This window comes from Streptomyces flavotricini, assembly GCF_020639365.1.
Classification (GTDB): domain Bacteria; phylum Actinomycetota; class Actinomycetes; order Streptomycetales; family Streptomycetaceae; genus Streptomyces; species Streptomyces flavotricini.
Map to the genome: position 1 here is coordinate 2070385 of NZ_JAINUL010000001.1, position 113466 is coordinate 2183850.

At 73.9% G+C, this 113466-nt stretch carries 87 protein-coding genes, 1 tRNA gene, 2 pseudogenes and 1 riboswitch; of the genes and pseudogenes, 50 read left to right on the forward strand and 40 right to left on the reverse strand.

Going from position 1 to position 113466, the window contains the following annotated elements; all coding sequences use genetic code 11:
* Window positions 1-654 precede the first annotated feature (654 nt).
* Window positions 655-1374 (forward strand): annotated as a pseudogene (locus K7B10_RS09525) (IclR family transcriptional regulator domain-containing protein); the annotation flags it as partial.
* A gap of 400 nt (window positions 1375-1774) precedes the next feature.
* On the opposite strand, the gene K7B10_RS09530 reads toward K7B10_RS09525, so the two are convergent.
* On the reverse strand, window positions 1775-2626 hold the full coding sequence (locus K7B10_RS09530; protein ID WP_229344893.1) for a LysR substrate-binding domain-containing protein: 852 nt from the start codon (window positions 2624-2626) through the stop codon (window positions 1775-1777).
* 135 nt (window positions 2627-2761) lie between these two features.
* Here K7B10_RS09530 and K7B10_RS09535 point away from each other — a divergent pair, with 135 nt between their 5' ends.
* Together K7B10_RS09535 and K7B10_RS09540 are read left to right on the forward strand one after the other, a co-directional pair.
* On the forward strand, window positions 2762-3814 hold the full coding sequence (locus tag K7B10_RS09535; protein ID WP_229335641.1) for a bile acid:sodium symporter family protein: 1053 nt from the start codon (window positions 2762-2764) through the stop codon (window positions 3812-3814).
* A gap of 9 nt (window positions 3815-3823) precedes the next feature.
* Window positions 3824-4261 carry a (2Fe-2S) ferredoxin domain-containing protein gene (locus tag K7B10_RS09540; RefSeq protein ID WP_229335642.1) on the forward strand — a complete coding sequence of 146 codons (438 nt, stop codon included), beginning with the start codon at window positions 3824-3826 and terminating at the stop codon, window positions 4259-4261.
* A gap of 98 nt (window positions 4262-4359) precedes the next feature.
* Here K7B10_RS09540 and fdhD read toward each other — a convergent pair whose 3' ends face one another.
* On the reverse strand, window positions 4360-5196 hold the full coding sequence (gene fdhD, locus K7B10_RS09545; protein ID WP_229335644.1) for a formate dehydrogenase accessory sulfurtransferase FdhD: 837 nt from the start codon (window positions 5194-5196) through the stop codon (window positions 4360-4362).
* 221 nt (window positions 5197-5417) lie between these two features.
* Here fdhD and K7B10_RS09550 point away from each other — a divergent pair, with 221 nt between their 5' ends.
* Entirely contained in the window at window positions 5418-6359 is a 942-nt protein-coding gene (locus tag K7B10_RS09550) for a beta-ketoacyl-ACP synthase III (RefSeq protein WP_229335645.1), read from the forward strand.
* Here the strand turns inward: K7B10_RS09550 and K7B10_RS09555 are convergent.
* Complete coding sequence (locus K7B10_RS09555; RefSeq protein WP_229335648.1) at window positions 6343-7524, reverse strand: low temperature requirement protein A; 1182 nt, start codon at window positions 7522-7524, stop codon at window positions 6343-6345. The two genes, K7B10_RS09550 and K7B10_RS09555, sit on opposite strands and share 17 nt — an antisense overlap.
* A 208-nt stretch (window positions 7525-7732) precedes the next feature.
* Between K7B10_RS09555 and K7B10_RS09560 the strand changes: the two genes are divergently transcribed.
* The 10 genes from K7B10_RS09560 (at window position 7733) to K7B10_RS09605 (ending at window position 19664) form a co-directional block, all read left to right on the forward strand.
* Entirely contained in the window at window positions 7733-8194 is a 462-nt protein-coding gene (locus K7B10_RS09560; protein WP_229335649.1) for a hypothetical protein, read from the forward strand.
* Window positions 8195-8338: 144 nt separating this feature from the next.
* A tRNA-Leu gene (locus K7B10_RS09565) sits at window positions 8339-8426 on the forward strand.
* 77 nt (window positions 8427-8503) lie between these two features.
* Window positions 8504-10186: a serine/threonine-protein kinase gene (locus tag K7B10_RS09570; protein WP_372481394.1), complete on the forward strand. Its 1683-nt coding sequence runs from the start codon at window positions 8504-8506 to the stop codon at window positions 10184-10186.
* Window positions 10187-10246: 60 nt separating this feature from the next.
* A complete protein-coding gene (locus K7B10_RS09575; protein WP_229335651.1) occupies window positions 10247-10987 on the forward strand; it encodes a class I SAM-dependent methyltransferase in 741 nt (246 codons plus the stop codon).
* A 403-nt stretch (window positions 10988-11390) separates the two neighbouring features.
* Window positions 11391-13214, forward strand: a complete 1824-nt coding sequence (locus K7B10_RS09580) for an AMP-dependent synthetase/ligase (protein ID WP_229335653.1) — start codon at window positions 11391-11393, stop codon at window positions 13212-13214.
* 112 nt (window positions 13215-13326) lie between these two features.
* On the forward strand, window positions 13327-14589 hold the full coding sequence (locus K7B10_RS09585; protein WP_229335655.1) for an ABC transporter substrate-binding protein: 1263 nt from the start codon (window positions 13327-13329) through the stop codon (window positions 14587-14589).
* Between the two features lie 10 nt (window positions 14590-14599).
* Window positions 14600-17410: an ABC transporter permease subunit gene (locus tag K7B10_RS09590; RefSeq protein WP_229335657.1), complete on the forward strand. Its 2811-nt coding sequence runs from the start codon at window positions 14600-14602 to the stop codon at window positions 17408-17410.
* A complete protein-coding gene (locus K7B10_RS09595) occupies window positions 17407-18183 on the forward strand; it encodes an ABC transporter ATP-binding protein (protein ID WP_229335658.1) in 777 nt (258 codons plus the stop codon). Before K7B10_RS09590 ends, K7B10_RS09595 begins: the two co-directional genes overlap by 4 nt.
* A 199-nt stretch (window positions 18184-18382) precedes the next feature.
* Window positions 18383-19231, forward strand: coding sequence for an aldo/keto reductase (locus K7B10_RS09600; RefSeq protein ID WP_229335659.1), 849 nt, complete (start codon window positions 18383-18385; stop codon window positions 19229-19231).
* Window positions 19232-19238: 7 nt separating this feature from the next.
* Complete coding sequence (locus tag K7B10_RS09605; protein WP_229335660.1) at window positions 19239-19664, forward strand: RICIN domain-containing protein; 426 nt, start codon at window positions 19239-19241, stop codon at window positions 19662-19664.
* 14 nt (window positions 19665-19678) lie between these two features.
* Here K7B10_RS09605 and K7B10_RS09610 read toward each other — a convergent pair whose 3' ends face one another.
* Window positions 19679-19984, reverse strand: coding sequence for a 4a-hydroxytetrahydrobiopterin dehydratase (locus K7B10_RS09610; protein WP_229335661.1), 306 nt, complete (start codon window positions 19982-19984; stop codon window positions 19679-19681).
* A gap of 189 nt (window positions 19985-20173) precedes the next feature.
* Between K7B10_RS09610 and K7B10_RS09615 the strand changes: the two genes are divergently transcribed.
* The 5 genes from K7B10_RS09615 to K7B10_RS09635 all read left to right on the forward strand — a co-directional run bounded on the left by K7B10_RS09615 (window position 20174) and on the right by K7B10_RS09635 (window position 25605).
* Window positions 20174-20965 carry a helix-turn-helix domain-containing protein gene (locus K7B10_RS09615; protein ID WP_229335662.1) on the forward strand — a complete coding sequence of 264 codons (792 nt, stop codon included), beginning with the start codon at window positions 20174-20176 and terminating at the stop codon, window positions 20963-20965.
* Between the two features lie 303 nt (window positions 20966-21268).
* Complete coding sequence (locus K7B10_RS09620; protein ID WP_229335663.1) at window positions 21269-22288, forward strand: hypothetical protein; 1020 nt, start codon at window positions 21269-21271, stop codon at window positions 22286-22288.
* Entirely contained in the window at window positions 22285-22848 is a 564-nt protein-coding gene (locus K7B10_RS09625; protein ID WP_229335664.1) for a toxin-antitoxin system, toxin component, read from the forward strand. Before K7B10_RS09620 ends, K7B10_RS09625 begins: the two co-directional genes overlap by 4 nt.
* A 109-nt stretch (window positions 22849-22957) precedes the next feature.
* Window positions 22958-24400: an NAD(P)/FAD-dependent oxidoreductase gene (locus K7B10_RS09630; RefSeq protein WP_229335666.1), complete on the forward strand. Its 1443-nt coding sequence runs from the start codon at window positions 22958-22960 to the stop codon at window positions 24398-24400.
* Window positions 24397-25605 (forward strand): MAB_1171c family putative transporter, encoded by a 1209-nt coding sequence (locus K7B10_RS09635; protein ID WP_229335667.1) that lies wholly within the window; start codon window positions 24397-24399, stop codon window positions 25603-25605. Before K7B10_RS09630 ends, K7B10_RS09635 begins: the two co-directional genes overlap by 4 nt.
* 19 nt (window positions 25606-25624) lie before the next feature.
* Here the strand turns inward: K7B10_RS09635 and K7B10_RS09640 are convergent, their stop codons facing one another.
* Window positions 25625-26878 carry an NADH:flavin oxidoreductase/NADH oxidase family protein gene (locus K7B10_RS09640; protein ID WP_308284569.1) on the reverse strand — a complete coding sequence of 418 codons (1254 nt, stop codon included), beginning with the start codon at window positions 26876-26878 and terminating at the stop codon, window positions 25625-25627.
* Between the two features lie 220 nt (window positions 26879-27098).
* Window positions 27099-27944 carry a bifunctional 5,10-methylenetetrahydrofolate dehydrogenase/5,10-methenyltetrahydrofolate cyclohydrolase gene (locus tag K7B10_RS09645; RefSeq protein WP_229344901.1) on the reverse strand — a complete coding sequence of 282 codons (846 nt, stop codon included), beginning with the start codon at window positions 27942-27944 and terminating at the stop codon, window positions 27099-27101.
* Window positions 27945-28043: 99 nt separating this feature from the next.
* Window positions 28044-28143, reverse strand: a riboswitch (ZMP/ZTP riboswitch).
* Window positions 28144-28251: 108 nt separating this feature from the next.
* On the opposite strand from K7B10_RS09645, the gene K7B10_RS09650 reads away from it, so the two are divergent.
* Entirely contained in the window at window positions 28252-29013 is a 762-nt protein-coding gene (locus K7B10_RS09650) for a methyltransferase domain-containing protein (protein ID WP_229335669.1), read from the forward strand.
* 225 nt (window positions 29014-29238) lie between these two features.
* Window positions 29239-30831: an RNA polymerase sigma factor gene (locus tag K7B10_RS09655; protein ID WP_229335671.1), complete on the forward strand. Its 1593-nt coding sequence runs from the start codon at window positions 29239-29241 to the stop codon at window positions 30829-30831.
* A gap of 107 nt (window positions 30832-30938) precedes the next feature.
* Here the strand turns inward: K7B10_RS09655 and K7B10_RS09660 are convergent, their stop codons facing one another.
* The 6 genes from K7B10_RS09660 to K7B10_RS09685 all read right to left on the reverse strand — a co-directional run bounded on the left by K7B10_RS09660 (window position 30939) and on the right by K7B10_RS09685 (window position 38607).
* On the reverse strand, window positions 30939-32750 hold the full coding sequence (locus K7B10_RS09660; protein ID WP_229344904.1) for a vWA domain-containing protein: 1812 nt from the start codon (window positions 32748-32750) through the stop codon (window positions 30939-30941).
* Between the two features lie 2 nt (window positions 32751-32752).
* Entirely contained in the window at window positions 32753-33814 is a 1062-nt protein-coding gene (locus tag K7B10_RS09665) for an ATP-binding protein (protein WP_229335672.1), read from the reverse strand.
* A 94-nt stretch (window positions 33815-33908) separates the two neighbouring features.
* Entirely contained in the window at window positions 33909-34349 is a 441-nt protein-coding gene (locus K7B10_RS09670; RefSeq protein ID WP_229335674.1) for an SRPBCC family protein, read from the reverse strand.
* Between the two features lie 73 nt (window positions 34350-34422).
* Window positions 34423-35808, reverse strand: a complete 1386-nt coding sequence (locus K7B10_RS09675) for an amino acid permease (protein WP_229335675.1) — start codon at window positions 35806-35808, stop codon at window positions 34423-34425.
* Window positions 35809-35884: 76 nt separating this feature from the next.
* Window positions 35885-38023: a phage holin family protein gene (locus tag K7B10_RS09680; RefSeq protein ID WP_229335676.1), complete on the reverse strand. Its 2139-nt coding sequence runs from the start codon at window positions 38021-38023 to the stop codon at window positions 35885-35887.
* A gap of 179 nt (window positions 38024-38202) precedes the next feature.
* Window positions 38203-38607, reverse strand: a complete 405-nt coding sequence (locus K7B10_RS09685) for a hypothetical protein (RefSeq protein ID WP_229335678.1) — start codon at window positions 38605-38607, stop codon at window positions 38203-38205.
* A 140-nt stretch (window positions 38608-38747) separates the two neighbouring features.
* Here K7B10_RS09685 and K7B10_RS09690 point away from each other — a divergent pair, with 140 nt between their 5' ends.
* Together K7B10_RS09690 and K7B10_RS09695 are read left to right on the forward strand one after the other, a co-directional pair.
* Window positions 38748-39524: an MBL fold metallo-hydrolase gene (locus K7B10_RS09690; RefSeq protein WP_229335680.1), complete on the forward strand. Its 777-nt coding sequence runs from the start codon at window positions 38748-38750 to the stop codon at window positions 39522-39524.
* A gap of 59 nt (window positions 39525-39583) precedes the next feature.
* A complete protein-coding gene (locus K7B10_RS09695; protein WP_229344906.1) occupies window positions 39584-40207 on the forward strand; it encodes a DedA family protein in 624 nt (207 codons plus the stop codon).
* A 39-nt stretch (window positions 40208-40246) separates the two neighbouring features.
* On the opposite strand, the gene K7B10_RS09700 is transcribed toward K7B10_RS09695, so the two are convergent.
* Complete coding sequence (locus K7B10_RS09700; protein WP_229335682.1) at window positions 40247-40843, reverse strand: TetR/AcrR family transcriptional regulator; 597 nt, start codon at window positions 40841-40843, stop codon at window positions 40247-40249.
* Window positions 40844-41026: 183 nt separating this feature from the next.
* Here K7B10_RS09700 and K7B10_RS09705 point away from each other — a divergent pair, with 183 nt between their 5' ends.
* A complete protein-coding gene (locus tag K7B10_RS09705; protein ID WP_229335683.1) occupies window positions 41027-41971 on the forward strand; it encodes an alpha/beta hydrolase family protein in 945 nt (314 codons plus the stop codon).
* Window positions 41972-42006: 35 nt separating this feature from the next.
* On the opposite strand, the gene K7B10_RS09710 is transcribed toward K7B10_RS09705, so the two are convergent.
* The 3 genes from K7B10_RS09710 to K7B10_RS09720 form a co-directional block, all read right to left on the reverse strand.
* On the reverse strand, window positions 42007-43257 hold the full coding sequence (locus tag K7B10_RS09710; RefSeq protein WP_229335685.1) for an MBL fold metallo-hydrolase: 1251 nt from the start codon (window positions 43255-43257) through the stop codon (window positions 42007-42009).
* A 44-nt stretch (window positions 43258-43301) separates the two neighbouring features.
* Window positions 43302-44528, reverse strand: a complete 1227-nt coding sequence (locus tag K7B10_RS09715) for an aminotransferase class I/II-fold pyridoxal phosphate-dependent enzyme (protein WP_229335687.1) — start codon at window positions 44526-44528, stop codon at window positions 43302-43304.
* A 146-nt stretch (window positions 44529-44674) separates the two neighbouring features.
* Window positions 44675-45247 carry a TIGR03086 family metal-binding protein gene (locus K7B10_RS09720; protein ID WP_229335689.1) on the reverse strand — a complete coding sequence of 191 codons (573 nt, stop codon included), beginning with the start codon at window positions 45245-45247 and terminating at the stop codon, window positions 44675-44677.
* A gap of 194 nt (window positions 45248-45441) precedes the next feature.
* On the opposite strand from K7B10_RS09720, the gene K7B10_RS09725 reads away from it, so the two are divergent.
* The 5 genes from K7B10_RS09725 (at window position 45442) to K7B10_RS09745 (ending at window position 51335) form a co-directional block, all read left to right on the forward strand.
* On the forward strand, window positions 45442-46269 hold the full coding sequence (locus tag K7B10_RS09725; protein WP_229335691.1) for a class I SAM-dependent methyltransferase: 828 nt from the start codon (window positions 45442-45444) through the stop codon (window positions 46267-46269).
* A gap of 76 nt (window positions 46270-46345) precedes the next feature.
* Window positions 46346-46789 carry an SRPBCC family protein gene (locus K7B10_RS09730; protein ID WP_229335693.1) on the forward strand — a complete coding sequence of 148 codons (444 nt, stop codon included), beginning with the start codon at window positions 46346-46348 and terminating at the stop codon, window positions 46787-46789.
* A 271-nt stretch (window positions 46790-47060) separates the two neighbouring features.
* Window positions 47061-47894 carry a M55 family metallopeptidase gene (locus K7B10_RS09735; protein WP_229335694.1) on the forward strand — a complete coding sequence of 278 codons (834 nt, stop codon included), beginning with the start codon at window positions 47061-47063 and terminating at the stop codon, window positions 47892-47894.
* 1 nt (window position 47895) lies between these two features.
* On the forward strand, window positions 47896-49254 hold the full coding sequence (locus K7B10_RS09740; RefSeq protein WP_229335696.1) for a M20/M25/M40 family metallo-hydrolase: 1359 nt from the start codon (window positions 47896-47898) through the stop codon (window positions 49252-49254).
* 41 nt (window positions 49255-49295) lie between these two features.
* Window positions 49296-51335 carry a prolyl oligopeptidase family serine peptidase gene (locus K7B10_RS09745; protein WP_229335698.1) on the forward strand — a complete coding sequence of 680 codons (2040 nt, stop codon included), beginning with the start codon at window positions 49296-49298 and terminating at the stop codon, window positions 51333-51335.
* Here K7B10_RS09745 and K7B10_RS09750 read toward each other — a convergent pair.
* The gene (locus tag K7B10_RS09750; protein ID WP_229335700.1) at window positions 51332-52648 is read right to left on the reverse strand and encodes a serine hydrolase domain-containing protein; all 1317 of its coding nucleotides are present in this window, start codon (window positions 52646-52648) and stop codon (window positions 51332-51334) included. The genes K7B10_RS09745 and K7B10_RS09750 overlap by 4 nt on opposite strands.
* Window positions 52649-52770: 122 nt before the next feature.
* On the reverse strand, window positions 52771-53511 hold the full coding sequence (locus K7B10_RS09755) for a hypothetical protein (protein WP_229335702.1): 741 nt from the start codon (window positions 53509-53511) through the stop codon (window positions 52771-52773).
* 11 nt (window positions 53512-53522) lie between these two features.
* Here K7B10_RS09755 and K7B10_RS09760 point away from each other — a divergent pair, with 11 nt between their 5' ends.
* The 5 genes and pseudogenes from K7B10_RS09760 (at window position 53523) to K7B10_RS09780 (ending at window position 60548) form a co-directional block, all read left to right on the forward strand.
* Window positions 53523-54080, forward strand: coding sequence for a GNAT family N-acetyltransferase (locus K7B10_RS09760; protein ID WP_229335703.1), 558 nt, complete (start codon window positions 53523-53525; stop codon window positions 54078-54080).
* Between the two features lie 89 nt (window positions 54081-54169).
* The gene (locus K7B10_RS09765) at window positions 54170-56137 is read left to right on the forward strand and encodes a DUF5107 domain-containing protein (RefSeq protein ID WP_229335705.1); all 1968 of its coding nucleotides are present in this window, start codon (window positions 54170-54172) and stop codon (window positions 56135-56137) included.
* A 122-nt stretch (window positions 56138-56259) separates the two neighbouring features.
* Complete coding sequence (locus K7B10_RS09770; RefSeq protein WP_229335707.1) at window positions 56260-57300, forward strand: Rv2578c family radical SAM protein; 1041 nt, start codon at window positions 56260-56262, stop codon at window positions 57298-57300.
* Window positions 57301-57412: 112 nt separating this feature from the next.
* Window positions 57413-59033 (forward strand): annotated as a pseudogene (locus K7B10_RS09775) (alpha/beta hydrolase).
* Window positions 59034-59141: 108 nt separating this feature from the next.
* Window positions 59142-60548, forward strand: coding sequence for an acyltransferase family protein (locus tag K7B10_RS09780; RefSeq protein ID WP_229335709.1), 1407 nt, complete (start codon window positions 59142-59144; stop codon window positions 60546-60548).
* Between the two features lie 79 nt (window positions 60549-60627).
* Here K7B10_RS09780 and K7B10_RS09785 read toward each other — a convergent pair whose 3' ends face one another.
* Entirely contained in the window at window positions 60628-61188 is a 561-nt protein-coding gene (locus K7B10_RS09785; RefSeq protein ID WP_229335711.1) for a HEAT repeat domain-containing protein, read from the reverse strand.
* 369 nt (window positions 61189-61557) lie between these two features.
* Here K7B10_RS09785 and K7B10_RS09790 point away from each other — a divergent pair, with 369 nt between their 5' ends.
* The 11 genes from K7B10_RS09790 to K7B10_RS09840 all read left to right on the forward strand — a co-directional run bounded on the left by K7B10_RS09790 (window position 61558) and on the right by K7B10_RS09840 (window position 75120).
* A complete protein-coding gene (locus tag K7B10_RS09790) occupies window positions 61558-63372 on the forward strand; it encodes a 3-hydroxyacyl-CoA dehydrogenase family protein (protein ID WP_229335712.1) in 1815 nt (604 codons plus the stop codon).
* Between the two features lie 175 nt (window positions 63373-63547).
* Entirely contained in the window at window positions 63548-64375 is an 828-nt protein-coding gene (locus tag K7B10_RS09795) for a TetR family transcriptional regulator (protein WP_229335714.1), read from the forward strand.
* Between the two features lie 403 nt (window positions 64376-64778).
* On the forward strand, window positions 64779-66116 hold the full coding sequence (ccrA, locus tag K7B10_RS09800) for a crotonyl-CoA carboxylase/reductase (protein WP_229335716.1): 1338 nt from the start codon (window positions 64779-64781) through the stop codon (window positions 66114-66116).
* Between the two features lie 49 nt (window positions 66117-66165).
* Window positions 66166-68217, forward strand: coding sequence for an ethylmalonyl-CoA mutase (locus K7B10_RS09805; RefSeq protein WP_030155130.1), 2052 nt, complete (start codon window positions 66166-66168; stop codon window positions 68215-68217).
* The gene (locus K7B10_RS09810) at window positions 68214-69188 is read left to right on the forward strand and encodes an HpcH/HpaI aldolase/citrate lyase family protein (RefSeq protein ID WP_229335718.1); all 975 of its coding nucleotides are present in this window, start codon (window positions 68214-68216) and stop codon (window positions 69186-69188) included. The genes K7B10_RS09805 and K7B10_RS09810 overlap by 4 nt, the downstream gene beginning before the upstream one ends.
* A gap of 5 nt (window positions 69189-69193) precedes the next feature.
* Window positions 69194-69706 (forward strand): MaoC family dehydratase, encoded by a 513-nt coding sequence (locus K7B10_RS09815; RefSeq protein WP_030155134.1) that lies wholly within the window; start codon window positions 69194-69196, stop codon window positions 69704-69706.
* 2 nt (window positions 69707-69708) lie between these two features.
* Window positions 69709-70914 (forward strand): acyl-CoA dehydrogenase family protein, encoded by a 1206-nt coding sequence (locus K7B10_RS09820; RefSeq protein WP_030868030.1) that lies wholly within the window; start codon window positions 69709-69711, stop codon window positions 70912-70914.
* Window positions 70915-71100: 186 nt separating this feature from the next.
* Entirely contained in the window at window positions 71101-71757 is a 657-nt protein-coding gene (locus tag K7B10_RS09825; RefSeq protein ID WP_030868027.1) for a phosphatidylserine decarboxylase, read from the forward strand.
* Between the two features lie 34 nt (window positions 71758-71791).
* A complete protein-coding gene (gene pssA / locus K7B10_RS09830; RefSeq protein ID WP_030155141.1) occupies window positions 71792-72616 on the forward strand; it encodes a CDP-diacylglycerol--serine O-phosphatidyltransferase in 825 nt (274 codons plus the stop codon).
* 500 nt (window positions 72617-73116) lie between these two features.
* Complete coding sequence (locus K7B10_RS09835) at window positions 73117-74598, forward strand: AlkA N-terminal domain-containing protein (protein WP_229335720.1); 1482 nt, start codon at window positions 73117-73119, stop codon at window positions 74596-74598.
* Window positions 74599-74622: 24 nt separating this feature from the next.
* Window positions 74623-75120 (forward strand): methylated-DNA--[protein]-cysteine S-methyltransferase, encoded by a 498-nt coding sequence (locus K7B10_RS09840; RefSeq protein ID WP_229344909.1) that lies wholly within the window; start codon window positions 74623-74625, stop codon window positions 75118-75120.
* Between the two features lie 31 nt (window positions 75121-75151).
* Here the strand turns inward: K7B10_RS09840 and K7B10_RS09845 are convergent, their stop codons facing one another.
* A complete protein-coding gene (locus K7B10_RS09845) occupies window positions 75152-75580 on the reverse strand; it encodes a hypothetical protein (RefSeq protein ID WP_229335722.1) in 429 nt (142 codons plus the stop codon).
* A 35-nt stretch (window positions 75581-75615) separates the two neighbouring features.
* Window positions 75616-76116: an NUDIX domain-containing protein gene (locus K7B10_RS09850; RefSeq protein ID WP_229335724.1), complete on the reverse strand. Its 501-nt coding sequence runs from the start codon at window positions 76114-76116 to the stop codon at window positions 75616-75618.
* A 284-nt stretch (window positions 76117-76400) separates the two neighbouring features.
* Here K7B10_RS09850 and K7B10_RS09855 point away from each other — a divergent pair, with 284 nt between their 5' ends.
* The gene (locus K7B10_RS09855; protein ID WP_229335726.1) at window positions 76401-77417 is read left to right on the forward strand and encodes a glycosyltransferase family 2 protein; all 1017 of its coding nucleotides are present in this window, start codon (window positions 76401-76403) and stop codon (window positions 77415-77417) included.
* A gap of 46 nt (window positions 77418-77463) precedes the next feature.
* Window positions 77464-79911, forward strand: coding sequence for a hypothetical protein (locus K7B10_RS09860; RefSeq protein WP_229335728.1), 2448 nt, complete (start codon window positions 77464-77466; stop codon window positions 79909-79911).
* 21 nt (window positions 79912-79932) lie between these two features.
* Here the strand turns inward: K7B10_RS09860 and K7B10_RS09865 are convergent, their stop codons facing one another.
* The gene (locus K7B10_RS09865; RefSeq protein WP_229335730.1) at window positions 79933-81627 is read right to left on the reverse strand and encodes a BCCT family transporter; all 1695 of its coding nucleotides are present in this window, start codon (window positions 81625-81627) and stop codon (window positions 79933-79935) included.
* A gap of 143 nt (window positions 81628-81770) precedes the next feature.
* On the opposite strand from K7B10_RS09865, the gene K7B10_RS09870 reads away from it, so the two are divergent.
* Window positions 81771-82919, forward strand: a complete 1149-nt coding sequence (locus K7B10_RS09870; RefSeq protein ID WP_229335731.1) for a glycerate kinase — start codon at window positions 81771-81773, stop codon at window positions 82917-82919.
* Between the two features lie 83 nt (window positions 82920-83002).
* On the opposite strand, the gene K7B10_RS09875 is transcribed toward K7B10_RS09870, so the two are convergent.
* The gene (locus K7B10_RS09875) at window positions 83003-83590 is read right to left on the reverse strand and encodes a cysteine hydrolase family protein (protein ID WP_229335732.1); all 588 of its coding nucleotides are present in this window, start codon (window positions 83588-83590) and stop codon (window positions 83003-83005) included.
* 82 nt (window positions 83591-83672) lie between these two features.
* Here K7B10_RS09875 and K7B10_RS09880 point away from each other — a divergent pair, with 82 nt between their 5' ends.
* Together K7B10_RS09880 and K7B10_RS09885 are read left to right on the forward strand one after the other, a co-directional pair.
* The gene (locus K7B10_RS09880; protein ID WP_229335733.1) at window positions 83673-84650 is read left to right on the forward strand and encodes a GlxA family transcriptional regulator; all 978 of its coding nucleotides are present in this window, start codon (window positions 83673-83675) and stop codon (window positions 84648-84650) included.
* Between the two features lie 18 nt (window positions 84651-84668).
* Window positions 84669-87467 (forward strand): SpoIIE family protein phosphatase, encoded by a 2799-nt coding sequence (locus K7B10_RS09885; protein ID WP_372481395.1) that lies wholly within the window; start codon window positions 84669-84671, stop codon window positions 87465-87467.
* Window positions 87468-87539: 72 nt separating this feature from the next.
* Here K7B10_RS09885 and K7B10_RS09890 read toward each other — a convergent pair whose 3' ends face one another.
* The 17 genes from K7B10_RS09890 to K7B10_RS09970 all read right to left on the reverse strand — a co-directional run.
* On the reverse strand, window positions 87540-89606 hold the full coding sequence (locus K7B10_RS09890; protein WP_229335735.1) for a SpoIIE family protein phosphatase: 2067 nt from the start codon (window positions 89604-89606) through the stop codon (window positions 87540-87542).
* 74 nt (window positions 89607-89680) lie between these two features.
* Window positions 89681-92902, reverse strand: a complete 3222-nt coding sequence (locus K7B10_RS09895; protein WP_229335736.1) for a DUF3376 domain-containing protein — start codon at window positions 92900-92902, stop codon at window positions 89681-89683.
* A 20-nt stretch (window positions 92903-92922) separates the two neighbouring features.
* A complete protein-coding gene (locus K7B10_RS09900) occupies window positions 92923-93717 on the reverse strand; it encodes an AfsR/SARP family transcriptional regulator (protein ID WP_229335737.1) in 795 nt (264 codons plus the stop codon).
* A gap of 79 nt (window positions 93718-93796) precedes the next feature.
* Window positions 93797-95197: a hypothetical protein gene (locus K7B10_RS09905; protein ID WP_229335738.1), complete on the reverse strand. Its 1401-nt coding sequence runs from the start codon at window positions 95195-95197 to the stop codon at window positions 93797-93799.
* Window positions 95184-96659, reverse strand: coding sequence for a hypothetical protein (locus K7B10_RS09910; protein ID WP_229335739.1), 1476 nt, complete (start codon window positions 96657-96659; stop codon window positions 95184-95186). The genes K7B10_RS09905 and K7B10_RS09910 overlap by 14 nt, the downstream gene beginning before the upstream one ends.
* Window positions 96656-98755: an ATP-binding protein gene (locus K7B10_RS09915; RefSeq protein WP_229335740.1), complete on the reverse strand. Its 2100-nt coding sequence runs from the start codon at window positions 98753-98755 to the stop codon at window positions 96656-96658. The genes K7B10_RS09910 and K7B10_RS09915 overlap by 4 nt, the downstream gene beginning before the upstream one ends.
* Window positions 98748-100613: a hypothetical protein gene (locus tag K7B10_RS09920; RefSeq protein WP_229335741.1), complete on the reverse strand. Its 1866-nt coding sequence runs from the start codon at window positions 100611-100613 to the stop codon at window positions 98748-98750. Before K7B10_RS09920 ends, K7B10_RS09915 begins: the two co-directional genes overlap by 8 nt.
* On the reverse strand, window positions 100610-102751 hold the full coding sequence (locus tag K7B10_RS09925; RefSeq protein WP_229335742.1) for a phage tail protein: 2142 nt from the start codon (window positions 102749-102751) through the stop codon (window positions 100610-100612). The genes K7B10_RS09920 and K7B10_RS09925 overlap by 4 nt, the downstream gene beginning before the upstream one ends.
* Window positions 102751-104925: a putative baseplate assembly protein gene (locus K7B10_RS09930; protein WP_229335743.1), complete on the reverse strand. Its 2175-nt coding sequence runs from the start codon at window positions 104923-104925 to the stop codon at window positions 102751-102753. The genes K7B10_RS09925 and K7B10_RS09930 overlap by 1 nt, the downstream gene beginning before the upstream one ends.
* An 18-nt stretch (window positions 104926-104943) precedes the next feature.
* On the reverse strand, window positions 104944-105417 hold the full coding sequence (locus tag K7B10_RS09935) for a GPW/gp25 family protein (RefSeq protein WP_229335744.1): 474 nt from the start codon (window positions 105415-105417) through the stop codon (window positions 104944-104946).
* 57 nt (window positions 105418-105474) lie between these two features.
* The gene (locus tag K7B10_RS09940) at window positions 105475-108198 is read right to left on the reverse strand and encodes a hypothetical protein (protein ID WP_229335745.1); all 2724 of its coding nucleotides are present in this window, start codon (window positions 108196-108198) and stop codon (window positions 105475-105477) included.
* A gap of 1 nt (window position 108199) precedes the next feature.
* Window positions 108200-109753, reverse strand: a complete 1554-nt coding sequence (locus K7B10_RS09945) for a hypothetical protein (protein WP_229335746.1) — start codon at window positions 109751-109753, stop codon at window positions 108200-108202.
* A complete protein-coding gene (locus K7B10_RS09950) occupies window positions 109750-110415 on the reverse strand; it encodes a phage baseplate assembly protein V (protein WP_229335747.1) in 666 nt (221 codons plus the stop codon). Before K7B10_RS09950 ends, K7B10_RS09945 begins: the two co-directional genes overlap by 4 nt.
* A complete protein-coding gene (locus tag K7B10_RS09955) occupies window positions 110415-111500 on the reverse strand; it encodes a phage late control D family protein (RefSeq protein ID WP_229335748.1) in 1086 nt (361 codons plus the stop codon). The genes K7B10_RS09950 and K7B10_RS09955 overlap by 1 nt, the downstream gene beginning before the upstream one ends.
* Window positions 111493-111675: a hypothetical protein gene (locus tag K7B10_RS09960; protein WP_229335749.1), complete on the reverse strand. Its 183-nt coding sequence runs from the start codon at window positions 111673-111675 to the stop codon at window positions 111493-111495. The genes K7B10_RS09955 and K7B10_RS09960 overlap by 8 nt, the downstream gene beginning before the upstream one ends.
* On the reverse strand, window positions 111672-113006 hold the full coding sequence (locus K7B10_RS09965) for a CIS tube protein (RefSeq protein ID WP_229335750.1): 1335 nt from the start codon (window positions 113004-113006) through the stop codon (window positions 111672-111674). Before K7B10_RS09965 ends, K7B10_RS09960 begins: the two co-directional genes overlap by 4 nt.
* The coding region (locus K7B10_RS09970) for a phage tail protein (protein ID WP_229335751.1) at window positions 113003-113466 on the reverse strand (464 nt) is incomplete at its 5' end. The genes K7B10_RS09970 and K7B10_RS09965, both read right to left, overlap by 4 nt.

The following is a 113466-nucleotide window of genomic DNA, read 5'->3' on the forward strand; positions in this document are numbered from 1 at the left end:
CGGCTGCTGCGCGCCTCCCGGGGGCGGGCCACCGCGGCGCCGCCGCGCCGCCGGGCCGCGTACGGGTGGAGCGATCCCGCGCGGGACTGCCCGCTCGACTCCGAACGGGCCCGGCGCGACCTCAAGGCCGTCTGTCTGGCCACCGTGTGCGGTACCAAGGCGGAGGCGCAGCTCGCGGCCTTCGTCGGGAGCGGGCACACCGATCTGGCCGGAGCCGTGGTCTTCGGCTGCCTGCTGCACCTGGCCGGGCTGCGCGAGGGGGCCCGCTTCTGGTGGCAGTTCGCCGCCGGTTCCGGCCGGGCGCGAACCGCTTCGGCCGCGTACTGCCTCTTCCTCGACCACTCCCGGCGCGGGGAGCACCACGACGCCCGGTTCTGGGCGCGCGAGCTGGGCCGGCGCGGCTACCGGCCGAACGGCCGGCGGGACCTGCGCGAGGTGCGGCTCTGCGCACAGGCGACCGTGCTGCGCTACGTCGACCAGCTCGACGATCCCGATCTGGGCCCGGTGCCGCTGCCCAGGCCCGGACTGCCCTCGGTGCTGGCCGCGTTCCGGCCGACGCCCCCGGTGGCGGCGGAGCCGGAGGGGTCCGTGCCGCGCCGGCGCACGGCTCCGGCGTCCGGGCGGCCGGCCCGTTCCCCGGGGACGAGCGAGGCCATGGCGCAGGCCCGGCGCGCGCTGGCCGTCGTACGGGTTCTCGAGAGGCATCCGCTGGGGGTCCGGGCCGCCCAGCTGCGGCGGGAGTCCGGTCTGGCCGAGGCGGAGCTGCGGCCGCTGCTGGCGATGCTCTGCGAGGAGGAGTACGCGTACCGGCCGGGCGCCGGGGTCTTCGCGCGCGGGCCCGCCCTCGACCGGCTCGCCGCACCCGGCGCCGGAGGGCTCCCGGGCCAGCTCCAGCGCACGCTGGCCCTGGCCCGGGACAGCGCGGGCGCCGCGGTGTACCTGAGCCGGTATGCCGAAGGGGAGGTCCGGATCACGCAGACGGCCGACGGGCCGGGGGCGCCGCCGGTGCGGGAGTGGGTGGACTTCAAGGCCGCCGCGCACGCCAGCGCCGTGGGCAAGTGCCTGCTGACCCAGCTCGATGCCGACCGGCGGCGCGACCACGTCGCCCGGTACCGGCCGGCCCGGCTGACCCCGCGGACGATCACCGACAGCCGGGTCCTGTTCAGCGCCCTCGACGCGGTCGCTCCGGGGGCGCCGGTCTTCGACCTGCGCGAGTACTCCCCCGGCGTGGTCTGCTCGGCGGTCCCGATCGCGGCCGGCGACGCCGCCGGGAGCCTCGCGCTGTCACTGCCCTCGAGGCATGCCCACCGGCTGCACGAGGCGACGGAGGCCCTGCGGCGCAAGGCCGTCCCCGTCCTCTTGGCGCTGCTGCTGTCGGGGGCGATCCCGCCGGACGCCCCGAACTCCCCCGACGCCCCGAACTCCCCCGACGCCCAAGGCGCCCGGGACGCCCCGAACTCCGCGGACGCCGTGCCCGCGGCGCGTCCGGTCCCCGGAGTCACTCCGGAGACCCTGCGCCACCTGCGCATGCTGTTCCGTACCCCGCTGACCCGCTCGACGGCTTCGCCGGCCGACCCCCATCTGGTCAGCGACACGGCATCGGAGGCGGCGTACTTCTTCGACCCCCTGCCCGATTCCGACCAGCCGCGCCTGTCCCTCCCCGTCACCTTCGCCCCCCTCACCCCGGGCACCCTGCCCACGGCAAAAGGCCTGGTGGTCCTGAGCACCTGAGCACCCGAGCACCCGAGCGGCTCCCCTGACCGCCGGGCGGCGGTCAGGCGGGGCGGGTGAGGCGGTCTGCGCCGGAGAGGATCGCGGAGGCCAGTGCCTCCGCCTCCGGCGAGCTCCGCCCGCCCCGCAGCAGCGCGAACTCCACCGGCCCGAGGTCCGGCAGCCCCGCCACCCGTACCAGCCCCGGCGGGATCAGGCCCCGCGTGTGGGCCATGACCCCCAGCCCGGCCCGGGCCGCCGCGACCAGCCCGCTCAGGCTGCCGCTCGTACAGGCGATCCGCCAGCCCCGCCCGTCCCGCTCCAGCACCTCCAGAGCCCGGGCCCGGGTGATCCCGGGCGGCGGGAAGACAATCAGCGGAACCGGTCGCTCCGGGTCCACTCGCAGCCCCTCCGCCCCGATCCACACCATCCGGTCCCGCCACACCAGCCGGCCCCGCTCGTCCCCCGGCCCGCGCCGCTTCGCCAGGACGAGGTCGAGCCGCCCCGCGTCGAGCCGTTCGTGCAGGGTCCCGGACAGCTCGACCGACAGCTCCAGGTCCACCTCCGGGTGCTCGTGCCGGAAGCCCTCCAGGATCTCGGGCAGCCGGGTCAGCACGAAGTCCTCCGAGGCACCGAACCGCAGCCGCCCCCGCAGCCGCGTCCCGGTGAAATGGGCCGCCGCCCGCTCGTGCGCCTCCAGGATGGTCCGGGCGAAGCCGAGCAGCGCCTCGCCGGCCTCCGTCAGCTCCACGCTGTGCGTGTCCCGCAGGAAGAGCGGCCGGCCCGTCGCCTCCTCCAGCCGCCGTACGTGCTGGCTGACCGTGGACTGCCGCACGCCCAGCCTGCCCGCGGCCTGCGTGAAGCTGAGCGTCTGCGCCACCGTGAGGAAGGTGCGCAGCTGGACCGGGTCGTACATGGCTCCCATGGATCCATGGTGCACCGTCATCACGAAGTGAGATGACAGTCAGTGCGGTGTACGGGTTTCCCGATCACCGGGCCACCCGTGACGATGAGGGGGTCCCGCCGAGCCACCGACCGGAGAGTCCCGTACATGCGCCGCCCGCACCTACTCGCCCGGCTGCCCCTGGACCCGTGGATCCTGACCCTCCTCGGCACCGTCGGCCTGGCCGCCCTGCTGCCGGCCCGCGGCTGGGCCGCCACCGTCGCGCAGGGCGTCGCCACCGGGGCCGTGGCCCTGCTCTTCTTCCTCTACGGCGCCCGGCTCTCCACCCGCGAGGCCCTGGACGGCCTGCGCCACTGGCGGCTCCACCTCACCGTGCTGGCCTGCACGTTCGTTCTCTTCCCGGTGCTCGGCCTGGCCGCCCGGGGCCTGGTCCCCACCCTGCTCACCCCGCAGCTGTACGGCGGTCTGCTCTTCCTGTGCCTGGTCCCCTCGACGATCCAGTCCTCGATCGCCTTCACCTCGATCGCCCGCGGCAACGTCCCCGCCGCGATCTGCGCGGGCTCCTTCTCCAGCCTCGCCGGCATCGTCCTCACCCCCCTCCTCGCCGCCGGCCTGCTCGGCGGCAACGGGGGCGGGTTCTCCCTCGACTCCCTCCTCAAGATCGTCCTCCAGCTCCTGCTGCCCTTCCTGCTGGGCCAGGCCCTGCGCCCCCGGGTGGGCGGTCTCCTGGTCCGGCGCAAGAAGGTCCTCGGCTACGTCGACCGCGGCTCGATCCTGCTCGTCGTGTACGCCGCCTTCAGCGCGGGCATGGCCGCCGGGGTCTGGCACCAGGTCAGCGCCGCCCGCCTGGGCGCGCTGATGGCGGTGGAGGGCGTACTGCTCGCCGTCATGCTGCTGGTGAGCTGGCACGGGGCGAAGCGGCTCGGGTTCGGCCGGGCGGACCGGATCGCGATCCAGTTCGCGGGGTCGAAGAAGAGCCTCGCGGCCGGACTCCCCATGGCCAGCGTGCTGTTCGGCGCCCAGGCGGGCCTCGCGGTGCTACCGCTGATGCTGTTCCACCAGATGCAGCTGATGGTGTGCGCGGTGCTGGCGCGCCGCCGCGCCCGGGACCCGGAGCCCGCGGCGGGCCCCGAACTGCCCGCCGGGCGTGTGGCGGAGGTCTCGCCGGCGCTCCAACACCCGGCAACGCGGGCCCGGTAACGTGCGGCGGTGACCTGGATACGCCCGCTCGCCGCCCACGCCGAACGCCCCTGCACCCTGGTGGTCTGCCGCGGCTGCTGCTGCGGGGACCCCCGCAAGAACCCCGGCTCGGACCACGCCGGCCAGCTGGCCCGGCTGCGCGAGGCCGCCGCGGCCTCGGAGGGCCGGCTGGCCGTCCGTACGAGCGACTGCCTCGGGCCGTGCGCGCAGGCCAACGTGATCGTGGTCCAGCCCACCACCGAGGCGCGCCGCCGGGGCGCCCGCGCCGCCTGGTTCGGCTGGGCGCTGGACGACACCGCGACCGACGAGGTCATCGCGTGGGCGGAATCGGGCGGACCGGGCATCACGCCGATCCCGGCGACCCTGGACCTCCACCGGATCGACCCTCCCAAGCCGGAGCCGACGCCGGCGGCCAACGCGAGACGACGCAGCCGCCGGGGGCGCTGAGGTCACCGCGCGGCGGGCGAACAGCGCGCGCCCGGCCCGCTACCGCCCGGGCGGGCCGGGCGGGAGCGGGCCGGGCGGGTCCTGACGGAGCCCGGCACTCACCAGGTGATCCGCTCCTCGCCCGCGTAGATGTTCATGTCCGGCCCGCGCAGGAAGCCGACCAGGGTCAGGCCCGACTCCAGGGCCAGGTCCACTGCCAGCGAGGACGGGGCCGAGACGGCGGCCAGGACCGGTACGCCCGCCATCACCGCCTTCTGCGCGAGCTCGAACGAGGCCCGGCCCGACACCAGCAGGACCGCGCCCCCCAGCGGGAGCAGGCCGGCCTGGAACGCCCGGCCGACGATCTTGTCGACGGCGTTGTGCCGGCCGACGTCCTCCCGTACGTCCAGCAGCTCGCCCTCCGGCGAGAACAGCCCGGCCGCGTGCAGCCCGCCGGTGCGGTCGAACACCTTCTGCGCCTCGCGGAGCCGGTCCGGCAGCTCGCCGAGGAGCCGGGCGGGGATCCGCACCCCGTCGGCGGCCCCGCCCTCCCGGAGCGGGAAGCGCGTCGTCGTGCGCACCGCGTCCAGGCTGGCCTTGCCGCACAGGCCGCAGGAGGAGGTGGTGTAGACGTTGCGTTCGAGCGTGATGTCCGGCACCGGAACCCCGGGTGCGAGCTGCACGTTGACCACGTTGTAGGTGTTCGAGCCGTCCTCCGCCGCCCCCTCGCAGTAGGTCACGGCCCGCACGTCCGACGCGGAGCCCAGTACGCCCTCGCTCACCAGAAAGCCCACGGCCAGCGCGAAATCGTCGCCGGGGGTGCGCATCGTGATGGCCAGGGGCTTGCCGTTGAGCCGTATCTCCAGCGGCTCCTCGGCGACCAGCGTGTCCGGGCGCACCCCGGCCACTCCGTTCCGCACCCGGATGACACGACGGCGCTCGGTGACCCGTCCCATGGTGATCAGCCCGCCCGTTCTGTCCGTCCTCGTCGCGCACTCCGTCGTGCAGCTGACGGGCCCATTCTCGCGGATCGCCGTCGCACGGCGCTCCCGGCAGGAAGATCCTCCGGAATCTCCAAATTCAGGGGCGGTAATCCTGTTGGGTCACGTGCACCTGTACCCACCAGTAGCAGGTCAAGCTGGGTGATCCTGACTTCCCACTAAGGGGGACCCCGCCCATGACCGGTTCACGCGTGGTGGCGCTAGGGCACTACCAGCCCGCGAAAGTGATCACCAACGAGGACCTCGCGGCGATGGTCGACACCAACGACGAGTGGATCCGCTCCCGGGTCGGCATCAAGACCCGGCACATGGCGGGCCCCGACGAACCGGTGGACGAGCTGGCCTTCCACGCCGCGGGCAAGGCCCTGGCCGGCGCCGGGCTGACCCCCGACGACATCGACCTCGTCCTGGTGGCCACCTCCACCGCGATCGACCGTTCGCCCAACATGGCCGCCCGGGTCGCCGCCAAGCTGGGCATGGGCGGCAGCCCGGCCGTCATGGACCTCAACGTCGTCTGCTCGGGCTTCACCCACGCCCTGGCCACCGCCGACCACGCGATCCGGGCCGGCTCGGCCACCCGCGCCCTGGTCATCGGCGCCGACAAGATGACCGAGATCACCGACTGGACCGACCGGACCACCTGCGTGCTGACCGGTGACGGCGCGGGCGCGGCCGTGGTCGAGGCCTGTGAGGAGCCCGGCATCGGCCCGGTCCTGTGGGGTTCGGTCCCGGAGATGGGCCACGCGGTCCGGATCGAGGGCTCCCCGCCGGTCTTCGCCCAGGAGGGCCAGGCCGTCTACCGCTGGACCACCAGCCGGCTCCCGGCGCTCGCCCGCAAGGTGTGCGAGAAGGCCGGGATCGCTCCCGAGGACCTGGCCGCCGTCGTCCTGCACCAGGCGAACCTGCGGATCATCGAGCCGCTCGCCGCGAAGATCGGCGCCGTGAACGCGGTCGTCGCCCGCGACGTCGTGGACTCCGGCAACACCTCGGCCGCGAGCATCCCGATGGCGCTCTCGAAGCTGGTCCAGCGCGGCGAGATCCCGACCGGCGCCCCGGTCCTCCTGTTCGGCTTCGGCGGCAACCTCTCGTACGCGGGCCAGGTCATCCACTGCCCGTAGCCGTTTGCCCGCGTTCCGCCCGGGCGGCCGGGGCCCGGCGGGCCTCGGCCCCCAGCGCGGCCAGCAGTACGACGACCAGCGCGAGCAACTGCCACAGCCCGGCGGTGGCCGCGCCGAGCGGGACCGTGGCCAGGGCGAGCACCATCGCCGCCGCCCGGAAGCGGGCCGGGCCGATCCCGAGCACCCCCCGGAAGGCCAGGTCCCCGGCCAGGTAGACGGCGACCCCGCCGGCGAGGGCGAGCGCGGGGCCGGTGTGCAGGTGCTCGCCCAGGTGCCCGATGGTCTTCTTGACGCCGGCCGCGAAGGCGGCGATCCCGAGCAGCATGGGCAGGAACGCGTAGTAGTAGGCGAGCATCGCCAGCTTGAAACGCTTCTCCGGGGCCGTCTCGGCGAAGACCTCCTCGGCCCGGCCCTCGTCACGGACGAAGTACATCCACCACAGCGCCGACGCGATGGCGAGCGCGAGGAAGGCCCCCGCGGCGATCCCCGCGGACAGGGGCAGCGAGCCGGTCCCGATGCCGATCGCGATCACGGACTCGCCGAAGACGATGATCAGCAGCAGTCCGTGCCGCTCCACGAGGTGCTCCGCGCTCATGCCGCCGAGCTGGTCACTGACCGTGGTCACCGCGGACGCGGCCTCGGCGGGCTCCGCCCCGCTCGCCGCCACTCTCTGCACCAGCTGCGGTACGACGAACTGGATCAGCAGGGCGAGCATCCACAGCCCCCAGGCGGGCGGCCCGTCGAAGAACCCGGCCGCCAGCACCGACAGCGCGCACAGCAGGTTCGGCAGGGCGAACCAGAGCACTCCGGAGCCGTGGGCCTGCGTGTACAGGGCGCTGTGCACGAGGACGACGAACACGTACCCCAGCCCGAAGGCGACCCCGCCGGCCCCGAAGGCGGTCGGCACCGCCAGCGCGCACACCAGGAACGCCCCCATGGCCAGGATCAGCAGGACCCTGCGCGCGGTGCGGTCGGGCGGCACCTGGTTGGTCAGGTGCGCGTAGCCCCCGTACATCCAGAACAGCACGGTGAAGATCACCAGCACCTGGCCCGCGCCCCGGAAGCTGATGTCGTCCGCCAGCAGCACCGTCAGCTGGGTGATGGTGAAGACGAAGACGAGGTCGAAGAAGAGCTCCAACGTGCTGACGCGGTGCGGTGTTTCCATTCGTGCCCCCCTGGATGCCGACGTGCGGCGCTCATCCGATCGCCTCGGCGCCCGTGGTGTCCAGCGCGTATCGGCATCCGGGCACGCTTCGGACCCGTACGACCTGAGATGTACGCGGATCCCGCCCGGTGGAAGGACGCGCCGCCCCCGGGCGCGGGCGGAGGATGAGGAGCGCCGCAAGCCAGTCGCCGAGGGAAGCGAAAGCCCCATGATCCGCAGGTCCGTCATCCTGATCACCGCCGCAGTCGTCTCCGCCGTGGGCCTCGCGATCGTGGTCGCCCTCCCGGCCGCGGCCGACTGGTACGGGAACCGCCACCAGGAGACGAACGCGTACGCGACGGGGGCGGAGGCGAAGTCGGCGCGGGCCTCGGTGCCGCGCTGGCTGGCGGACGAGGCGGAGTCGGTGCGGTACTCGATGCGGACGACCGGCGGCGACCGCCTGCTGAAGGCGACCCTGCCGGACGACCGGCTCCCGGCCCCGTGCACGACCGATCCGCGGCCGAAGGCTCAGGAGGCCGCCCTCAAGGAGGACTGGTTCCCGAAGGACGCCCGGGGGAAGGCCACCGCCCGCTGCGGCCTCTACTACGCCTACATGGACGGCACCACCCTCTACGCCTGGCAGGACAACGACGACTGGCTGAGGGCCGAGCGCGCCGAACCGGCCCGCTGAGCCGCGAGACGCGCAGTCCCGCCGACCCTTCGGGTGCATGCCCGCAGGTCAGCGAGCGGCCCGGCCCGAATACCTGGTCGGAGGCACTCCGATCCTTTGCTATTGTTGTCCTTGTCGCCGCGGGAAACCGGGGCCGACCACCTGGTCCGGGTGGCGGAATGGCAGACGCGCTAGCTTGAGGTGCTAGTGCCCTTTATCGGGCGTGGGGGTTCAAGTCCCCCCTCGGACACCAGCAGGAACCCCACTCCGGTGGGGTTCTTTTGCGTTTCCGGCTCCTGTTCGCAGGGGCCGATCCGACGGTGCGGCATCATGGGCGCACGGGGTCGGAGGGGAAACAACGTGTCGCACGACGGGCCGGGCAGCAGCATCGTGATCGCCGGACGGTACCGCCTGGAGAAGCGGTTGGGCCGAGGCGGCATGGGGACCGTCTGGCAGGCCTCCGACGAGCTCCTCGGGCGTCCCGTCGCCGTCAAGGAACTCCACGTCGACGGGGGCACGGAGACCAGGGGCGCCCTGCGGGAGGCCCGGACCGTCGCACAGGTCAGGCATCCGCACGTGGTGGTGGTGCACGACGTCGTGGAGCACGACGGGCACCCCCACATCGTCATGGAACTCGTCGAGGGCGGCTCGCTGGCCGACCGGCTCGGCGCCGAGGGACCGTTGGGCCCCGCCGAGACCGCGCGGATGGGGCTGGCCCTGCTCGGCGCCCTGCGCGCGGCGCACGCCCGCGGGGTGCTGCACCGGGACGTCAAACCGGCCAACGTGCTCCTGGAGGCGGGCACCGGGCGGGTGGTGCTCACCGACTTCGGCATCGCGAGCCTCGCCGGGTCCACCACCATCAGCGAGACCGGCGCCTTCGTCGGCTCGCCCGAGTACACCTCGCCCGAGCGCATGCAGGGCGGCGCCGCCGGACCCGGATCCGACCTGTGGTCGCTGGGGGTCCTGCTGTGCGCGGCGCTCACCGGGAAGTCCCCGTTCCACCGCGATTCGCTCGGCGGTGTCCTGCACGCCGTCGTCTTCGCCGAGATCCGCCCGCCGGCGCAGGCGGGGCCGCTGGCCCCGGTCATCCGCGGCCTGCTGGAGCGTCTGCCCGAGCGGCAGATGGAAGCCGCGGAGGCCGAGCGGCTGCTGTCGGCGTACGTGAGCACCGGTACGGTCCCCGCCCTGGCCGACCGGGCTCCCGGGCCGGATCCGGAGACCGCCCCGCCGCCCGCGAGCGCGACCGGGGCCGCTCCCGGGAGCGCGGGCGGACCCGGCGGCCCGGCCGGCTACGCGCCGACCGAGCACGTCGCGCAGCCGTCCACCGCCCCGGCACGGCGGACCCGGCCGGCTCTGCGGGCGGGGCTGATCGCCGCGCTGTTCGCCGTCGCGGTCGCGGGGGCCGTGGCCGTCACCGCCCAGTTCGGGGAGGGCTCGGCGGACGGCACTCGACAGGCGCCGCCCGCCACCGCGTCCGTCTCGAGCCGGGCCACCGCCCCTTCCCCCTCGCCCGCCGACGCCAAGCCCGCCCGTACGGCGTCCGCTCCCGCGGCCGCGGCGGCCAGGCCCGCACCCGCCGGGTACCGATCGGTGTCCGACGCCGAGGGTTTCAGCCTCGCCGTACCGAACGGCTTCCGGCGCAGCACCGACGACCAGCGCGTGTTCTACGTGTCCCCGGACGGAGCCTTCCGGATCGGCGTCAAGGCGAAGCCCGCGGCGTCCGAGGGGCCGGTCACCCTCATGCGGCTCTCGCACGCGAGCGGCCCGACCACCAACCCCGGCTACCGCGACGGCACGGTCGTACCGACCACGCACAACGGACTGCCCGCCGCCCTGTGGGAGTTCACCTGGGACGGCTTCACCGCCGCCGAGGGGGCCCGGCACACCTTCGACGTCTGCTGGGAGGAGAACGGGCGCCTGTACGACGTCTGGGTGTCCGCGCCCGTCGGCCGGCTCGCGGAGGCGCGCAGCCACTTCGACGCGGCGCTGGACTCCTTCGTACCGGGGGGCTAGGGAGTGTCCGGTGCCCCCATCGTGTTGACCGCCCCCGGCAGGCAGTGCTGGAGTCTGCACGTGGACGGCATCCCCGCCAACCGGCGGCTCTGGAACCAGATCAGCAGCGCCTACCAGCACGAGCACGACCCGCGAATCGGCGCCACACCCCGGCTGTGGGGCATGTACTCCATCCCCGACGCCCACCTGCACGCCCTGGGCGACGTCACCGGCAAGCGCGTCCTCGAACTCGGCTGCGGCGCCGGCCAGTGGTCCAGGGCGCTCGCCGCCGAGGGCGCCACCGTGGTCGGGCTCGACCTGTCCGAAGCCCAACTCGCCGCAGCGGCCCGCGCGATGGGATCGGCCCGCTACGCGCTGGTGCAGGGCGCCGCCGAACAACTCCCCTTCGCCGCCGACAGCTTCGACCTGGTGTTCTGCGACTTCGGTGGGCTCAGCTGGGCGCCCCCGCACCTGGCCGTCCCGCAAGCCGCACGCGTCTTGGGCCGAGGTGGGCGTCTGGTGTTCAACGTCGCCAGCCCATGGTTCGAAGCATGCTACGACGAAGCCGCCGGCCGCGTGACCACGACGCTGCAGCAGGACTACTTCGGGCTGAACACCATCGCCGAAGACCACGGCGCGACCAGCTATCAGCTCACCTACGGCGACTGGGTCAAGGTCCTGCGCGGCGCGGGTCTCATCATCGACGACCTCATCGAGCCGCGGCCCGAACTCGGGACACCCAACGGCTACAACGAAACCGACCCACCCGACTGGGCACACCGCTGGCCGGCGGAACTGCTCTGGGTAACCCACAAACCGTAAGTTCTGCCGCGCCGAGACGTGAAGGCGTCCCCTCGCCGGGGAGGCCTGGGGCGTGCCCGGCTGATCACGGGACCGAAACGCACGGGCAGATGCCGCTTCGGTCGGGCCCACTCCTCATTCGTGAGACCTCCCCGCTCCGTGACCATGCAGCGAGCCGACCCACGAACGGTCACAAGATCCGCCGGACGCCCCCCAGGGGGACCACCGAGTGCGAGCGCCGTCCCGTCCCGCCCGCCGCGGGATCGGGGCGGCGTTCCGCGTTTCCGGGGTGGTGGGACGGGGAGTGTCCCTATCCCCGGGCCTGCACACCTCCCTGGGGAGGTCTTGTGGAGGTCTTCGCTCGGTGATCAACCCTGGTGAGGTGTGGGGTAGCGTCGCCGCGCTGCGCGGAGAGGAGCGGGGCATGCGCGAGATCACCGTCCCACCAGTCGTTGTTGCGGCGCCCGTCGGCGGGCTCGCCGACGTCGTGTTCCACCATGCCCAGGAGGATCCCGGCCGGGTGGTGCTCGGGCGCAAGGTCGACGGGGTCTGGGGCGACGTGACCTCCGGGGAACTGGCCGCCGAGGTGCTCGCCCTGGCGAAGGGGCTGCTGGCCCAGGGGGTCCGGTTCGGGGAGCGGGTCGCCGTCATGTCCCGGACCCGGTACGAGTGGACCCTGTTCGACTTCGCCCTGTGGGCGATCGGCGCGCAGCCCGTGCCCGTCTACCCGAGCTCCTCCGTCGAGCAGGTGCACTGGATCCTCCAGGACTCCGACTGCACCGCCTGCGTCGTCGAGGACGAGGACCAGGCCATGACCGTCGGGTCGGTCATCGACCGGCTGCCGCACCTGCGGCGGCTGTGGCAGCTGGACGCCGGTGCCGTGGACGCGCTCGTCGCGGACGGCCGCGGGGTGTCCGAGGACCTGGTGCACCGGCACCGGGCGGCGGTGACGCCCGATGCCGTGGCCACCGTCATCTACACCTCGGGGACCACCGGGCGGCCCAAGGGCTGCGTGCTCACGCACGGCAATTTCATGTACGAGGCCGACACGATGGTGGCCCGCTGGGAGTCCGTCTTCCAGGCGGGGTCCGGGGAGCGGCCCTCCACCCTGCTGTTCCTGCCCCTCGCCCATGTCTTCGGGCGGATGGTGGAGGTGGCGGCCGTCCGGGCGCGGGTGAAGCTGGGGCACCAGCCGGTGCTGGCGGCCGCCGAGTTGCTGCCGGACCTCGCCGCGTTCCGGCCGACGTTCGTGCTGGGGGTCCCGTACGTCTTCGAGAAGGTCTTCGCGGCGGCCCGCCGCAAGGCGGAGGCGGAGGGGCGCACGGGCGCCTTCGACCGGGCGGTGGAGACGGCCGTACGGTACGCGGAGGCGCGCGAGCAGAAGGCGTTCGGGACCGGGCCGGGCCCCTCGGCGGGTCTGCGCATGGAGCACCAGCTCTTCGAGAAGCTGGTGTACGGGAAGGTCCGCGAGGCGATGGGCGGCCGGGTGCGGCACGCCATGTCGGGCGGGTCGGCGATGTCGCGGCGCCTCGGGCTGTTCTTCGACGGGGCCGGGATCACGGTGTTCGAGGGCTACGGCCTGACCGAGTCCTGCGCTGCGGCCACCGCGAATCCGCCGGGGGCGACGAAGTACGGCACGGTCGGCCGGCCGATCCCGGGCAGCACGGTGCACATCGCCGAGGACGGGGAGGTGTGGCTGTACGGGAGCCACGTCTTCGCCGGGTACCTGAACGACCCGCGCTCCACGGAGGCGGTGCTGCGGGACGGCTGGCTGGCGACCGGGGACCTGGGACGGCTGGACGAGGACGGGTACCTCACGATCACCGGGCGCAAGAAGGAGATCCTGGTGACCTCCAACGGCAAGAGCGTCTCCCCGACCGCCCTGGAGGAGCGGGTGCGTTCGCATCCGCTGGTCGCGCAGTGCGTGCTGGTGGGCAACGACCGGCCGTACGTGGCCGCCCTGCTCACCCTGGACATGGAGGGGATCGCACACTGGCTGTCGATGCGGGGACGCCCGCAGTTGCCGGCGGCGCAGCTGGTCCACGACCCGGATCTGACGGCGGAGGTGCGCCGGGCGGTGGTGGCCGCGAACACGCTGGTCTCGCAGGCCGAGGCGATCCGCACGTTCCGGGTGCTGGCGGAGCAGTTCACGGAGGAACGGGGCCTGCTGACGCCCTCGTTGAAGCTGAAGCGGCGGGCGATCGAGAAGGCGTACGCGCAGGAGGTGGCGGCCCTCTACCAGGCCTGACGGGGCGCTCCACCAGCATCTGACGCCCCGTCATTTCACCTGGTCGGTCGTATTGACGCCTCGTCAGGTCACCCACAGAATGCGGGGATTCCGACCGGAGGGGATCCCATTCATGCTGCGACCGATCCGCACCCTGGCCGCCGCGGCGGCGGCGCTCGCGCTCGTCTCCGCCTGCAACTCCGCCTCCGACGGCTCCTCCCCCGGCAAGCCCGGGGCCGCCGGGAACTCCCGCGGCGTGACCGCCGACTCGATCAAGGTCGGCGGGATCGTCTCCATGACCTCCGCCAGCGGGTACAGCAAGAAGGACACCGACCTCGGAGCGAAGGCCCGGTACCTGAGGGCCAACGCCGAGGGCGGGATCAACGGGCGCAAGATCGAGTACCTGGGGGCGGAGGACGACGGGCAGGACCCCGGCAAGAACATGGCCGCCGCCCGCAAGCTCGTCCAGCAGGACAAGGTCTTCGCCGTCGCCCCGATGAGCTCGGTCACCTTCTCCGGCGCCGACTTCCTGGAGCAGGAGAAGGTCCCCACCTTCGGCTGGGGCACGCTGCCCTCCTTCTGCGGGCCCAAGTACGTCTACGGGTTCAACGGCTGCCTGGTTCCCTCCCCCGGCGGCACCCTCAACCAGACCTGGCCCGAGGGGATCGGCCAGCTCCTCGGCGGCGCGCGGGGCAAGTCGGTCGCGGTGATCGCCAACGACAGCGACGCCGGGAAGTTCGGCATCCGCACCTTCCAGCAGGGCTTCGCGGCCGCCGGGTTCAAGGTCGCCTACGCCAAGGCCTCCGTACCCGCGACGGCGGTGCCGAGCGACTGGTCGGCGTACGTGAAGGACATCCTGGCGAGCGACGACGGCAAGGCCCCGGACGCCGTCGTCTCGGTCATGCAGACCCCGAACAACATCGGCCTGTTCACGGCGCTCAAGCGCAGCGGTTACCAGGGGCTGCTCTCCGACCCGACCGACTACGACCCGGGGCTGCTCACCAAGGACGCCACCAAGCAGGCGCTCGACGGGGTGCACGTGCTGCTGCAGTTCCAGCCGTTCGAGTCGGCGGACCCGAAGATGGCCCGGTTCAAGGCTGACGTGAAGGCGGCCGCCGGCGGGCAGGACGTCCCGCTGAGCATGCACACGCTCACCGGGTACATGTCGGCCGACCTGTTCGTCTCCATCGCGCAGAAGGCGGGCAAGGAGCTGACCGTCGAGTCCTTCCAGGCCGCCGCGCAGGGCTTCTCCGACACCGGCACGCTCGTCGGCGACCGCGCGGAGCCCAAGGGACAGAAGGACAGCTTCGGCTGCGGGGCGCTCGTCCAGCTGCGCGGCGGGGCGTACGAGGTCTCCGTCCCCTTCGCGTGCCGTCAGCCCATCCCCTTCAAGTAGGGGACGCGGCATGGGGGATCTGCTCGTCTTCGTGCTGAGCGGTCTGGTCTCCGGCGCCCTGTACGCACTGCTGGCCACCGGGCTGGTGCTGTCCTACTCGGCGTCCGGGCTGTTCAACTTCGCGCACGGGGCCACCGCCTACCTGTGCGCGCTGACCTTCTACGAGATGCACTCCGGGCTGGGCTGGCCGGCCGTCCCGGCAGCCCTGCTGGTGGTGTGCGTACTGGCCCCCGGGCTCGGGTGGGGGCTGGACCGGCTGATGTTCAGGCGGCTCGCGCGGGTCGGCGAGACGGCGCAGATCGTGGCCACGATCGGGCTGCTGGTGGCCCTGCCGGCGGCCGGGCTGTGGGCCGTGGAGCTGCTCGGGGACGCGGGCGCGCCGGTGAAGCCCGCCGAGAACCAGTTCGGGCTTCCGGGGGTGGGGCCGAGCCCGGCCCGGAGCTGGCAGCTGCTCGACGGGGTGGGTGTGGACTCCGACCAGCTGATCACCTGGGTGGTGACGGCGGTGGTGGCGGTGGGCCTGTGGGTGCTGATGCGGCACACGCGGCTGGGTCTGCGGCTGCGGGCGGCCGTCGACAACCGCTCGCTGACCGAGCTGCGCGGGATCAGCGCCGACCGGCTGTCTTCGGTGGCCTGGATGATCTCGTCGGGGCTGGCGGGACTGGCGGGAGTGCTGGCGACGCCGCTGCTGGGGCTGTCGGCGCACGACTTCACCCTGTTCCTGTTCGTCTCGGCCACGGCGGCGGTGATCGGGCGGTTCGCGTCCGTGCCGCTCGCGTTCGCGGGCGGCCTCGGGCTGGGGGTGCTGCAGAACCTGGTGGCCGGGTACGCGTCGTTCGCCGAGGGGATCACCGGGTTCCGGACGGCCGTGCCGTTCCTGATCCTGTTCGCCGGGCTGCTCTTGCCGGCCCGGCGGGGACGGACCGCGGGGACCGCGGCGCAGGACGGGGAGGCGGGTGCGGGTGCGGTTCCCGTGGACCATGGGGCGCGGCCCGCGTGGGGCCGGCGGTGGGGGCCGTGGGCGGCGGCCGCCGTGCTGTTGGGCGTGGCCTTCTACACCGTGACCACGCCGTTCTGGAGCGGGCTGCTCGCGCAAGGGCTGGCCCTCGGGCTGGTGTTCATGTCCTTCACGGTGGTGACCGGTCTCGGGGCGATGGTCTCGCTGGCGCAGGGCACGTTCGTGACCGGGGCCGCGCTGGTGGCCGGGCCGCTGATGAGCCGGGGCTGGCCGTTCGTGGCGGCGCTGGCGGTGGGCACGTGCGTGGCGGCCGTGCTCGGGGCGCTGGTGGCGCTGCCGGCGCTGCGGCTGGGCGGGCGGGCGCTGGCGCTCGCGACGCTGGCGCTGGCGTTCCTCGCGGACCAGGTGCTCTTCCAGATGCGGTGGCTGCGGAACGGGGACTCGGGGTGGTCGATCCCGCGGCCCGTGTTCGGGCCGGTGGACCTCGGCGACGACCGGGCGCTGGGGGTGGCGCTCGTGGTGCTCGTCGCGCTGTGCGCGGCGGGACTGAGCGCGCTGCGGAACTCGCCTTCGGGGCGGGCGATGCTGGCCGTGCGGTCGGCGCCCGCGGCGGCGATGGCCTCGGGGGTGTCCGTCCTGCGGACGAAGCTGCTCCTGTTCACGGTGTCGGCGGGGCTGGCGGGGTTCGGGGGCGTGCTGGTCGCCTCGTACAACACCCGGATCACGGCGACGGACTTCACGGCCATGACGGGGCTGGTGTGGCTGGCGGTGGTGGTGGCCGCAGGGGTCCGGCGGCCGCAGTACGCGGTGGTGGCGGGGGTGGTCTTCGCGGTGGCCCCGCGGGTCCTGGCGGACTACGTGACCCAGTCCGCGCACCTGCCGGTGATCCTGTTCGGCCTCGCGGGATTGGCCTTGGCCAACGATCCGGACGGGTACTGCGCCGCGGTCGCGGTGCGGCGGGCCAGGCGCCGGACCGCGGCCTCCGGCGGGGGTGGCACAGCCGACGCCGGTGCGGGTGCTTCGGCCTCCGGCGGGGGTACGGCTGCCTCCGGTACGGCTGCCTCCGGTGCGGGGGCCTCGGCCTCCGGCGGGGGTGCGGGTCCTGTGGGGCTTTCCCGCACCCCGGGGCGGCGCACGCCGGCGGAGCCCGGCGCGCCGGGTGCCGGCGGTGGGCCCGCCCTGGAGCTGCGCGGGGTCACCGCCGGGTACGACGGGGGGCTCGTCCTGAACGGGGTCGATCTCGCCGTCGGACGGGGAGAGGCCCTCGTCGTGCTCGGGCCGAACGGGGCCGGGAAGAGCACCGTCTGCCGGGTGGCCGCCGGGGCGCTGGCCGCCGGGAGCGGGCAGGTGCTCCTGCGGGGGCGGGACGTGACCCGGGACGGGCCCGTACGGCGCTCCCGGGACGGGGTGCTGCTCGCCCCCGAGGGGCGGGGGATCTTCCCGGCCCTGACCGTCGAGGAGAACCTCGCGCTGTACCTGCGCGGAGCGGACGCCCGCGGCGCCGTGTACGACCGCTTCCCCCGGCTCGCCGAGCGGCGGGCGGTGGCCGCCGGGTCCCTGTCCGGCGGGGAGCAGCAGATGCTGGCCCTCGCTCCGCTGCTGCAGCGCCCGCCCGAGGTGCTGATCGCCGACGAGCCGTCGATGGGGCTGGCTCCGCGGGTGGTGGAGGAGGTGTACGCGCTGCTCACCGAACTCCGGGACGCCGGGAGCGCGCTGCTGCTGGTGGAGGAGAAGGCCGCCGGGATCCTCGGGGTCGCCGACACCGTCGCGTACCTCTCCCGGGGCCGGGTCACCTGGTGCGGGCCGCGCGCCGAGGTGGAGGCCGACCGGCTGGCCGCGGCCTACCTGGGGAGGGCGACATGACGGCGGCGCCGTACGTACTGCAGGGCTGCGGCATCAGCGTCCGCTTCGGCGGCGTGAAGGCGCTGACCGGGGTGGACCTCGGGGTCCGGGCCGGGGAGGTGTGCGGGCTGATCGGGCCGAACGGGGCCGGGAAGACCACCCTGTTCGACGTCCTGTCCGGGATCCGGCGGCCCGACCGGGGGCGGATGCTGCTCGACGGGGCGGACATCACCCGCCGCTCCCCGGTCTGGCGGGCCCGGCACGGGATGCGCCGGACGTTCCAGCGGCAGCAGTTGTTCGGGCAGCTCAGCGTGGCCGAGAACCTGCTGGTCGCGCAGGAGTGGCGCGGCGGCGGGGGCGGACTGGCCGCGGACCTCCTCGGGGTGGCGGGGCGGCGCCGCCGGGAGCGGGAGCGGCGCGAGCGCGGCGAACGGGTGCTGGCCGCCTGCGGGATCGGCGCGCTCGGGGCCTCGTCCGCGGCCGGGCTGCCGGTCGGCCGGGCCCGGATGGTCGAACTGGCCCGCGCCGTGGCCGATCCGCCGCGCGTCCTGCTGCTGGACGAGCCCGCGTCCGGGCTGACGGCGCCCGAGCGCGCACAGCTCGCGGCGGTCGTCCGGCGGCTGGCCGAGGAGGAGGGGTGCGCGGTGCTGCTGGTGGAGCACGACGTGGCCTTCGTCATGGAGCTCTGCACGCGGGTGGTGGTCCTGGACCTCGGAACGGTCCTCGCCGAGGGCGCGCCCGCCGAGATCCGGGCCGATCCGCTCGTCCGGGAGGCCTATCTGGGGGCGTCCTGACGGTGTGTCCGGTCCGGGTGCACCGCCCCGGCGGGAATACTCGCCGGGGCGGCCGGTCGTCACCCCTCGTACGCCCGTACGCCCGTACGCCCGTACGCCCGTACGCCCGTACACCGGTATGCCGATACGCCCGTATGCCGATACGCCCGCGCGCCCCAGCCGTACGCCCCAGCCCGTCGAACCGAGGGAACAGCCAGACGTGAACGACGTCCCCGCCATCCGGCTCAACAACGGCACGCTCATGCCCCAGCTGGGGTACGGCGTCTTCCAGGTCCCGGACTCGGAGGCCGCGCGGGCGGTCGGGGACGCACTGGAGGCGGGGTACCGGAGCATCGACACGGCGGCCGCCTACCGCAACGAGGCGGGCACCGGCCGGGCGATCGCCGCGTCCGGGGTGCCGCGCGAGGAGCTGTTCGTCACCACCAAGCTGTGGAACGACCGCTCCCGGACCTGGGAGCGCGACGACGTGCTGCGCGCGCTCGACGCCTCCCTGGGCAAGCTGGGCCTCGACCACCTCGACCTGTACCTGATCCACTGGCCGCGCCCGATGCGCGACGACTTCCTCACCATCTGGAAGACCTTCGAGGAGATCGCGGAGAGCGGCCGCGCCCGCGCCGTCGGCGTGTCCAACTTCCGCCCCGCCGACCTGGAGCGGCTCGGCGCCGAGAGCCCGCTGGTCCCGGCCGTGAACCAGATCGAGCTGCACCCGCTCTTCCCGCAGGCCGAGCTGCGCGCCGTGCACTCGACGCTCGGCATCGCCACCGAGGCCTGGTCCCCGCTCGGCCAGGGCAAGGAGCTCCTGACGCTCCCCGCGGTCGTCGAGGTCGCCGCCCGGCACGGGCGCACCCCCGCCCAGGTGGTGCTGCGCTGGCACCTGCAGCTCGGCACCATCGTGATCCCGAAGTCGGTGACCCCGTCGCGGATCCGGGAGAACCTGGACGTGTTCGGGTTCGAGCTGGACACCGCCGACCTCGCCGCGCTGGACGCGCTGGGCCGGGGCCCCTCCGCCGGGCGGATCGGGCCGGACCCGGCCGTCTTCGACATCTGAGCCGCGGATGAGCCCGCCCGACGGGGTCTACCGGATCCGGAACGCCGCCAGCGGCCTGCTGCTGCAGCTGGAGGGCAGCACCCGGGTGGGAGTGGGCCCCGACGGCCCGCCCGCCCCGCCGGCCGCCCGCCAGTGGCGGATCTCGCCGGTCCACAGCGGCGGCGGGATCGTGCACGTCGTCAGCGTCCACAACGACCGGCGGCTGGACGTCGCGAACGCCTCGGCGGAGAGCGGCACCCGGGTCCAGGTGTGGCGGGCGAACGCCTTCGGGGCGCAGGAGTGGATCGTCGAGGAGCATCTCGACGATCCCGGGGTGGTGTCCCTGATCGCCTGTATCAGCGGCCTGCCGCTGGAGGCGGACGAGGAGGGCCGGGTCCGCCAGTACGAGGACACCGACTCCCCCGCCCAGTGGTGGCGACTGGAGCCCGTCTGAGCAGCCGTCCCCTGTCAGCTCGCGCCGTGGGCGGGGGCGAGGGCCTCGACGCGCTCGGCGAGCGCGAAGTCGGCACCGGTGACGGAGTCGCCCGCGCTGTGCGTGTTCACGGACACCCGGACCGTGTTGTAGCCCAGGGTCAGGTCCGAGTGGTGGTTCAACTCCTGCTGGACCGAGGCGATGTGGGCGACGAGCGCGCTCGCCGCGAAGTGGGTGCCCAGCCGGTAGGTGCGGATGATCCTGTCGTCCTCGAAGGCCCAGCCGGGAAGCTCCCGCAAGCGGTCCTCGATCTCCTTCTGCGAAAGCGGCTCGTCTGCCATCGGCATGCTCCTCCACCGTTCGGACCGGAATTCTGACGTGTGGTCAAGGTTCCCACAGCGCGGGCCGCGGGGAAGGTTCCGCGCCATGGTGCGTGCGGGTGCTTCCACGCCCTCCGGGTCCGTCCGCCGCAGTACTGGACCGGGGGTGGACGAGCCGCCGCGCACGGCCCCTCGGTTAACGTCGTGGGCATGACCTCCACCCCGTCCGTCGGAGCCCTGCTGCGCACCTGGCGGGAGCGGCGCGGCATCAGCCAGTTGGAGCTGGCGGGCCGCGCCGGCTCCTCTTCCCGGCACATCAGTTTCGTCGAGACCGGCCGCTCCCGGCCGAGCAAGGAGATGGTCCTGCGGCTCGCGGACCACCTCGACGTGCCGGTGCGCGAGCGCAACACGCTGCTCCTCGCGGCGGGTTACGCCCCGCACTACACGCAGACCCCGCTGGACGACCCGTCCCTGGGGGTGCTGCGCGAGGGCCTGGAGCGGCTGCTGACCGGCTACGAGCCGTACCCGGCCCTGGTCGTGGACGCCACGTACGACGTCGTCGCCGCCAACCGCGGCATCGCGATGCTGCTCGACGGGCTGCCCGAACACCTGCTGGTCCCGCCGCTGAACGCCATGCGGATCACCCTGCACCCGCAGGGCCTGGCGCCGCGGATCCGCAACCTCGGGGAGTGGCGCGGGCACCTGCTGGCCCAGATGGAGCGGCAGATCGCGCTGTCCCGCTCGGCGCCGCTGCGCGCGCTGTACGAGGAGGTGTCCGGGTATCCGGTCACCGGGCGGCCCGGGGAAGCGGGGGCCGGAGCCGAGGAGGCCGTCCCGCACATCGCGCTGCCGCTGCTGATCGAGCACGACGGGCACCTGCTGTCCTTCGTTTCCTCGATCGCCACGTTCAACACCCCGACGGACGTGACGGTCGCCGAACTGGCCGTCGAGACGCTGCTCCCGGCCGACGCGGCGACGGCGAAGTACCTGCGCTCTCCATGACGGGTCGCGGCGCTCGCGCGGTCGCGGTCACGGTGACGGCCCCGCGGTCGAACGCGCTGGTGGGACGGGTCCCGAGGCCGAGTGCGCGGTCTCGGGGCCCGATGGCTCCACTGTGCCGCCGGGCCCGCACCGGGGTCGATTACCTCCGGGGTCATGCCCGCGGGGCGGGGGCGGGCTTGCCAACCTTCTTTGACTCACATCGCAAGAAACGTTGGGATTCTCCTGTTTCACCGAGGGGCGGAGGGCTACGCTGCACCCAGCCGAAGCTCTCGAACGTCCTCTCGACATACGGAGTACCTCACGGTGCCAGCTGCCGACCGACCCGACCTGGCCTCCGCCTGGGCGCGCGTCACGGCGTTGGCCGAACGGAGCGGGCGGGACCCGGCCGACGTGCTGTGCCCGGAGCGGCTGAGCCGCCTGTGCGGGGTCGAACCCGCGCTCATCCCGCAGGTGGTGGCCGGGACCGCGCCCGAAGTACCGCTGTGTCTGAGGGTGCACCGGCGCTTCCTGCGGCTGCGGGCCACCCGCCGGGACAAGCACGGACGGGAGTGGTCGCTGGCCGCCATCGCGGAGGACTTCCACGCGCCCGGCGCCTCCCTCGGCCCCCTCAACGCGGGCACCGGACTGCCGCGGCTGGGCCACGCGGCGGGTGTGCAGCGGTTCTTCGGGGTCTACGCCGGCTTCCTCCTCGCCGACAGCCAGTGCGCGGTGGAGCACGCCCTCGCCACCACCGGCGCCGGCGCCTCGGCGGATCTCGGGCACCTCTCCTACCTGACGGGCATGTCCCCGCAGGACATCCGGCTCACCCTCGACGGCGCGCCGCCCCGGCTCCCGCTCAAGGAGCAGGTCCGCCGGCGGTTCGAGCACCTGCGGCGCACCCGGCCGCGCCCGGACGGCCAGGCCCACTCCCTCGCCGCCATAGCCCAGTCCTTCTGCGCGTCGGGGCAGTCGCTGACCCGCCTCGCGCGCGGCGACGGCCTGCCCAACCTCGCGGCGGCCGCCGGGATCCAGCGCTTCTACGGGGTCGACGGCGGCTTCCTGCTGGCCGATGACACCGAGGCGCTCGCCACCGCCCTCGCCGGGATCGAGCAGGAGCTGGAAACCGCCGAACGGAGCACGGAGAACCCGATGCTGGCCGTCCTGCGGGCGCACGATGTACGGAGCATCGTCACGCGTGCCGGGCGGCTCTCCCCGGCGGGCTGGAAGTCGCTGGCCGACCACCTCGACGACCTGCTGGCCCGCGAGGGCCAGCTGACACGCGAGAGCGCGGGCCGCGTGGCGGTGCCGGACGACCGGAAGGCTGCCGATGGGGGAACGCCATGAGGACCACACGGAGCATGCGGAAACTCGGCGGCGAGCTGCTGGCGGAAGCGCGCCTGGCGCAGCCGGCCGACGCTGCCGAGATCATCGGAAGCCTGTGCGCCGCGTACGGCCGCCGGCGCGGCGGCCGGCCCGTGGAGTTCCGGTTCGCCGGGTTCCCGCCCGACACGGCCAGCGGGCTGTGGCTGGAGATGGAGGAGCGCGACCTGCTCGTCATCGAGGAACGCACCCGCCCCGAGCACCAACTCGTGATCGCCTGCCACGAGTTATGGCACCTGGAGGAGGGCACCTGCGACAGCCACGGCCCGGGCATGGCCGTGGCGGCCCGGCTCACCGGAGACCGGGGCGACCTCGCGCAGCTGCTCCACTCGGAGACCGGACTGGGCAGCGTGGTCCGGCAGGCGGCCGCTCGCGCCGACCGGGAGGATCCGGCGGAGATCCGGGCCGAGACCTTCGGCCTGTACCTCGGCCAGGTCCTCAAGGCGTACTTGCCGGGGCCCCGCGAGGAGCGGTTCCCCGAGGCGATCGAGCGCATCAAGTCCTCGCTCGGCTGGGGCCGTTGAGTGCACGCCTCCGCGGCGTACCGATGACGCCCCGGTGACCGGCGCCTCCCCTCCCGACGCACCTCACGCGCGCCGCTGCCCCCGCACGGCCCCGACAGAGAGCACCACGATGACCCAGTCCTCCCCGCCCCGCCACGCCGTCGTCATCGGCGGCAGCATGGCCGGCCTGCTCGCGGCGGCCGTGCTCGCCGAGCACGCGACGGTCACGATCATCGACGCCGACACGCTGCCCGACAGCCCGGCGCCGCGGCGCGGACTCCCGCAGGCCCGGCACGTCCACGTCATGTGGTCGGGCGGGGCGCGCGCCATCGAGAAGATACTCCCGGGCATCACCGACGCGTGGACGGCGGCCGGCGCGATCCGCCGCAGCCTGCCGACCGACCTCGTCACCATGACGGCGCAGGGCTGGATCCCGCGCTGCGGGGAGAAGCAGTTCAACATCTCGTGCAGCCGCGACCTCCTCGACGCGGTGGTCCGCGCCCGGGTCACGGGGCTGCGCGGTGTCACCACGCTCCAGCAGAGCCGCGTGCGGGCCCTGGAGGGCACGGCGGCCCGCGTCACCGGCGTCCGCGTCGACACCCCCGGGGAGCAGAACCGGCTGGTGACCGCCGACCTCGTGGTCGACGCGAGCGGGCGCGGCTCGCGGGCCCGGGCCTGGCTGCAGGAACTGGGGGTCGGCGGGATCAGACAGGCACAGGTCGACTCAGGCCTGGTGTACGCGACCCGGATCTTCGAAGCCCCCGCCGGGGCGCACGAGATGGGCTTCCCGATCGTCAACGTGCAGTCCGATCCGCGGGTGTACGTACCCGGGCAGACCGCGACGATCGTCCCCATCGAGAACGGCCAGTGGCAGGCCACCCTGTCCGGCACCCGCGGCGGCCAGCCCACCGGCGACCCCGAGCGGTTCATCCCGTTCGCCAAGGGCCTGCGCGACCCGATCGTCGGCGAGCTCCTCGACGGCAGGAAGCCCCTGAGCGACATAGCCGTCACGCAGGGAACCGCCAATCGCCGGGTCTACTTCGAGAAGGCGGACCTGCCCGACGGGTTCTTCGCCGTCGGCGACTCCGTCGCCACCTTCAACCCGCTGTACGGGCAGGGCATGACCGTCGCCGCACAGGGGCTGCTGGCCGTACGGACCCTGCTGCGCACCCAGGGGCTCGCCCATCCCTCCCTCGGCCGCGAGGCGCAGCGCGCGCTCGTCCCTCAGGTGTCCACCGCCTGGGAGCTCGCCACCTCACAGGACATCCTGTACCCGGGGGCGACCGGCATGAAGCCGCGGGCCGGTGTCGGTCTGCTCAACGCGTACGTCAACCGGCTGATGACCGGAGCCACCACGCGGGAGGCGCTCACCGCCGCGTTCCTCCAGGTCATCACCATGAGCAGCACCCCCGCGTACTGGCTGCGCCCCTCGGTGGTCTGGCGCGTGCTGCGCGCCTCGGACCGGGGTGCGCTGAAGGCGCCGCCGCTGACGGCGGCCGAGCGGGCCGTCGCGGGGCTCGACCAGGGGTCCGGGCCGGTCGATCCCGTGGGCCCCGTCGGTCAGGCGCGATGAACGACGGTCTCATCCTCTACGTTCCGGGGTCGGTGATGATCCTGGCGCTGCTGATCAAGGCGCCGACCCTGCGCCGGGGCTGGGACCAGCCGCTCATGCGGGCCGTGTGCACCCTGCTCGTCGTCGGCTGCCTCGTCATGTTCCTGGCGGCGCCGCCGACGATCTCCGCGGTCAACCGGCTCACCGGGATCGTCAACTTCTCGGCCCCGCTGGTGTACAGCGCGCTGACCGCGTTCTCCGGGTCGTGCATCGTCCTGGTCCTGCAGTGGGGCGGCGGCCCGCCCGCCGTCGTACGGCGGGCCACCCGGCTGACGGTGGCCGTCTTCAGCGCCGTCACCCTGTTCATCGTCGTCCTGTTCGCGATCGGCGACGCGCCCGTGGAGCGGCTGCGCGACCTGGACACGTACTACGCCAACACGCCCTGGCTGCGGGAGATGATCGTCTGCTACCTCCTCGCGCACACGGTGGGCAGTTCGACGCTGACCCTGCTGTGCTGGAAGTGGCTGCTGCGCGTGCGCCCCTCGCTGCGCCCGCTGCGTACCGGACTGGCCCTGATCGTGCTCGGCGGGGCGCTGGACCTGGGCTACCTGGTCGCGAAGTGGGCGGCGGTGGGCGCCCGCTGGGCCGGCCGCGACTGGGACGGCCTGTCCACGTACGTGGCCCCGCCGTTCGCCTCCGCCGCGGCCCTGATGGTGGGCTCGGGGTTCATCGTCCCGCTGGTCGGCGGCTCGGCGGCCTGGCGGGACTTCAGCCGGTACCGGCGGCTGCACCCGCTGTGGAAGGCGCTGCGCGGCTTCGCCGCGTCGAGCGTGACGACGGTGCCGCTGACCTGGTGGTCGCCGATAGGGATCCGGCTGATCCACCGCGAATCGGTGATCGACGACGGGATCCTGGCCCTGGCCGGCTGGTTCGACCCGGCCGTGCGGGGCGCCGCCTACGAGGCCGCCCTCGGCCAGGGCATGTGCACGTCGCGGGCCTCGGTCGTGGCCGACGCGGCCATGCTCGCCGCGGCCTGCCGGCGCCGGGAGGCGGCCGCCACCGAGGCGTCGGCGGCCGCCGACCGGGCGGCCGAGGGCGAGGGCGAGGGCGACCAGGGGCTGCCCGAGCCGTACCGGCTGGACTCCCGGCCGCTGGCCGCGCTGGCCCGGGAGTTCCGCACCTCCCCCATCGTGGCGGCCGTACGGCGGGACCGGGCCGCGCTCTGAAGGCGCCGGCCGCCGGTCTTCACCCGGCGAGGGCGTCCTCCGGCTCGGGGTTCCGCGCGAGCCAGGCCCCGTACGCCCGCACCCGGCGCCAGTGCTGGAGCTGGTCGAGGGCGAACGTGGCCCGCGGGGAGGCCGCCGGGCGCGGCTCCAGCCCGCGGGCCAGCCGGTGCAGCTGGAAGCGTACGAAGGCCAGCAGCGCGGCGCCGGCCAGGTCCCGGTCCTTCCAGCGCAGCCGCTCCACGGTCACCCGTACGTCCTCCCCGGCGCGCCAGCGGGCCGGCAGATCGGGGCGGAACGCCAGCGCCGAGGCGAGCCCGACGACGGACACCCCACGGGCCAGGACCTTCCGGGCGGTCTCCTGGCGGCCTATCCCGCCGGTCAGCATCAGCGGCATCGTGGCCGCGTCCAGGAACTGCTCGGCGAAGGTGAGGAAGTACGCCTCCCGTTCGAGGGTCCGCAGGTCGGCGGTGCGGCCCAGGGTCGCGGGGCTCTCCACGCTGCCGCCGGACAGTTCGACCAGGTCGACGCCGAGGCCGCCGAGGGCCTCTAGGACCTGCGCCGCGTCCTCGGTGTCGAAGCCGCCGCGCTGGAAGTCGGCGATGTTGAGCTTGACGCCGACCGCGAAGCCGGGGGCCACCTGCGCGCGGACCGCGCGGACGACCTCGGTGAGCAGCCGGACCCGGTTCTCCGGGCTGCCGCCCCAGCGGTCCGTGCGCCGGTTGACCAGCGGGGAGAGGAACTGGCTGAGCAGGTAGCCGTGGGCGGCGTGGATCTGCACCCCGTCGAAGCCCGCCTCCTCGGCGCGCCGGGCCGTGACCGCGAACCGGGTGATGGTGGCCTCGATGTCGGCCTCGGTCATCGCGGTGGGGCGGGCGAAGCGCTTGGTGTGCTTGCCGAGGCTCACGCCGATGTCGGAGGGCGCCCAGGCCGTGCCGGGCATCTCGGAGCCGACCTGCCGGCCCGGGTGGTTGATCTGCATCCAGACCCGGCCGCCTCCGCTGGACGCGGCCCCGGCCCAGCGGCGGAAGGGGTCGAGCGGGGAGCGGGCGTCGAGGACGATGGTGCCCGGCGCGGTCAGCGCCCGGCGGTCGACCATCACGTTCCCGGTGATCAGGAGTCCTGCGCCGCCCTGCGCCCAACGGCGGTAGAGGCGCTCGATGCGCTCGTCCGGCAGCTGGCCGGACCCGGCGAGGCTCTCCTCCATGGCCGCCTTCGCCAAGCGGTTCGGCAGGACCGATCCGCCGGGCAGCTCCAGTGGCGTGAACAGGTCCATCAGCAGTCTCCCCAGGAAACGTGTTGCACGTGTCATCGCGCGCCCCGGCGCAAAACATACCGCCCGCTCCCCGAAGCCCGTCAGGCTCCGTCCACAAGAATCAAGGCACCCCGGACACGCGGAACGCCCCGGGCCGAAGGGCCCGGGGCGCCTGCCGTACGCGGCGTGCGTGCGCGGCGTGCGTACGCGGCATTCCCGTACGCGGGGTGCGGCGCGGCGGTCAGAGGTCCGCGAGCTCCAGCCCGGCCTGGGCGGCGGCCGCCCGGACCGTCTGCTCCAGCAGCACGGCGATGGTCATCGGGCCGACGCCGCCCGGGACCGGGGTGATCAGCGAGGCGCGGGCGGCGGCGGACTCGAAGTGGACGTCGCCGACGTTGCCCTCGTTGTAGCCGGCGTCCAGGACCACGGCGCCCGGCTTGATGTCCTCGCCCCGGATGAACTCGGCCTTGCCCACGGCGGCGACCAGCACGTCGGCCTGGCGCACGATCGAAGGCAGGTCGACGGTGCGGGAGTGGCAGTAGGTGACGGTGGCGTTCTGCTCCAGCAGCAGCATGCCGGCCGGCTTGCCCAGGATCGCGCTGCGCCCGACGACCACGGCGTGCTTGCCGGTCAGGTCCACGTCGTACTCGGCGAGGAGCCGCATGATGCCGCCGGGGGTGCAGGACACGAAGCCCGGCAGCCCGAAGCCCATGGCGGCGAAGGAGTGCATGGTGACACCGTCGACGTCCTTGCCCGGGGCGATGGCCTCGAAGGCGGCGCGCTCGTCGATGTGGTGCGGGACCGGGTGCTGGAGCAGGATTCCGCTGATCTCCGGGTCCTCGGAGAGCGCGGTGAGGGCGGCGACGAGCTCCTCGGTGGTGGTCTCGGCCGGCAGCTCCACGTGGCGGGAGGTGATCCCGGCCTTGGCGCAGCGGTTCTGCTTCATCTTCACGTACGTCACGGACGCCGGGTCCTCGCCGACCAGCACGGTCGCGAGACAGGGGGCCGTGCCGGTGCGCTCGGTGATCTTCGCAGCGAGGACGGCGGTCCGCTCCGAGACGCGGCGGGCGAGGGCGGTGCCGTCCATCAGCCGGGCGGGGCCGGCATCGGTGACGGTGGCAGTGGCAGTCTGGGCAGTCGTCACGGGGTCTCCTGAGCGTCGCTGCGGATCGCGGTTCGCGGGTTCGCGGTTCGCCCAGGCGCGCGGCAGGAGACGTACGTGCGGGGACGTACGCCGGGCCGCTCCCCGGTGGTGATCCACCCGAACGCCAGTCACGGCCCGGCTCCACTCTAATGGACCCCGTCGGCGGATGCGGTGGTGCGTGGCGGCCCTCGGCGCGCGGGATCCGGTCAAACCGGTGGATCACCGGCGTCCCACCTGGGACGATCGAGACATGACACGCACTTTCGACCACCTCGTCGCGGAAGCCGAGTCCGTTTCCGTCGACGGCTGGGACTTCTCCTGGCTCGACGGCCGGGCCACCGAGCAGCGCCCCTCCTGGGGATACCAGCGGCTGCTCGGCGAGCGTCTGGCCCGGGTCCGCTCCGCCCTCGACATCCAGACCGGCGGCGGGGAGGTGCTCGCCGGGGCCGGGCCGCTGCCTCCGCTCATGGCGGCCACCGAGTCCTGGCCGCCGAACATCGACAAGGCGACCCGGCTCCTGCACCCGCTGGGCGCCGTCGTGGTCGCGGACTCCGACGAGCCGCCGCTGCCGTTCGGCGACGAGGCCTTCGAGCTGGTTTCCAGCCGCCACCCGGTGACCATCTGGTGGGAGGAGATCGCGCGGGTGCTGCGTCCGGGCGGTACGTACCTCTCGCAGCAGGTCGGTCCGGCGAGCGTCTTCGAGCTCGTCGAGTACTTCCTCGGACCCCAGCCGGAGGAGGTCCGGCGCGGCAGGCACCCCGACGACGCGGTGGCCGACGCCGGCAAGGCCGGCCTCGACGTGGTGGACCTGCGCTCCGAAAGACTGCGTACGGAGTTCCACGACATCGGGGCCGTGATCTACTTTCTCCGGAAGGTGATCTGGATGGTGCCCGGCTTCACGGTCGGGCAGTACCGGGACCGGCTGCGCGAGCTCCATGAACAGATCGATCGTGACGGCCCGTTCGTGGCGCATACCGCCCGTTTCCTCATCGAGGCCCGCAAAACGGGCTGACGGGAAGGGTGCGCAGGCGCGGACGGATCCACGGCCGAATGGTTGCGCGCCCACAGCGTGGCGCAGGTCACTCAATTCAGCGCGTAACGAATCGACTCGGGCATGCGATGAACCGACAGGTGTCCTCGCGCGGCCCCGGAATACAGACCCCCCTCGGGTCTGTTTCCCGAGTCCGCGCGATGATGTCCCGCCCACTCCCTATCTGTTCGCAACGAGAGGCTCCTTGTGTCGCTCAGCCCGTCCCGTACGTTCCCTCCGGAGATCGCCGAATCGGAGGCCCTCGTCGCGCTCGTCGAGCGCGGCCGCGAGCAGGGTCACATCAACGGTGACGACGTGCGCCAGGCCTTCGAGGCCGGCCGCATCCCGGTGGACCAGTGGAAGCGGGTCCTGCGCAGCTTGAACCAGGTCCTGGACGAGGAGGGTGTCGCGCTGCACGTCAGCGCCGCCCCCGCCACGAAGGCTGCCGCGAAGAAGCCCCGCAAGGCGGCCGCCGCGCCTGCCCGCACCGTCACGAAGAAGGCGGCCGCCGCGCCGCGCCCCATCGGTGCGCGCAAGGCCTCGGCCACCAGCGCGGCCCCGGCCACCGCGGCGGCGATATCCGCTTCGCCGGCCGCGGCCACCGAGGACGAGGTGACGGCCGACGCCGCCGCCGAGCCGAAGAAGCGGACGGTCAAGAAGACCGCCGCGAAGAAGACCGCGGTGAAGAAGACCGCCGCCGCGGCCAAGAAGACCAGTGCCAAGGACTCGGACGAGGGCGAGACCCCGGCCGCCGAGGGCGAGGACTGGGCCGCCGAGGACCTCGTCGACGAGGTCGAGGAAGAGGCCCCCAAGGCCGGCGGCTCCCAGGGCTTCGTCCTGTCCGACGACGACGAGGACGACGCCCCGGCGCAGACGGTCATGGTGGCCGGTGCCACCGCCGACCCCGTCAAGGACTACCTGAAGCTGATCGGCAAGGTGCCGCTCCTCAACGCAGAGCAGGAGGTCGAGCTCGCCAAGCGCATCGAGGCGGGTCTCTTCTCCGAGTACAAGCTCGAAGAGGAGGAGGACCACAAGCCCGCGTTCAAGCGCGAGCTGGAGATCCTCGTCGAGGACGGCCGCCGCGCCAAGAACCACCTGCTGGAGGCCAACCTCCGCCTCGTGGTCTCCCTGGCCAAGCGCTACACCGGCCGCGGCATGCTCTTCCTGGACCTGATCCAGGAGGGCAACGTCGGCCTGATCCGCGCCGTGGAGAAGTTCGACTACACCAAGGGCTTCAAGTTCTCCACGTACGCGACCTGGTGGATCCGGCAGGCGATCACGCGTGCCATGGCCGACCAGTCGCGTACGATCCGCATCCCGGTGCACATGGTCGAGATCATCAACAAGCTCGCCCGTGTGCAGCGCCAGATGCTCCAGGACCTCGGCCGGGAGCCCACTCCGGAGGAGCTGGGCAAGGAACTCGACATGACCCCCGAGAAGGTCATCGAGGTCCAGAAGTACGGCCGCGAGCCGATCTCCCTGCACACCCCGCTGGGTGAGGAGGGCGACAGCGAGTTCGGTGACCTCATCGAGGACTCCGAGGCGGTCGTGCCGGCCGACGCCGTGTCGTTCACGTTCCTCCAGGAGCAGCTGCAGTCGATCCTGGGCACGCTCTCGGAGCGTGAGGCGGGCGTCGTCTCGATGCGTTACGGCCTGAACGACGGCCAGCCGAAGACCCTGGACGAGATCGGCCGCGTGTACGGGGTCACCCGTGAGCGCATCCGCCAGATCGAGTCCAAGACCATGTCGAAGCTGCGCCACCCGTCGCGTTCGCAGGTCCTGCGCGACTACCTCGACTGAGTCGATCTCCTCCAGAACGCCCCCGACCCGCGGATCCGCAGGTCGGGGGCGTTCTGCGTCCGGCCAGGACGGATCAGGTCCGATCTGGTGAGGCCGGTCAGGTCAGGTCAGGTCAGGCGGAAGACGGGACCCTTGGGGGTGAACGGCAGGGAGGCACCCTGGGGGATCAGGTACGCGTGTTCGCGCCGGATGCGCAGGATGTCGCACCAGCCGTCCGTGATCACGAGCACCGGGGCCCCGGGCGGGAAGTCCTCCGCCCGCTGCAGCAGGTCGATGCCCGGCTGCAGCTCGGTGCCGCCGCGCCCGCGGACCCGTACCCGGCCCGCGATCTCGGTCGGGGGCAGATAGCCCGCGTCGTACGGCGCCGCGTCGCAGAAGACGACCCGCGCCGCCGGTACGTCGCGGGCCTGCGCGTACGAGGCGATCGCGCCCAGTGCCTTGCCGAGCAGGGCGGCGTTCATCGACCCCGAGGTGTCGAGAACCACGCCGAAGGTGCAGCGGGCGATCTCCTCGGGCGGGAAGTAGCGGCCCGCGCGCGGGATGTCCGGGGTGGAAGCCTGGCGGCGCGCCGGGCGCGCGAAGCTCCGTACCGGCTCGGGGCGCGGCACGTACTCGTCGAACCAGCGGGCGAGCCGGGCGTCCCACGGCACGGGCGGGTGGGCCAGGGCCCGGATCTCCTGGATCAGCCCTGCGGGCAGCAGGCCGCGCTCCCCGTACGTGTGCAGGTCGAAGCCCTGGACGAGGCCGCGCCGGTAGAACTCGTCCAGGTCGGTGTACGGCGCGCTGCCCGGGTGGGGCAGCGGCTCGCCCAGGATGTCCCCGCGGCCCTTGCCGCGCAGGGTGGCGAGGCGGCGCGTCCGGCGCAGGTCGGCGGTGATCCGGTCGTAGACCTCCTCGACGGAGAGGTCCCTCAGCTCCGGGTCGTACAGCAGCCTGGCGGGCATCTCGCCGACGCCCATCTCGACGAGCCAACCGTTGACCACGTAGTCGGCGGCCACGTTGTGCAGGTACGGGTCCCGGGCGCCGCGGCGCTCGCCGTGGCGCAGGGCGGCGTGCAGCATCTCGTGGGCCAGGATGAACCGCCATTCCTCGTCCTCGAAGCTGCGCAGCGGGTTGACGTAGATCTCCCCGGCGGTGGCGCTGACCGCCGCGATGTCGATGCCCTGGGCGCGGGCCAGCTCGGCGTCGGCGACGATCTTCAGGCCGCTGGCCAGGCCGCCGAGGAGCGGGTACGAGGAGACGAACCAGTTCAGGGCGCGGTCCCACGGGCGGTGCGCCACGCGCTGCCCCGTGACCCGGTCGCGGCGCCCGCCCGCCACCTCCATGGCGGCGGAGACGCTGCGGGTCAGGGCGTGCGCGAACGCGGTCTCCCAGTCGGGGACCTGGGTGGAGTTCCATGCGGGCCAGGTGACCAGGAGCTGGTCGGGACGGTCGCCGGCGGTGCCGCAGTGTGCGAGGGCGGCGGGGATGCCGTCCCGGCGCCAGCGGGCCGCGAGCAGTTCCTCGTCACCGCCGGGGTACTCGGCCGGGAGGTCGTCCGGGGGCCGGAGCGACGGCTGGGTCACCAGGAAGCGGTTGACGACGGCGCAGCGGGCGGCGAGGTCGAAGCGGTCGGGCTGCACGCGCTCGTCTACGGCCGCGGCCGGGACGTGGCCGAAGCCGAGGTGGAGCAGGGCGTGGGCGAAGGCCCAGGCCCAGGCCGCGGGGTCGGCGCGCAGCCCGGAGCGGACGTGGAGGACGCCGTTGGAGTCCACGGCGACCAGGCCCGCGGCGGGGGTTCGGGGGCACTTGGACTGCTCGCACACGCTTCCGCCGACGGCCGCGAGGGCCGGGTTCCGTTTGACCAGGGCGAGCCCCTCGGCGAAAGCCTGGGCGGCGGGGTCGGGCGCGGCGGCCTTCTTCGGCCGGGGGCGCGACACGCTCACCGGCGGGCCTCGACCAGGCGCGGCATGTCCCGGGCGGCCTCCACGAGGAACCAGGAGGGCAGCACCGGCAGGCCGTCGACGTCCTCGGCGATGACGGTCTGCGCCACCTCCACGGAGATCTCGGCGAGCTGGACCAGAAGCGCCTTGGCCCTGTAGGCGGTCTGGCGCAGGGCGGGCGAGACGTGCTCGCGCTGCGCGGGCAGCTCCTTGACCAGGCGGCCGCGGAAGGCCTCGGCGAGGTAGTAGAGCAGGTCACGGTCGGCGGGGCGGGTGGGCCAGGAGGCGTCGCCCTTCATGATCGCCTCGATGCCGAAGCTGTGCCGCACGATCTTGGCGTAGCCGCAGAAGGAGACGGCGTGCGCGGGGGTGAGGGTGCCGTGCGCGATCACCTTGAGGGTCTGCTCGTCCAGGTCCGGCCCGAAGGAGTGGAGGGCGTCGGAGAGCATGTGCCAGGAGCGCGGGGTGGAGAAGGGCTCCTCCGTCTTGGGCGGCTGCGACCAGAGGTGGTCGGGACGGTCGGTGAGGTAGTCGGTGACCCAGGGGTGGATGCCGTGCTCGCCGGCCCAGACCAGCCAGTCCCCCGCGGACACCTGGAGGTGGACGTGGGTGAGGCGGTTGACCAGTGCGGAGGCGATCGGCCGGGCCAGCGCATTGTCGGTGGCCCGGTTGCCCGCGCCGATGACGATGGAGCCGGCCGGCAGCTCGTAGGAGCCGATCCGGCGGTCGAGGATGAGGGAGTAGAAGGCCTTCTGGACGTCGGGGGTCGCGGCGTTGAGCTCGTCGAGGAACAGGCAGTACGGCTCGTCGCGGGCGATGGCCTCGGGCGGGCAGAACACGGAACGGCCGTCACGGATCTGCGGTACGCCGATCAGGTCCTCGGGCGCGAGCTGCGTGCCGAGCAGGCTGACGCACTCCAGGCCGAGCGAGTCGGCGAACTTCCTCACCAGCGAGGACTTGCCGATTCCGGGTGCCCCCCAGAGGAACACGGGCCGCACGGTGGCGAGGCCCAGCAGCAGTTCGGGGATCTGGGCGGGGGTGACGGTCACGGCGGCCTGCACGAGAAGCGGTCCTCAGGGGTGGGGTACGTGGCGCGCCCAGTGTGGGCGAACCCCGTACCCCGGAGCACCCGGTTTTCGCGGGCCGGTGCCGGCCTCAGTTCTCCAGGAGGTGCTTCAGCTTCTCCTCGTTGCGCGGCATCTCCTTGCGGGCGTACGGCTTGACCACGAGCGGGGCGATGACCTTGCCGATGCCGTGGCCCTCGAAGTCGAGGTCCAGGGTCACGCGCGAGCGCTTGCCTCCGTCGAGGGACTCGATGGTGCCCCGCACATCGCCGCGCACGGGTCCGCCGACCCCTCGGATGCGCCAGGTGTGCGGTCGGTCGAGCTCGGTGACCTGCATGGTCATCGGGAACGCCCGCTTGCCCATGCGCCGGGTGACGACGACCTTCGAGCCGACGTGGACGGGTGCGCCGTCGAGCGGGCGGGCGGAGACGGCGCTGTCCTGCCACTCCGGCAGGTGCGTGGGGTCCGTCACGTAGTCGAAGACGTCTTCGGGACTCCGGGAAATGTCGATGCTCTCTCTGATCGCGGACATGGCGACCCCTTACTGCCCCCTGCGTGTCCTCTCGTTTCCTTTCGCTCGCTCTTCTTCCACGCTACCGCGCAGGTCAGGCGGCAGCCCGGTGCCCGGCCCGGTGCTTGCGGGCGGACATCGCCGCGTAGACGAGGACGCCGGCGAAGAGGAACAGCACGCCCTGGTAGACGGCCGCGTAGCCGGAGCCGGCGACGAGCCACATCGAGAAACCGAAGGCCAGACCCGCGAGGACCCCGTCGCGGACCAGGCGGCCGCGGTGGACGCGCTCGGACTGCCCGGAGAGCAGGAAGTAGATCTGCGCGGCGGTCGAGAGCAGGTACGGGACGGTCGCCGTGAAGGTGGTGACCAGGACGAGGATCTCGAAGACCCCGTCCGAGCCGGCCGTGTCGTTGTAGACCGTCAGGCCGGAGGCCAGGACGACGGTGACGAGCACTCCGGCGACGGGGACGCCCCGCTTCTTCGTCTCGAAGACCTTGGGGAAGAGCCCGTCGCGGGCGGCGGCGTACGGGGTCTGCGCGCTGAGCAGGGTCCAGCCGTTGAGGGCGCCGAGCATCGAGATCACGGCCGCGCAGGCGACGAGCGTGCCGCCCCAGGTGCCGCCGAACATCGCGTTGACGGCGTCGGTGAAGGGGGCCTCGGAGGCGACCAGCTCGTCGTGGGGGACCAGGCCGAAGACGGCGAGGGTGCCCAGCAGGTAGACGGCGGCCGCGCCGGCGGTGCCGAGGATGGTGGCCCGGCCGACGTTGCGGGCCGGGTCGCGGACCTCGCCCGCGCTGACGGCGGCCGACTCGACGCCGAGGTAGCTGAAGAGCAGGATCGCCGCGGCGGCGGAGACCGCGCCGACGGGGCTCTGGTCGGTGGCCCGGAAGGGGCCGAGGTTCGCCGGGTCGAAGAAGAACAGCCCGCCGACGGCGACCAGCAGCAGCGGGGCGAACTTCAATACCGTGGCCACCAGTTGGACGGCGCCGACGTAGCGGGTGCCGGCCAGGTTGGCGAGCGCCGGGAGCCACTGCACGGCGAGGGCGGCCAGGCACATCGCCGCCTTGTGCCCGCCGATGGCCGGGAAGAGCACGGTGAGGTAGCCGACGGCCGCCACCGCGAGGGCCGCGTTCGAGACCCAGGCGGTGATCCAGTAGCTCCAGGCGGCGAGGAACCCGGCGAAGTCGCCGAACGCGGCGCGGGCGTAGACGTACGGACCACCGGTCTGCGGGAGCCGCTGCGAGAGCCGGCCGAAGACCAGGGCGAGGGCTATCGCACCGGCGGTGAGCACGCCGAAGGCGACGAGGCTGATCGTGCCGAAGGGCGCCACCGAGGCGGGCAGCAGGAAGATCCCGCCGCCGATGATGTTGCCCATGACCAGGCAGGTCGCGATCGGCAGGCCGAAGCGGCGCGCGTGGGGGCCCGGCCCCTGCTCGGGGGGTGCGGCGGCCTCGGCAGGCAGGGTTGCGGTGCTGGTCATCGGTGGTGCGCCTCTGGATGTCTCACATGCTGGGCAGGATCAACACATGGTCGACCACCGCGGAGGCGTCACAAAATCAGCGGATTTCGTCCCGTGCGGACACCCTTGCGGAAGGAAGGCTTCCGTCTTTTCCGTCCCCGGACGGAGGTTCCTCCACCGACTGCGCCCCGCGCGCCGCCGCCTCGCCCGCCGGCGGATCGACCGGCACCTGGGGGCCGTCCGCCTCCCGCAGCCAGCGCCGCAGCACCTCGTGCACCGCCTCCGCGCCCACCGGGTCCGGCCCCGGCTCCGACAGCTCCGTCGGCCACATCAGGAACGGGCGCCCCTGCTCCCCGCCCAGGCCGCCGTGCGAGCCGATCTGCTCCTCGAAGGCGTGCACCGACCCCGTGAGCGGGTCGTACGCCGAGTTCACCATGACGTCGGCCACGTGCGGGAAGGCGTCGGTCCGCCGGACCGCCCGCGCCGCGCCCGGCCCGAACCGGGCCAGCAGCTCCTGCGCCGCACCGGGCTCGTCGAGGCGGGCCACCGCCCCGCCCGGACCCAGCACCTCCCCGTCCACCAGCAGGAACCCGATTCCCGGGTGGTTGGCCAGGGTCGTCAGGAGGGCCGGGTGCGCCCGCTCGATCCGCTCCCGCGAAGCCCGCCCCGGCACGTCCGGGAAGGAGATCAGCCCGAGGTTGCCCGAGGCCAGCACCACCGGGTCCGGACCCCGCTCCGGGCGGGCCTGCTCGCCCTCCTCCACCGGAATGTGCAGGGCCGCGCGGACCGCCGCGCGGGCCTCGGCACCGCTGCGGGTGCGGCCGGCCCGGCGCGAGACCGGCAGCCCGCAGCCCGCGCGGACCAGGTCCTTCAAGGTCAGCCCGTACCGGCCCAGGAAGGTCTCCCCCGGGCTCTGGCCGTGGTCCGAGAGCAGCACGATCCGGTACTCCCGGGGTGCGTGCTCGGCCACGCGGGCGATCAGCGCGACGCTGCGGTCGAGCCGGGCCAGCACCCGGTCGGTGTCCCGGCCGTGCGGCCCCGAATGGTGGGCGACCTCGTCGTAGGCGACGAGGTCCGCGTAGATCGCGGCGCGCCCCGCGAGCATGTCTCCGATCACCGCGGCGACGACGACGTCCCGTTCGACCACCGTCGCGAAGGCGCGGATCAGCGGGTACAGCCCGCCGCGTGCCACCCGCGGCCGCTCTGCGCGCAGCCGGGACCGCAGCGACTGGCCGATCTCCCGGGCGACCTCGGCGACGAAGGACAGCGCGGTGCGGACGGCGTTGGCCGGGTCGCAGAAGTACGCGAAGTAGCCCGCGCGGGAACGGTTCGCCCGGCCCCGCCGCGCCGAGACCGACAGGACGAGGGCCAGCTGGTCGGCGCCGCCGCTGAAGAGGTTGCCCCGGCTCGCCCCGTCGAGGGTCAGCAGCCCGCCGTCGCCGGTGCGCGCGACGGCCCGGCGCTGGAGTTCGGCGGCGCTGGTGGGCCGGTTGCAGACCACCACCTCGCCGGTTTCCTTCTCGTACCAGCGGAAGGCGGGCACGTCGTGGTTGGAGCCGTGCAGGATGCCGAGCTGGCTGGCGCCGGTCTGGCTGGACCAGTCGGTGCGCCAGGGCATGATGTGGTGGCTTCCGTCCAGCCAGCCCGCCACCGTGGGCATCAGCGCGCTGCCCGCCGCGCGGCGCAGCGTCTCGTACCCGACGCCGTCGAGCTGGAGGAAGACCAGGCCGGGGGCGCTCGGGCCGGCGCCGGGCGCGCCCTTGCGCCGGGTGCGCCGACGGCGCCGGTCGGCGAGCCGGTAGAGCCGGCGCCGGTACGCCTCGTCGTCGCGTACCGCGAGGGCGGTCGAGGTGGCGGAGGCGACGGCGGACATCACGGCGGCCACCACCACGGCGGTCTCCGGGGCGACTTCACCGCGGCCGGACGGGATCAGACTGAGGGCGAGCAGCAGCACCGAGCCGTTGAGGAAGAAGACGAGCAGGCCGAGCACCAGGGCGGGCACCAGCAGCAGCGCCCGGACCAGCACCGGCCACACCAGTGCGCTCAGCAGGCCGAAGGCCCCGGCGCCCCAGGCGGCGGTCAGCCCGATCTCGGTGACGCTGTCGCCGTCGCCGGACTGGAGCCGGAAGTCGGGGAGGATGCCGGCGAGCACGAGCATGGTGAGGGTGGACACCGCCCAGACGAGGATCACCCGCACCAGGGCGCTGCCCGCGGTCCTCCACCGTCCTCGCCACACGCCGTACCGCCTCGTGTCTCCCCCGGATCCGCGCCCCGCCCGCGGTCCCGGCCGCACCCTCCAGCGTCGCACAGCGCGGCCGGCGCGGCCGGGCGGCGGGGTGGCGGGGTGGCGCACGGAGGTGCGAACGGCGCCGCCCGCGAGCGCGGGGCGCTCGCGCCGGACGCCCCCCAGCTCGTCTAGGTGCCGTCGTAGCCGGCGGTCGGCATGGACAGGCGGCGGTGCACCTCGGCCTTCATGGCGGAGGTGTACTGCGGCTCGGCGAGCCCTGCGGTCTCCAGCCGTACGCCGCGCCGCTCGCACTCGGCGGTGAACTCCTCGACGGAGCGCAGCGCGCGGGCCAGGACCCGGTGGTTGGGGGCGACGAACAGGTCGACCTGCCCGGCGTCGACGTCGCACCAGAGCCCGCAGTGGTTGGCGCGCAGCCCGTAGAAGAGCAGCGTCCTCGTCACGACGTAGCCCTGGTCGGCCGCCCAGCGGGCGCACATGGCGTACTGGCTGCGGGTGTCGACGGTGAAGGGGTCGGTGTCCAGATCCTCGAGTGGCGCCAGGCTGGCGATAGCGGCCACGCGCAGCTCATCCATGCCGCCCGACCCTACTCCGATCCGCGGCCCGGGAGGAGGGTGCCGTCACCTTCGGTTCGACGCGCACCGAAGGGGCAGGATCCCGGACACCTTCTAGGCTTCAAGGGGCCGGGGGACGCACGAGTCGACGGGGAGGCCGGGTGCCGGTGGAGATCACCTGGTGGGGCCATGCGACGTGCACGGTCGAGGACTCCGGGGTGCGCCTGCTGACGGACCCGCTCTTCGCCCGGCGGCTCGCGCATCTGCGACGGCGGCGCGGGGCGCCGCCCCCGCCGGAGGCGGCCGGGGCGGACGTGGTGCTGGTGTCGCACCTGCACGCCGACCACCTGCACCTGCCCTCGCTGGCCCGGCTGGCGCCGGGGACCCGGCTGCTGGTGCCCCGCGGCGCGCCCCGGGCCGTGCCGGGGCTCGCGCGGGTCGCGGCCGCGCGGGGGCTGCCCGTCACGGAGGTGGTCCCGGGCGACGAGGTGGACGTACGGGCGGGGGTACGGGTCCGGGCGGTCAGCGCGCGGCACGACGGGCGGCGGCTGCCGTTCGGGCCGCGTCTCGCGCCGGCGCTCGGCTACGTGGTCCAGGGCTCGGCTCGGACGTACTTCGCGGGGGACACCGGGCTGTTCGAGGCGATGGCCGCGGAGGTCGGGCCGGTGGACGTGGCCCTGCTGCCGGTCGGCGGCTGGGGACCGTACCTGGGGCCGGGGCACCTCGATCCGGTCGGGGCGGCGCGGGCGCTTGCCGCGCTGGCACCGGCGGCGGCCGTTCCGGTGCACTACGGGACGTACTGGCCGATCGGGCTGGACGCGGTGCGGCCGCACGAATTCCACGCGCCGGGCGAGGAGTTCGCGCGGCGCGCCCGGCAGCTGGCGCCGAAGGTGACGGTACGGGTGCCCGGCCACGGGGAACGGGTCCGGCTGCCGTGACGGGGCACGGACTCGGGCACGGACTCGGGCAGGGACTGGGGCACGGGGTCGGGGCCGCGGTGGCTGCGGCGGCCGGCCAGGTGCCGCCGGAGACGACCCGGCAGGCGGTGGGGTACCCGGCGCTGTTCCTGCTGGTGGCACTGGGGGCGCTGGTGCCGGTGATCCCGACGGGGGCACTGGTGAGCACGGCGGCGGTGGTGGCGTTCCATCAGCAGTCGCTGCCGTTCGGGGTGCTGCTGGTGTTCGTGGTGGCGGCGGTGGCCGCGTTCGCCGGGGACATGGCGCTGTACTGGCTGGGGCAGCGCGGGGTGCGGTCCCGGGGCGGCTCGCGGTGGCTGGAGGCGCTGCGGGGGCGGGCGACGCCCGAGCGCCTCGCACAGGCCCAGCGGAAGCTGGACGAGCACGGGGTGCTGGTCCTGGTGGTCTCCCGGCTGGTCCCGGCGGGCCGGGTCCCGGTGATGCTGGCCTGTCTGCTGGCCCGGCTCCCGCTGCGCCGTTTCGCCCGCGGCGACGCCCCGGCCTGCCTCGCCTGGGCGGCGACGTACTGCCTGATCGGCATCCTGGGCGGCTCCCTGTTCTCGGAGCCGTGGAAGGGCGTGGCGCTGGCGGTCGCCGTGACCCTGCTGATCAGCGCGGCCCCGCCGGTCTGGCGCCGGCTCGGGGGCCGCCGGGGCACCCCCTAGCGAGGGGGTGCCCTGTCGATCAGGGCGGGCTCGCGGCCGTCAGGGGCGGTGCGGCGGGCGGAGCCCCTCGACGAGGAGTTCGACCAGTCGGCGCGCGTCGTAGCGGGGATCGGTCCCGGCGCCGATGCAGAGGTTCCCGACGCCGCGCAGGAACGGGTACGCGCCGACGTCGGAGCGGATCTCGCCCGCCGCGGCGGCGGCGTCGAGGAGCTCGGTGCAGACCGGCAGGAGCCGGTCGAGGAAGTAGGCGTGCAGCGTCTCGAAGCCGGCGTTGTCGGCCTGCATCGCGGCCGCGAGCCCGTGCTTGGTGACCAGGAAGTCGACGAAGAGCCCGACCCACCGCCCGAGGGCTGCGTGCGGGGTCGGGCCGGCCGCCAGGAGGGCCGGTCCGGCCTCGGCGCAGGTCTCGACCTGGTGGCGGTAGACGGCGATGACGAGGTCCGCCCGGGTGGGGAAGTGCCGGTAGATCGTGCCCATCCCGACGCCGGCCTCGGCCGCGATGTCCCGTACGGGCGCCTCGACGCCCGAGGTGGCGAAGACCGCGGCGGCCGCGTCCAGCAGGGTCTGCTGGTTGCGCCGGGCGTCCTTGCGCTTGGACGCGGCCGGGCCGTCCGCGTTCTGGCCGCTGTCGTCCATCGCGGCGTTCCTTCCATGATCCTCGGCTTGCGAAACGGAACTACGCTCCGTATCGTTAACGGAACAACGTTCCGGTTCAGTCATGATGGCAGACCGGGGAGCCGCCCACCAGGCCGCCCTCGTCGGCGACGGCCCGGGCCCCTCCGACCGAAGACGCGCAGAAACCGAACGGAAGGCACTCCCATGTCCGAATCGAACTCCGCGAACGCCCGGCACGGCACGGACGCGCCCACCACGGTGGTGTCCGCCGCGCCGGTCCTCCTGCCTGCCCCGGACGACCGCGGCGAGGACCTCCAGGTCCGCGTCTGCGCCCCCGCCACCGGCGGCGACCTGCCCGTCATCGTCTTCTCGCACGGCTTCGGCTGGTCGATGAACGGCTACGCCCCGCTCGCCGACCACTGGGCCGCCCAGGGCTTCGTGGTCGTCCAGCCCACCCACCTCGACTCCCGGACGCTCGGCATCCCGCACGAGGACCCCCGTACGCCTCGGATCTGGCGGATACGCGTCGCGGACCTCGGGCTCGTGCTCGACGGGCTCGACGTCCTGGAAGCCGCCGTACCCGGTCTCGGTGGCCGCGTCGACCACGGCCGCGTCGCCGTGGCGGGCCACTCCTGGGGAGCCCAGACCGCGAGCACGCTGCTCGGCGCACGGGTCCTGGACGCCGACGGCGTTCCCGGCGAGGACATGTCCGACCCCCGCGTCACGGCGGGCGTACTGCTCGCCCTGCCCGGTCTGGGCGACAGCCTCACCCCGTTCGCCGCCGAGAACCTGCCCTTCATGAAGCCGTCCTTCGACACCATGACCACCCCGGCGCTCATCGTCGCCGGCGACAAGGACGACTCCGCGCTGTCCACCCGCGGGCCGGACTGGTTCACCGACGCCTACGCCCACGGCCCGGCCGGCAAGAGCCTGCTCACCCTGTTCGGGGCCGAGCACTCGCTCGGCGGCATCCCGGGCACCGAGGTCGCCGAGACGACCGACGAGAGCCCCGCCCGCGTGGCCCTGCTCCAGCGGCTCACCACGGCCTACCTCCGCAGCGCCCTCGGACTCGGGGACACCTGCTGGAAGGAGGCGGTCGCGGCACTGGGGAACGGCCCCGAGCCGCTGGGGACCCTGCGGAGCAGGTAGGAACCGGGCCGGCCGGGGAGCGGAAGGCGTCCCGGCTACGCCCCTCCGGCGCCGGCGCCGGGCCGGAGGGCGCGCGAGCCGCCGATGGGAAGGTCCCAGAGGTCCTCCCGGGGCAGACCGGCCCGGGCCCAGGCCGCCCGGACCCGCTCCAGCGGTTCCGTCACCGGCTCCGCCGACAGGACGAACGTGCCCCAGTGCATCGGCGCCATCCTCCTCGCGCCCACGTCCCGGCACGCCTGAACGGCCTCCTCCGGGTCGGCGTGGACATCCCTCAGCCACCACCTGGGCGCGTACGCCCCGATCGGCAGCAGCGCCAGGTCGATCCCCGGATGGCGCCGCCCGATCTCCCCGAACCAGTGCCCGTACCCGGTGTCCCCCGCGAAGTACACCTTCATCGGCGACCCGCCGGCCCGCGCGTCGCTGAGCACCCAACCGCCCCACAGCGTCCGGCACGTGTCGAGAAGCGACCGCTTCGACCAGTGGTGCGCCGGGACGAACTCGAAGCGCACGCCGTCCAGTTCGGCGCACTCCCACCAGTCGAGCTCGGTGACCCGGCTGAAGCCGCGGCGCCGGCACCAGCGGGCCAGGCCGGCCGGGACGAAGAGCGGGGTGTGCCGGGGCAGCCGCTTGAGGGTGGGGGCGTCCAGGTGGTCGTAGTGGTTGTGGCTGATCACCACCGCGTCCACCGGCGGCAGTTCCTCCCAGCGCACGCCGACCGGGGTCATCCGCGCCGGCGTGCCGAGGATGCGCCGCGACCAGACCGGGTCGGTCAGCACGGTCAGCCCGCCGATCCGCAGCACCCAGCTGGCGTGGCCCGCCCAGGTGGCGCAGAGCGTCCCGGGGCCGGCCGCGGGCAGCGGGGCGGGGGCGTACGGGAGGTCGGGGATGCCGCGCAGCCCTTCGGGGCCGGGCCGGAACGCGCCCTCGCGCGCGAGCCGGGCGAAGGCCCGCACCCCGGGCAGCGGGGTGGTCAGCCGGTCGGCGAAGGACCGTGGCCAGCTCCGCACCTCCCCCAACGGCCGCGGCCCGGCGGGACCGGGACCCGGGCGGCCGGCCCCGGGGCGGGGCGTAGGGCGGGGCGGGGCGTCGCGGCGGTGCCCGGTGTCGCGGCGGGGCGCGGCACCGGGGCGGGCCGTTGCCGCGGGGTCCGCGGTCGCGGGGTCCGCGGTCGCGGGGTCTGCGCTCGTGAGGTCCGCACTCGTGAGGTCCGCACTCGTGAGGTCCGCACTCGCGGGGTCCGCGGTCGTGGCGCCCGGGGGTGCGGGGGTGTCCGTCCGGTCCCTCATCAAGAGCTCTCCGTTCACCGCACAGCGGGCTCGTATCGGTCAGGTCAGGAGCTCAGGGCGGCCAGGACCGATCCGAGCAGGTCCAGGGAGCGCCGTACGTGCGGGAGACCGAGGGGGTCGCGCGCGGTGAGCGCGGCGAGCCGCTCCTGCGGGGTGGCGCCGAGCAGCGGGCCCGTCGACAGGCGGACGCGCAGCGCGCCCAGCTCGTCGGCGAAGCGCTGCCCGCCCGGGGTGGGCGCACCGAGCCGGCCGCCCAGGTAGTCCTCCAGCTCCATCGCGTCGCGTACCCCGCGCCGGGCCAGTCCGGCGCGCAGCGGGGACAGGTCGGCGTACAGGTGGCGCCCGGCCTGCGGCGGCCGGGCGAGCGCGCCCACGGCCAGCAGCTCCCGATGGGCCGCCGCGGCCACCGCCCCGTGCAGCGCCGCCGCGGCGTAGGCGCGCCCGGCGACGGCGTCCGGTTCGTCGAGCGCGTACGCCGCGGCCCCGGCGACCGGGCCCGCGACCAGGGCCCCGGTCGCGGTGAGGACGTCGAGGGTGCGGGCCCGCAGCCAGGTGCCGCGCGGGGTGCCGGGGAAGCGGACCACGGCCGCGGGCCACCCGGCGGGCAGCAGCGCCCCGGACAGGTCGAGGAGTACGGCGGCCTGGTCGGGCAGCATCTCGGCGGGGCTCAGGACGAGGGTGTCGTGCGGCCGGTGGACGGTGTCGCGCCAGCTCTCGTCGCTGACGACGAACAGCCCGGCGTCCCCGGCGGCCTCGCAGGCCTCGCGCAGCATTTCGGGCGGGGGCACGGTCGCCGTCGGGTCGTCGGCCACGGACAGCAGCAGCACGCGCGGGTCGCCGCCCTCGGCGCGCACCCTCCGTACGGTCTCCAGCAGGGCGTACGGATCCGGGATGCCCCCGCACTCGGCCGGGGTCGGCACGTGGTAAGCCCGCCGCCCCAGCAATCGGACCTGCGGGGTCCACCATGCGGGACACGGCCGGGGCAGCATCACATCGCCGCCGTAGGCGCCGAGCAGCGCCAGCAGCAGGGCGGGAGCGCCGGGCCCGGCGGCCACGTTCTCCGGCGCGGTGGGCAGCCCGCGCCGCCCCCAGTGCCGGCAGGCGGCCTCGCGTACCGACTCCCCGCCGCCCGGGGGTTCGGGGGCGGACCGCTTGGCGGCGGCGGCGATCACGGCGGTGAGTTCGGGGAGCACGGGCAGGCCGGGCTGGGGGGCGGGCGGCCCGTAGCGGACCGGACCCCGGCCCTCCGCCGTGCGCTGCGTCCCCGGCACCTCGCCCCGCCTTCCCCGTTCCGAAGCCGTATCCGTACGTACCCGTTCGTACCCGTACCCGTACCGCCGGCCCGATCGGCCATGCCCTTTATACGGTGATTCGCGAGGGAACGCCTGTTGTCGTCCTCCGCCGGACGGCAGGGGGTTCAGCCCTTCCTGCCCACCAGGGCCAGCAGCCGGGTCTGGGCGTTCGCGCCCGCCGGTATGTCCAGCGGCGCGGCGAACATGCCGCTGGCCGCGAGCCCGTCGGCGTACGGCATGACCTCCTTGAGGGCGAATTCGACCAGATCGTCGGGGAGCCGGTCGTCGGCGCCGATCCCCCGCGAGAGGTCCCAGGCGTGTACGACGCAGTCCACGGTCAGCTCCGCGCAGTAGGCCCGGCCCAGCGCGGGCCCGTACGAGAGCCTGACCGTGCGGTCCAGCGCCCCGGGCGCGGTGAACGCGGCGTGCGCGGCGGCAGAGGCCCGCTCCCAGGCGGCGGCCGGGTCCTCGCCGATCACGTCACCGGAGAAGGCGTCGCCGATCTCCTCGACGGTCCGCCCCTCGGTGACCATCGGCGGGATCCAGAGCTGCTCGCCGGTGACGTGGTTGACCAGGTCGCGGACGGTCCATTCCGTACAGGGGGTGGGGGCGCCCCATTGGCCGTCCCCGACGGCGCGCACCCGATCGCCGAAGAACCGCAGGGCCTCGGCGTGCTGTTCGAGCAGCGTGTCCGGCATGGCTCTCACCGTCCTCTGGCAGGGGACCGGATCTCTGGAGCCCACTGTCCTCGCCCCTCCCTCCCCCTGCCACTGACCCGTCCACCCTCCTTGCCCCACAAGGGTGTTGTCCACATGTCAAAACGCATATCTCATCCACCGAACATATCCCCTACGGTGATCACAATGCTTCGACGACGAGGAGGAGTCGGCTCATGAGTGCCGAGGAGACGAAGGAAACCGCCGTCTACACGCACGGGCACCACGAATCCGTACTGCGCTCGCACCGCTGGCGCACCGCGGCGAACTCCGCGGCGTACCTGATCGGCGAGCTGCGGCCGGGGATGTCGGTGCTGGACGTGGGCTGCGGCCCGGGCACCATCACGGCGGACCTGGCGGAACTGGTCGCGCCGGGCGGCCGGGTGACCGCGGTCGACGCGGCGCGCGACGTCCTGGAGCAGGCCGCGCAGTACGTGGCGGAGCGCGGCCTGACGGACGCGGTCGCCTTCGCCACCGCGGACGTCCACGCGCTGGACTTCCCGGACGACTCCTTCGACGTGGTCCACGCCCACCAGGTGCTCCAGCACGTCGGCGACCCCGTACGGGCGCTGCGCGAGATGCGCCGGGTGTGCCGGCGGGGCGGGATCGTGGCCGTCCGGGACGCCGACTACGCGGCGATGACCTGGTACCCGGCCGAGCCGGGCCTGGACGAGTGGCAGGCCCTGTACCGCCGCGTGGCCCGCGCGAACGGCGGCGAACCGGACGCCGGGCGCCGCCTGCTGTCCTGGGCGCGGGCTGCCGGGTTCGCGCAGGTGGCCTCGTCGGCGACGGCCTGGTGCTACGCCACTCCGGAGGAGACCGCGTGGTGGTCCTCCCTGTGGGCGGACCGTACGACGGCCTCGTCCTACGCCTCCCTCGCGACGCGCGGCGGCCACGCGACCCCGGCCGGCCTGGCCGCCGTCGCCGAGTCCTGGCACCGCTGGGCCGCCTCCCCGGACGCCTGGTTCTCGGTCTTGAACGCAGAGATCCTGGCCCGGGCCTGAGTCCCGGATTTGGGCGCGTGCCCCGGAGGTGGTTGGCTTGCCGCGACGAGCGGACACAACTGCTGGAGGAACAGCTATGGCGCAGGTCGAGGCCACCACGGAGCGGATCATCGCGGCTGACGCGGAGACGGTGTTCGACGCGCTGGCGGACTACACCGGAACCCGGGGGAAGCTGCTGCCCGAGCACTTCAGCGAGTACGAGGTGCGCGAGGGCGGCGACGGTGAGGGCACCCTCGTCCACTGGAAGCTCCAGGCCACCAGCAAGCGCGTGCGCGACTGCCTGCTGGAGGTCACCGAGCCGACCGACGGCCAGCTCGTGGAGAAGGACCGCAACTCCACCATGGTCACGACCTGGGTCGTCACCCCGGCCGGCGAGGGCAAGTCCAAGGCCGTGGTCACCACCGTCTGGAACGGCGCCGGCGGCATCGGCGGCTTCTTCGAGCGCACCTTCGCCCCCAAGGGCCTCGGCCGCATCTACGACACCCTGCTGGACAACCTGGCCACCGAAGTCGAGGGCTGAGCAAGGCGGTTGCCTTGGGGCCGGCACTGCTGCCGGCACCCCGGTCGGCCTGCTGCCGGCACTGCCGCCCGCGCCGGCGGCTCACCGGATCGGGTGGATTTCCCGGCCGATGTGAGACCCCGGCCCGGGCGTGGCCCCGGGCCGGAGCCGCCCCCGGCGGCTAGGCTGGACGCCTGCGCGGAAGCAGCGGGCAGGCCTGCCCGGACGCCTTCGTCGGGGTCGGCCGCCCTGCGGTGACGCGCCGTGCGCAGCCGACCGCCCGGGGGGCCCGATGAAGATCCTCGTCTCCGCCGACATGGAAGGCGCCACGGGCGTCACCTGGCCCGGCGACGTCCTGCCCGGCACCCCCCAGTGGGAGCGCTGCCGCCCCATGTTCACCTCGGACGTGAACGCGGCCGTCCTCGGGTTCCTCGACGGCGGCGCCGACGGGGTCCTCATCAACGAGGCACACTGGAGCATGCGGAACCTGCTGCTCGAACAGCTCGACGAGCGGGCCGAGCTGCTCACCGGCCGCCACAAGACCCTCACCATGGTCGAGGGGGTCCAGCACGGCGACGTCGACGGCATCGCGTTCGTCGGCTACCACACCGGCGCGGGCTCCGAGGGGGTCCTCGCGCACACCTACCTCGCCAACTCCATCACCGGGGTCTGGCTGAACGGGACCCGCGCGAGCGAGGGGCTGCTCAACGCGCACGTCGTCGCCGAGTACGGAGTGCCCGTCATCCTCGTCACCGGCGACGACCTGACCTGCGTCGACGCCGACGGCTACGCGCCGGACGCGATGAAGGTCGCCGTCAAGGACCACGTCTCGCGCTACGCCGCCGTCTGCCGCACCCCGGCCCGTACCGCCGCCGACATCCGGGCCGCCGCCAAGCAGGCCACGGCCCTCGCCGGTCGCCGGGATCCCGTGCGGGGCGGTCCGTACACCGTGGAGCTGGAGTTCGACGCCGTACACCTGGCGATGTCCGCCACCGTCGTCCCGGGCGTCGAACGCTTCGGGGAGCGCAGGGTCGCGTACACCACCGAGACGATGTACGAGGGGATCCGCACCTTCAAGGCGGTCACGACGGTCGTCTCGGCGGCCGTGGAGGAGCAGTATGGCTGACATGCCCGCAGTCACCCAGGAGTCGCCGGCGGACCGGGAGTCCCCCGTCGACCAGGTCGCGCTCGACGAAGCCGTCGACTTCACCTCCGGCCTCATCCGCATCGACACCACGAACCGGGGCGGCGGCGACTGCCGCGAGCGCCCCGCCGCCGAGTACGTGGCCGAGCGGCTCGCCGCGGCCGGCCTGGAGCCGGTCCTGCTGGAGCGCACGCCCGGCCGCACCAACGTGGTGGCCCGGATCGAGGGAACCGACCCCGGCGCCGAGGCCCTCCTCGTCCACGGCCACCTCGACGTGGTCCCCGCCGAGGCCGCCGACTGGAGCGTGGACCCCTTCTCCGGGGAGATCCGCGACGGGGTGGTCTGGGGCCGCGGCGCCGTCGACATGAAGAACATGGACGCGATGGTGCTGGCCGTCGTACGGGCCTGGGCACGGGCGGGCATCCGGCCGCGCCGGGACATCGTGATCGCCTACACCGCCGACGAGGAGGACAGCGCGGTCGACGGCTCGGGCTTCCTCGCCGACCGGCACGCGCACCTCTTCGAGGGCTGTACGGAGGGCCTGAGCGAATCCGGCGCCTTCACCGTGCACAACGGCCCCGGCCAGACCCTCTACCCGATCGCGGCCGGCGAACGCGGCACCGCCTGGCTGAAGTTGACCGCCCAGGGCGCGGCCGGTCACGGCTCCAAACCCAACCGGGCCAACGCCGTCAGCCGGCTCGCCGGGGCCGTGGCCCGGATCGGGGAGTACCGCTGGCCCGTCCGGCTCACCGACACCGTCGCCGCCTGCATCACCCGTCTCGCCGCGCTCCAGGGCCTGTCGGTCGATCCCCGCGCCCGCGGCTTCGACACCGACGCGGTCCTCGGCAAGCTCGGCCCGGCCGGACTCCTCGTCGAGGCGACCGTGCGCAACAGCGCCAACCCGACGATGCTCAGCGCCGGTTACAAGCTCAACGTCATCCCGGGTACGGCCACCGCGTACGTGGACGGCCGGATGCTGCCCGGCACCGAGGCCGAGTTCATCGCCACCCTCGACGAGCTCACCGGCCCCGACGTCAGCTGGGAGTTCCACCACCGCGAGGTGGCCCTCGAAGCCCCCGTGGACGGGCGGACGTTCGGGATCCTGAGCGAGTCCGTGGAACGCTTCGACCCCGACGGCCACGTGGTGCCGTTCTGCATGGCGGGCGGCACCGACGCCAAGCAGTTCTCCCGGCTCGGGATCACCGGATACGGCTTCTCCCCGCTGAAGCTGCCACCCGGCTTCGACTACTGGGCCCTCTTCCACGGCGTGGACGAGCGGGTCCCCGTCGACGCCCTGCACTTCGGAGTGCGCGTCCTCGACCACGCCCTGCGGACCCTGTGATGGTGACCCCGTGATGGTGATGCTGTGATGGTGAGCCGGTGATGGCGGTGCCGACCGGGCCCTACGGAAGCTGGCCCTCGCCCCTCGACGCGGCCGCCGCCGCATCGCTCGACGGGCGCCCCGAGTACGTGGGCACCGTCGGCCCCGAAGTGTGGTGGACCGAGCCCCGCCCGGCGGAGGGCGGCCGCCGCACCCTCGTGCGCCGGCCCGCCGACGGCGGCCCCGAGACCCCGGTGCTGCCGGCCCCGTGGAACGTCCGCAGCCGGGTCACCGAGTACGGCGGCCGGCCCTGGGCGGGCACCGAACGGCCCGCGGGCGGGCCCCTGCTGGTCTTCGTCCACTTCGCCGACCAGCGGCTGTACGCGTACGAGCCCGACGCGCCCGGCGACGGCCGCGTACCGCGGCCCCTCACCCCCGTCTCCTCGGTCGGCGGCGGACTGCGCTGGGCCGACCCCGTCCTGCGCGGCGGCGAAGTCTGGTGCGTACTGGAGGAGTTCACCGGACCGGCGCCGACCGACGTGCGCCGAGTGCTGGCCGCCGTACCGCTGGACGGCTCGGCCTCCGAGGACCGCTCCCTCGTACGCGAACTCGGCGACGACCGGCACCGGTTCACCACCGGGCCGCGGCTCTCCCCCGACGGACTGCAGGCGGCCTGGCTGGTGTGGGACCACCCGCGGATGCCGTGGGACGGCACCGAGGTGCGCCTCGCCGAGGTCAAGCCCGACGGGACGCTGGCCGGGGCCCGGACCGTGCTCGGCGGCCCGGAGGAGGCCGTCGCCCAGGTGGAGTGGACCTCCGGCGGGGCCCTCCTCGCCGTCAGCGACCGCAGCGGCTGGTGGAACCCGTACCGCGTGGACCCGGCGACCGGCGAGGCCGTCAACCTGTGCCCGCGCGAAGAGGAGTTCGGCGGCCCGCTGTGGAAGCCCGGACTGAGCTGGCTGGCGCCGCTCCCCGGAGGGCTCGTCGCCGTCCTGCACGGCCAGGGTGCCTCCGTGCTCGGTGTCCTCGACCCGGAGACCGGCGACCTGGTGGACGCCGCCGGGCCGTGGACGGCCTGGCAGCCGACGCTCGCCACGTACGGCAACCGCGTGTACGGGGTCGCGGCCAGCCCGCGCAGCGCCTACGAGGTGGTCGAGCTCGACGTCGAGGACGGTCACGCGCGGGTGGTCGGCGCGGCCGGGGTGGACCCGGTGGACCCTTCGTACTACCCCGAACCGCAGACCCGGACCTTCCTCGGCCCGGGCGGCCGGGAGATCCACGCCCACGTCTACCCGCCGCACCACCCCGCGCGCCGGGCCCCCGCCGACGAACTGCCCCCCTACGTGGTGTGGGCGCACGGTGGCCCCACCGACCACGTGCCACCCGTACTCGACCTGCACATCGCGTACTTCACCTCGCGCGGCATCGGCGTGGCCGAGGTGAACTACGGTGGCTCCAGCGGCTACGGGCGCGCCTACCGGGAGCGGCTGCGCGAGCAGTGGGGCGTCGTGGACGTGGAGGACTGCGCGGCGGTGGCCCGGGCACTGGCCGCCGAGGGCACCGCCGACCCGGCCCGGCTCGCCATCCGCGGCGGCAGCGCGGGCGGCTGGACGGCGGCGGCCTCGCTGGCGGCCACCGACCTGTACGCGTGCGGCACGGTCATCTACCCCGTGCTGGACCTGCTGGGCTTCGCCGAGGAGACCCACGACCTGGAGTCCCACTACATCGACGGCCTGGCAGGACCCCCGCAGACCCTGGCCGTACGGTGCCGGGAGCGCTCACCGCTGGCCCGCGCCGGGCGGATCACCGCACCCTTCGTACTGCTGCAGGGGCTGGAGGACCCGGTCTGCCCGCCGGCCCAGGCGGAGCGCTTCCTGGCCGCGCTGCGGGGACGGCCGGTGCCGCACGCGTACGTCGCCTTCGAGGGCGAGGGCCACGGATTCCGCCGGGCGGACACCATGGTCCGCGCACTGGAGGCGGAACTCTCCCTGTACGCGCAGGTGTTCGGCATCGAGCGGACGGACGTCCCGCGGCTGGCACTGGAGCCGAGCACGGCGGCGGAGCCGGCCGCGACACCGGCGGCGGAGCCGGAACGGCCCTAACCCGTGGGGAGGTCGAGCCCGGTGTAGATCTGGTTGAGCACGGTGGGCAGCAGGGCCTGGGCGGTGGTCCGGCCGTCGGGGGCCACGGTGAGGTTCGTCCAGATCACGAGCGTGACGTCGTTGACCGGGTCGTGGCCGATGAAGGAGTTGAAGCCCGGGAGTTCGCCGCCGTGGTAGTACATCGCCGCGTTCGGGCCGAAGCGCTGGTACGCGATGCCGTAGCCGTACTTCTGGCCGTCGGGCGCGGCCGGGTCCTCGGCCTGGGGGCCGTGGAGCCAGTGCTGTTGGGATGCGGGGCCGAGGACCTTGCCCGTCACCAGGGAGCGGATCCAGGTGGCCAGGTCGTCGGCGGTGGAGACGGCCCCGCCCGCGGCGGTGGCGTAGGAAGGGTTCTGGCGGGTGTAGTCCACGGGCCGGAGCTTCCCGGTCTGCGCCGCCTCGCGCATCGAGGCGGAGTACGGGTCGTCGGCCAGGGCGTAGGCCGAACCGCCGTACATGTAGCCGTGCGCGGAGGGCTCGGGCAGCGAGCGGTCGTCCGCGGCCGGCAGGAAGGTCCCCTTCAGTCCGAGCGGGGTGAACAGCCGCTCCCGGAACTGCCGGGCCAGGGGCCGGCCGCCGGCCTTCTCCGCCACCAGGCCCAGCAGGGCGTAGTTGGTGTTGGAGTACTCGTAGGAAGCGCCGGGCGCGAAGTTCGGCGGGTGCCGGAAGGCGATGGCCAGGACCTGCTGCGGGGTCCAGACCTTGCCAGGGTCGGCGTCCAGCGTCGCCGCGAGTTCGGGGGCGCCGGTGTAGTTGTAGAGGCCGCTGCGCATCTTCAGGAGTTCGGCGAGGGTGATGTGTTCGCCGTTCGGCACCCCCGGGACGTAGGCGGACACCGGGTCGGTCAGCCGGAGCTTGCCGTCCTGGGCGAGGAGCATGATCAGCGCTGCCGTCATGGTCTTCGTGTTGGAGGCGATCCGAAAGTGGTCGCCCGTGTCCGGCGGTGTGCTCTTGCCCAGCTCCGAGGTGCCGACGATCGCCCGGTAGGTGCCCTGCGGGGTGCGCAGCAGCACGACCGCGCCGGGGACCGTCAGCTTCTTCGCCGCACGGTCGACGGTTGCCTGGAAGGCGGCCCGTTCGATGGGCTTCAGGGGCGACGGGATGCGGGTGGGGGCGGGGGCCGTCATGGTCGCCGCGGGCACGGGCGCGGGCGATGGACCGGTACGCGCCACGGCGAGGGCGGCCGCGCCGGGCGGAGAGCCGCCCCACACGATCAGGAGGGCGGCGCAGGGCGCCAGCAAGGCCGTACGCCGACGCGATCGGGAGGTCCTCATGCACTCACCCCAACCCGATTCGGGCAGAATCACCCAATCGTAGCAGCGCGGGCGAAACCGGGCCGCCTTGCCGCCCCAAGGCCCACCCGGAGGTCCGGGGCTTGGGAGCCCCGGGCCAGGCCCTACTGGGGGGTGTGCAGCCAGATGCGGAGCGGGCCCAGTGGGGTGAAACCGTGACGGAGGGCCGTGTCCAGGTCATCCCCGGACTCGTAGCCGACGACCGGGAGGCCGGGCCAGAGCTCCGCGACGGCGGCGAGGGCGCCCGCCCAGGCCTCGTCGTCGGGGGTTCCGTCCGCCGTGAAGACGTTGGAGAGGCCGACGACCGCGCCCGTACGGTTGGCGGCGGCCCCGGCGAGGACGCGCCCGTCCGCCGACCTCCCGGCCAGGAAGGCGATCTCCGGCGTGAGCAGGCCCGGGTGGAAGAGGCCCGTGCCCTCCCCGCCGCCCCACGCGGCCTCCCAGCCGGCCAGCTCCCCGGCATCCGCGACGCGGGTCCAGGCCAGGGCGGTGGCCGCCGCGGCCGGAGCCGGGGCGTTCGCCGGCCGGTGGATCCACTCGGCCCCGAACAGCACCTCGAAGCCCGCCGGGGCCAGGTCCAGCGCGGCGAAGCTGTCCTTGACGGAGCAGCCGGGGGACCCGGTGTCCATCGCGGCCAGCAGCGCCTCCGCCGGGGCTTCCCTCGTCAGGGTCACGCCGTCGGGGTAGTAGGGCGGGGTGCGACGCGCGCTGGTCCACGCGTCGGCCGTGAACGCGCCGCCGCCGCTCACCGCCGCGCACCACTCGGCGTTGTTGCGTACGGCCGCGCGCAGCAGTTCTTCGGTGTCCGTGTCGGTGATCACCCGGGACAGCCTGCCACAGCTCATAGCCTGGGGGGATGTCATATTCCACGTACCTGCGCGAGGGGGAGCACGTCGGGCTGCGCCCCTTCCGGCTGGCCGACGGCCCCGAGTTCACCGCACGCGTGCACGAGAGCCGGCACCTCCACCACCCCTGGCTGAACCCGCCGGCGACGGCGGAGGAGTACGAGGCGTACGCGAGGCCGCTCATCGAGGGCGCCGGCCGGGTGGGCTTCCTGGTGTGCGAGCGCGGGACCGGGGCCATCGCGGGCTTCGTCAACGTCAACAACATCGTGTACGGGGCCTTCGACTGCGGTGCGCTCGGCTACGGCGCCTTCGCGCACGCCGCCGGGCGGGGCCTGTTCCGCGAGGCGCTGGGGCTCGTCGTGGCGCAGGCCTTCGCCCCCGCGGACCAGGGTGGTCTGGGGCTGCACCGCCTGGAGGCCAACATCCAGCCGGGCAACGCGGCCTCCCTCGCGCTGGTCCGCGGAGCCGGGTTCCGGCGGGAGGGGTTCTCGCCGGACTTCCTCTTCGTCGACGGCGCCTGGCGCGACCACGAACGGTGGGCGATGACCGCCGAGATGTCCGGCGCGTAGCGCTCCGGCCAGGGCTTTGCGCAATCCTGACCGGTGGTGATCCGCGGAACCCCTGTGCACCGGCCGCCCCGGCGTGTTCCATTTCCTGCATGGCCACCACCGTCCGCCGCGCCGTACTGAACCTGCCCGCCGCCCCGTTGGGCCCCGAGAACCCCCTGCCCGTACTGTGCGCGCCCGTCGAAGCGCACACGCTCGACGAGCGCTCGCGCGAGGGGCTGCCGCGCGACATGGCCCGGCAGATCGGGTACGAGCCGTTGCGCTCGCTGCTGCCCGTACGGTTGCGGGACGGGTACCAACGGCGCAGGAAGGAGCGCGGGTTCGAGGCGGTCGTCCTCGAGAACGCGCACCTTCGCGTCACGGTGCTGCCCGGCCTCGGCGGCCGCGTCCACTCGCTCGTCCACGTGCCCACCGGCCGGGAACTCCTCTACCGCAACCCGGTGTTCCAGCCCGCCAACTTCGCCCTCAACGGCGCCTGGTTCTCCGGCGGCATCGAGTGGAACATCGGTGCCACCGGCCACACCACCCTCTCCTGTTCCCCGGTGCACGCCGCGCTCGTACCGGCGCCCGACGGAGGCGTGATGGTCCGGCTCTGGGAGTGGGAGCGGCTGCGCGACCTCCCCTTCCAGGTGGACCTGTGGCTGCCGCAGGACTCGGAGTTCCTGTACGTCGGCGTGCGCGTGCGCAATCCTCACGAACGGACCGCCCCCGTGTACTGGTGGTCCAACATCGCCGTCCCGGAGGATCCCGGCACGCGGGTGCTCGCCCCCGCCGACGAGGCCTGGCACTTCGGGTACGAGCGCGCGCTGCGGCGGATCCCCGTGCCGCGGTGGGAGGACGAGGACCGCACGTACCCGCTGCGCAGCGAGTACCCGGCCGACTTCTTCTACGAGGTCCCGGAGGGGGCCCGGCCGTGGATCGCCTCGCTCGACGCGGAGGGGCGCGGGCTCGTCCAGACCTCCACGGCCCGCCTGCGCGGGCGCAAGCTGTTCGTCTGGGGCTCGGGGGACGGCGGCCGGCGGTGGCAGGAGTGGCTGACCGAGCCCGGCACCGGCGGCTACGCCGAGATCCAGGCGGGTCTCGCCCGTACCCAGTTGGAGCACGTACGGCTCGAGGCCGGGGCGGAGTTCAGCTGGCTGGAGGCGTACGGACCGCTGGCCGCGGACCCGGGGGCGGTGCACGGCCCCGACTGGGCGTCGGCCCGCTCCGCCGCCGAGGCGGCCCTGGCGGCGGCACTGCCCCACGCGCGGGTCGAGGAGGCGTACGAGGCGTGGCGCGGGGCCGCCGACACCGAGCCCGGGGAGCGGCTGGCGGCGGGCTCGGGCTGGGGCGCGCTGGAGGTGCTGTGCGGCGGGTACGAGCTGCCCGGCACCCCGTTCGAGGCTGCGGGGCTCGGCGAAGCCCAGGCACCCTGGCTGGAGCTGTGGCGCACCGGGGTCTTCCCCGCCCCGCGGCGGGTGGCGCCGCCGGGGCCCAGCCTGGTCGCCCCGCACTGGCGGGACATGCTGGAGACGGCCCCGGCGGATCCGCTGACCGAGTACCACCTGGGCGTGGCCCAGTGGCACGCGGGCGATGTGGCGCAGGCGGTGCGCAGTTGGGAGCGCGGGCTGGCACTGGCGCCCTCGCGGTGGCCGCTGCTGCGCTGCCTGGCGGTGGCGGACGCGCTGGCCGGCGATCCGGCGCGGGCGGCGCAGCGGTACGCCGAGGCCTTCGACGACCTGGCCGAGGAGAGCCGGGGCGGCGAGCCGTGGACGGCCGCGGAGTCCGCGTTGGGGCGGGAGGCGATGACGGCGCTGCTGGCGGCCGGCCGGCTGCCGGCGGCGCGGGCGGTGTGGGACCGACTGCGGCCGGCGCTGCGCGAGGAGGGCCGGTTCCGGCTGCTGGCCGCGCGGCTGCTGGCGGCGGAGGGCCATGTGGGCGCGGCCCGCCGGGTGTTCGAGGAGGGCTTCGAACTCCCGGACCTGCGCGAGGGCGACGAGGTCCTGTCGGAGGTCTGGTCCCGCATCACGCACCGGCCGCTCCCTGCGACGTACGACTTCCGCATGCGCCCGCCGACGTAGGCCCGCGGCCCCCGGAGCCTGACGGGCATCTTGCCGTACTCCTTGCCCCGACCCGTCGCCCCTCGCACGATCATGGGAACATTTGTTCTATTCTCGGGCCCGAGACACCGAGGGAGACGCTCATGCGCTGGGACAATCTGACGGACGGGCCCCGGGGTCCCGAGCGGGCGGGCGCGCTCTTCGGGGCCGCCTCCGTGGTCACGCGGACCTTCGACACCCCGGAGTTCCGCGGGATCACCTTCCACGAGGTCCGCGCCCGCTCGGTCCTCAACCGGGTGCCCGGCGCCTCGCGCATGCCGTTCGAATGGACGGTCAACCCGTACCGCGGGTGCAGCCACGCCTGCGTGTACTGCTTCGCCCGCAAGACCCACGGCTACCTCGACCTCGACACCGGCATCGGTTTCGACTCGCAGATCGTCGTCAAGACCAACGCCCCCGAGCTGCTGCGCCGAGAACTCGCCTCGAGCCGGTGGGCCGGCGCTCACATCGCCATGGGGACCAACGTCGACTGCTACCAGCGCGCCGAGGGCCGCTACCGGCTGATGCCCGGGATCATCGAGGCCCTGCTCGAGCGGGCCAACCCCTTCTCCATCCTGACGAAGGGGACGCTGATCCTGCGCGACCTCCCCCTCCTGCGGCGGGCCGCCGCGGTCGCCGACGTCGGCATCTCCGTCTCCGTCGGCTTCACCGACACCGGCCTGTGGCGCACCGTCGAGCCCGGCACACCCTCCCCCGCCGCCCGGCTGGCCGCCGTACGGTCCCTCACCGACGCCGGCATCGAGTGCGGGGTGCTGATGGCCCCGGTCATCCCCTTCCTCGGGGACTCCCCCGCGCAGCTGCGGGCCACCGTCCGGACCGTCGCCGAGTCCGGGGCGACCTCCGTGACACCCCTGGTACTCCATCTGCGGCCGGGCGCCCGCGAGTGGTTCGCGGCGTGGCTGGCAGCCCACCACCCGCACCTCGTCGAACGGTACGAGCGGATGTACGCCGGCGGCTCGTACGCACCCACCTGGTACCAGCGCCAGATCACCCGGCAAGTCCACGAGCTCGCCGCCGAATTCGGCATCGGGCCCTCCCGGCGGGGCGCGGCCCGCCGGATCCCCGTCCCCGAACGCCCGGCCGGTTCGGCGCCCGCCGAGCCGGTCCAGCTCAGCCTCCTGTGACCTCGTACGGCCGCTGAAGGCTCATCACATCGGGCCAATCAGCGGACCAATCCCGCCTTCCGGGCGCGCTTTCCGGGACGATTCCGCCCAGAACCCTCGGCTGGGAGGCCCCATGCTCCACCCCGCGTACCCTGCGACCCCCGCGAAGAAGCGCGGCCCGCTGACGAAGCGCGCCGCCGTCCTGCTGTCCGTCGCCACCGCGACCGTGGCCGCCGTCGTCACGAGCCCGGCGGGCGCGGCGCCGGCGGGCGCGGCGCCGGCCGCCGCGGGCCGCCGCGCCCGCCGCGCTGCGCTGGACCGGCTGTGCGACCCCGCGCTATCCGACGCTGCAGTGCGCCTCCCTCAAGGTCCCGCTCGACCACGACCACCCGGCCGGCCGGCAGATCTCGCTGGCCCTGACCCGGGTCCCGCACACCGCCGCCACCTCGCAGGGTCCACTGCTCGTCAACCCCGGGGGGCCCGGCGGCAGCGGCCGGAGCCTGGCCGGCTTCATCGCCTCCGCGCTGCCCAAGGACGTGGCCGCCCAGTACGACGTCATCGGCTTCGACCCCCGGGGCGTCGGCAAGAGCGAGCCCGCCCTGGACTGCGGACCCGGACACTTCACCCCCGTGCGCCCGGACTCCGTACCCCTCGACGCGCGCACCGAGCAGGCCAACCTGGACCGGGTGAAGTCCTTCGCCGATTCCTGCCAGACCAGGCACGCGGACGTGCTCCCGTACATCGGCACCGTCTCGGCCGCCCGCGACGTCGAGGTGCTGCGCGGGGCCCTCGGCGCGGCGAAGGTCAGCTACTTCGGCTACTCGTACGGGACCTATCTGGGCGCGGTGTACGCCAAGCTCCACCCGGACCGGGTGCACCGCCTCGTCCTGGACTCCGTGGTCGACCCGGGCGGGGTCTGGTACGAGGACAACCTCGCCCAGGACCAGGCGTTCGACGCCCGCCACAAGTCCTTCCTGGCCTGGGTGGCCCAGTACGACGACAAGTACGGGCTGGGCACCGACCCGGCGGGGGTCGAGGAGCGCTGGTACGCGATGCGCGACGCCCTGCGCGGGACCCCGGCGGGCGGCAAGGTGGGCCCGGCGGAGCTGGAGGACACCTACATGCCGGGCAGCTACTACGACGGGTACTGGCCGGTCCTCGCCGAGGCCTTCTCCGCGTACGAGGTGGCCAAGGACCCCAAGCCCCTGGTGGCGGCGTACGAGCGGTTCGGGGCGGTGGAGCCCTCCGCGGGCAACGCCTACAGCGTGTACACGGCGGTGCAGTGCCGGGACTCGGCCTGGCCGAAGGACTGGAACCAGTGGCGTGCGGACATGTGGCGCACGCACGCGAAGGCCCCGTTCATGACCTGGAACAACGCCTGGTACAACGCCCCGTGCGCGTTCTGGAAGACGGAGCCGCTGGCGGCGCCGGACGTGACCAACGCCTCCCTCCCGCCGGCCCTGCTGCTCCAGGCCACGGAGGACGCGGCGACCCCGTTCGAGGGGGCGCTGAGCATGAAGGGGAAGCTCAAGGGATCGGCGCTGGTGGTCGAGGAGGGCGGCGGCAACCACGGGGTCGCGCTCAGCGGCAACAAGTGCCTGGACGAGAAGGTGGCGGCGTACCTGCGCAGCGGCCTGGCCTCGGACGCGACCTGCCCCGCCCAGCCGGCTCCGAAACCCACCACGGCCACCCGCGCGGCCACCCCGACCGCCGGCGGCACGGCCCTCCACGGCCTCCTGGGCTTCCGCGGGTAACCATCGACTCGCAGCCGTACGGGATGGTTTGCCCTGCTTCGCCCGACCCGCTCCCGACACCTCGGTGAACGGGCCCGGGACGGGCGGACATCGGCTAGGGTCCCTGCGGTGAAGAAGCTGATACCCCCCTTCCCCCGGCCGCGGGCCGCCGCGGCCCCGGGCTCCGCCGCCGGCGCCCGGCTCGGCTGGCTGGACGCCCTGCGCGGCATCGCCGCCCTGGTCGTGGTCCTGCACCACTTCGACGTGCTGCGGATGCTGCCCTTCGGCGGGATGGTCTGGCGGAACTTCGACCTCGGCGTCTTCGGGGTCATGCTCTTCTTCATCGTGAGCGGTTACATCATCCCGGCCTCGCTCGAGCGCCGGGGTGACGTCCGGGCCTTCTGGATCGGCCGGCTCTTCCGGATCTACCCCGCCGTCATCGTCGCGTTCGCCGCCGCGATCGTGATGCTGCCGGCCGGAGACGGCTCGGTCGCGCTGCTGCGCACCGGAGACGACCTCGCCTCGCTGGTCGCGAACGGCCTGATGCTCCAGGACATGCTGGGCGTCATCAACGGCATGAACGTCACCTGGACGCTCTGCTACGAGATGGTCTTCTACTTCTTCGTCACCGCCCTGTTCACCCGGGGCCTGCACCGGCACAGTGCCCCGATCGCGGTGGCCTTCGCCGGTGCCGCACTGGCGATCGGCACCGCCCTCGCCCCCCAGCTGCTGATCACGGAACTCGGCTCGGTCCGGCTGCTCCTGCTGATCGTCACGCCGATCGTGCTCCTGGGCTTCTGGGGCGTGCTCAGCGGCAACCGGAAGGCGACCGCGGCGGGCGCCCTGCTGCTCGGCGGACTCGGCCTGGTCCTCGTCACGCTCAACAGCCGGGCCGTCGCCTTCGAGACCTTGATGATCTTCGCGACGATGTTCGCCGGCACCGTCGTGTACCGGGCGCAGCACGGCACGATCGGCCGGGTTCCGGCACTGCTCGCCTGCGGGTCCGTGGTCCTCGCGGGCGTGCTCGTCGGATGGCTGTACAACCGGAACGGGGTCCAGGAGAGCACCTGGACCTCCGGCTGGAAGGCCTGGTCGCTCTCCTACCTCGCGGCCTGGATCCTGTTCGGCCTCTTCTTCCTGCTGCGGGGACGGCGCTTCCCGAAGCCGCTGACCTGGCTCGGCGCGATCAGCTTCTCGATGTACCTGCTGCACTTCCCGCTCCTGCGCACCGTCGGACCGCCGCTGGGCGTCCCGCCGATGCCCGAGTCCACGCTCGGGAAGGTCGCCTGGACGGCGATCTTCCTCACCGTGCTGATGGCCGCGAGCCACCTGATGTACCGCCTGGTCGAGCTGCCGGCGCAGCGCCTGGGCAAGCGGGTCCAGCGGGCGGCGGACCGGCGCCGCCCGGCCGTCGCCGGTGCCGCGACCGCAGCCGCCGTGCCCGATGCGGTCCCGCGCCGGCAGCCGGAGGGCGGCGAGGGCCGCGGAACCGGGACCGCCCCCGCACCGGGCGAGAAGGCTTCGGTCTCCGGCTGAGGGGACGGGCCGCACCGCGAAGGTCTCGGCCTCCGTGCGGAGTTCCGGGCGGACCGGGCGGCCGTCCGGGGCTGCGGCGTCAGCGCGGTGTGCGCAGTCGGCGCAGGGCCGCCGTCGCCGCCACCGCGAGGCGGGGGTGGGACTGGGCCCGGGTGAGGACCTCCCCGGCCCGCGGGTCGGCGAGGGAACCGAGGCCCTCCACGCAGGCCAGGGCCACCCGCCAGTACGGCTCGTGCGGGGACAGCAGCCGGGACAGCGTGGCGATGAGGACCGGTGCCGATTCGGGGGCGCGCAGGGTCGTGAGGAGCCGTACGGGCTGCAGGGCGTAGGCCGTGCGCAGGGTGTTGGTGGCCAGGGCCGCCGCCGCCCGGGCGGTGCGCGGGTCGCCCAGGGCGGCGAGCGCCTCGGCGGCGGCCGCGCAGCGCGGCGGGTCGCGGTGGTTGAGCAGCAGCACCAGCGGCTCGAAGGCGCGCCGGTCCCCGGCCAGCCCGAGCCGGTACGCGGCCAGTTCGCGGGCCCACAGGGGCAGGCCGGCGGAGGTCAGGGAGGCGGCCAGCGCGTCGGGATCCGCCGCGAGCAGCTCCCCGTACCGCGGGGACTCCCCGGATTCCGTTCGCAGGCGCTCCAGCACGGTGTTCACCCGGTCACCCTAGGGCGGCGCGGCCGCCGCCACGCCGGGTTTCCGCAGATGACTGATCGATGATCGATGATCGGTACATTTGGGCGGTACAGGTCACATCTCCGTGCTCTGGCGCGGCAGTTACCGGCGGGTTACGCTCCCTTCAACGTACGAGGCCGGCCTGGTGACGCAGCCGCCCCGTACCAGTCGGTCCGGTAGCTCCCACGACTCCCGTGCACCAGCTACCCCTGCTGCCTTTCGTGTACGGCGCGACCCCGGGACAGGGTCCGCCGTTCTCCGCCCCGCGTTTCCTCGCGGGCCGGACCTCCGCCGCGCGTCGTGCGCCGTGCGGCCCCCTCAGTCGTCACCCTCTTCCACTGGAGTCCCGCGATGGACCTTCCGTCCACGTCCAGTCAGTCCACCGGCCAGTCCGCCTTCCAGACCATCGCCGTCATCGGCCTCGGCACCATGGGCACCGGCATCGCCGAGGTCCTCGCCCAGGCCGGCCGCGAGGTCATCGGCATCGACATCAGCGAGGCCGCCACCCGCCGGGCCACGGCCGCCCTCGCGGCCGCCACGGCCCGTTCGGTGGCCCGCGAGCGCCTCACCGAGCAGGAGCGCGACGGCGCCCTCGCCCGCTTCCGCACCTTCACCGAGCTGTCCGCCGCCGCCGACGCCGACCTCGTCATCGAGGTCGTCCCGGAGAGCTACGAGCTCAAGCAGCGGCTCTTCCGCGAGCTCGACGCGATCGTCCGCCCCGACACGATCCTGGCCACCGGCACCAACGCCCTGTCGGTGACCCGGCTCGCCGCCGAGTCGCAGCGCCCCGAGCGCGTCCTGGGCCTGCACTTCTTCAACCCGGCCCCGGCGATGAAGCTGGTCGAGGTGGTCTCCAGCGTCCTCACCGCCCCGCCGGCCGTCGAGGCCGTCACCGCGCTGGCCCGCGAGCTCGGCAAGGAGCCCGTCTCCGTCGGCGACCGCCCCGGCTTCGTCGCGGACGGCCTGCTCTTCGGGTACCTCAACCAGGCCGCCGCGATGTACGAGTCGAAGTACGCCTCCCGCGAGGACATCGACGCGGCGATGCGGCTCGGCTGCGGTCTGCCCATGGGTCCGCTCGCGCTGCTCGACCTGATCGGCGTGGACACCGCCCGGACCGTCCTGGAGGCCATGTACGCCTCCTCCGGCGACCGGCTGCACGCCCCGGCCCCGATCCTGGGCCACCTCGCCGAGGCGGGCCTGACCGGACAGAAGGCCGGGCGCGGCTTCTACACGTACGGGGAACCGGGCGGCTCCACGATCGTCCGCGACGCCCAGACCCCGCTGGACGGGGCCCGGCTCGGCGAGGGCCGGCCGGTGGCGAAGGTGGGCGTGGCCGGCTCCGGCACCATGGCGAGCGGCATCGCGCAGGTCTTCGCGCAGGCCGGCTTCGCCGTGGTGCTCGCCGCGCGCAGCCAGGAGAAGGCGTCCGCCGCGAAGGCCGCGATCGGAAAGTCCTTGGACCGTGCGGTGTCCAAGGGCAGGCTGACCGAGGAGAACGCGGCGCGGACGCTGGAGCTGATCACCCCGGCCGGCTCGCTGGACGCCTTCGCCGACGTGGACCTGGCCGTGGAGGCGGTCGCCGAGGACCTGGCGGTCAAGCAGGAGCTGTTCGCGGCCCTCGACAAGATCTGCAGGCCCGGCGCGGTGCTGGCCACCACGACCTCCTCCCTGCCGGTGATCGCGATCGCCCGCGCGACCTCGCGTCCGCAGGACGTGATCGGCATGCACTTCTTCAACCCGGCTCCCGCGATGAAGCTGGTCGAGGTGGTCCGGACCGTCCTGACCTCCGACGACGTGCACGCCACGGTCCGCGAGATCTGCATCAAGGTGCGCAAGCACCCGGTGGACTGCGGGGACCGGGCCGGGTTCATCGTGAACGCGCTGCTGTTCCCGTACTTGAACAACGCCGTGAAGATGGTCGAGCAGCACTACGCCAGCCTCGACGACATCGACGCGGCGATGAAGCTGGGCGGCGGCTACCCGATGGGGCCCTTCGAGCTCCTGGACGTCGTCGGTCTGGACGTTTCGCTGGCGATCGAGAAGGTGCTCCACAAGGAGTTCCGCGATCCCGGCCTGGCCCCGTCCCCGCTGCTGGAGCACCTGGTGGCGGCGGGCTGCCTGGGCCGCAAGACCGGCCGCGGATTCCGTGAGTACGCCCGCCGGTAATCAGCGCCCCGGCCAGGTGCCCCCAGAGCCGGATGCGTGGGGAGGGCTGCTCGGGTCTGCCGCACCCTCACGGCAGGCCGTACCTTCCGAGCCCAGTGCGGGCCCTCCCCCGCATCCACCCCTGCCCCACCCCCCTCAGGCGCGCTCCCCCGCGCGAATGAAGTACTTTCGCTCTATGTCCCAGCCCGCCAAGACCTCGCCCCGCGCCGCCACGGCCTCCGACAGCACCGAGAGCCCGGCGGGCACCAAGGCGGCCGCCCAGCGGCTCAAGATGCGCCGTGAGCTCGCCGCCGCCGCCATGGAGCTGTTCGCGACCAAGGGGTACGAGGCGACGACGGTCGACGAGATCGCCGCGACGGCGGGGGTGGCGCGCCGGACCTTCTTCCGGCACTTCCGGTCCAAGGAAGAGGCGATCTTCCCGGACCACGACGACACCCTGACCAGGGCCGAGGCGGTGCTGGACGTGGCCCCGGCGCACGAGCACCCGCTCGACACGGTGTGCCGCGGGATCAAGGAAGTCATGAAGATGTACGCCGCCTCGCCGGCGGTGTCGGTGGAGCGCTACCGGCTCACCCGCGAGGTGCCGGCGCTGCGGGAGCGGGAGATCGCCTCGGTGGCGCGGTACGAGCGGCTGTTCACCCGCTACCTGCTGGCCCACTTCGACGAGACCGACCACCACGACGGCAACGACGATCCGCTGCTGGCCGAGGTGGCCGCCTCGGCGGTCGTGACGGCCCACAACCACGTGCTGCGGCGCTGGCTGCGGGCGGGCGGCCAGGGGGACGTGGAGGCGCAGCTGGACCACGCCTTCTCGATCGTGCGGAAGACCTTCGGCACGGGGATCGGCGCGGGCCGCACCCTGAGCACCGCGCAGGCCCCGGCCCCGGCCGCGCCGGCGGAGATCCGCACGCGGGGCGAGGTTCTGGTGGCGGTGGCCCGTACGGACGCCCCGCTCGACGAGGTCATGCGGACCATCGAGGAAGCACTCAGAAACAAGCAGTAGTCGCACACATCACAGTGGCCGCTCCCGTTCCGGGGGCGGCCGCTTTTGTTTGTCCGACTTGCCCCTACTCGCGGGTAACACTGATCGATCATCGCTCATCTGCGCAGGTCAATAGGCAAATGAGAGAAAGTTTTGGCACGCGGTGCCTTGCTGAGTGACACGGGGTGCCATACGTTGAATCTCGTCCGGATGTCCCCGCGGTCCACGCCCACTCGGCACGAACCGCGCCCCGGATGCCTGCGTCACCAGGCCCTGCGCGCACGCCCCACCACGGGCGTCGCGCCAGCACCACAGCTCCGCCGGACCGACGGCATTCGCAGTACCGCAGCACCACCCACACCACACCCGTTCCACGCACCCGCGTATCTCTCAGCGCACCCTCAGCGCTCGCCGGAGGCACACCGTGAAGGACATCCTGGACGCGATCCAGTCGCAGGCCGCAACGGCCGCCGACTTCGCGGCCCTGCCGCTCCCCGACTCGTACCGCGCGATCACCGTGCACAAGGACGAGGCGGAGATGTTCGCGGGGCTCACCACCCGTGAGAAGGACCCGCGCAAGTCCCTGCACCTCGACCAGGTCCCGGTCCCGGAGCTCGGCCCGGGCGAGGCCCTGGTGGCCGTGATGGCCTCCTCGGTCAACTACAACTCGGTCTGGACGTCGATCTTCGAGCCGGTGTCGACCTTCAGCTTCCTGGAGCGTTACGGCAAGCTCAGCGACCTGAGCAAGCGCCACGACCTCCCGTACCACGTCATCGGCTCCGACCTCGCTGGCGTCGTGCTGCGCACCGGCCCGGGCGTCAACTCCTGGAAGCCGGGCGACGAGGTCGTCGCGCACTGCCTCTCCGTCGAGCTGGAGTCCTCGGACGGCCACAACGACACGATGCTCGACCCCGAGCAGCGCATCTGGGGCTTCGAGACCAACTTCGGCGGCCTGGCGGAGATCGCCCTCGTCAAGTCCAACCAGCTGATGCCGAAGCCCGGCCACCTGAGCTGGGAGGAGGCCGCCTCCCCCGGCCTGGTCAACTCCACCGCCTACCGCCAGCTGGTCTCGCGCAACGGCGCCGGCATGAAGCAGGGCGACAACGTCCTGATCTGGGGCGCCAGCGGCGGACTCGGCTCGTACGCCACCCAGTTCGCGCTGGCCGGCGGCGCCAACCCGATCTGCGTGGTCTCCAGCGCGCAGAAGGCGGACATCTGCCGCTCGATGGGCGCGACCGCGATCATCGACCGCAGCGCCGAGGGCTACAAGTTCTGGAAGGACGAGCACACCCAGGACCCCAAGGAGTGGAAGCGCTTCGGCAAGCGCATCCGCGAGCTGACCGGCGGCGAGGACATCGACATCGTCTTCGAGCACCCCGGCCGCGAGACCTTCGGCGCGAGCGTCTACGTCACGCGCAAGGGCGGCACCATCACCACCTGCGCCTCGACCTCGGGCTACATGCACGAGTACGACAACCGCTACCTGTGGATGTCGCTCAAGCGGATCATCGGCTCACACTTCGCCAACTACCGCGAGGCGTGGGAGGCCAACCGCCTGATCGCCAAGGGCAAGATCCACCCCACGCTGTCCAAGGTCTACTCCCTGGAGGAGACCGGCCAGGCCGCGTACGACGTCCACCGCAACCTCCACCAGGGCAAGGTCGGCGTCCTGGCGCTGGCCCCCGAGGAGGGCCTGGGCGTGCGCGATCACGAGCTGCGCGCGACGCACCTCGAGGCGATCAACCGCTTCCGCAACATCTGAACCGTCTGAATCGTCTGAGTCGGCTCAAAGGCCATAAGGATCGCCTGAGATGACAGAGCGCCAGAAAGACCGTCCGTGGCTCATGCGGACGTACGCCGGCCACTCCACGGCCGAGGCGTCCAACGAGTTGTACCGCCGCAACCTCGCCAAGGGCCAGACCGGCCTGTCGGTCGCGTTCGACCTCCCGACGCAGACCGGCTACGACCCCGACCACATCCTCGCCCGCGGCGAGGTGGGCCGGGTCGGGGTCCCGGTCTCCCATCTGGGCGACATGCGGCGGCTGTTCCAGGACATCCCCCTGGAGCAGATGAACACGTCGATGACGATCAACGCCACCGCCATGTGGCTGCTGGCGCTCTACCAGGTGGCCGCCGAGGAGCAGGGCGCGGACATCGCCCAGCTCCAGGGCACCACCCAGAACGACATCGTCAAGGAGTACCTGTCGCGCGGGACGCACGTCTTCCCGCCCGGGCCCTCGCTCCGCCTGACGACGGACATGATCGCGTACACGGTCAACCACATCCCGAAGTGGAACCCGATCAACATCTGCTCGTACCACCTCCAGGAGGCCGGGGCCACCCCGGTCCAGGAGATCTCGTACGCGATGTCGACCGCGATCGCCGTGCTGGACTCGGTGCGCGACTCGGGCCAGGTCCCGGAGGATCGTTTCGGCGAAGTGGTCGCCCGTATCTCGTTCTTCGTGAACGCGGGCGTCCGCTTCATCGAGGAGATGTGCAAGATGCGCGCCTTCGGCCGCATCTGGGACCAGGTCACCCGCGAGCGCTACGGCATCGAGAACGCCAAGCAGCGCCGCTTCCGGTACGGCGTCCAGGTCAACTCCCTGGGCCTGACCGAGGCACAGCCGGAGAACAACGTCCAGCGCATCGTGCTGGAGATGCTCGCGGTCACCCTCTCCAAGGACGCCCGCGCCCGTGCCGTGCAGCTGCCCGCCTGGAACGAGGCGCTGGGCCTGCCCCGGCCCTGGGACCAGCAGTGGTCGCTGCGCATCCAGCAGGTCCTGGCACACGAGAGCGACCTGCTGGAGTACGAGGACATCTTCGCCGGATCCCACGTCATCGAGGCCAAAGTCGACTCCCTGGTCGTCGACTGCCTGGCCGAGATCGACCGGATCCAGGAGATGGGCGGCGCGATGGCCGCCGTCGAGTCCGGGTACCTGAAGTCCCAGCTGGTCTCCTCGCACGCCGAGCGGCGCGCCCGGATCGAGGCCGGCGAGGACAAGATCGTCGGCGTGAACTGCTTCGAGCAGACCGAGGAGAACCCGCTGACGGCCGACCTGGACGGCGCCATCATGACGGTCGACCCCGCCGTCGAGGCGCTGACCGTGGAGCGGATCGTCCGCTGGCGGGCCGAGCGGCAGGAGTCCTCGGACCGGCAGGGCAACGGCGACCCGTTCGTCTTCCCGACGGTGATGCAGGCCCTGGACCGGCTCAAGGAGGCCGCGGCGGGGACCGAGAACCTGATGGAGGCCACCTTGGAGTGCGCCCGCGCCGGTGTCACCACCGGTGAGTGGGCGAACGCCCTGCGCGAGGTGTTCGGCGAGTTCCGCGCCCCGACCGGGGTCTCCTCGGCCCCGGTCGCGGTCACCGCCGAGGAGGGCACGCCGATGGCCCTCGTCCGCGAGAAGGTCGCCCGTACCGCCGAGGACCTCGGCTCGGGCCGGCTGCGCCTGCTGGTCGGCAAGCCGGGCCTGGACGGGCACTCCAACGGCGCCGAGCAGATCGCCGTGCGGGCCCGCGACGCCGGATTCGAGGTGGTCTACCAGGGCATCCGGCTGACGCCCGAGGAGATCTCCTCGGCGGCGCTGGCCGAGGACGTGCACTGCGTGGGACTGTCCATCCTGTCCGGCTCGCACAGCGCGCTCGTGCCGGACGTGCTGGAACGCCTCCGTACGGCGGGGGCGGGTGACATCCCCGTGGTCCTCGGCGGCATCATTCCGAACGCCGATGCCATCGCCCTCAAGGCGGCCGGTGTGGCCGCCGTCTTCACACCCAAGGACTTCGGTATCACGGAGATCATCGGCCGTATCGTCGACGAGATCCGGAAAGCGAACAAGCTCGACCCTCTGGAGGTCCCCGCATGACCACGCCCACGTCTCCCGTGAACCGCCTTCGGCCGCGCCGCTCCTGCCTCGCGGTGCCGGGATCGAACCCGCGCTTCCTGGAGAAGGCCCAGGGCCTGCCGGCCGACCAGGTCTTCCTCGACCTGGAGGACGCCTGCGCCCCGCTCGCCAAGGAAGGCGCCCGCCACACGATCGTGGACGCGCTGAACAACGGCGACTGGACCGGCAAGACCCGGGTCGTGCGCGTCAACGACTGGACCACGCACTGGACGTACCGCGACGTCATCACCGTCGTGGAGGGCGCGGGCCAGAACCTCGACTGCATCATGCTGCCGAAGGTCCAGGACGCCCAGCAGGTCGTGGCGCTGGACCTGCTGCTGACGCAGATCGAGAAGACGATGGGCTTCGAGGTCGGCAAGATCGGCATCGAGGCGCAGATCGAGAACGCCAAGGGCCTGGTCAACGTCGACGCGATCGCCGCCGCCTCGCCGCGGCTGGAGACCATCATCTTCGGCCCGGCCGACTTCATGGCCTCGATCAACATGAAGTCGCTGGTCGTGGGCATGCAGCCGCCCGGCTACCCGGCGGACGCCTACCACTACATCCTGATGCGGATCCTGATGGCGGCCCGCACGCACGACCTCCAGGCGATCGACGGCCCCTTCCTGCAGATCCGCGACGTGGACGCGTACCGCGAGGTGGCGGGCCGGGCGGCGGCGCTGGGCTTCGACGGCAAGTGGGTGCTGCACCCGGGCCAGGTCGACGCGGCCAACGAGGTCTTCTCCCCCTCCCAGGAGGACTACGACCACTCCGAGCTGATCCTCGACGCGTACGACTGGTGCACCTCCGAGGCCGGCGGCAAGAAGGGCTCGGCCATGCTCGGCGACGAGATGATCGACGAGGCCAGCCGCAAGATGGCCCTGGTCATCGCGGGCAAGGGCCGCGCGGCGGGCATGCAGCGCACCACCAAGTTCGAGATCCCGGAGGCCTGATCCCGATGCAGTTCGGACGCACGTACGAGGAGTTCGAGGTCGGCGCGGTCTACAAGCACTGGCCCGGGAAGACGGTCACGGAGTACGACGACCACCTCTTCTGTCTGCTGACCATGAATCACCACCCGCTCCACATGGACAGCAATTACGCCGAGAACACGACCGACTTCGGCAAGAACGTGGTCGTGGGCAACTACATCTACTCGCTGCTGCTCGGCATGTCCGTGCCGGACGTCTCCGGGAAGGCCATCGCCAACCTGGAGATCGAGTCACTGCGGCACGTGGCGCCGACCTTCCACGGCGACACGATCTACGGCGAGACGACCGTCCTGGACAAGACCCCGTCCAAGTCGAAGAACGACCGCGGGATCGTCTACGTGGAGACCAAGGGCTACAAGCAGGACGGCACCCTCGTCTGCGTCTTCCGGCGCAAGGTGATGGTCCCCACCGAGACGTACATCAAGGAGCGCGGCGGCGAGCAGCCCGGCCGCCCGCAGCTGAAGGAACAGGGGAAGTAGCCATGGCCCGACTCGCCCAGACCGCCGGGCTGACCGACGTCCAGCGGGAGATCCTCAAGACCGTCCGGGAGTTCGTCGACAAGGAGATCATCCCGGTCGCGACCGAGCTCGAACACCGTGACGAGTACCCGCAGCAGATCGTCGACGGCCTCAAGGAGCTCGGCCTCTTCGGCCTGATGATCCCGGAGGAGTACGGCGGCCTGGGTGAGTCGCTGCTCACCTACGCGCTGTGCGTGGAGGAGATAGCCCGGGGCTGGATGTCCGTCTCGGGCATCATCAACACCCACTTCATCGTGGCGTACATGCTCAAGCAGCACGGCACGCAGGAGCAGAAGGACCACTTCCTCCCCCGCATGGCGCTCGGCGAGGTGCGCGGCGCGTTCTCCATGTCCGAGCCGGGGCTGGGCTCCGATGTGTCGGCCATCACCTCGAAGGCGGTGAAGGACGGCGACGAGTACGTCCTGAACGGCCAGAAGATGTGGCTGACGAACGGCGGCTCCTCGACCCTGGTGGCCGTTCTGGTCCGGAGTGACGAAGGACACCCCGAGGGCACGGCCCCGCACAAGTCGATGACGACCTTCCTCGTCGAGAAGGAGCCCGGCTTCGGTGAGGTCCGGCCGGGCCTGACCATCCCGGGCAAGATCGACAAGATGGGCTACAAGGGCGTCGACACGACCGAGCTGATCATGGACGGACTGCGCATTCCGGCCAATCGGGTCCTCGGAGGCCAGACCGGCCGAGGGTTTTACCAAATGATGGACGGGGTCGAGGTCGGCCGGGTCAACGTGGCGGCACGTGGCTGCGGCGTCGCTCAGCGTGCGTTCGAGCTGGGTGTCTCCTATGCCCAGCAACGTCACACTTTCGGCAAGGCGATCGCCGAGCACCAGGCCATCCAGTTCAAGCTGGCCGAGATGGCTACCAAGGTCGAGGCCGCCCATGCGATGATGGTCAACGCAGCACGCAAAAAGGACTCCGGGGAACGAAACGACCTGGAGGCAGGGATGGCGAAGTACCTCGCCTCCGAATACTGCAAGGAGGTAGTCGAGGACGCCTTCCGCATCCACGGCGGCTACGGGTTCTCGAAGGAGTACGAGATCGAGCGCCTCTACCGGGAGGCACCGATGCTGCTGATCGGTGAAGGTACGGCCGAGATCCAGAAAATGATCATCGGTCGACGCCTGCTCGAGGAGTACCGACTGCAGGGCTGAAAGTCCCTTTTGCGGCGGATCCTCCATGGGTTCGCCGCAAAAGAATCACTGGCAGTCACTGGCTGGCGGCCATCGACTCGGCTTCTGGCTTGCCCAGTTGTTGCGTGCAACCGATAGCATTCCAGTAAAGCCGCCGTCCCGTCCCCCTGTTTGCGGCGCGGCAATCACCCGCTACGAAGGTCATCCATGCCCCACAGCCAAACCTCTGCACCTCGCGTCGGCATCCTCGGTGGACGTCTCGCACGCGGAGCATCGCCGTGGCTTCTGCCGACCGTCGCCACCGCTGCGCTCAGCCTCACCCGGGCCCGCAAGTCCGGCCGCTGGGCCGCGGTGGCCGTGCCCACCACCGCTCTCGCGGCGGGCATGCTGTGGTTCTTCCGCGACCCCGAGCGTGAGATCACGCAGGGCCGTGTCATCTCGCCCGCCGACGGTGTGGTGCAGAGCATCATGCCGTGGAAGGACGGGCGGACCCGGGTCGCGATCTTCATGAGCCCGCTGAACGTCCACGTCAACCGCGCGCCCCTCGCGGGCACGGTGACGTCCGTGGAGCACATCCCGGGCGGGTTCGTCCCGGCGTTCAACAAGGAGAGCGAGAACAACGAGCGCGTTGTCTGGCACTTCGACACCGAACTCGGCGACATCGAGATGGTGCAGATCGCCGGCGCCGTCGCACGCCGCATCGTCCCGTACCTGCCGGCCGGCACCAAGGTGGAGCAGGGCGAACGCATCGGTCTGATCCGTTTCGGCTCCCGCGTCGACATCTACCTCCCCGAGGGTGTCGAGGTCGCGGTCGAGGTCGGACAGGCCACCACCGCGGGGGTGACCCGAATTGACCGTGACTGACCCTGAGACTCCCACCACACCGTCGGGCGGCTGGGTGCCCGAGGCCGCGGAGGAGGAGTCCGCCGAGGACGACATGCCGCTCTCGCTGCGGCTGTCGATAGCGGACACCCTCACCCTCGGCAACGCGACGTGCGGATTCATGGCGGTGTACTTCACCACCACCGGGATCCTCATCCCGCACCTCACCGGCAGCGGTGAATCGGGCATGGCCCGCAACAGCGCCGCGACGGCGGTGATACTGATGCTGCTCGCCGCGGTCTTCGACCTCTTCGACGGCATCGTGGCCCGCAAGCTGCGCAGCTCGCCGATGGGCGCCGAGCTGGACAACCTGTCCGACCTGATCAGCTTCGGCCTGGCTCCCGCGTACTTCGTGCTCGTGTACGGCATGGTCGCCGACGACGCGGTGCAGAAGATGTCCGCGCTGGCCGCGATCGTGGTGCTGCTGGCCGTGGTGCTCAGACTCGCGAGATTCAGCTGCGTGACCATGAAGGACGGCATGTTCCAGGGCATGCCGAGCCCCTTCGGCGCGCTGACGGTCGTCTCGATCGTCCTGCTGGAGCTGCCGTTCGTCCCGACGCTCCTGGCGATCATCGGGGTGGCCTGGCTGATGGTGAGCCGGGTCGAGTACCCCAAGCCGCGGGGCGTCCTCGCGGTGGCGATGCTGAGCTGGATCATCGGGGCCATGGGCCTCCTGGCGGCCTGGGCGTTCGACGCTCCGGGCGGCCAGCTGCTGCTCCAGGCGGGCTGCGCCCTGCAGATCGCCCTGGCGGCGACCATCCCGCTGTTCGCGACGACCCGTCGCGCGAACACCTTCCGCCACAACCGCCGCGAGGCGCGAGCGGCGTCGCAGCTCCCGTAGCCGCACGCAGTACCCGAAAGGCCCCCGGGGTGTCACACCCCGGGGGCCTTTCGCATGCCAGGACGTCGCCGCCGGCACGGGAGCTGCGAGGGGGGCGGGGCCGGTGGCGGGGCGGGGGGCCGTCCGGGGTAGGCATGATTTATGGCCCATCCCGGCATCGGCCACCTCGGCCGGGTCACGGGCCACAAATCACGTTTTACACCCCGGACGACCCCCCGCCCCGCCACCGGCCCCGCCCGGGCAGCTCCCTCAAAGCCCGCCGGCCGGGGTCGGGGGCGGGGTGGGGCACTGTCCGGGGTGTAAAACGTGATTTGTGGCCCCATGCGCGGAGCACGTGGCGCTCCCGCCCGGGGGCCATAAATCATGCCTACCCCGGACAGTGCCCCACCCCGCCCCCGACCCCGGCCCACCCGACTCGGCCCCCGCCCCACCCCCGGAGGGCTACGCTTGATGTCGGAAAATCGCCAGCCCAGCGAGGGCGGGCCCGGGATGCTGGAGCCATGTACACCGACACCGACCGCTGCGTGAGGGCCGTGCGGTCGAAGGACGCCCGCTTCGACGGATGGTTCTTCACGGCCGTGCGGACCACCGGGATCTACTGCCGGCCCAGCTGCCCCGCAGTGCCGCCCAAGGTCGAGAACATGACCTTCCTGCCCAGCGCAGCCGCCTGCCAGCAGGCCGGGTTCCGCGCCTGCAAGCGGTGCCGGCCCGACACCTCCCCCGGCTCCCCCGAGTGGAACGCCCGCGCCGACGCCGTCGCCCGGGCCATGCGGCTCATCCAGGACGGGGTCGTGGACCGCGAGGGCGTGCCGGGGCTGGCCGTACGGCTGGGCTACTCCACCCGCCAGGTGGAGCGGCAGCTGAACGCCGAGCTCGGCGCCGGCCCCCTCGCCCTCGCCCGGGCCCAGCGCGCCCAGACCGCCCGGCTGCTGATCGAGACCTCCGAGCTGCCGATGGGCGACATCGCCTTCGCCGCCGGGTTCTCCTCGATCCGGACCTTCAACGAGACCGTCCGCGAGGTCTTCGCCCTCGCCCCGGGCGAGCTGCGCCTGCGGGCCGGGAAGACGAGCCGGCACGTGCCGAAGGTGCCCGGGACCATCAGCCTGCGCCTGCCGTACCGGGCCCCGCTCAACCCCGACAACCTCTTCGGCCACCTCGCCGCGACGGCCGTCCCCGGCGTCGAGGAGTGGCGGGCCGGCGCCTACCGCCGGACGCTGCGGCTCCCGTACGGCACCGGGGTCGTCGCGCTCAGCCCGCAGCCCGACCACATCGGCTGCCAGCTGGCCCTCACCGACCTGCGCGACCTCACGATCGCGATCAGCCGCTGCCGCTGGATGCTCGACCTCGACGCCGATCCCGAGGCCGTCGACGAGCAGTTGCGGGCGGATCCGCTGCTGGCCCCGCTCGTGGACAAGGCCCCGGGGCGCCGGGTGCCGCGTACGGTCGACGCGGCGGAGTTCGCCGTACGGGCCGTGCTCGGCCAGCAGGTGTCCACGGCGGCGGCCCGTACGCACGCCGCCCGGCTGGTCGCCGCGTACGGGGAGCCGGTGGCCGATCCCGATCCCGAGGGCGGGCTGACCCACCTGTTCCCGTCGCCGCAGGCGCTGGCGGCCCTGGATCCGGGCTACCTGGCCCTCCCGGCGAGCCGGCGCACCACCCTGACCACCCTCGTCGGCGCGCTGGCCGACGGTTCCCTCCCGCTCGGCGTCGACAGCGACTGGGAGACGGCCCGGGCGCGGCTGAACGCGCTGCCCGGGTTCGGCCCGTGGACCACCGAGGTGATCGCGATGCGGGCCCTCGGCGACCCCGACGCCTTCCTGCCGTCCGACCTCGGGGTCCGGCGGGCCGCGAAGGAGCTCGGGCTGCCGCCCACGCCCGCGGCGCTCACCGCCCGGGCGGCCGGCTGGCGGCCCTGGCGCGCGTACGCCGTGCAGTACCTGTGGGCCACCGATGCCCACCCCATCAACCACCTGCCCGTCTGAGGAGCACGTACCGTCATGAGCACCATGAGCACCAAGCAGCACAGCGTCGTCGACAGCCCGTACGGTCCGCTCACCCTCGTCGCCACCGACGGCGTGCTCAGCGGCCTGTACATGACCGGGCAACGGCACCGCCCGGACGAGGAGTCGTTCGGGGAGCGGGTCTCCGTGACCGAGGAGCCCTTCCCCGAGGTCGTGCGGCAGCTGGCCGCGTACTTCGCCGGGGAGCTCACCGAGTTCGACGTGCCCGTCCGGCTGGAGGGCACCGCCTTCCAGCGCAGCGTGTGGGAGCAGCTGGTGCGGATCCCGTACGGCGAGACCTGGTCGTACGGGGAGCTCGCGGCCAGGCTGGGCAAGCCGAACGCCTCGCGCGCGGTGGGCCTGGCCAACGGGAAGAACCCGGTCGGCATCATCGTCCCGTGCCACCGGGTGATCGGGGCCTCGGGGAGCATGACCGGCTACGGCGGCGGCGTCGAGCGCAAGGTGCGGCTGCTGGCCTTCGAGGCCGGCGCGACGGCGTCTTGAACCGGACGGGCGCGGGTCGGACCCGTGCGGATCAGACCAGCGCGAGGGGGACGAGCAGGGCGAACGCGGCCCCCGCCTCCACCGCGTAGGCGTACAGGGAGGGGTGCTGGACTGGGGCGGCGAGCAGGACCACGCTCTGCTGGGCGTCGGCGGCCTCCACCCATTCGGCGTCGGCGCCGAGATGGCCCTGGTACCAGCCCTCGCAGGCGCCGGGGCCCGTGACGGCGAGGAGGTCGTCCTCGCGGCGGTAGAAGGCCTGCCAGCCGGCGGCGGGGACGGACCAGCCCTCGAAGTCGGTGAAGGAGGCCCAGCCGCCCTCGCGTATCGCGGTGTCGAACAGCCACACCGGAGTGCCCTCCGCCGTGACCTCGCCGCCCTCCTGCTGCTCGGTGGTGAAGTGGACCATGGGCAGGGCGTCGGGCCCGTCGGCGGTGCTGGGCCAGGCGTACATCGTGATCATCAGATGATTCTGTCCTGCTCGAAGTAAGTCCGGTGTCACGAGGAGACCGGGCGGCTGCCGTTCTCCAACTCCGCGGTGCCCTCGCCGGACTCCAGTACCCGGTAGGCCTCCCGGGTGCGGCGGCCGAGCGAGCCGGGAAGGTACGCGGTGAGTTCGGCGGGCTCGACCAGCCGCCAGGAGAGCAGTTCCTCCTCCTGGAGCCTGATGGAGGCGAGTTGCGCCTCGTCGAGCACCCCGCCGTCGTAGAGGTACGCGACCAGCGGCGGACGGCCCTCGCCGAGCGTCCAGTCGACGGCGAGCAGCCGCCCGAGCGGCAGGTCCAGGCCGATCTCCTCGGCGCTCTCGCGCCGGGCGGCCGTCCGCGGGGACTCGCCGGTGTCCGACTCGACGGTCCCGCCCGGAAGGGCCCATCCCTCACGGTAGTTGGGCTCGACGAGCAGCACCCGCCCGTCGGCGTCCCGGTAGAGGGCGGCGGCTCCGGCCAGCACCCGGGGCAGGCTCGCGATGTACGTGGCGTAGTCATCGGTGGTGGTCACGCCGCCAACCCTACCGAGCCGTCCCACCGGACCCGCACCCACCGCATTCGGCCGTTATCCGGCATACAGACGGTCAAATGATGGTCGTATTTCGGTGATATTCTGACCGCTCATTCCGGGTTCCTTGCGCCTGAAACCTCCGGCGCCGGGGGGACGCCTGGAGCCGGTGTGCCATCCTCCGGCCCGGCCCGTACTTCACGACCGGTCGTACGCGTCCGGTTCAGGGCATCGGCGCGTCCGCCGACGCCCTTTCGCTCTCAGATATTGAGGACAGGCGAACAGCCATGCACAACGCAGCAGCCTCTGCACGCGACGAGGTCACCGAGCCGGTGCCCGTGTTGTCGGTCGTGATCCCGATCTACAACGAGCAGGAGGCACTGCCGCTGACCGTGGCGCGCCTGCGCCCGATCCTGGACGACCTCGGCGTGAGCTACGAGGTGGTCGGCATCGACGACGGCAGCACCGACGCCACGCCCGTGATCATGCAGAAGATACGGCAGGACTGGCCCGAGCTGCGGATCGTGCGCTTCGCCCGCAACTCCGGACACCAGGCCGCGCTGACGGCGGGCATCCACCGGGCCCTCGGCGACTACGTCGTCAGCATCGACGCCGACCTGCAGGACCCGCCGGAGAAGATCTCCGAGATGTTCGCTCTCGCCCGCGAGAAGGACCTGGACATCGTCTACGGCGTCCGCGGCGACCGTGGCACCGACACCTTCTTCAAGCGGCGTACGGCAGGCGCCTATTACTGGCTGATGCGCAAGCTCGTCGGCAAGAACATGCCCAACCAGGCGGGCGACTTCCGCCTGCTCAGCCGGGCCGCCGTCGATGCCCTGAAGTCCCTGCCCGAGCACCAGCCGGTCTACCGCCTGCTCGTGCCGTGGCTCGGGTTCAGCAGCGGCGAGGTCGTCTACGTCCGCGAGGAGCGGGTCGCCGGCAGCACCCACTACCCGCTGTCCAAGATGGTCCGGCTCGCCCTCGACAGCATCACCAACTTCTCGGCCAGCCCGCTGCGGCTCGCCACCTGGCTGGGCCTGATGAGCTTCCTCGTCTGCTTCTGCCTGGCGATCTACACCACCTTGCAGTACGCGTTCGGCTCGACCGTGCCCGGCTGGTCGTCCCTGTTCATCGGCATGCTCTTCATCGGTGGTGTGCAGCTCATCTGTGTGGGTCTGCTCGGTGAGTACATCGGGCGGATCTACTCGGCCGTCCAGGCGCGGCCCGCCTATTTCGTCGGCTACGACTCCGCCGAGGAGAGCGACTCCGCGGCGAACGCGCGGACCTCCGAACACGCGGCCTGATCCACGGCCACTCAGCCGACGCACGGCAGGCAGGAACATCAACGGCATGGGAACAACTGACAGCGTCGCGCCCGAGCGGACCGCCCTCTCGGACCGGCGGCCCGGCGGGTCCACCTCACCGGGCAAGGTCGGGCGGCCAGCCGTACACCTCCTCTGGCGGTTCCTGCCGGGGCTCACCGCCTACCTCTTCCTGGTCGTGCTCCTGCTGCTCGCCGACACCTCGGCGAGCGACGTCGCGCGCTACACCGGCTACGTGCTGTGGGGCGTGCTGCTCCCCGGCACGCTCGTCTTCCGGGCCCTGCGCCGACGGCCGTTCAGCCTGCTCGAGGACCTCGCGTACGGAGCCGTCACCGGCCTGGTCCTGGAACTCGTCGCCTGGTTCCTGCTCGTCTCCCTCGGCGCCCAGTCGGTCGCCGTCGCCTGGCCGCTGGCCGTGGTGATCCCCTTCGCGGCGGTGCCCCGGCTGCGGCGGCACTGGCGTCCGCGCGGCTACCGGGCCTCCTCCGCGGGCTGGTCCTGGTCGGTCGCCGGGACGGTCATGCTCAGCAGCGCGTACTTCCACCAGGTGTTCCTGGCCCGGTACCCGGTACTGCCGGCCGGCGAGGCCAACCGGATCTTCGGCGACATGCCGTACATGCTGTCGCTCGCCGCGAACGCGAAGCAGCACGTACCCCTGACCGTGCCTCAGGCTGCCGGTGAGCCGCTGTACTACCACTGGTTCTCCTTCGCCCACATGGCGATGACCGACATGGTCGGGCACATCGACCTGCCGGTCGTCGAGTCCAGGCTCATGGTTCCCGCGCTGGCCGCGCTCTCCATGGTGATCACCGCCGTGGTGGCCCGGCGCCTGACCGGCCGCGCCTGGGCCGGCCCGCTGGCTGCGGTGCTGGTCTTCGCGGTCGGCGAGTTCACGGCGACGTACCCGAACAACGTCAACACCTGGACCTTCGGGGCTCCGGCCGTGCGGCTGATGTTCTGGTCGAGCCTCTCCCTGACGTACAGCCAGCCGCTCCTCATCGCGCTGATGGGTGTCGTCGGTGACGCGCTGCGCCGCACCGGCATCAAGGCCGGGGCCGGCAAGAGCGGCGGGGCGGACGGCGAGGACGCCGGGGCCGGCCCGGGTGGCGGCGGCGCCCCGCTCTTCGGCCGGGGGGTGTTCGTCCTGACCGCCCTGTTCGCCCTGGCCTCCAGCGCCGCCAAGGCGAGCACGCTGCCCGTCACCCTCGCCGGACTGGCCGTCGCCGGTCTCGTGATGCTGATCGGCACCCGCCGCGTGCCGTGGACCGTGGTCGGACTGGGCGCGATCCTGGCCGGCGCCCAGGTCTTCGCCACGGCGGTCATCTTCCACTTCGAGAGCTACGGTCTCGAGATCGCCCCGTTCGGCAACGTCCAGAGCTACTGGGCCGACCCGGGGCACGCGCGCCCTGCGGCCTTCCAGGCACTCGTCGTCGCCGCCACGCTGGCCGCCTTCCTGCTGAACCACCACGTGAAGCTGCTGGGCATGATCCCGCTGCTGCGGCGCCGCAAGTCCGCGCTGGAGCCGGTGCAGTGGTTCCTGCTGGGTGCCGCGGTCGCGGGGCCGGCCGCGTACCTGACCGTCAACGGCTACAACTCCAGCTACTTCACCATCGCCGCGCTGCCCTTCGGTGTCGTGCTGTCGGCCTGGGGATACTGCGAGTCGTTCGAACGCGCCGCGCTGCCCCGCCGGGCCAAGGCCGCACTCGCCGTCGCCACCCTGGCCTTCATCGCGCTGCTCACCTTCGCGATCCACCGCTACTCGGACGCGTGGGCGAAGTTCGTCCAGCGCCTGTGCGGTGACCGCGAGGCGAACGCGTCGTACTCCCTCCTGCTGGCCGCTCTCGGCGCGGCGGCCGCACTGGCGCTGATCGCCCTGGTCTGCGGCGTCCTGTGGTGGCTCGCAGGCAGGGCCCGGCCCGCGCTGCGGGGCCGGGGCGGGATCGTCCTGCTGACCGCGGTCCTGGCCGCGGGCGTGCCCGGCCTCGCGCACGACGTCCTGCAGTCCAGGCAGGAGGCCTGGGTGGGTTCCTGGGTGCTGCCCGGCTCGCAGGTCGACGCGGCGCGTTGGATCCGCGCGCACAGCGAGCCGTCGGACGTCCTGGTCACCAACAGCCACTGCTGGGAGTTCGACGACTACGCCAACGGGCCGGCCTGCAACAACACCCGCTCCCAGTGGCTCAGCGGCTACTCGGAACGGTCGGTGCTGATCGAGGGCTGGGCGTACGCGCCGCGCGCCGTCGCGCTGACCCGGGGCGGGACGGCCTACGACGGCCCGTTCTGGGACCAGGAGCTGTTCGCCCTCAACGAGGACGCCGTCTACCGGCCCACGGAGGCGAAGCTCCGCACGCTGCACGACCGGTATCACGTGCGCTTCGTGGTGGTGCACCGGCCGACGGGGCACGAGTCTTCGCGCCTGCGGGAGCTGGCCCGGCCGGTCTTCGACAACGGCAGGATCGCCGTCTACCGGCTGTCGTGACCCCGCCCCGTCCCGGAGGGTTCACGGCTCCGGGGTGGGCGGCGGGGGCGGGTCCTCGCGGTTGTGGCGGGGGGAGTCGGCCAGGCGGGGGTGGCGGGTCGGGGCCCGTTCGGTGACGGCGTCGCCGACCATGGCCGTGACCGCGTCGCGCATCCCGTGCAGGGCGTGGTGGCGGGCGGGCCCGGCGCCCGGGTCCTCGCGGAGCTCCTTCACCAGGGCCCAGCAGAGCAGCATCATGACGATCACGAACGGCAGCGCGACCAGGATGGTCGCGGTCTGCAGGGACTTGAGGCCGCCCGCGACCAGCAGTACGGCCGCCACCGCCGCCATCAGCACGCCCCAGGTGACGACGAGCCAGGTGGGCGGGTTCAGCGAGCCGCGGCTGGTGAGCGAGCCCATCACCAGGGAGGCCGAGTCGGCGCTGGTCACGAAGTACGTCATCACCAGGGCCATGGCCACGTACGAGGTGACGGTGCCCAGCGGGAGCGCGTCCAGCATGGCGAAGAGGGAGGCCTCGGCCCCGTCCTTGACCTTGACGGCGAGGTCGGCCGCGCCGGTGGAGTCGAGGCGGATCGCGGTGCCGCCCATCACGCAGAACCAGACCACCGTGGCCCCGCTGGGCACGAGCAGGACGCCGATCAGGAACTCGCGGATCGTGCGGCCGTGGGAGATGCGGGCGATGAAGGTGCCGACGAACGGCGCCCAGGACAGCCACCACGCCCAGTAGAAGATCGTCCACGCGCCGAGCCAGGAGCTGTCGGTGAAGGCACCGGTACGGGTGGCCATGGGCAGCAGCTCGTGCAGGTAGCTGCCCACGCTGGCGGGGATCACGTCGAGGACGTAGACGGTCGGGCCGAGGACGAAGACGAAGAGCATCAGGGCGGCGGCGAGCACGATGTTGATCGTGCTCAGCCATTTCACGCCCTTGTGCAGGCCGGAGAAGGCGGAGAGCACGAAGGCCGCGGAGAGCGAGCCGATGATGATCAGCTCGACGCCGGTGGAGTCCTCGATCCCGGCGGTGATGTGGAGCCCTTCGGCGACCTGGAGCGCGCCGAGGCCGAGGCTGGTCGCCGTGCCGAAGACGGTGGCGAAGACCGCGAGCAGGTCGATGGCCTTGCCGGGCCAGCCGCCCGCGCGCTCCTCCCCCATCAGCGGGACGAAGGCGGCGCTGAGCCGGTTGCCGCGGCGCTTGCGGAAGGTGGCGTAGGCGAGGGCGAGGCCCGCGATGCCGTAGATCGCCCAGGGGGTGAGCGTCCAGTGGAAGAAGGAGTAGTCGAGGGCCGCCTGGGCGGCCGCCCCGGTGCCGGGGGCCGCCCCTGAGGCGGGCGGCGGGTGCAGGTAGTGGGTGAGCGGCTCGCCGACCCCGTAGAACATCAGGCCGATGCCCATGCCGGCGCTGAACATCATCGCGATCCACGCGAGGTTCGTGAACTCGGGCTCGGAGTCGTCGGAGCCGAGCCGGATCCGGCCGAAGCGGCTGATCGCGAGGACGACGCACAGGACGAGGAAGACGTCGGCGGCGATCACGAACAGCCAGGCGAAGTTGGCCAGGACCCAGGCCAGCGCGGTGCTCGACGCCGTGTCGAAGGAGTGCTTGCCGAGCGCCGCCCACGCGACGACGGCCAGCACGGCGATCACCCCGATGGTGACGATGGCCAGGTCCGGTGCGGGTTCCGGGCCTTCCGGACGGGCGTCTTCCAGTGAATCCGCGCTCATGCGGCCACACTATGCAGGCGTATATCCCTATTTAGACGGATGGCGCGCCGCATGTGACCCAGGCCACCCATGGGCATAGGAGGATCCTCCGGATAGGCTCATGGGGGCGCGACTGCACTGTTCGATAGCAAGGGATTAGCAAGGTGACGGACGGAGCAGTAACTGAGACCGCGCGCGTGCTCATCGCCGCGGACAAATTCAAGGGCTCGCTCACGGCCGTTCAGGTCGCGGAGCGGGTGACGGCCGGCCTTCGCAGGGCCGTACCGGACGTGGAGGTCGAGACCCTCCCCGTCGCGGACGGCGGCGACGGTACGGTCGCGGCCGCGGTGGCGGCCGGGTTCGAGCGCCGGGAGGTACGGGTCACCGGTCCGCTCGGCGAGCAGGTCACGGCGGCTTTCGCGCTGCGCGACGGCACGGCCGTGGTCGAGATGGCGGAGGCCTCCGGGCTCCAGCTGCTGCCGGCGGGTGTGTTCGCCCCGCTGACGGCGACCACGTACGGCTCGGGCGAGCTCTTGAAGGCCGCGCTGGACGCAGGCGCGCGTTCGATCGTCTTCGGCGTGGGCGGCAGCGCCACCACCGACGGCGGTGCGGGGATGCTGGCGGCGCTGGGCGCGGTGTTCCTGGACGCGAACGGTGAACCGGTCGGTCCGGGCGGCGGCGCGCTCGCGGATCTGGCGTCCGCGGACCTGTCCGGGATCGACCCGCGCTTCGCGGAGGTCGACTTCGTCCTGGCCAGCGACGTGGACAACCCGCTGACCGGCCCGAAGGGCGCGCCCGCGGTCTACGGCCCGCAGAAGGGGGCGTCGCCCGAGGACGTGGCGACGCTGGACGCGGCGCTGGCGCACTTCGCGGTGGTGCTGGAGAAGTCCATCGGGGAGAGGGCGAGCCGGCTGGCCGCCGCCCCGGGGGCGGGCGGCGCGGGCGGCATCGGGTACGGGGCGCTGCTGCTCGGCGCGTCGTTCCGGCCCGGGATCGAGCTGATGCTGGAGGTGCTGGGCTTCGCCCCGGCGCTGGAGCGGGCCACGCTGGTGATCACCGGTGAGGGCTCGCTGGACGAGCAGACCCTGCACGGCAAGGCACCGGCGGGTGTCGCGGCCGCGGCGCGCGCGGCGGGCAAGCCGGTCGTGGCGGTCTGCGGCCGTCTGCTGCTGGGCCAGGAGGCCCTGGAGGCGGCGGGCATCCGCAAGGCGTACCCGCTGACGGACCTGGAGCCCGACCCGGCCAAGTCCATCCCGAACGCGGGTCCCCTGCTGGAGCGGGTCGCGGCGACCATCGCCGCCGAGGTGCTCTGACCTCCGGTCGGCCGTACGCGGCCCGGCACCCCCGAGCGGGGGCGCCGGGCCGCGGCGTTTTCCGGCCCCACACGGCCGCGGGACTACGCGCCGAGCAGCTCGGCCGTGGTGACGACGCGGGCGAAGCCGCCGCCCTGGAGGTTGACGGCCGTGGCGGTCGCCAGCTGGTCGGCGGTCAGGGAGGGTCCCGCCGGGCCTGCGGCCAGGTCGAAGGTGTGGGTGGCGTCGAGGGGGACGAGGACCTCGTAACCCAGGTTCCCGGCCATCCGCGCGGTGGTCTCGACGCACATGTTGGTCTGGATCCCGGTCACCACCAGCTGGCCGATGCCCTGGGCGGTGAGCCAGTCGGCCAGGTCCGGAGTGCCGTAGAAGGAGGAGTTCACCGCCTTGGTGATCAACAGGGACTCCTGGCCCGCCCGGTCCGCCACGAAGTCCTTGAAGGCGTGGCCGGGGTGGTCGGCGGCCAGCACCGAGCCGGCGGTCCGCGAGGCGTGCCGGACGAGGACCACCGGGCGGCCGGTCTCCCGCCAGGCGTCCATGAGGGCGGCGATGTTGGCCTCCGCCTGCGGGTTGTTGCGCGGGCCCCAGTACGACGCGTCGTCGAAGCCCTTCTGGACGTCGATGACCAGCAGCGCTGCGTTGGGCGCGAGTTCGATCTCGTTCTTCGTCATGGCTTCATGATCTTCCGCCCGACGGGCCCGCCGACAGGCGCGCCCGGGACCCGAACCGATGGGATCCTGCCAGAATGGCAGCATGCATCGTGTCGCCGTCGTCGTCCAGCCAGGCATCCGCAGCTTCGACCTCGCCGTCATCACCGAGGTCTGGGGTCCCGACCGCAGCCGGCTCGGCGTCCCCCGCTTCGAGCTGCGCCGGTGCGCCGTCGACCCCGACCCCATCGCGCTGCCCGGCGGGCTCACCCTGGCCCCCGACCGGGGGCTCGACTGGCTCGCCGAGGCCGATCTCGTCGTCGTACCGGCGCTCGCCGAGCCCTCCGACCCGACACCCGGGCCTGTCCTCGCCGCCCTGCGGGAAGCGCACGCCCGGGGCGTGCCGGTGGCCGCGCTGTGCGCCGGGGCGTTCATCCTCGCCGAGGCGGGCCTGCTGGAGGGCCGCCGGGCCGTGACGCACTGGTCGCTGGCTCCGCGGCTGGCCGCGTCCCACCCCCGCGTACGGGTCGAGGACGCTCCGCTGTACGTGGAGGACGCCGGACTGTGGACCTCCGCCGGGGTGGCCTCAGGGATCGACCTCTGCCTGCACCTCGTCCGCCGGGCCCACGGCGCGGAGGCCGCCGCCGCCATCGCCCGGTCCATGGTGACGGGCCCGTTCCGCACCGGCGACCACGCCCAGTACCTGGACCGGCCCACCCCGGCGGCGGACCGCACCACCGAGGCCGTGGCGGCCGTACGGGAGCGGGCCCTGCGCCATCTGCACGAGCCGCTGTCCGTGGCCACCCTGGCCCGCTGGGCCGGGATGTCCCCGCGCTCCTTCGCCCGCCACTTCGTCGCCTCCACCGGCACGACCCCGCACCGCTGGCTCCTGGGCCACCGCCTGGACGCGGCCCGCAAGCTGCTGGAGCGCACCGACCACCCGGTGCCGGAGGTGGCCCGGCGGGCGGGCTTCGCCAGCGAGGTCACTTTCCGCCAGCACTTCACCTCGTACGTCGGCCTCGGCCCCCGCGCGTACCGCGCTGCGGCGGCCGCCACATCGGCAGCCCCGCCCAAATCTCGGTGACAGTGTTAGAAATGGCTCATGACCGGACGTTTGGGTCGACCCAGGGGATCGCCTGCCCGGCAGCCGACCGGGCGGGACGGGGGCCTGCCCGCGTGGCGCCCCCGGGGTGCCCACAGTGTCGCCGGTCAGGTCTTCGCGCTCATGGCGTTCATCGTCGTCCTGCTGATCACCGCGGCCGCGCTCGCCCTGGTCTTCCAGGAGCGGTACGGCACCGAGCGCGACGCGCGCCACCGCTCGCTGGCGGCCGCCGAGGCCTTCGCCCACGCCCCCGGGCTGCCCGCGTCCCTGAGATCACCGAATCCGACGGCCGAGCTGCAGCCGCTGGCCGAGGCGGCGCGGCGGGCCGCGGGCGTCGACTTCATCGCCGTGATGACCCCCGACGGACTGCGCTACACCGACTCCCGGCCGGACCTGATCGGCAAACGGGCCACCGGTGACCTCTCCCGCGCCGTGGCCGGGCAGCCCTTCACCGAGGTGTTCAAGGGTTCGCCGAGCGACGCCGTCCGCGCCGTCGTCCCCGTAACGGACGCGAGCGGCAAGGTCATCGGGCTGGTCGGCACCGGCATCGAGATCGCCACCGTCTCCGACTCGGTCGCGGGCCAGCTGCCGCTGCTGCTCGGCGCCGCGGCCGGCGCGCTGCTGCTCGGCACGGGCGGCGCCGCCCTGGTCAGCCGGCGGCTGTCGCGCCAGACCCGGGGCCTGGGCGCGACCGACATGGCCCGCATGAACGAGCACCACGAGGCCGTGCTGCACGCGGTGCGCGAGGGCGTCCTGATCATCGGCGCCGACCACCGGCTCCTGCTCGCCAACGACGAGGCCCGGCGGCTGCTGAACCTGCCGCCCGACGCCGAGCAGCGGCACGTGAGCGAGCTCGGCCTCGATCCGCGGACCACCGCGCTGCTGGTGTCCGGGCGGGTCGCCACGGACGAGGTGCACCTGGCCGGGGACCGGCTCCTGGCCCTCAACGTGCGCCCGACCAAGCCGTACGGCGGGCACCCGGCCGGCAGTGTCATGACCCTGCGCGACACCACCGAGCTCGCCGCGCTCTCCGGCCGCGCCGAGGTGGCCCGGGAACGGCTGCAGCTGCTGTACGACGCGGGGGTGCGGATCGGGACCACGCTGGACGTGGTGCGGACGGCCGAGGAGCTGTCGGAGGTGGCCGTGCCCCGGTTCGCCGATTTCGTGACGGTGGAGCTGCTGGAGCCGGTGCTGAAGGGCGAGGAGCCCTCGCGGGGCGCGGGCGTGTACACGGAGATGCGCCGGGCGGCGATGAGCGGGGTGCGCACCGACCAGCCGTTGCAGCCGGTCGGCGACATCATCCGGTTCGTGGTGCCGACGGCGCCGATGGCGGCGGCCCTCGACGCCGGGCACGCGGTGCTCGCCCCCGATCTGCACGCGGCGATGGGCTGGCGGGCCCAGGACGAGGCCGGCACCCGCCAGGCCCTCGGGTACGGGCTGCACTCGCTGATCTCGGTGCCGCTGCAGGCCCGCGGGGTGGTCCTCGGCATGGCGAACTTCTGGCGGGCCGCCGACACGCCGGAGGCCTTCGACGAGGAGGACCTGTCGTTCGCGGAGGAGCTGGGGGCGCGGGCGGCGGTCTCCATCGACAACGCCCGCCGCTACACGCGGGAGCACGCGACGGCCGTGGCCCTGCAGCGGAGCCTGCTGCCCCGGGTGCTGCCGGACCAGACCGCCGTGGACGTGGCCTTCCGGTACCTGCCCGCGAAGGCGGGGGTGGGCGGCGACTGGTTCGACGTGATCCCGCTCGCCGGGGCCCGGGTGGCCCTGGTCGTCGGCGACGTCGTCGGGCACGGGGTGCACGCGGCGGCCACGATGGGCCGGCTGCGGACCGCCGTGCACAACTTCGCCTCCCTGGACATGCCGCCGGACGAACTGCTCGGGCATCTGGACGAGCTCATCCACCGGATCGACCAGAACGAGTCCGGGGGCGCCGGGGATCCCGCGGAGGGGGCGGGCGAGGCGGCCGGCGTCACCGGCGCCACCTGCCTGTACGCGGTCTACGACCCGGTGTCCGGGGGCTGCACGATGGCGAGCGCGGGGCACCCCGGTCCGGCCCTGGTCCGGCCGGACGGCTCGGTGGAGTTCCCGCAGCTGCCCGCCGGGCTGCCGCTCGGGGTGGGCGGCATGCCCTTCGAGGCCGTGGAGCTGCGGCTGCCCGAGTCGAGCCGGCTCGTGCTGTTCACGGACGGGCTGCTGGAGGACCGCGACCGGGATTTCGACACGGGCCTCACCGTGCTGGCCGAGACGCTCGCCCACCCCGGGCGCAGCCCCGAGCAGGCCTGTGCCGACGTACTGGCGGCGCTGCTGTTCCCGGCGCCGAGCGACGACATCGCCCTGCTGATCGCCGACACCCGGCGGCTGGAGACGGGCCGGATCGCCGAGTGGGAGGTGCCGGCCGATCCGGCCGCGGTCTCCCGGGTCCGGGGCGCGGCCTCGGCGCAGCTGGCCGCCTGGGGCCTGGAGGACATCTCGTTCACCGCCGGGCTCATCCTCAGCGAGCTCATCACCAACGCGATCCGGTACGGGAACGCGCCCATCCGGGTGCGGATGCTGCGCGACCGCAGCCTCATCTGCGAGGTCTCCGACGGCAGCAGCACCTCCCCGCACCTGCGGTACGCGGCCACCACCGACGAGGGCGGCCGCGGCCTGTTCCTGGTCGCGCAGTACGCCGAGCGCTGGGGTACCCGGTACACCGAGCGGGGCAAGGTCATCTGGGCCGAGCTGCCGCTGACCGGCGGGCCGGAGCCGGCGCCGCCCGCACCGGACCTGACGGCGCTGGAGGACCTGGCCTGGTGACCGGGGTGCGCCGAGCGCGGGCGTAACGATTCGCCCGGGGCCGCGGCAGCCGCGGCAGGACCCGTCGGCGGCTCAGGGGCCGCCCGCTGCCCTCGTACGGGCCAGCAGGATGGCCACGTCGTCCTGCGGGGCCTCCGGCAGCAGCCGGGCCAGGACGTCCCCGCACAGTCCCTCCAGGGGCTGCCCGGCGTCGCGCAGCGCCCACCCCAGCTGGGCCATGCCCTGGTCGAGGTCGCGGTCGCGGGACTCGATGAGCCCGTCGGTGTAGAGCACGAGCAGACTCCCGGGCGGCAGGGCGACCTCCTCGGTGCGGAACTCCTGCCCGCCCGTGCCCAGCGGGGTGCCGGGCGGGCCGTCGAGGAAGGTGACCTCCCCGCCGGCAGTGGCCACGGCCGGCGGGGGGTGGCCGGCGCGGGCGATGACGCAGCCGCCCGTGGCCGGGTCGTGGACGGCGTAGACGCAGGTGGCCATCTCGTCCTCGCCCAGGTCGGCGACGGCCTCGTCGAGCGAGCGCAGCAGCCGGGTCGGGGAGACGCCGTGGCGGGCGAGGGTGCGCACGGCGGTGCGCAGCTGACCCATGACGGCCGCGGCGTGGATGCCGTGGCCCATGACGTCGCCGATGACGAGGCCGGTGCGGCCGCCGGGCAGCTGGATGACGTCGTACCAGTCGCCGCCGACGTCGTGGTCGCTGGCGGGCAGGTAGCGGCCGGTCAGTTCCAGGCCGGTGACCTCGGGGAGGGCGCTGTTGCTGAGGCTGCGCTGGAGGGTCAGCGCGGCCCGCCGCTGGTTCGTGTACATGCGGGCGTTGTCGATGTTGAGCGCCGCGCGCGCGACCACCTCGTCGATCAGTACGCAGTCCTGCTCGTCGAAGGGCTCGCGGTCGTTCATCCGGGTCACGGTGACCGCTCCGAGCACGGTGCCGCGGGCGAGGAGCGGGATCAGCCGGGCGGAGCCGAGCGTGGCGAGGTACGCGCGCAGCTCGGCGGCGCGCGGGTCGGGGAGCAGTGCGTGGACGTCGGCCCGGTACAGGTTCATGGGCCGGCCCTCGGCGATGACCCGTTCGTAGACGGAGTCGGCCGGGATCTGGAAGGTCTGGCCGGGTGCCAGGCGGGCGGTGGGGGCCTCGGGGTCGGGGAACTCGACCGCGATGCGGCGCAGCACGCCCTCGTGGGTGGCCGCCGCGTCGTCGGGGGCGAGGACGGTCTCCAGGAGCTGTACGTCGGCCGAGTCGGCCAGCTGGGGTACGAGGACCTGCACGATCTCCCGGGCGGTCTGGCTCAGGTCGAGGGTGGTGCCGATGCGGGTGCCCGCCTCGGCGAGGACGGCGAAGCGGCGGCGGGCCCGCTCGGCCTCGCCCTGGGCCCGCTGGCTCTCGGTGATGTCGATGAGGGAGGCGATCACGCCGAGCGGGCGGCCGGAGCCGTCGAGCAGGGGGGCGTACGAGCAGGACCAGGTGTGGTCCTGCCCGGGGTCGGCCGGGGTACGGCCGGTGCGGCGCACGTCGACGACGGCGGTGCCCCGGACCAGGACCTCGCGCATGGTCGCCTCGAGCGCGGCGGCGTTGACACCGGGTACGACCTCGGTGAGCCGTTTGCCCACGTGCGCGGCGGCCGAGACCCCGTTCATCCGGGCCAGGGCGTCGTTGACGCGCAGGAAGCGCAGGTCGGGGCCGAGGGTGGCGAGGCCGATGGGCGACTGGGTGAACAGGCTCTGGAGGGCGGCGAGCGAGTCCCGCATGCGCAGGACCTCGGAGGTCTCGACGGCGATCAGCATGGCGCCGGTGCGGCCCTGAGGGTCGGCGGCGGGGACGATCCACATCTCCATCGTGACGCGGTGCCCGTCGCGGTGGCGCACGGGCAGGGTGCCGACGACCGTCTCGCCCGCCTGGACCCGCCGGGTGAGGTCGTCTGCGAGGGCGTGGTTGGCCTCGGGGACGAGGACGGAGGTGCCGGGCAGGCCGAGGATGTCCTCGGGGCGGTGGCCGAGCAGGTCCTGGGCGGCGAGCGACCACTCGACGATGATCCCGTCGGCGTCCTCCCGCCACAGCGCGATCGGGAGCAGCTCGCTGAGTACGCCGGCGTACCCGACGGCCGCGGCCGGCTGGTCCGGGACTTCGCTCGTCGACTGGTATGTGTCCACCGCACCGACCTCACCCCGGGGGGTCCGATTCCTACCGATTCACCCTATCCGAGCCCTCGGCACGGGGCGCTGCGTCAGACCGGTGCGGTCCGCTGCCTCGGGTACAGCCAGGGCAGGGCGAACGTGACCCAGAACAGGACCGCGTAGAGGGTGAGGGCGGCCCACCAGCCGTTGGGTCCGGCTTCCCCCGAAGGGCCGATCTGGATCAGGGCGGCGATCGCTCCCGCGATCAGGGCGGCCCCCGGCAGCAGCCACCACCGGTCGGTCCCCACGTACAGCACGGCCGCGGCGGCGAGGGCGAAGCAGGCCCCGACGATCAGCGCCGTGACACGGCTCCCGCCGGTGTCCGGGGGGTGCAGCCCGCGCAGCCGCCACAGGGCGACGGGTGGGCCGGCCAGGGCGAGCGCGCCGAGCGGGAAACGCAGCCAGGCGGGCCGGATCCACTGCCTGACCAGCGCCGCCAGCGCGACCATCGCGTACAGGCAGACCGGAACGTGGGCGAGCAGGGAGGACCACTGGCCGGCGGAGAAGGCGATGCCCGTCCACATCAGCACGGCCGCGATCAGCCCCCACAGCGGGGCCACCACCCCGACCAGGGGCGGGAGGTAGACGAGGGGCTTCAGCACGCCGAGGACGCCCTGCACCGCGCGGGCCCGAACCTTCCCGGTGGGCTGGAGGGCCGGCCAGGCGAGGAGCCCGGTCCGCAGGGCCGCCCGACGCGGATCCCGCGCCCGGAGCAGTTGCCCGACCTCCTCCTCGCCGATCCCGCCGAAGGAGCCCAGTGCGGCTTCGAACTCGGCCGGCGTGGCCAGGGCGGGCGGGTTCAGCGGGGGGTCCGGGGGCTTGTTGCCGCCCCGGAAGCCCTTGCGGTGCAGCTCGGCGAGGAACGGCAGCTCCTCGCGGAGGATCTCGTGCTGGCGCACGGCGGTCAGCACGTCCCGTACCCGGTCCCAGGGCTCCACGTCCGACCGGGAGGTGACGTCCTGCGCCCAGAGCTCCATGAACGCCGGACCGAGGGCCGGTTTCGCGGCGATCCGCTCACCGAGTGCCGTGAGGTCGGCGGTGTCGCCGAACGCTTCGCTGAGGCGCTCGTCGGTGGCGACGACCGACACGAGGGAGGCGGCTCCGTCGAGGCGGCCCCAGGTCCAGTCGCTCATCCGCCAGCGGGCGCTGAGGAACGCGGCGAAGTTGTTGAGCTGGTTGCCGCTGAGCTTGGCCCTGACCATGTCCTTCGGGGAGTCCTGGACCGCCGCCGGCAGCACCCTGCGGGTGGCCCAGCTGGTGTTCGCCGCCGAGACGGTGTGGAAGTCGATGTCGGGGGCCTCGGCCAGCGGGTCCGGGCGCAGCGGGCCGAGCAGCACCTCGGCGTACGCGAGCGCGCCGGTCATCGGACCGGCGCCGCGGGCCGCCGCGTGGAGCGCTTCGTAGCCGGCGACGTCGGGGACCAGGTCCACGCCGATCTCCGCGCCCAGTTCCGCCAGCCGCTCCCACAGGTGCCCGAAGCCCTCCGGTACGGCGTCCGGGGCGGGTCCGGGCGCGGGGGGCTGCGGCAGGGATCCGCCGGTGACGGCCGTCGCGAGGTTCGCCGCCCAGACCTCCCACTGCGCGGCGGGCGCCCCGGGCGGGAGCGCGGGCGGCATGAGGGCGCCCAGCATCCGGGTCGCCTCGCGGAAGGGCGCCGTGGCGTCGGTGGGGATCAGCCCCTTGGACAGGGCGGCCCGGTAGCGGTCGAGCAGCAGCCGGTCCCGGGCGGCGGTCAGCGTGGCGACGGCGGAGCGGCACGCGAAGAGCCGCGTCCGGTATTCCTCCACGCGCTGCCGGTCCGCCGGTCCGCCGTCCGCCCCGCCCGCGCCGGACTCGTACGCGTCCAGCCAGTCCATGAGCAGGCGTACGGTACGCGCCGGGACGAGCGGCGAGCACCCCGGTCCGGGCAGCGCGCCGGGCCCCACCGCCAGGCCGTCCGACGCCTCGCGCAACCGGGCGAAGAGGGCCGCCGAGCCACGGCCCGCGCTCTCGTCCAGCGTCTCCAGCGGGCCCGGGCCCGCCGGCAGCGGCAGCGCGTCCGGGCCGGTCACCTCCGCCGGGTCCTCCAGCAGCCGGACGAGCCGCAGCGCCTCCGCCCCGCCGACCGTGCGGGCGTACGCCTCCCGCCGGGCCGTCGCCACGTCCTCCAGCTCGGCGAGGGTCAGCGGCAGCACCCCGGTGGCGGCGCGCTTGCGCTGGGCCGCGGCCTCGGCGGCGCGCAGTTCGAGGGCGTCGTCGCGCAGGGACTCGGAGCCGGTCTTCACGGCCAGGGACTTCGCGGCCATCCGCACCAGCCGGGTCACGCGCCGGCTGCTCCCCGGCTCGGGCGGCGGCGGGAACGGAGGCACGGGCTGGAGGAAGAGCAGCCAGCGGTCGGCCTTGCGGGCCACCGGGGCCCCGGCGACGGCCCGTACGGCCCAGGCGACGGGGATGTTGTCCAGCAGCCCGCCGTCCATGAGTTCGGCGCAGCCGTTCAGGTTCTCGTCGGGGTACCCGGTCTCGCTGCTGACCCCGCGCATGTCCACCCGGGGCGGGTCCTCGACGGGCTGCGCGCCGTTGCCGAGGTACACCCGGGCCGGTTCGAAGGCCCCGGGGAACGAGGAGGAGGTGCGCGCCGCGTAGGCGAGCCGGTTCAGCGCCGCCTCCCGGGCCGCCCCGGTGACGTCGACGGGGAAGTCCGTCAGGGAGCTGCGGTGGCGGAAGCGGAAGTAGGCGTTCGACCGGCCGACCAGGAGCGGCCGCCCAAGGGTGGGCCGCACGCGGTCCCGGCGGGGGCGCAGCCGGGTGGCCGTCAGGATCAGCCGGAGCGAGGCGGGGGGCTTCCAGTCCGGCGGGGCCTCGTCGATGAGCCGGCCCAGCGCGTCGCGCAGCTCCGCGTAGAAGACCTCGTCCCCGCGCATCAGCGAGGCCGGCACGTGGAAGGGCGTCGAGCGGCGCAGCAGCCCTTCGAGGTCGCCGAGGCGCAGCCACACGTCCCGTACGCCGCGGCCGAAGGGCATCCCGTACACGAGGTGGCAGGCCAGCAGGACGCCGTTGAGCCCCCCGGCGCTGGTCCCGACGAGGACATCGATGTCGACGTCCTCGTATCCGCACGTGTCCAGCAGGCCCGCGTACAGGCCCGCTTCGGGGGTCTGTTCCCGCCCGGCCGCCGCGCGCAGCGCCGCCGTCTCGCAACAGGCCCCGCCCATCCAGACGGCGAGGCTGACCCCGCCGCGCATCGCGAGGGCCAGGCGCAGTTCGGTACTGCGCCGACCCGGCCGGTCGTCGCTCATGCCACCAGCTTGACCCCGGATCAGGCCCGGCGCACCCGGGCGGCCACCACCTCGCGGGTGCGGGTGGCGGATCGGCAGAAGTTCCTTATCAAGCCGGAGAGTTCACATCCCGGTTCCACCTCGAGTTCGCGTTTCACGAGAGCGCGGTACGTGTCGTACGCGCGCATGGCCTCGATCAGATTGCCCTCCGCCAAGTGCGCCTCGATCAGGGCCCGCTGGGCGCTCTCGCGCAGCGGCTCGGCGCTGACCGCGAGCAGGGCGGACTCCACCGCCTCGGCGTGCCTGCCCACCCGGGCCAGCTCGCGGCTGAGGGCCTCCAGCGCGTGCAGGAGCCGCTGGCGGACCCGTTCCCGTTCCAGCAGCACCCAGTCGTCGTACCAGCCGGGCAGCAGGTCGAGGGCGTCGGTGCGCCATTTCAGCGCCGACAGGTCCTGGGCGGTGGCGGTGCCTCCGATGAGCCGCCCGGCCCAGCCGTACAGGACGTACAGGTCCACCACGGTGTGCTCGCGCATGGCGAGCGAGCACTTGTCGGAGTCGAGGAGGTCGATGCCGGCGGCCTTGAGCCGCCACAGCGCCGACCGCAGGTTCCCCGCCGCCCGCAGGTCGTCGCCGGACGGCCACAGCGTCCCGGCGGCGTGCCGGCGCTCGACCCGGCCGCCGTTGAGGGCGACGAACGCGAGGAGGCGCTTGCCCCCTTCGGGCACGTCCAGCCATCTCCCCTGATGGATGACGCGCGGGCCGCCCAGGAGGTGGAGGGCCGGCGGCTCCCCCTGCCCGGGGACGCGGACCGGGGACGCGAGGAACTGCTGGTTCATAGGCGGTCCTCCTGCATAGAAGTCCGACCCGCATATGCTATGCGCGCACCGTCACCGATCAGTCACCGAGTGCTATTTTTCATCCGGGGCTGTCACAGTGGCGCCGGCCCCTCCGGACGAAGGCGACCCAGTCGCCGACCGGCGCCCCCCGGTCGTCCACGGGCAGCAGGATGTCGACGCCGACGGGCTCGTCGAGCCGGATCCGGTCCCGGTGCCGGGCCTCCTCCACGGCCTGGGCGACGTCGGCGAGCGCGCAGGAGCAGTACCTGAGGTCCACCTGCTGCCCCAGGAGGGCCCGGATCCCGTTGGGGGCGACGCCGGGGGCGGCGCTCCGATCCGGCTCCGGCTCCAGGTCCGGCTCCGGCTCCGGCTCCGGCTCCGGGGTGAACGGCAGGTACCCGGCGGGTGGGAGCTCCGCGATGCCCAGCTGCTCCAGGGTGTACGGGCCGTCGGCCGCGCGCGGCCGGACCAGGGCGCCTTCGCCGATGCCGGTGATGAGCCGGGCCACCTCCGCGCCCAGCTGCTCCTTGGTGTGGCTCTTGAGGAACCGCTGTTCGCCGATGAGGGCCAACTGCTCCAGCAGCGGGCCCAGATCGGCCGCCGGCGGCGGCGTGGCGCCCAGCACCTGCGCCAACTGGTCCTGGAACTGCAGGATCTGGGCCGTGTACGCGTCCCAGGGCCGCATCCCGAGCCGTGACTGCCAGTACCGCTGCGGCGGGGCGGCGGCCCGGTCGCGCCGGGCCGTCCAGGTGTCGACCTCCCACCCGTCGGGGCTCCCGGGATCGCGCTGGAGGACCGCGATCCGTACGGCCTCGGACCGGCCCGGGCTCGCGGCCGGCGGGGCCCAGGACGGCGGCAGGTGCGCCCGGCCGGGCCCGTACGGCCACGGGGAGTGCTCGGTGCGTTCGGCACCGAAGACCCGCGAGGCGAGGAAATTACGCCGGGAGGCCGGGAGTTGGTTGTCGAGCCCCCGCTCGACGCCCTCCGCCAGCCGGATCCGCACCCCCTCGGCGAGGTAGGGGTGCCGGGTGGTCCCCGTACCGGCACAGGGGTCGTCGCAGTAGCTGCCTTGTACGGGGGCGTCGCCGTAGGGCCGGGAATCGGGGGCCACTTCGACCCACCAGAACCCGTCGAGCCCCGGTTCCAGCCCGGTGAGCGGGAGCGTGACGAGGCGCTGCGAGCGCAGCGGTCGGCCCTGCTCGGAGACGGCGAGGCCGCCGCCGACGCGCAGGGTGCCGTCCTTCACGCTGACCTCGTAGCCCTCGACCACGCCGGGGCCTCCCGCCGCTCCGACGGCCAGGGCGAGCTCGCGGGCGTAGTCCTGGATGCGGTTGAGGTGTTCGGCGCGCAGGAACAGCCCGTCGAAGGCGTTGAGCCGGTCGATCCCGCCGTCGGCGGTCGCCGAGGGGCCGGGGGGCGGGGGCGGGCCGGTGGGGGCGGCGGGCGGCGCGGCCTCGGCGGCGGCTTCACTGAGCGTCATTCCTCGGTCCTCCCGGGGCGGCCTGGCGCGGCAGATGGACGGTGACGACGGCGTCGTTCCCCTCGTCGGCGGTGCCCGGCGGGCCGCCCTCCAGCCCGGCGAAGGGCGCGTGCGGGTGCCGGCCGTACAGGGGTTTGGGCCCGGTGCCGCGGACGCGGACGCGGACCGTCTCGTACGCGGGGCGCTGGTCGAGGTCCACCTTCACCCGCAGCCCGTCGGCCGACACCCGGATCCCGGCGACCTCGTCGGTGGCCCAGCCGCGGCCGGAGCCGGAGAGCGAGGTGATCTCGATGCCCTCCGGTTCGGCGGAGCCGGCCGCGAGCGGGGCGGTGACCTCGAAGCTCAGCACGGTGTGCTCGCGGCTCCAGGCGAGGGAGTCGCGGATCAGGCGCGGGCCTCCGGCGTCCGCCTCGGCGGCGGCGCCGATGATCCCGGGCGCCAGTGCGCACACCAGCTCCTGGACGGTGGTGGCGGGCAGGACCGCGGTCCGTACGGACGGGTCGGCGCGCACCTCCTCGATCCGTACGCACCGGTCGTACTCGGTGACTTCGACCGTGAGGCGGGCGAGTGCCACGGGGGCGTGGTCCTCCGTGACCGGAGCCCACGGCGGGCACATGTCGCCCTCCGCGCGCTCCGGTGCCAGCGCGGTGGCGTCCGCGGCGGCGAGCCTGCGGAACGCGGCGAGCAGCGCCGGTGCCCGCCGGTGCGCCGGGACCCGGGCCACCTCGGCGGCCTCCCGCAGCGCCTCCTGCCCGGCGGTGTCCCCCGGGGCGGCCTCGTCGAGCCCGAGGAGGACACGTACGCGGTGGTAGGGGCGCCAGGGCGCGGGGGCGGTCGCGCGGACCGTGATCCGCGCGGTCTCGACGATCCGGGAGAAGTCGTCGTGCCGGCGGGTCACGTCGCACGGGTCGGCGAGGGCGGGCACCGGGCGGTCCGGGCAGGTCGCGGACTCCGCGAGGATCCAGGCCTCGACGGTGTGCCGCCGGGGCGGATCGGGCTCGGTGCCGTCCGCCGCGGGAGTCCGGCCCGCGGGGGCCTGCGGCCCCTGCTGCGGCGGGTGCGCTTCGATCCATTCCCTCGCCCACGCGGTCAGGGAGACGCACCAGGCCGCTTCGAGGGTGAGCTCGCGGCCGAGCCCGTCCACGGCCAGCCCGGGGAGCACCCTGAGCTCGTCGCCGTCCCGGGCGACCCCGAGCCCCCAGATCACCCCGGAGCCGTGCGGCCAGGCGTTGTGCAGCATGAGCTTGCCGCGCGGATTGCCCATCAGGACGCGGAAGTCGTCCTCGCCGAGCAGCATCCCGAAGGCCACGCGCAGCGCCAGGAAGGGGTTCACCGGCAGCTCCTCCCCGCCGCAGGGGCCGGGGCCGCACGGCCCGCCCCCGTACGGGGGGTCGTCGGGCAGGTCCGGGGCGGACCCGCAACCGCAGCCGCACGGGGTGCCGCCGGAGCCGAGCGCCGTCATGAGCTCTCCTTCTGGGTACGCCGGCCGTTCGCCGGGGCGGGGAAGTCGTGCGCCGGGTCCAGGGCCCGCGCGGCCCGCCGGTCCGCGCCGGCGCCGGCGGGGGCGGCCGGCTCCCCGGGGAAGGGGCGGGCCGCCTTGCCGTACTCGCGCCGCATCGCGTCGACGAGGTGGCCCTGGCGGACCGCTCCCCCGTCGTCCGCCGCCCGGAAGGCCGCGCCGATCGCGGCGTTGCGGATCCAGCCCCCCGGCACCGGGTAGTGCTGCGCGAGCCCCGCCAGGTCGACGTCGGCGTGCAGCAGCGCGCGGGGCAGGTGCAGCTCCCACATCCGGTGGCGGCCCGCCTCGTCGGGGAGCGGGAACTCCACGACGAAGTCCATGCGGCGGATGAAGGCGGCGTCGATGTTCTGCCGCAGGTTCGTCGTCAGCACGGCCAGCCCGTCGAACCGGTCGAGCCGCTGGAGCAGATAGGCCGTCTCCATGTTCGCGAACCGGTCGTTGGCCCCGGAGACCTCCGTACGGGCGGCGAACAGGGCGTCGGCCTCGTCGAGGAGGAAAACCGCCTGCGTGCGCTCGGCCACTTCGAAGCAGGCGGCGAGGTTCTTCTCCGTCTCGCCGATGTACTTCGACACCAGCTCGGAGCCGTCGACGACCAGCAGGTCCCGGCCCGCCTCGGTCGCCAGTACCTCGGCGGCCAGCGATTTCCCGGTCCCCGGCGGCCCGGTGAGCAGGAGTCGTACGCCGCGTGCGGCGCGGGCCTCCTCGAGCAGCCGCCAGTCGTCCAGGACCAGCGCCTGGTGGCGCAGGCGGGCCACGGCGTCCCGCAGCTGTCCGTCCGCCTCCCCGCCGAGGACGAGGCGCGGCCAGCGGGCCCGCGGGCCGACCAGGTCCACGCCGGGGGGCAGCAGCGCCCCGGCGCGGGCCCGGATGGCGCCGGCGACGTCTGGGACGGCGCCGTCCTGCGCGGCGCCCGGGGCCAGCGCGGCGCGGCTGTGCACGTCGAGGGCTACCTGGGCGGTGAGCGCCGGGTCGAGGGGGTGGCGCGCGGCCAGTCGGGGTGCCTGCTCCGGTGCTTCGGGCAGTGCCGCCCGCCAGGCGGTGCGCCGGTCCGCCGTGCCGATCGGCCCGACCGGCACGGTCAGCACGGGCCGGTGCGGCCCGGGGCGTACGGTGCCGGGCGCCGCGCAGACCAGCAGCGGGCCGGGGATCCGGGCGACGGCTGGGGTGACCGGGCCCGCCGCCCCGCCCTCCGGGGCCGCCACCACCAGCAGCGGCACGGCGTCCCGTACGGCGGCGTGCAGCCCCAGCAGCCCCATCGCGCGCGGGTCTTCGGGGCGGGTCCGTGCGGCGAACAGGCCGAGTCCGGCGGCGCGGGCGAGGGCCGCGCAGCGGCTGAGGCCGACGGTCTCGTCCCGGGCGCCGACCAGCAGGATGCGGGGGTCTCGGGAGCGCAGGGCGGCGACCGCCCGGGCGGTTTCGGGGAGTTCGAGCCAGCCGTCGAGTCCGGCGACCGGCGGTCCCGGGTCGGCCTCCTCCAGGGCGGCGGGCCGGACGGGGTGGCCGTGGAGGGCCTCCCACAGCCCGTCGGCGAGGGTCAGCGAGCGTTCGTGGAAGGGGCCTTCGCCGGTGAGGGCGAGCACGCCCGCCCGTACGGCCGGGCCTTCGTGGAGCAGCCGGCGCAGCGCGACCCGGTCGGGGGCCTGCGCCCGTACGCCGCCGCGGGCCGCCGCGCGGGCCGCGCAGTCGGTCAGCAGGCCGGCCAGGCCCACGCTGGGGTGCGGGGCGCCGCCGGGGTGCATGGTGCGGAACGTCCGGGCCAGGCCCTCGTGTTCCTCGGGGAGCCCGGCGAAAAGGAGCAGCTCGGTCTCCAGGGAGCCGAGCCCGAACCGGTGCACGAGCCGGTCGAGGGGGGTGTCGGCCGGAGGATGCGCGCCGGGGGTGGCAGCGGCGCGCTGGGCGGCGCTCGCGGCCCAGTCGCGCAGGAAGGCCACGGACTCGCCGCCCGCCTCCTCACTGCACAGGTTCTCCAGCAAGTCGGCCACCCGTACGGCCACTTCGGCCGCCCGCCGGGAGAGGTCGCGGCTGATGCGCTCAGACATACCGGTACCTCACGACCGCGCCGAGCCAGCCCAGCCAGCCCGGGTCGAGGTCCAGCCCGGCGCGGCGGACCGCCAGGTCGGTGTCGGCGGAGGCGAACACGGCTTCGATCCAGCCGGTCTCGGCCGTGATCCGCCCGGGGCGGCGGGCCACTGCCAGGACGGCGCCGAACGGATCGTCCGCGTGCCGCTCTCCGTCGAGGCGGGCGGCGGTGGCCCGCGCCCAGTCGGCGGCGAGCGCGTCCACGGAGTCCTGCTCGCGCGGGGTCGCCGCCGGGGCCCGCAGGAGGGCGGCGGCGCGGTCGGGGCCGAGTCCGGCGAGAGCGAGGGCCGCGGGGTCCTCGGGCGCGAGGCCGCACAGGGCGCGGGCGGCGGCGTGCAGTACCCAGGACAACGGCCGGTCGGCGAGGGCGGGTTCGGCGAGGGCTCGGTCCGGGAGCCCGGCTTCGGGCGCCGCGGCGAGCAGGAAGAGCAGCCCGGCCCAGCCGGTGGCGGCGCCGTCCGACGGATCGGGAGCGGGCCGCACGGGCCGTACGGGGCCCGGCGCGGCGGGGCCTTCGGCCGCGGGACCCCCCGCACCGGCGCGGGGCGGGCCGTCGGCAGGGGGCCGTTGCGGCACCGCGCCCCGGCCGGGCGGGACACCCTCGGCGCCCGATCCCGATCCCGATCCGCCGGGCCGGGCGCGCCCGGCGTCGCCGGGGCGTCCGGGGCTCAGGGGGCGTCCGGCACGCGCGGCGCCGCCGCACTCGGCACACCCGCCGCGCCGGGTGTCCCCGGCGCACGCACCGCATCCACCGTCCGCGGCGCCCCGGGCGTCTCCGCGGCACCAGCCGCGCCCGGCACCCTCGGCGCACCCGGCAGCCCCGGCACACGCACCGCATCCACCGTCCGCGGCGCACCCGGCACGCCCCCCGCATCCAGCACGCCCCCCGCACCCGGCGTCCGTCCCGCACCCGACGCATCCGTCGCAGCCACCGTCCGGCACCTCCCCGCTCCGCGCGTCCGGTTCGGGCTCCGGCAGGACGGGGCCGGGATCGCCGGCCAGGGTGCGCAGGCCCTCCGCCAGGAGTCCCCGCAGTCCGGGCCGGGCGGCGGGCCGCTCCAGTGCGGCCGGGTCGGTTTCCGCCAGGACCAGAACGGCCCAGGCCGCGAGCGTCGGTTCGGCGGGCCGGAGCCGGGACGCCCGGACCAGCCCGGCCAGCCTCGATCCGGCGAGCAGGGTGCGGGCGAGCGCCCGGGTACCGGGGTCGGACGCCCCCGCGCCGGGCTCCTCGGGCGCCGCGAGGGCGGCCAGGCGCTGCCAGCCGTCCCGCCCCCAGGCCCGGTCCAGCGCGGCGAGCCCGCACTGCCCGGCCGCGCGCAGGACGGCGGCCGCGGCGAGCCGGGGGTGGCGTTCCAGCGCGGCCAGCAGCGCCGGGCCGGGCGCCCCTTCCGGGGCCGGGCCGGCCGGCCCGAGGATGCCGGTCTGCCGCCAGGCCCACAGGCGTTCGCGGTGCCCGGTGGCGAGTCCGGCGACCGCGTCGGCGAGCAGGTCCACGTCGTGCCGGTAGTGCACGAGGGTGTCCGGCGCCGCAGGGCCGCCCTCGCGCACGGTCCGCTCGATCGCGGCGGCGACCGCCCCGGACCACGCACGCGCGAGCGCCGGACCGGGGCGGTCCAGGTCGAGGCCGACGGTGAGGTCGAGCCGGGCCAGGCACCAGTGGCCGGGTGGCAGGTCCAGGGCGCGCAGGGCGGCTTCCAGCGGGCCGGCGACCGCCTGCCGCAGCGGACCGCGCAGGGGGTCCTCGGCGGGTGGCGGCGCGGCGGGGTCGTGGTGCAGGGTCGCCGTCAGCCGGTCGATGACCACGGTGGGGCCGCTCATCCGACGCGCACCGCCCCGGTGACGGTGGTCTCGCCGACGCGGGAGCCGGCGGCGGGCACGCCCACGATGCCGTCCGCGCCGACCCGGACCCGGCCGACGACCGCGGGGCCCCAGGCCGCGCCGGGGCCGACGACGGAGGTGAGCCCGAGGTGCAGGGTGCGGCCGATCCGCATGCCCGTGCCCAGCGGGCAGACGTCCACGAGGGTGTGAGCGGGTTTGTGGGCCTCCACGATGGCGCGGACGACGTCGAGTTGGACCGGGCTCGGATCGGCGGGGATGAGCACGCTGAACCGGTGCGCGGTGGCGGTGTAGCCGTCCTCCCCGGGCCGGGTGCCGCCCACCGTGAACCGGCCGAGCGCCCCGGCCGTGCCCGCCGCGCCGCCGACGGCCGGCGCGGGGGCTCCGCCGGGTCCGGCGCCGAGCACCGCTCCGCCGAGGCCGCGCAGCCGCCAGTGCTCCACGACGCTGATGGGCAGCGGGAGGTAGAGCCGCAGGATGCGTTCGAGGCAGGCCACGGTGCCGCGGATGCGGAACAGGTCGTACGCCTGGGCGATCAGCTCGCGCCGGGCCGCCGGGGGCCAGCGCCGGTCCAGGGCCAGGCCGAGCAGCCCGGCCAGCCAGCCGAGGGCCTCCTGCGGGGTGGCCCGGGGGTCGAGCAGCAGGGTGCGCAGGGCGGCGCGGGAGTCCAGCTCGTGGAGCAGGCCCTCGGCGGGGGCGAGGAAGCGCTGGAGGAACGCGGCGTCGGCCTCGTCCCGGCTCCAGGCCCTGGGGAGCGCGGCGGTCAGCCGGTGTCCGGGCCGCTCCACGCGCAGGCCCCGGACGCGGGGGGTCAGGCGCGGGGTGCCGGCGAGCCGGAGCACGATCCACAGGTAGCGGCCGGGCGGGGCCTGGACGGGGGCCTCGTACGTCTCGAACCCGTCCTCGGGACCGATCTGCGCCCAGGGCAGCTCGCGGCCGGTCGGACGCAGGAACAGGGGTGCGGAGGGCGGCAGCCGGTCGGCGTAGAGGGCGCGGGAGGGCAGCGGCGGGGTCTGGTCGGGGTGGCGCACGGAGCGCGGTCCGCGCACGGGCGGCGACCAGGGCAGCGGGTCGGCGACCGTGTCCTCGTCGCTGGTCAGGAAGGTGACGCGGACCTCGGTGCCGGGCGGGACGCAGGCGTCGAGGAACAGCCGGCCCCAGCGGGTGCGGTACTCCCCCGCGTCGAGGCGGTAGCCGATGACGCTCCCGGCGGGCGTGTACCGGGCGGCGGGTCCGGCGGTACGGGCGAGGCCGTCGGCGGTGGTGAACGCGACGCGGCCGTCGGGGCCGACGGTCATGGCGCCGCCGTCGTAGCCGGGGGCGCGCAGCGGTTCGATCTCCGCCCAGGCCGCGCCGTCCGTACGGAACCGCCGCAGCGGCCGGCCGGGGCCCCGGGCCACCACCAGCGCCCCGTCGGCGGTCAGGTCGAGGTCGGTGGCGTCGGGTACGGCGAGCGGCCGGGTGCCGTCGGCGCGGGCGACGACGGCGCGCCCGCCGGCCGCACCGGTCCACAGCACGTGGAGGTGCCCGGCGTGGTCGGCGATCCGGGTGGGGCGCAGGCCCTCGCTCCCCGCCGGGCGGCGCAGCACGGGTCCGCGCACCGGTCCGCGGCGGCCCTGGAGGAGCACGATCGCGGCGGGCCGGGTGACGAGGACGGCCACCGCCCCGCGGTGGGCGGTGACGTCCAGGGGCCGGCAGTGCGGGCGGGCCGCGCCGCGGACGGGGACCCGGCGCAGCAGCCGTTCGCCCCACAGGTCGACCACGTGGACGGCGCCGGCCCCGGACTCGGCGATGAACAGCCGCTGGGCGCCGTCCACGGCGAGCCCGCGCGGCACGCACAGGGCGGCGGGCCGGTGCCGGGGCGGGCCGTCGGCGCGGCCACCGGGCGCGATGACCTCCACGCGTCCGGCGCGAGGGTACGAGCGGTAGGCGCGGCCCCAGCGGTCGAAGGCCAGTCCGGCGGGTCCGTGCACCGCCGTTCCGGGGTCGGGCCCCGCCTCGGGCTCGGGTTCCCAGGCGAGGCAGACCCCGCCCTCGTCGAGGAGGGCGGTGGATTCGTGGCGGCAGCGCACCCACTGGTCCGGATGGGCCAGGACGCCGATCGCGCGGTCGCCGTGCATCAGCACACCTCCGGGGGGAGCGGTACGACGACGGGGTCGCCGGGGGGCGGCGGCGGGGTGCCGTAGCCGGCTCCGGCGGGCAGCGGGGCGCCGGTGACCACGGTGACGGCGGCGACCCGGGGCACCTCCCACGGCTCCAGCGGGACGAGCGGCAGCGGGGTCCATCCCGTGCCGGAGCGCCGGGCCAGCAGCAGTTCGTCCTCCAGGTACTCCAGCCCCTCCACCTGGACGGCGACCGCCTCCAGTTCGGCGCGGCGCACGGCCCTGCCCAGCGGCCAGCCCGCGCCCTCGGGCCCGTACGGCGGCAGCGGGGCGAGGTACTGGCGCAGGATCAGCTCGACCCAGCGGCGTACCGCGTCGGGCTGGTAGCCCTCGCGGGTGCGGATGCCCACGGAGACGGCGATGTCCACGTAGGTGGGCGGGATGACGTACAGCTCGGTGGTGACCAGGCGCCGGGGGGCGAGGTACGCGGCGACCTGGCGCAGCAGGGCGAGGTCGGGCAGCGGGGCGCCCGGGTCGCGCTGGTCCTCGGTGGGGAAGACGAGCACGCTGACGACGCCGGCGGCGGGCTGGGCGGGGGTGTCGGGGTGCAGCAGGGGCAGGGGCTCGGCTCGGCGTACGCCGGGGACTTCGAGGGCGAGGGAACGGAAGTCCTCGCAGGTGACGGCCCGGTCGCGGCGGTGCACCTCGGCGGGCAGCGCCTCCAGGGCGTCGGCGAGGGAGGCCGGGTCGGCGCCGCCGGAGGCCGGGAGGGGGTTGGCGACCTTGACGCCGGAGACGCCGGTGAGCGCGCCGATCGCGCCCGCCGGGACGTTCCCGGCGGAGCCGCCGCCGTACCGGTAGCCGAGGACGCGGATGCGCTCGCCGATCTGGGGCAGCCGGCATCGGGTGCCGAAGCGGACGAGTCCGGCCTCGGCGTCGAGGGTGTAGTGCCGGTCGAAGGGGCCGCTGCCCGCGAAGTCCTCGACCTCGGTCCAGGGCCGCCAGCCGTCGGCCTCCTCGACCTCCAGGCGGACGCTGCCGGCGAGGACGGGGTGCTGGGTGAGGCGCAGGACCTGGCCGGCGTCGGCGGTGCCCGTGCCGAGGAGTTCGGGTGCGGCGGTGCGGGCCTGGACGGCGCCGACGGCGTTGACGCCGACCCAGCGGATGCGGTGGATGGCGTCGTTCTCGTCGGCGGGGCGGCGTACCCGCAGCCAGCCCAGGACGCGGGCGGCCGTCTTCTCGTCGTCGACGGGGGGCGGGCCGTTCAGGTCCCCGGGGCCGGTGCTGCCCCGGGGGTGGGTGGGGAAGGCGGCCGGCAGCTCGACGGAGACCACTCCGGCGGTGGTCAGTCCGCGGGTGGTGTCGCCGAGGACGGCGAGGGAGGTGAAGGCGGTGGGGGCCCCGGGGCCGTTCCACAGCTCCCAGAGGAAGCCGGGCGGGGCGCTCACGAGATCGCCCGCCCGGAGCCGGGTCGGGTCGTCGGTGTCGCGGGCGCGCAGGTCGTACGGGCGCGGGAGCCGCTCGTCGGGGACGACGCCGACGAAGAGGGTCCGGCCGGCCAGCAGGCGGGGGTCGGTGGTGTTCTTGGCCAGCAGGGCGATCCACAGGGAGCGGTCGAGGGTGGCGGCGACGTCCAGGGGCGGCCGGTCGGGGTCCAGCGGGTCGGCGGGGACGGTGGTGGTGACGTAGAAGGAGACGGGGGCTCCGGAGGCCACCCGCTCACGCTCCATCTCGGGCAGGGCCTCGACCGCGTTCTGCCGGCGCCGGCTCTCGGCGGGGCCGGGTGCCTCGGGGGCGGGCGTCTTGCCGACGGCGAGGGTCTCCAGGGGCCAGGCGACGACCTCGTTGCCGGTCTCGAAGGCGATCGCGCCGGCCCGGGCCTCGGCACCGCGCAGCACCTGGACGCCCTCGGGGCGTTCGGTCTGCAGGACGAGCAGGGCGCGGGCGGTGAGCGCGGGGCGCGGGCGGACGCCGAGCAGGCGCAGGAAGGCGACCTTGGTGGCGTCGGGGATCTGGTTGAAGCGGAAGAGCAGGGACTCGCCGAGGTGTGCGAAGAGTTCGAGCAGGGCGATGCCCGGGTCGCCGGCGTTGTGGTCGGTCCACTCGGGCGCGTAGACCGGGATCCGCTTGACCAGCTCGTCCCGGAGCTGTTCGAAGGTGCGGTCGTCGAGGATGGGGCCGATCAGCGGCATGGAGTCGTCACCCGGCCCCTATCGCAGGTAGAAGGGGTAGACGAGGTTGTCCGGGCGCAGGTCGAGCAGGTGCACGTAGGCGATGTCGATCCATACGAGGGCGGGCTCCTCCCCCGGGGTCACGGCGACCTCGGTGACCCGGATGCGGGGCTCCCAGGTGCTGAGGGCCTCGCCGATCTCGGCGGCGATCGCGGTGCGGGTGGCGGGGGTGTTGGGGGCCATGAGGTGGCGGCGCAGTCCGCAGCCGAAGGTGGGGCGCATGACGCGCTCGCCGGGCTCGGTGTCGAGGACGGTCTCGACGGACTGCCGGATCGCGGCGGCCCCCGCGACCCACGCGAGCCCGCCTCCGCCCGCGCTCCCGGCCGCGTTCCCACTGCCGTTCCCGGGCCGGAACGGGAACCGCACCCCGGTCCCGAGCCGGGCCTCGGCGGCGGACGGGGCGCCGGGGCCGCGGCCGCCGGGGGCGGACGTCAGGGCGTCAGATGCTGCCATGGCGTCCATGCTCCGCCGGGACCGTCACCGCACCGTCTCCCCCGCGGGGGCCGGCGGTCACTTCCACCAGCCTTCCGTACGGAGTTCGGGCTTCAGCTCGTTGAGGGCCTTGTCGTACTTCTTGCCGAACTTCGACCGGATGTCGTCGAGGTCCTTCTCCACGGCGGCCCGGAACCTGTCGGCCTTCATCAGCCGCAGCTGCTCCGCCCGGTGCTCCTTCGCCTCGTCCCAGGAGCCCGTGCTCGCGGCCCGGGGGTGGATCCACTCGCCCCAGCGGTCCCTCAGTCCCCGGTGGTCCATCTTGTCCATCTGGATCGCCGGACCCCGGGCGAACGAGAGATCGCTGACCTCCTTGTAGACGCCGAACGGCGGGATGTGATTGATCTCGGTGCCGGCGAAGTTCCTTTTGGTCTTCGGGTTCTTCAGGTCCTGGTGCCGGCCGCCCTGGAACTCCTCCAGGTACTCGTTCTTGAACTTCCCCCGCTTCCTGATGCTCCGCACGCGGCGGTCGACGCCCTCCTTGCCCGGCTCGTCCCCCGGCTGTTTCGGTGCGGCGTCGACCTTGACCGCCTTCACCTCGGGGCTCATCCCGGCCGTGATCTGCCACTTGTCGCCTTCCAGCGCGGCGTCGAGGACGCTGAAGCCGTGCTTGCGCCGGATCCCGGCGAGCGCGTCGCGCAGTTCGGTCTCGTCGTACGGCTCCTCGTGCGAGCCCTGGGCGAGCTCGCCCAGGGCCTCCAGGCCGGTCAGCCAGCGTTCCTTCTTGTCCGGTGGGGGAACCGTGTGGCCGTCCTTCGCCGGCGCGCCCCTGGCCGGGGCGGCAGGGGCGGCGGCCGCCTTGCGCGGGGGCTTGGCCGGGGTCTTCGCGGCGGCTGTCGGGGCGCCCGGGGGCTTCCAGGCGCCCTTCTTCAGCTCCTCCTTGGACGACTTGGCCGGGACCTGGTCGTTGACCAGGTCCGTCAGGAACTTGTCCGCGCTGAAGTCCACCTCGCCGAAGGTGATCTCGGGGACCTTCCCCGAGCCCAGGACGTGCTCCACGTCCGCCCCGATCCCGAACTCCCCCGGCAGCGGGTACTCCAGTTGCCCCAGCGGCCAGTTCCAGCGCTTGTCCGGCGCCGGGGACCACCACGGGCTGTCGAGTTCGACGAAGAGTTCGCCGCCGAGCCCGAGGAACGGCTGGGCCGCGATCTCCATGTGCCCGGCCAGGAAGAACTCCCCGTGCTTGCCGGCCTTCGGATCGGCGACCTCCCGGTAGCCGATCACCGGCGTGGCCTCGACGTAGCCGCGTACTCCGGCGAGTGCGATGAGCGCGATGCCCGCCTTGATGTCGTGGCCCACGAGCTGGAGGCCCGCGCCGCCCTCGGCCTTGAGCCGCAGGCCCGCGTAGGCCGAGATGTTGAGGGTGCCGGTCAGTCCGAAGCTCTTGAGCACTTCCGGCCTGGTCGACCAGGTGCCGGTGAGCTCCATCCGGTCGAGCGTCGCGGGGCCGACGTCCGCGACCGCTTCGAGGCCCATGCCCGCGAACAGGAACACGTTGCCGACCAGCGGGATGCCGTAGGCCGCGCGGACCTCGAACCTCGCCAGCTGTTTGACGTAGTGCTTCTGTTCGAACAGCGGTTTGTCCATCCTGGGCTGGATCTTGCCGACCACCGTCACGTCGCCGTGGTGGTCGACGACCACCAGCGCCTCGCCGCGCAGCCAGTCCGCCAGCCGTACGTCGACCGTGCCCCAGCCGGCCACCACCCGGGGTCCGGACCGCGGACCCGCGCGTTCCACCGTGTCCGGGCCCGCCGCGTCCGGGCCCGCCGTTCCACCGGTCACCGCCTTCGCGGACGTGACCTGCGCGGGGAGTTGGCTGTCCGTCAGCTCCTTCGCCGTCCTGGCGTCGGTCGCCGACAGCGTCACCTGGCCGTCGAAGCGGTCGTTGGCGTAGCGCACGGTCCCCCGTACGTCGACGAGCCCCGCGGCGAACGCGGCCGTCACCCGTCCGGTGAACCCGCGCAGCGCCACGTCCACGACCGCCTTCCCGGACAGCGCCCCGTCCGGTCCCCGGACCACCGGCACCTCCACCGGTCCGAGCCCGGCCACCGTGCCCTTCGCCACGGCGTCGAAGGTGACCAGCTCGCCCGCGAGGCCGAGGCTCCCGGAGGCGCTGAGGAAGCCGCCGAGCGTGAAGGACATCCCGCCGGCCTTCACGAAGAGGGTCGGGCCCCGCAGTTCGTTCTCCACGCCCGCCAGGCGCAGACCGCCCACACCGTGCCAGCCCAGCGTCTCGGCGCAGTCCTGCAGCGTGTCGAACAGCCCCCGGGCCCCGTCGAGCAGAACGCCCTTCACCTTCGCCGACGCGTGCCCCTCCAGGGCGCCGTCGCGGACGCGCAGGGCGAGCACCGGCTCGATGCCCCGGGCGCGCAGCGGCAGCAGCAGCGGGTGCAGCAGCGGAACCGCCTGGAAGCCGCTCCCGGGTCCGGTGGTGATCCCCCGGCCGCTCTCGCGCAGGTGGAGGGTGCCCGCCGCGAGCGCGCCGAGGCGGACGCGTACGGGCCCGCCCGCGTCCCCCTTGCGGTGCAGGTACTCCTCGACCGGTGCGGGCACGGCGAGGGCCGCTCCGCCCTGGAGCGCCAGTTCCTCCTTGGGGACGTCGGGGGCCAGGACCGTACGGGACAGCTCGTCCGCGAGCTTCCCCGGCGCGGCGGACGCGGGGGCCTGCGCGGGTGCCCGTACGGCCGGGGCCGGGACGGGCGCGCGGGCCGGTTCACGGGCCGCGGGGGCCGGAGCGGCCATCTCATCCCCCCTCGCACAGCGGGTCGTCCACCGGTGGCTCCGGCCGGGGCGGTACCGGGACCGGGGCGGTGGCGGGCGGGGTGACCAGGTCCACCAGGTCGTCGAGGTCGTCCTGGGCGAAGGAGCCGCTCGCGTCCCTCAGGCGGGCGCCCGCCCCCTTGGTTCCGAGGAGTTCGTCGAAGGCGTCGGTCTGCGCCTGCCCCATGTCGGCGAGCGTCTTGGTGCCGTCGAAGAAGGCCTTGAGCGCGGCGGCCGCCTCCAGCGAGGGCGGCAGGCAGAAGCGCAGGGCGAGCAGCCACCACAGCTGGAAGAGGAAGACCACGACCGGCAGGAACAGGCTGAACACGAAGAACGCCACGATCATGAAGATCTCGAGGGCGAAGGTGCAGGTCCGCGAGGCGGTGCCGCCCACCGAGCCGCCCCCGGGCGTTCCGCCGCCGGGGTCGAAGGACAGCTGCGAGCCGGGCGGGCTGGTGATCGCGATCCCGCCGGGGCCGGGCGGCGCGGCGGCCCGGGCCGCCACCGCCCGGAAGTCGGGCATGGTGATGGAGATCTTCCGGTTCTTGGTGCCCTCGGGATCGAAGAACGGCGCGAGCCGGAACGGCTCGGTGGGCTTGCTCCAGGAGATCTGCGGCGGGCAGTGTTCGTGCCCCGGCCGCGGGGTGCGGCGTACGAAGCAGCGCAGTTCGTAGACGGAGCGTTCGTCCAGCTTGGGGGCGCCCCGGTCGTCGTGGTCGGCGGAGGAGGTGGGCACGACCCCGAACCACAGCGACCGCTCCGGCGGGGGCGTTCCGTGCGCGCAGTCACCCGAGCGGCCGGGCAGCCGCCACATCGGCAGCTCCTGCTCCCGGTCCTCGGGGAGGCCTGCGGCCGGGGGCTCGCCGAGCTTGCGCCACCGGCCGCCCGCGGCCCCGGCCATCCAGGCCTGGGTCTCCTTCTTCAGGTCCACCTTGTCGAGGAGTTCGCGGTGCGCGTCCTCGAAGGCCGTGCGGTGGGCGAGATCGGCCCACAGCACGTCGCGGGCCTCCGAGAGGTACGGACCCGGCTCCGTCGCGGCGCGGTTCCCGGCCGCGCGCAGCTCCGTCGTCAGCCTGCGGGAGAGCGTGCGCAGCACCTTGGGCGGCGCGTCCATCTCCACGTGGCGCCGGCGCATCACGAACCCCACCTCGAGCCCTTCGGCGGACTGCGGGCGCGGCAGCCCGGGCCGGTCGCAGAAGAGCTCGACGACGACCGCGTAGAACCGCTCGTGGCTGGGCTGGTAGAGCTTGCGCAGCCGGGTGCGGACCAGCTGGTGGGTGGCGAACCGGGCCCGGCCCGGACCCCGGTCGGCGAGGTCCACGGGCACCGGGTAGGACCAGACGTCCTCGTCGGGGTCGAAACGCAGCGAGTCGCGCGGATCGGCCACGAGGGCCCGTACGAACTCGGCGGTGGCGTACTTCTGCAGCGCGGGAGCGTGCGCCGAGGGGTCGAAACGGTCGAAGTGCCCGCGCTCGCAGGCGTACCAGGGGGCGAGGACCTTGAAACCGTGCCCCGCGTGTTCCGGCGCGGCGCTCACCAGATGTTCCCGGCGCCGGGGGTGTAGGCCGGGGAGATCACCACTTGTTCGGTGACCAGCGTCCCGCACTTCACCAGCCCGCTGAAGGTCGACAGCGGGGCGTTCACCGCCACCATGGGCGCCTTGACGTCGACGGACACGTTCGCCTGCACCTCCACCGCGGTCGGCGTCAGCCGCACCACACAGCCGCCGCTGTGCCGGATCGTCACCTGCTGGGTGGCGTCGTCGAGGGTCACCTCGTGTCCGGAGGCCATCGTGATCCGCACCTTGGCCGCGCCGGGGGTGTCGTCGAACTCCAGCCTGCTGTCCGCCCTCGACCGCAGCGCGCGCAGGTTGTTGGCCTCCTGCGGCTCGTGCGGCAGGGCGGCACGACCGTTCCAGGCCGCGCCGAGGACGTACGGGCGGCGCGGGTTGCCCGCCTCGAAGGCGACGACGACCTGGCTTCCCACCTCGGGCAGCACCAGCAGGCCCTGCCCGTCGTCGGCGTACGGGGAGCAGAGCGTGGCCCAGGCACGTACGTCGCGGTCCCCGTCCGCGCCCAGCCAGGGGAAGCGGACCTCCACCCGGCCGAGCCGCTTCTCGTCCACGATGTCGGTGACGAACGCCGGGTAGACGCCGAAGTATCCGGGGGCGGAGCCGTCCGCGGGAGCGGGCAGGGGCATCACGCCACCTCGTTCAGGCTGGAGCGTTCGGCGTCGAAGCGGGTGCGGAAGCCGTGGTCCGCGTCGAAGGTGTGCCGGATCCGGGTGACGGTGTACCCCTCCCCCTCGAAGGGGGCGCCGACCGAGCGCAGGGTGAGCGCGCCGCCGACGACGAGGTCGGGGCTGCCGTTGGTGGTGCCCGCGACCGTCACGAACCGGCGGCCGCGGCGCAGCATCTCGGCGCGCGCCCAGGCTCCGGCCTCCTCGGCGCTCAGGGCCGCCTCCCGGACGCGCAGGCCGGTGGCGGGTCCCAGGGCCCGGGCCAGGACCCTGGCCCCGGTGCGGCCGCCGGCCGTCTCCGCCTCGACGACCTCGGGGCCGGCCCGTTCGTCGACGATCTCGCGCCGGTCGGCGTCGTACCCGGTGACGGCGACCTCGCTGCGCTGGTGGGCGAGGTCGGCGCAGAGCCGGACCGACATGAGCTCGCCGCCGTAGACGAGGGTCTGCGGGGTCGTACCGCGGCTGCCGCGGGGGCGCAGGTGCAGGGTGCGGCCGGTCGCCCACAGTTCGGCCTGGACCAGCCGGGCCCGCTCCCGCAGGAAGGCGAGGTCGCTCTGGTTGAGCTGCTGCAGGACGTCGTAGCGGGGCCCGGGCAGGTCCGCGTCGGCGGCGAGCCCGTGCTCGCGCGCCACCTCCTCGGCGACCGCCGCGTCGGTGGTGTCGCGGTACGTACGCGTCCGGCGGGTCATGCGCAGCCGCATCAGCGCGTCCTCCGCGTGGACGAGGACCAGCGGCGGTTCGCCGTCGCCCAGGACGAGTTCGAGGCCGGAGACGACGCCTTCGAAGACGTACCGCTGGCGCGACGGCGGGCCGAGGGCCACCTTCAGCGCGCTGCCCAGGCCCACCGTGGACCCGTCGAGGTGCCGCAGCCGGTCCTGGGGGCCCTTGGCCCCGGCGCCGACGGCGAGGAAGTGCCCGCGCAGGGTGCGCAGTCCCTCGACGCCCTCGGCGACCTCCAGGCGTACGCAGTCCCGCGCGAGGTCCTTGACCAGGGAGCCGCCGACTTCGAAGACGGGCGACACGGTCGCGATGGCCGCCTCAGTCATCGAAGCCCTCCGCCGCGACGCGGGCGGCGAGCCAGGCGGCCCGTTCGCAGGCTTCGCGGTGGTGTTCGGCGGCCGCCCATGCGCCGCCGGCCCGGTCCGGTCCGGCGGCGGGCGGGGCGGAGCCGCCCGCGGCCGGCACGACGTCGGTGTGCAGCTGTCCGATGTACACGCTCATGGCGGGCCTCCTCGCGGTGTCCACCTCAGGGTGGTCGGGCCCGCGTCACGGTCGCGTTGCTCGCAGTCGGCGGCTGCCCGGCCCGGGGCGGCGGGCGGCAGCCGCTCCCACGGGGCGGCTCCCGGGTCGGGCGGCGGGATCTCCTCGCGCCGGGCCCGGTCGGCGAGGCTGCGGGCGCCGCCGGCCCGGACCTCGGCGAGCGTCGAGGGGTCGGCGCGGGCCCGCAGCGGTACGCCCCGTCCGTAGCCGAGGGAGCGGCGGTCGGGCCCGGGCGGCGGGGCGTACCCGGACGGCCCTTCCGGCCGGGCGGGTCCGCGTACGGGCGGGCCCGCCGCCGCGGCCGGTACCTCGAAGCCCTGCCGGGCCCGCGCGGTGGCCGTGTCCACGGCGGCGCCGGCCACGATGTCCGCCGACGCGGCGATGCCGCCCGCCGCGCCGAGGACGAAGCCGGCGAGTGCCGGATCCGCCCCGGGGGCCCGGCCGGTGCCCAGCGCGGCGGCCAGGCCCTCGACCGAGGTCGGTGCGGCGTCCCCGGCGAAGCCCGCCGAGAGACTGGTCCCCGCCGCGGCCACGAACCCCGCAGAGACCTCCGCGCCCAGCTGGACGGCGGCCCCCGCCGCCAGGGTCAGCGGACTGTCGAGCCCGCTCATCGCGCCGCGCCAGGCAGCCGGGTCCAGCCCGAGCCGCGACAGCAGCTGCTGGGCGGACTCCCCCTCCCGGGCCTGCACCACCTGCCGGGGCCGGCTGGTGCCGGCCGTACCGGGCGCGGCTCCGGTGCGCCGGTCGCCGGCCTCGGTGGCGGTGCGGGCGTCGCGGGTGCCGGGGCCCTCGTCGTGTGCCTGGTACGCGAAGTTCTGCTCGACGATGGTCACCCCCACCTTGGCGCGCAGCGGGGTCCCGTCGGGGGCGAAGTGGTCGAGCTCCTCGGTGACCTGCGTGACGATGCCGTTGTAGCGCAGGGTGCCCCAGACGAAGCGGACGGCGGGCGGCGGGTCGGTGCTCTTCGCGGGCGGTTCGACGAACTGCCGTACCAGGGCGGTCCAGCGGCGCACGTCCACGTACTGTCCGCCGCCGCGCTGCTCCGCGGTGTCGAATTCCAGGTCGAAGGCGAGGGTCGAGCCCTCCTGGGCGGGATGCTGGACCTTCTGGTTCTTCGTGGTGGCCCCGCCCCGGTCCACGTTGTTGTTGCGGCTGATCCGCAGCGTGGCCGGGTTGAACTGCACGGCCAGCGGCCGGCTGCCGTCGGCCTCCTTGACCAGCGGCGGCCGGTCCTTCCCCGGCTGGGCGGTCACCGTGAGCCGCTGCAGGGTGGCGTGGACCAGGGCGGTCACGGGGTCCGCTCCAGGCGCAGGCCCTCGTGGGCGATGTGCAGTTCCTCCACGGCTATCTCCCCCGTCCTGGCGTTGAGCGTCGGTCCGGTGATCTTCAGTGGCAGTCCGCGGACGAACGTCCAGTGGGCGACCACCCGTCGGCCGGCCGGGTCCAGCACCTCCACGTCCCCGTCGTAGCGGGGTACGGGGGCGCCGCCGGCGACCATGCCGTGCAGCCAGTCCCACAGGCTCGTGTCGGCGCTCCCGCCGTCGGCGGCGATGAGCATGCCGCGTTTGAGGACGAGCGGCTGGAGCCTGACCCGCCCGATCCGGCGTACGACCTCGTCGTTGGCTCCGCCCTGCAGGTACTCGCGCACGTCGGCCTCCAGGGCCAGCCCCGCGCACTCCTGGAAGCCTCCGTCGCCGAGCCGGCCGGGGGCCGCGTCCGCGGCGCCCGGGGCGACCGCGGCCGGTCCGGGCG

Bases quoted from the DNA above. Each gene is read 5' to 3' on its own strand.
- K7B10_RS09555 (WP_229335648.1), bottom strand. From the start codon at position 7,524: ATGGAAACACCGCACCGCGTCAGCACGTTGGAGCTCTTCTTCGACCTC.
- fdhD (WP_229335644.1), bottom strand. From the start codon at position 5,196: ATGGGACGGGTCACCGAGCGCCGTCGTGTCATCCGGGTGCGGAACGGA.
- K7B10_RS09625 (WP_229335664.1), top strand. From the start codon at position 22,285: ATGAGGACCACACGGAGCATGCGGAAACTCGGCGGCGAGCTGCTGGCG.
- K7B10_RS09560 (WP_229335649.1), top strand. From the start codon at position 7,733: ATGATCCGCAGGTCCGTCATCCTGATCACCGCCGCAGTCGTCTCCGCC.
- K7B10_RS09675 (WP_229335675.1), bottom strand. From the start codon at position 35,808: ATGACCAGCACCGCAACCCTGCCTGCCGAGGCCGCCGCACCCCCCGAG.
- K7B10_RS09610 (WP_229335661.1), bottom strand. From the start codon at position 19,984: ATGGCAGACGAGCCGCTTTCGCAGAAGGAGATCGAGGACCGCTTGCGG.
- K7B10_RS09935 (WP_229335744.1), bottom strand. From the start codon at position 105,417: ATGGCAGCATCTGACGCCCTGACGTCCGCCCCCGGCGGCCGCGGCCCC.
- K7B10_RS09855 (WP_229335726.1), top strand. From the start codon at position 76,401: ATGCACAACGCAGCAGCCTCTGCACGCGACGAGGTCACCGAGCCGGTG.
- K7B10_RS09885 (WP_372481395.1), top strand. From the start codon at position 84,669: ATGACCGGACGTTTGGGTCGACCCAGGGGATCGCCTGCCCGGCAGCCG.
- K7B10_RS09745 (WP_229335698.1), top strand. From the start codon at position 49,296: ATGGCGGTGCCGACCGGGCCCTACGGAAGCTGGCCCTCGCCCCTCGAC.
- K7B10_RS09845 (WP_229335722.1), bottom strand. From the start codon at position 75,580: ATGATCACGATGTACGCCTGGCCCAGCACCGCCGACGGGCCCGACGCC.
- K7B10_RS09880 (WP_229335733.1), top strand. From the start codon at position 83,673: ATGCATCGTGTCGCCGTCGTCGTCCAGCCAGGCATCCGCAGCTTCGAC.
- K7B10_RS09765 (WP_229335705.1), top strand. From the start codon at position 54,170: ATGGCCACCACCGTCCGCCGCGCCGTACTGAACCTGCCCGCCGCCCCG.
- K7B10_RS09595 (WP_229335658.1), top strand. From the start codon at position 17,407: ATGACGGCGGCGCCGTACGTACTGCAGGGCTGCGGCATCAGCGTCCGC.
- K7B10_RS09550 (WP_229335645.1), top strand. From the start codon at position 5,418: ATGACCGGTTCACGCGTGGTGGCGCTAGGGCACTACCAGCCCGCGAAA.
- K7B10_RS09815 (WP_030155134.1), top strand. From the start codon at position 69,194: ATGCAGTTCGGACGCACGTACGAGGAGTTCGAGGTCGGCGCGGTCTAC.
- K7B10_RS09755 (WP_229335702.1), bottom strand. From the start codon at position 53,511: ATGAGCTGTGGCAGGCTGTCCCGGGTGATCACCGACACGGACACCGAA.
- K7B10_RS09580 (WP_229335653.1), top strand. From the start codon at position 11,391: ATGCGCGAGATCACCGTCCCACCAGTCGTTGTTGCGGCGCCCGTCGGC.
- K7B10_RS09810 (WP_229335718.1), top strand. From the start codon at position 68,214: ATGACCACGCCCACGTCTCCCGTGAACCGCCTTCGGCCGCGCCGCTCC.
- K7B10_RS09865 (WP_229335730.1), bottom strand. From the start codon at position 81,627: ATGAGCGCGGATTCACTGGAAGACGCCCGTCCGGAAGGCCCGGAACCC.
- K7B10_RS09860 (WP_229335728.1), top strand. From the start codon at position 77,464: ATGGGAACAACTGACAGCGTCGCGCCCGAGCGGACCGCCCTCTCGGAC.
- K7B10_RS09585 (WP_229335655.1), top strand. From the start codon at position 13,327: ATGCTGCGACCGATCCGCACCCTGGCCGCCGCGGCGGCGGCGCTCGCG.
- K7B10_RS09700 (WP_229335682.1), bottom strand. From the start codon at position 40,843: ATGGACGACAGCGGCCAGAACGCGGACGGCCCGGCCGCGTCCAAGCGC.
- K7B10_RS09820 (WP_030868030.1), top strand. From the start codon at position 69,709: ATGGCCCGACTCGCCCAGACCGCCGGGCTGACCGACGTCCAGCGGGAG.
- K7B10_RS09635 (WP_229335667.1), top strand. From the start codon at position 24,397: ATGAACGACGGTCTCATCCTCTACGTTCCGGGGTCGGTGATGATCCTG.
- K7B10_RS09840 (WP_229344909.1), top strand. From the start codon at position 74,623: ATGAGCACCAAGCAGCACAGCGTCGTCGACAGCCCGTACGGTCCGCTC.
- K7B10_RS09645 (WP_229344901.1), bottom strand. From the start codon at position 27,944: ATGGACGGCACCGCCCTCGCCCGCCGCGTCTCGGAGCGGACCGCCGTC.
- K7B10_RS09615 (WP_229335662.1), top strand. From the start codon at position 20,174: ATGACCTCCACCCCGTCCGTCGGAGCCCTGCTGCGCACCTGGCGGGAG.
- K7B10_RS09905 (WP_229335738.1), bottom strand. From the start codon at position 95,197: ATGACGCTCAGTGAAGCCGCCGCCGAGGCCGCGCCGCCCGCCGCCCCC.
- K7B10_RS09640 (WP_308284569.1), bottom strand. From the start codon at position 26,878: ATGGACCTGTTCACGCCACTGGAGCTGCCCGGCGGATCGGTCCTGCCG.
- K7B10_RS09570 (WP_372481394.1), top strand. From the start codon at position 8,504: ATGGGCGCACGGGGTCGGAGGGGAAACAACGTGTCGCACGACGGGCCG.
- K7B10_RS09685 (WP_229335678.1), bottom strand. From the start codon at position 38,607: ATGGATGAGCTGCGCGTGGCCGCTATCGCCAGCCTGGCGCCACTCGAG.
- K7B10_RS09730 (WP_229335693.1), top strand. From the start codon at position 46,346: ATGGCGCAGGTCGAGGCCACCACGGAGCGGATCATCGCGGCTGACGCG.
- K7B10_RS09605 (WP_229335660.1), top strand. From the start codon at position 19,239: ATGAGCCCGCCCGACGGGGTCTACCGGATCCGGAACGCCGCCAGCGGC.
- K7B10_RS09960 (WP_229335749.1), bottom strand. From the start codon at position 111,675: ATGAGCGTGTACATCGGACAGCTGCACACCGACGTCGTGCCGGCCGCG.
- K7B10_RS09770 (WP_229335707.1), top strand. From the start codon at position 56,260: ATGCGCTGGGACAATCTGACGGACGGGCCCCGGGGTCCCGAGCGGGCG.
- K7B10_RS09590 (WP_229335657.1), top strand. From the start codon at position 14,600: ATGGGGGATCTGCTCGTCTTCGTGCTGAGCGGTCTGGTCTCCGGCGCC.
- K7B10_RS09895 (WP_229335736.1), bottom strand. From the start codon at position 92,902: ATGAGCGACGACCGGCCGGGTCGGCGCAGTACCGAACTGCGCCTGGCC.
- K7B10_RS09760 (WP_229335703.1), top strand. From the start codon at position 53,523: ATGTCATATTCCACGTACCTGCGCGAGGGGGAGCACGTCGGGCTGCGC.
- K7B10_RS09925 (WP_229335742.1), bottom strand. From the start codon at position 102,751: ATGCACGGCGACCGCGCGATCGGCGTCCTGGCCCATCCGGACCAGTGG.
- K7B10_RS09940 (WP_229335745.1), bottom strand. From the start codon at position 108,198: ATGGCCGCTCCGGCCCCCGCGGCCCGTGAACCGGCCCGCGCGCCCGTC.
- K7B10_RS09710 (WP_229335685.1), bottom strand. From the start codon at position 43,257: ATGAGGGACCGGACGGACACCCCCGCACCCCCGGGCGCCACGACCGCG.
- K7B10_RS09740 (WP_229335696.1), top strand. From the start codon at position 47,896: ATGCCCGCAGTCACCCAGGAGTCGCCGGCGGACCGGGAGTCCCCCGTC.
- K7B10_RS09910 (WP_229335739.1), bottom strand. From the start codon at position 96,659: ATGACGGCGCTCGGCTCCGGCGGCACCCCGTGCGGCTGCGGTTGCGGG.
- K7B10_RS09875 (WP_229335732.1), bottom strand. From the start codon at position 83,590: ATGACGAAGAACGAGATCGAACTCGCGCCCAACGCAGCGCTGCTGGTC.
- K7B10_RS09835 (WP_229335720.1), top strand. From the start codon at position 73,117: ATGTACACCGACACCGACCGCTGCGTGAGGGCCGTGCGGTCGAAGGAC.
- K7B10_RS09805 (WP_030155130.1), top strand. From the start codon at position 66,166: ATGACAGAGCGCCAGAAAGACCGTCCGTGGCTCATGCGGACGTACGCC.
- K7B10_RS09725 (WP_229335691.1), top strand. From the start codon at position 45,442: ATGAGTGCCGAGGAGACGAAGGAAACCGCCGTCTACACGCACGGGCAC.
- K7B10_RS09630 (WP_229335666.1), top strand. From the start codon at position 22,958: ATGACCCAGTCCTCCCCGCCCCGCCACGCCGTCGTCATCGGCGGCAGC.
- K7B10_RS09720 (WP_229335689.1), bottom strand. From the start codon at position 45,247: ATGCCGGACACGCTGCTCGAACAGCACGCCGAGGCCCTGCGGTTCTTC.
- K7B10_RS09795 (WP_229335714.1), top strand. From the start codon at position 63,548: ATGTCCCAGCCCGCCAAGACCTCGCCCCGCGCCGCCACGGCCTCCGAC.
- K7B10_RS09915 (WP_229335740.1), bottom strand. From the start codon at position 98,755: ATGTCTGAGCGCATCAGCCGCGACCTCTCCCGGCGGGCGGCCGAAGTG.
- K7B10_RS09705 (WP_229335683.1), top strand. From the start codon at position 41,027: ATGTCCGAATCGAACTCCGCGAACGCCCGGCACGGCACGGACGCGCCC.
- K7B10_RS09950 (WP_229335747.1), bottom strand. From the start codon at position 110,415: ATGCCCCTGCCCGCTCCCGCGGACGGCTCCGCCCCCGGATACTTCGGC.
- K7B10_RS09930 (WP_229335743.1), bottom strand. From the start codon at position 104,925: ATGCCGCTGATCGGCCCCATCCTCGACGACCGCACCTTCGAACAGCTC.
- K7B10_RS09670 (WP_229335674.1), bottom strand. From the start codon at position 34,349: ATGTCCGCGATCAGAGAGAGCATCGACATTTCCCGGAGTCCCGAAGAC.
- K7B10_RS09955 (WP_229335748.1), bottom strand. From the start codon at position 111,500: ATGACTGAGGCGGCCATCGCGACCGTGTCGCCCGTCTTCGAAGTCGGC.
- K7B10_RS09535 (WP_229335641.1), top strand. From the start codon at position 2,762: ATGCGCCGCCCGCACCTACTCGCCCGGCTGCCCCTGGACCCGTGGATC.
- K7B10_RS09900 (WP_229335737.1), bottom strand. From the start codon at position 93,717: ATGAACCAGCAGTTCCTCGCGTCCCCGGTCCGCGTCCCCGGGCAGGGG.
- K7B10_RS09790 (WP_229335712.1), top strand. From the start codon at position 61,558: ATGGACCTTCCGTCCACGTCCAGTCAGTCCACCGGCCAGTCCGCCTTC.
- K7B10_RS09920 (WP_229335741.1), bottom strand. From the start codon at position 100,613: ATGAGCGGCCCCACCGTGGTCATCGACCGGCTGACGGCGACCCTGCAC.
- K7B10_RS09750 (WP_229335700.1), bottom strand. From the start codon at position 52,648: ATGAGGACCTCCCGATCGCGTCGGCGTACGGCCTTGCTGGCGCCCTGC.
- K7B10_RS09530 (WP_229344893.1), bottom strand. From the start codon at position 2,626: ATGTACGACCCGGTCCAGCTGCGCACCTTCCTCACGGTGGCGCAGACG.
- K7B10_RS09735 (WP_229335694.1), top strand. From the start codon at position 47,061: ATGAAGATCCTCGTCTCCGCCGACATGGAAGGCGCCACGGGCGTCACC.
- K7B10_RS09825 (WP_030868027.1), top strand. From the start codon at position 71,101: ATGCCCCACAGCCAAACCTCTGCACCTCGCGTCGGCATCCTCGGTGGA.
- K7B10_RS09650 (WP_229335669.1), top strand. From the start codon at position 28,252: ATGACACGCACTTTCGACCACCTCGTCGCGGAAGCCGAGTCCGTTTCC.